The sequence below is a fragment of the Corynebacterium efficiens YS-314 genome (assembly GCF_000011305.1).
In the GTDB taxonomy this organism is placed as follows: Bacteria; Actinomycetota; Actinomycetes; order Mycobacteriales; family Mycobacteriaceae; genus Corynebacterium; species Corynebacterium efficiens.
Genome location: NC_004369.1, coordinates 1,145,270 through 1,260,612, shown reverse-complemented (window position 1 = coordinate 1,260,612; position 115,343 = coordinate 1,145,270). Strand labels below are relative to the sequence as shown.

Below are 115,343 nucleotides of genomic sequence, written 5' to 3'. Positions count from 1 at the left end.
TTGAGTGTGGCGGTCCAACACGCCTTGATCCACACCGGGAACAACGCCAGCGAATACTGTTGCCCCCTCCAGGTGCGCATACCCCGGGCCACGAACAGGAACAGCAACTGGTTGATGATGAAATACGGCAGGAAACGCACGAAGAAGTCACCACTCCACGCGGTCACCGGCATGACACCGAAGACCAGATAGATCACCGGTGCCGCGAGGTAGATCACCGCGGTGAAACCGGAGAGGTAACTCCACATGGTGGCAAAATACATCAGTCGCTGCCCTGCGGACAGGCCCTTCTTCACCATCGGGTTGTCACGCAGCATCACCTGCAGGGTGCCCTGCGCCCACCGCAACCGCTGGGTGAGCATAGTGCGCAGATCATCCGGGGCCAGGCCCCGGGCGAGAATCTCATGATGGTAGACACTGCGCCAGCCCTGGGAATGAAGCTGCATGGCGGTGGCCATGTCCTCGGTGACCGAGATGGTCGCGATCGGCTGGATCGGCTGGGCCTCATCGGAACGGTCGATCTGGAGGGCGTCGAGAAGCTTGCTCACTGCCTCCACCGCACCCAGGGGGGGAGAGGTTGGTGGTGGCCAGGCGGTCCAGGCCGGTTTCGCTGAGCACCGGGAGGTCCAGTTCGCTGTCCCGATCCACGGGCAGCTGGGCGAGGGCATCCAGGTCCGCCTGGATGGTGGCGAAATCCCGGGCGAGGAGGTTATCGGCGGCGGTGTCGATGGAACGTCGCAACGCGTAGGTCGCGTCAGCCACCGGCTCACCCGCACGGATCTGGGCGCGGGCCCTCTTGATCTCCCCGCGCAGGTTCTCCAACTCGGTCCGCAGTTCGGGGTCGGTGGTCTCGCGAATCTCCTTGGCCATGATCCGATCGGCGGTCTTCAACGCCTCCTGGGTGGACTCGGTGATCTCACGGACATACCCGACAATGCCCATGCGCATCAGGGCCTCACGACGCAGGATGGCGTTCGACCCGCAGAAGAACGCCGCATTCCACCCGTCCTTGCCCTGCTGGATGGGACCGTAGAACAAGGGTGCCTGGCTGCCGAGGGGATCGGCCTCATCGACATTGCTGAACCACTGCGGGGTCTGGACCAGGGCCACATCGGGATCATCGGCAAAGTACCCGAGGGTGTTGCTGAGAATCAGGGGGTCGGGGATCTGGTCTGCGTCGAGGATGAGCAAGAACTCACCCTCGGTCTGGAACAGGGCGTTGTTGAGGTTGCCGGCCTTGGCGTGACGGGGCTTGTTGCTCCAGTCATCCGAGCGGGTGATGTACCCGATGCCCGCCTCCCGGGCGGCGCGTTCCATCTCGGGGCGGTTGCCGTCGTCAAGCACCCAGGTGTTGTGCGGGTAGGCGATGTTCTTCGCTGCAATCGCCGTGGTCATCACCAGATCAATGGGCTCGTTGTAGGTAGTGATGAACACATCCACCGTGCCCTGTGGTGGGGAAGCCGGCCGGGGGCGCTGTTTGGACTTCCAGACGGTGAGACTGAACAGGAAGGTATCGAGCAGCGAATAGGTCTCGGCGATGACCAACGGCACCGCGATCCACCACGCCTCCCAGTTCACCGACACCATCCAGCGCCACACCACATAGTTGACACCCATGATGACGGACAACACCGCCAGGATGCGGATGATCACGAATCTCACTGTCACTGATCTCTCCTGATGGCAATGACGGTGATATCGTCGGTGGCCCGCTCATCAGTGGTGGCCAGACGAACCGCAGCCTGAACCGACTCCTCGGGGCCGAGTGTGTTGATGGCGCGTTCCACCTGGGGGAAGGGATCAGCCGGGTCGAGCACATCCAGCAGCCCATCACTGCAGCATAGGAAGGTATCCCCCGGTTGCAGCTCCGCGAAGGTGGCGGTACGCCCATCGGGCTCCCCCATGCCCAGGGGAAGCTGCGTGGACCGGAGCTGGAGCCAGGTGCCGTCCGGGCTGACGATGAAACTGAGGCCATGCCCGGCATCCACCAGTTCGATCTCCCCGGTCTCCGGGTCAAGATCCGCATGGGCTGCGGTGGCGAACAACCCCAGCTCCCCCACGGTGTCATCCAGGAGGCAATCGACCTCGGTGAGGGCCTCTGTCAGGGGTCGTTGTGGTGCGGTACGCAGGGATCCCCTGATTCCCGACGCCACCAGGGCGGGGCCCAGCCCCTTGCCCATGACATCGACCACAGTGATCCGGAGTCTCCCGTCTATGACGGTCAGATCATAATAATCCCCGGACATCCTGCCCTTGGGAATGATCGCCGCCGCGATGGTGTACCCGGGGAGCTCCGGGGTGTCCCGCGAGATCATTGCCCGCTGAACCACCTCGGCATTATCCAACTCCTGGTCCTGATCAAGCTCCACCTCCACCCAGTAGGCAAGCTCACTGAGCAGCTCCCGGTCACGCTCATTGAACTCACGCGGGGTGGTGTCAACGATGCACAGAGTACCCACCGGTTCCCCACCCGGCGCGTGAAGGGGATGACCTGCATAGAACCTCAGATGGGGATCCCCCGCGACAAAGGGATTGTCCGCGAATTCAGGAAGGGTGGAGGCATCCTCGACAATGAGTGGCTCGTTACGTCGAACAGTTTGATCACAGAAGGAATCCTGCCGTGGGGCTTCGTTTCCCCCCCAGTCCGATCTGTGCCTTCCTCCACTGACGATCCCGGTCGATGAGAGACACACTGACCATGGGGACGCGGAAGAGGTCCTGCGCCAGCCGCACCACCCGTTCCACTCTTTCATCCGGTGGTGTATCAAGGACGCCCATCGCGTCAAGGGCCGCTTGGCGCTTCTCCTCGTCGATCACGCGCCGCTCCTCTCGTCTGAGCACGAAATCTTTAGTTGATCTTGAAACCACTGTAGTAGAGGCTCATAGTCTTCCCCACCTTTCTGCACAGGTTTCCCAGCCAGGGCAAAGGAATACCCCGGCCACCTGATATCAGGTATCAGGCGGGTGCCGGGGTAGCTGGGGTGAACGCGGTCAACTACTTCGAAGCGGGGTCGTCGTCGTCTTCGTCGTCCTCTTCGTCGTCGTCTTCGTCATCATCATCCTCGAAGTCGTCCTCATCGGAGTCATCAACGAAGAGATCGTAGACATCGGGCTCATCGAATTCCTCATCATCGAAGGGGACGAGCTGTTCCTCCCAGTCCTCGGCGTGGTCATCGGCGAGGGAGAGGACATCGAAAAGCCGGTCGAAGTCGGTGAAGGTACCCAGATCGAGAACCTCATCGGTTGCGAACTCCAGCTCGCCGGTCAGGTCCGCGAACATGCGCTGGCGGTCCTCCTCCGAGAGCACCGCATCGCCGTCGGATTCCCACAGCTCCTCGATGGCCTGATCCACCAGGTCCTCGAAGGTCTCCCCGATGGCGACGAAACTGACGGTGGCGGTGGGGACCCCATCCTCGACCTCGACCAGAACCTGCAGCTCAGAGTTCTGGCCGACCTCGGCGCGCACCAGGTTGGCGTTGACGGCATCCTGGTAGAACTCCAGATCCTGGATGCGTTCATCGGTGCCTTCCAGCAGATCACGCAGGACAGTGACCACCTGATCGGTGGCGACATGCTTGGCCACGGCGACCACGGCATCATCAATGGAGAACACCACGGAGACCAGGACGGCCTCGAAGTCCTCATCATCCTCATCCACATTGGCGGCGGCGATGTAGACATTGGCCGCCGGCAGGAGGGAATCGATCTCCACGAACTGGATCTCCAGGTCAGAGGTGATCGGAACGAACATTGTGTCGCCATTGACGCGCGATTCAATACCATCTCTGTCGAGCGCAGCTGCGATGTCCTCGAAAAAGCTCATGTTCGGATGACCTTCCATCTGGGTTGTGCCGGGGAGGGTCCCTCAGACACTGTCGACCACTCTAGTGCCCGATCTCCGGACATGCCTACCACTTCAGCGAAGGTGCGGACAGGAGGTGCACATCTCGGCATTCGGCGAGTGGTAGATCATACAGCACGCTGCGCGTTTGTAGCGCCCATCCGCTGAAAATCTCGGGGCGGGGACGGAGGCGGCGGTGGCTAGACCGTCGATAAGCTCCGTGGCCACCTCGCGCGCCAGCTCCTCCTCGAAGGCCTCCTCGCCCGCCTGGGAGGCCGCGATCGCCAGGCAGTCGCCCGCGACGGCCCACAGCGGCGCCGGCCGCAGCCCGGCCACCTCACAGAGCTTGTCGACGACCACCCCGATCGCCTCACCGTACTGCTGCCCCGCCAGCCGCCACTCCCCCGGACCGAGAAAGGCACCAGGCACGAAACCGAACCAGAACTCATCCCGCGCATGCAGCTGCCCCTGCCGGAGATCAAGGCTGGGAACCTGCTCAAACTCCACCATCGCATACACCGAGGGGGCAACCATCGCATTGCACAGCGTGTAGAACCACAACTGCCCCGCATGCTTGGGCTGGGCGATCTCGAAGATCTCCTGCCCCTTCGCCACCGCCGCGGTGACCGTCCCCGTGGCGGCGAGCTCCTCAACCGTGATCGGCCGGGCACCGGGCCCCGGCACCAGGGTGTCGGCGAACAGGGGGTACTGGGCCACAACCCGGTTCCAGAAACTCATCAACGTGCTCCAAACATCTGCATCAGATTCATCCAGCGCATCCCCGGCACGGGTTCCTCCTCATCACTCTGCGTGAGCAGGTAATCGAGTTCCGCGGCCAGGTCGGGGCGTCCCGTACCCCACTCCAGCATGTCATAATTCTCCCATGCCCTCCGTTTGGCCTGACGTGGGTCCCACGCCATGCGGCTGTTGACATCAATAATGAACGTGCCCCACCCCGGCGCATCATCGGTCTGGGCACGGTAGCGATGCCACCCCTGCCCCGGCGACGCCGTGCGGATGAACTCACCCCAGTGATGCTGCACCAGCTCGGTGATGTTCTCCAGATGCTCCGCCCCACCACCCAGGCGGGTGAACCCCATGGTGCGCGACGATTCATGATCCCCGAACACCGCATTGAGCTCAAAGGAGTGGATCGCCCCGAGCCCCAGCTTGCGCAACGACTCCGGCGCATAATCAAACCGGTACATCCACGTCGGCTCGAATTTCGCATGCGCCTGCGCCAGACGCACCGACGGGGCCCAGAAGATCGCATCCGCGAGCAACTGCGCGAACTCCGACCTGGACTCCGCACCCCCGTAGGCATCCAGCACCTGCTCGGTGTTCTCCGGATCGAACACACTGAGCATGCGCAGCGCGGACCTCCTGCGCGCCGAGCTGCGCAGATAGAACGCCTTGGAAAACGACGTCTCATCAGAATTGGTCCCGATGATCAGGGGGATCCGCGCCTGCCGGCCCTCCTCGAACATCACCAGCGGATGATCCGGCAGCAGCGTCCCGTCCACTGTCGGGCCATAACACGAATTCAGATACAGCAGCTCCCCCGACTTCCACAGCATCGACTGCCCGGCGCGCACAATGTCATCCGCCGACTCCGCACGCAGATCCTCCAGGGAGGTATCCCGGGGCATGGCCATCCGGTACACCAGCTCCCGGGCCCACAACTTCGACTGCGTGGGAGAATGCACCGTAGCCATCGGCGCCGACTGCACCACCGCCCGGTGGAACAACCCCTTCGCGGTGGGCACACACATCAGGGAAATCACCCCGGCAGCCCCCGCCGACTCACCCATCAGGGTGATGTTCTCCGCATCGCCACCGAAATTCGCGATATTCCTCTTGATCCAGTTGAGGGCCATGAGCTGGTCATGCAGGGCCGGGTTGGCCACGCAGTCCTCCCCCACCGACCGCAGATCCAGATACCCCAACGCACCCAACCGGAAATTGATGGACACGTACACCACGCCCATCTCCCTCACCAGGTTGTACCCCCGCAGCGCCTTCTCACTCGACGCCCCCATGATGTAGGAACCACCGTGGATATACACCACCACCGGCAGCTCCTCATTATTATCCGGCCTGACGATATCCAGATTCAGACAATCCTCCGACCCCCGGACCCGGTCAGTCCAGGAATACGTCGGCTGTGGGGCGACATCCCCGAACACCGAACAATCCCTGATCCCCTGCCACCTCTTCATCGGACGCGGCGCCCGGAACCGGTACCTCCCGCCGGTGTTGCGACCATAGGGAATCCCCCGCCACGTCCGCAGCCCCGGCCCCCGGACGCCCTTCACGAACCCCAACGAAGTGGGAACCACCAACTCATCAGCCAACACCGAACCCGCCGCACTATTGGCGATCGGCCCCTCAGGCCGCGGCTTCCACGTCGAACCATCCATAAGACCCAAGGCTAGGCCGGTTGCGAGGGGGCGGCAATTGAACAGCGACGGGTGTGAGCAGGATTGCCCTGGTCGGGCGGGGTGGCCCTCGCGCCAGGGGCCCGGTGTGGCAAATTCCGTTGTTCTGTCTCGGGCGTCCTGGGGAAACGTGGGGCCGGGGTGCACAAAACAACAGTTTTTGTCATAGCGGGCCAGCACCCGACCCCCGGCGTGGCAAATTCCGTTGGTTTTTGAACGCCATCCTGGGGAAATACTCCTCCTGGGCGCACAAAACAACAGTTTTTGTCACGGCACCTCACGCCAGGCCCGGCCGGCCGCGCGAAACCGCTCCGGTGGAAAGGGGCGGGGATGGTGGGAGGCCCTGCGGACCTGCTCGACGAGGCGCTCAATGCCGTCGCGGTGCGTGAAATCCGCAGCGTTCAAGCGGAATACCAGTAGACCCTCCTGGGTGAGCAGGCTGTGGCGTTTGAACTCCGATTTCGTGGCGGCCAGGGAGGAGACCCCGAACTCACCCTCGTGTTTTCCCATTCCGTCGTATTCGACGGCAACTGAAATCTCCTCGAAGAGGAAGTCGACACGCCCGAGGAGATCCCCGCGGGAATCATAGATGCCAACCTGCTGCAGGGGTGCGGGGAGCCCGGCGTGGAACATCGCCGCCTTGGTCACGGATTCCCGGGGGCTCTCTGACCAGGGCGTGGCCAGTCGCACCGCTGTCCGGGCTGAGGCGATCCCCTTGAAGCCACGCATCTGGTCTAGGTACTCCCGGAGTTTCGCCACGCTGGTCATGCGGGTTCGCAGTGCGTGATCCGTGTAGGTCACGGCCTCCCACATCGGATACCACCGGGCCACATCGATGCAGGTGCGGGTGGGGTTGGTGAGTCGGTACGCATCCTCACCCCTGCCGATGGCGAGGAGGTGTTCCGGCAGGTCAGGACCCAGATGTCGGTGGATAACCGGGGTTTCGGACCCGGTTCTGCGGTGTCCGATCTCCACCGGGATGTCAGTCAGTGACGACGGCAGTGGGAACCTGTGGAACAGGGCCGCTGTTCTTCCCACCAGGGGTGCTCCAGTCCGACGTGCGATCATGACCGCGTGCGCCTTCTTCTTATCTGTCTCCGACAGGGTGTGCCAGTACTCCGATTCCACGTAGACGCCGGTGGTGATCCGTATCAACCGGCCTCCGCGGACTTCACGCCGCAGCTCCCAGTAGTTGGGCTGGTCCAGCTCAGATGCCCGGTAGAAGGGCCCCGCGCCCAGATGGTTGTCCCCCACTGTCGATCCCTCCCCCGAAGAATTCCGCTGCCCCCATCAAAACACACCACCGGATGTGACTCAACACACGTATAATCTGCGGTTATGACCATCAACCTCATTGATAATGGCCCGATCGCCGTCGGCGACACCCACGAATTCCGTTACACCGTCCCCGGCAACAAGGCGGTGCCTGATCTGTATCCGGAGTCGGAGGAGTTCGCGGCGATGCCGAGGGTGTTCGCGACGGGGTTCTTCGTCGGCCTCATCGAATGGGCGTGCATGGACCATCTGAAGGCGAGCCTGCCGGAGGGCGCGATCTCCCTGGGGGTGGGTGTGGATATCACCCATGATGCGCCGGCCACGGAAGGGGCGGAGCTGGTGGTGAGGGTGACGGCCACGGGCGTCGGCAAGCGTTCTGCGGAGTGGTCGGTGGAGGTCACCGCGGGTGAGACGGTGCAGGGACGCGGCACGCACAAGCGGGTCGTGGTGGATCGGGAGCAGTTCACCGGCACCGTCAACAACCTCGCCGACAGCTTCGGCGCTATCCGGATCTGATTGGCCCCCACCGCCCCGGCTGTGTAAAAGAGTATAAAATCCAGTGCATGGTCAACCACGTCGACAGGGACACCACCCTGTGTATTTCTCTTGCTGCACGTCCGTCCAACCACGGGGTCCGCTTCCACAACTGGCTCTATGCTGAGCTGGGCCTGAATTTCCTCTACAAGGCCATCGCCCCGGCGGATATCACCGCGGCGGTGGCCGGTATCCGCGGGTTGAACATCCGGGGTGCGGGGGTGTCCATGCCGTACAAGGGTGATGTGATCCCGCTGATCGATGCGCTTGATCCGAGTGCGGAGCGGATCCGGTCGGTCAACACCATTGTCAATGATGACGGTCACCTGACCGGCTACAACACCGATTACACCGCGGTGCTCAACCTGCTCAGGGCCCACCAGGTCAACCCGGATCTGCATGTGGCCCTGCGTGGTTCCGGCGGGATGGCCAACGCCGTCATCGCCGCCCTGACCGATCACGGGATGCGCGGCACCGTGGTGGCGCGCAATCACACCACCGGTGCGGCCCTGGCCCAGCGGTACGGCTGGGAGTACTCCGCGCAGGTCCCGGAGCACGCCCAGGTTCTGGTCAATGTGACCCCATTGGGAATGAATGGACCCGACGAGGATGTTGTAGCTTTCGACAGGGATGAGATCGACCGCGCTGAGGTCATCTTCGACTGTGTCGCCTTCCCCGTGGAGACCCCCCTCATCAGGCTCGCGAGGTCCCAGGGTAAGAAGACGATCGACGGTGGAGAGGTTGCCGCCCTGCAGGCAGCCGAGCAGTTCCACCTGTACACGGGCGTCCGCCCCACCGATGAGCAGATCATCGCCGCTGAGGAGTACGCAGCACCTTAAACCCCCGCACCCACAGGAGGCTTGACATGGCCAGAGACACCACCACGTTCACCGATGCCATCAATTCCGACCCGCAATCCGTCGAGGACAATGCGGGCTGGGGCGGCAAGCTGCTCATTCCGGCCCTGGACCGGGCCGTGCACATGCAGACCGGTGCCATCGAGGCCTATGTGGCACGCCTGAAGCGGAAGAACCCGGATCATTCCCCGCAGCAGATCCAGAAGATCATGGATGATCACCTGAAGAGGATCGCCACCGGTTCCGGTGCGTCGGTGGGGTTGACCGCGGCGATCCCGGGCATCGGTTTCCTCACCGGTGCGCTGGCGATCAGCGCGGAGTCGCTGGTGTTTCTCGACGCCGTGGCCTTCTACACCATGGCGTCCGCCCATCTGCGCGGGGTGGATATCAGCCACCCGGAGCGTCGTCGGGCCCTGATCCTCGTGGTGCTGCTCGGTTCGCAGGGCACCGCGCTGGTGGATGCCGCCGTGGGTGATATCTCCAAGAAGCGCGCGCTCCCCGCCGCCAACATCTCGCGGTTCAGCATCAGTGGTCTGGCTGATGTGAACAGCCGTCTGCTGCGCATGGCCATCAAGCGTCTGGGCAGGCGTTTCCGAGGCGCGTGGCTGGGGAAGATCCTGCCGCTCGGCGTCGGTGCGGTGGTGGGCACCATCGCCAACCGCAAGCTGGCGTCCCGGGCGATCACCAATGTCGGCCAGTCGCTCGGTCCCCTGCCCGCCTAAGAAGCTTGTCGACGCCTCCCCGCCCCCTCACCCGACGAAAGGATCCCTCCCCCGCCGGTTTCACCCCCGAAAGGCCCGCAGTTGCCCCGTAGCACCTCACCCACCCCCAACCGCATCCGCCAGCTGATCACCGTGGCGTGGCAGCGGCCTGCCCTGACCAGCATCACCGTCATCGCCGCGGTGCTGGCCACCCTCTTCGAACTCGCGATCCCCCTGCTCACCGGCGGGGCCATCGACATCGCTCTGGGCCAGACGGGTGCCACCCTGACCACCTCCCTGCTCGACGCCATCACCCCGACGGGCACGAGCATGCTCACCGCCGTGATCACAATGATCATCATCGTGGCGCTGGCGCGCTATGCCACCCAGTTCGCACGCCGGTACACCGCAGGGCGGCTGAGCATCGGTGTGCAGCACGACATCCGTCTGCAGGTGCTGGCCACCCTGCAACGTCTCGACGGCCCCGGCCAGGATGATATCCGCACCGGCCAGGTGGTCTCCCGGTCGATCTCGGATATCAACCAGGTCCAGGGCCTGCTGGCGATGATGCCCATGATCATCGGCAACGTGGTCAAACTGGTGGTCACCCTGGTGATCATGCTGTTGATCTCCCCGCCGCTGACCATCATCGCGGTCATCCTGGTGCCCCTGCTGCTGTTCGCGGTGGCCTATTCCCGGCGCGCCCTGTTTGCCTCCACGTGGTCAGCGCAGCAGAAGGCCGCGGACCTGGCCACCCATGTTGAGGAGACAGTCTCGGGCATCCGGGTGGTCAAGGCGTTTGTGCAGGAGGACCGGGAGGTGGGGAAACTCGAGGACAACGCCCGGGATCTCTACTCCCAGCGCATGCGCACCGCGCGTCTGACCGCGCGGTTCATCCCCATGGTGGAGCAGCTGCCGCAGATCGCCCTGGTGGTCAACATCGTCGGTGGTGGTTATCTCGCCATGACCGGCCAGATCACGGTGGGTACTTTCGTCGCGTTCTCGGCGTACCTCACCAGCCTCTCGGCGGTGGCCCGGTCCCTGTCGGGGATGCTCATGCGGGTGCAGCTGGCCCTGTCGTCGGTGGAGCGGGTCTTCGAGGTCGTCGATCTGGAACCGGAGCACCACGATCCCGTGGACACCATCACCATCCCCGACAACCAGCCCCTCGGCCTGCGCCTGTCCGATGTGCACTTCCGGGGCATCCTCAACGGCCTGGATCTCACGGTCAACCCCGGGGAGACCATGGTGCTGGTGGGCCCACCGGGATCGGGTAAGACCATGGCGGTGCAGCTGGCCGGGGCCTTCTACCAGCCGGAGCAGGGCCACCTCGCATTCCTGGATGCCCAGGGCCGCCAGCTACCCTTCGAGCGTCTCACCCGCGCTGATATCCGCAGCAACCTCATCGCCGTGTTCGATGAGCCGTTCCTGTATTCCACCACCGTCCGCGACAACATCGCGATGGGGCTTGATGTCACCGACGAGGAGGTGCGGCGCGCGGCGGAGATGGCGCAGGCACATGAGTTCGTCGACAAGCTCCCCAATGGTTACGCCGAGGTGGTCGGCGAACGTGGACTGACGCTCTCCGGTGGGCAGCGGCAGCGCATCGCGCTGGCCCGGGCGTTCCTGGCCCGCCCGCGGGTGCTCGTGCTCGATGATGCCACCTCCGCGATCGATGCGACCACCGAGGACCGCATCTTCCGCGCCATCCGCGAGGAACTCACCGATGTCACCATCCTCATGGTCGCCCACCGGCATTCCTCCCTGGAACTCGCCGACCGCGTCGGCCTGGTGGAACGCGGTGTGGTCACCGCCCACGGCACCCTGGAGGAGATGAACCGGCATGCCCGGTTCGCCCACCTCATGGCGCTTGATTTCAAGGAGCCGGGCACCCCGGAGTTCGAACTCGACGGCGCCGCCGAACCCGACCACGATGAGCTGTGGCCCGAGGTGTCGGAACAGGGCAGTAGATACCGTCTCATCACCAACACCTCGAGTGTCGGTGGGCGCGGAAGCGGGGCATCCATGCCCGCCACACCCGAGCTGATCACACGGGTGGAGGCGCTGCCCCCGGCCACGGAGCAGCCCCGGATCGACACCACGCGGTTGAAGAACGAGTCCCGCCCCTTTGAGCTGGGCCGGCTCTTCCGCCAGGTGCGGTTCCTCATCGCGGCGGTCATCGGTCTGCTGCTGGTGGGTGTGGTCGCCGATCTGGCGTTCCCGACACTGATGCGCATGGCCATCGACAATGGTGTCCGGGCCCGCGACACCGGCACCCTGTGGACCATCGCCGGGGTGGGTGCGGTCGTGGTGCTGCTCGGCTGGGCGGCCGCGACCGTCAACACCGTGCTCACCGCCCGGACCGGCGAGCGTCTCCTGTTCGGTCTGCGGCTGCGGTCGTTCGTGCACCTGCTGCGCCTGAGCATGGACTATTTCGAACGCACCATGTCGGGGCGCATCATGACGCGGATGACCACCGACATCGACAACCTCTCCTCCTTCCTGCAGACCGGCCTGGCGCAGACGGTGGTCTCGGTCGGCACCCTCGTCGGTGTGGTGAGCATGCTGCTGATCACCGATGCCACCCTCGCACTCGCAGCGCTGGCGGTGGTGCCGGTGATCGTGGTGCTCACCCTGATCTTCCGGCAGATCTCCTCGCGTCTGTACACCCAGGCCCGCGAGCAGATCAGCCAGGTCAACGCCACCTTCCAGGAATCCATCGCCGGCCTGCGCACCGCGCAGATGCACCGCATGGAGGACCGTGTCAATGACACCTTCGAACGAGAGGCCGAGGAGTACCGCCGCCTGCGTGTGAACTCCCAGACCGCCGTGTCGATCTACTTCCCCGGCCTCACCGCCCTGTCCGAGATCGCCCAGGCGCTCGTGCTCGGCCTGGGTGCCTGGCAGGTGGCCCGCGGGCAGCTCAGCCCCGGTGTGCTCGTGGCGTTCGTGCTCTACATGGGCCTGATGTTCGGGCCCATCCAACAGCTCAGCCAGATCTTCGACAGCTACCAGCAGGCCGCCGTGGGCTTCCGCCGCATCCGCGAGCTGCTGACCACCACCCCCTCCGTACCCGACGACGGCACCGCACCCGGGGCGCGCAGCGCCGCCGGCGGCGAGCTGATGCTTGACGACGTCTCCTTCGCCTACACCGACACACCCATCCTGGAAAGTGTGCACCTGAGCATCGAACCGGGCACCACCGTCGCGGTGGTGGGCCCCACGGGCGCGGGCAAATCCACCATCGTGAAATTGCTGTCCCGGCTCTACGACCCCACTGACGGGCAGGTGCTGGCCTCCGGCACCGACATCCGTGACTTCCCCACGCGTGACTGGCGGCTCGCGATCGGTCATGTACCGCAGGAGGCCCACCTGTTCTCCGGTACCGTGGCCGACAACATCGGGTACGGGATGACGGGGGCGTCGCAAAGCATGATCGAGGATGCCGCCCGCCGGGTGGGGGCGCTCACCGCCATCGCCGCGATCCCGGGGGGATTCAACCACCCCGTCGGTGAACGCGGACGCGGCCTGTCCTCCGGGCAGCGGCAGCTGATCGCTCTGGCGCGCGCCGAGCTCATCGAACCGGTGATCATGCTTCTCGACGAGGCCACCTCCACCCTCGACCCCGCCACCGAGACGGTCATCCTCAACGCCTCCGACCGGGTCACCCGGAACCGCACGAGCGTGATCGTCGCGCACCGGCTCGCCACCGCTAGCCGGGCCGACCGGATCATCGTGGTTGACGGGGGACGTATCATCGAGGATGGTTCCCACGATGAACTTCTGGGAGCGAATGGAACCTACGCAACAATGTGGCATTTAGTAGGGTGACAGGATATTTTAGGAAAGACTGTTACCAAAAGGTGCTAATACTGGGGTGCTAGGTCCCCGCGACCGGAACCAGCGTTACAGTGGATAAAATAAAGCCCATTTAGAACCCTCAACAAGCAAGGAAAAGAGGCGAGTACCTGCCGTGAGCAGCGCTAGTACTTTCGGCCAGAACGCGTGGCTGGTGGATGAGATGTTCCAGCAGTTCAAGAAGGACCCCCAGTCCGTGGACAAGGAATGGAGAGAGCTCTTCGAGTCTCAGGGGGGTCCCCAGGCTGAAAAGGCTACCCCCGCCACCCCCGAAGCCAAGAAGGCAGCTTCGTCGCAGTCCTCAACTTCCGGACAGTCCACCGCCAAGGCTGCCCCTGCCGCCAAGACCGCACCGGCCTCTGCGCCAGCCAAGGCTGCCCCTGTTAAGCAAAACCAGGCGTCCAAGCCTGCCAAGAAGGCCAAGGAGTCCCCCCTGTCCAAGCCAGCTGCCATGCCTGAGCCGGGAACCACCCCACTCAGGGGCATCTTCAAGTCCATCGCCAAGAACATGGACCTCTCCCTCGAGGTGCCCACCGCCACCTCCGTCCGCGACATGCCCGCGCGCCTCATGTTCGAGAACCGCGCCATGGTCAACGACCAGCTCAAGCGCACCCGTGGCGGCAAGATCTCCTTCACCCACATCATCGGCTACGCCATGGTGAAGGCTGTCATGGCACACCCGGACATGAACAACTCCTATGACATCGTCGACGGCAAGCCGTCCCTGGTCGTCCCGGAGCACATCAACCTCGGCCTGGCCATCGACCTCCCCCAGAAGGACGGCTCCCGTGCCCTCGTGGTCGCCGCCATCAAGGAAACCGAGAAGATGACCTTCTCCCAGTTCCTGGAGGCCTATGAGGACGTTGTGGCACGCTCCCGCGTCGGCAAGCTCACCATGGATGACTACCAGGGTGTCACCATCTCCCTGACCAACCCGGGTGGCATCGGTACCCGCCACTCCATCCCGCGTCTGACCAAGGGCCAGGGCACCATCATCGGTGTCGGTTCCATGGACTACCCGGCCGAGTTCCAGGGTGCCTCCGAGGACCGTCTCGCCGAGCTCGGTGTGGGCAAGCTCGTCACCATCACCTCCACCTACGATCACCGCGTCATCCAGGGCGCGGAATCCGGTGAGTTCCTGCGCACCATGTCCCAGCTGCTCGTGGACGATGCGTTCTGGGATCACATCTTCGAGGAGATGAACGTTCCCTACACCCCGATGCGCTGGGCACAGGACCTGCCCAACACCGGTGTGGACAAGAACACCCGTGTCATGCAGCTCATCGAGGCCTACCGCTCCCGCGGTCACCTCATCGCCGACACCAACCCACTGCCCTGGGTCCAGCCCGGCATGCCCGTCCCGGATCACCGTGACCTCGACATCGAGACCCACGGCCTGACCCTGTGGGATCTGGACCGTACCTTCCACGTCGGTGGTTTCGGTGGCAAGGAGACCATGACCCTGCGCGAGGTGCTCAGCCGCCTCCGCGCCGCCTACACCCTCAAGGTCGGCTCCGAGTACACCCACATCCTCGACCGCGATGAGCGCACCTGGCTGCAGGACCGCCTCGAGGCCGGTATGCCCAAGCCCACCGCCGCCGAGCAGAAGTACATCCTGCAGAAGCTCAACGCCGCCGAGGCATTCGAGAACTTCCTGCAGACCAAGTACGTCGGCCAGAAGCGTTTCTCCCTCGAGGGTGCCGAGTCACTGATCCCGCTGATGGACTCCGCCATCGACACCGCCGCAGGCCAGGGCCTTGACGAGGTCGTCATCGGCATGCCCCACCGTGGTCGCCTCAACGTGCTGTTCAACATCGTCGGCAAGCCACTGGCCTCGATCTTCAACGAGTTCGAGGGCCAGATGGAGCAGGGCCAGATCGGTGGCTCCGGTGACGTGAAGTACCACCTCGGTTCCGAGGGCACCCACCTGCAGATGTTCGGCGACGGCGAGATCAAGGTCTCCCTCACCGCCAACCCCTCCCACCTCGAGGCCGTCAACCCGGTCGTGGAGGGCATCGTCCGCGCCAAGCAGGACATCCTGGACAAGGGCCCGGACGGCTACACCGTCGTCCCGCTGCTGCTCCACGGTGACGCCGCCTTCGCCGGCCTGGGCATCGTGCCCGAGACCATCAACCTCGCAGCCCTGCGTGGTTACGATGTCGGTGGCACCATCCACATCGTGGTCAACAACCAGATCGGCTTCACCACCACCCCGGACTCCAGCCGTTCCATGCACTACGCCACCGACTGCGCCAAGGCCTTCGGTTGCCCGGTGTTCCACGTCAACGGTGACGACCCCGAGGCTGTGGTCTGGGTCGGCCAGCTGGCCACCGAGTACCGTCGCCGCTTCGGCAAGGATGTCTTCATCGACCTCATCTGCTACCGCCTGCGCGGCCACAACGAGGCTGATGACCCATCCATGACCCAGCCGAAGATGTACGAGCTGATCACCGGCCGCGACTCCGTGCGTGCCACCTACACCGAGGACCTCCTCGGCCGTGGTGACCTCTCCCCCGAGGACGCCGAGGCCGTTGTCCGCGACTTCCACGACCAGATGGAATCCGTGTTCAACGAGGTCAAGGAAGCCGGCAAGAAGCAGCCTGATGAGCAGACCGGCATCACCGGTTCCCAGGAACTGACCCGTGGCCTGGACACCAACATCACCCGCGAGGAACTGGTCGAACTCGGCCAGGCCTTCGTCAACACCCCAGAGGGCTTCACCTACCACCCACGTGTGGCACCGGTGGCCAAGAAGCGTGCCGAGTCCGTCACCGAGGGTGGCATCGACTGGGCATGGGGCGAGCTCATCGCCTTCGGCTCCCTGGCCACCTCCGGCAGGCTGGTCCGCCTCGCCGGTGAGGATTCCCGCCGTGGTACCTTCACCCAGCGTCACGCCGTGGCCATCGACCCGAACACCGCCGAGGAGTTCAACCCGCTCCACGAGCTGGCACAGGCCAAGGGCGGCGGCAAGTTCCTCGTCTACAACTCCGCGCTGACCGAGTACGCGGGTATGGGCTTCGAATACGGCTACTCCGTGGGCAACCCGGACGCCGTGGTGTCCTGGGAGGCACAGTTCGGTGACTTCGCCAACGGTGCACAGACCATCATCGATGAGTACATCTCCTCCGGTGAGGCCAAGTGGGGCCAGACCTCCTCGGTCATCCTGCTGCTGCCCCACGGTTACGAGGGCCAGGGTCCGGACCACTCCTCCGCACGCATCGAGCGTTTCCTGCAGCTGTGCGCCGAGGGTTCCATGACCATCGCCCAGCCGACCACCCCGGCGAACTACTTCCACCTGCTGCGTCGTCACGCACTGGGCAAGATGAAGCGCCCGCTGGTCGTCTTCACCCCGAAGTCCATGCTGCGCAACAAGGCCGCCACCTCCGCTCCGGAGGAGTTCACCGAGGTCACCCGCTTCAAGTCCGTGATCGACGATCCGAACGTGGCGGATGCCTCCAAGGTGAAGAAGATCATGCTGTGCTCCGGCAAGATCTACTACGAACTGGCCAAGCGCAAGGAGAAGGACAACCGCGACGACATCGCGATCGTGCGCATCGAGATGCTGCACCCGATCCCGTTCAACCGTCTGCGCGACGCCTTCGACGGCTACCCCAACGCCGAGGAGATCCTGTTCGTTCAGGACGAGCCGGCAAACCAGGGTGCCTGGCCGTTCTACCAGGAGCACCTGCCCAACCTCATCGAGGGCATGCTCCCGATGCGTCGCATCTCGCGCCGTTCCCAGTCCTCGACTGCGACCGGTATCGCGAAGGTGCACACCATCGAGCAGCAGAAGCTGCTGGATGATGCGTTCAACGCATAAACGTTAATACAGCGGTTGATACCTTGAACCCCGCCCGCACCCTTTAGATGCGGGCGGGGTTTTGCTTTGCCTGCATAGGCGATAATATTCATATATCACCCATCACGTTTAAGTTCTGCATTTGGATCGTGCGAGCATCCCGGTCACCCAGGAAATTCCGGCTTTTGCTCGCACCATCATCAGTGCAGGTAGATGACTTTCCAAGGCGATATTGTCGGTTTCCTTCCTGAAACGCTGCGCTATTTGAGAACAGCGCTCGCAACGTCTCCTAAAACACCTAATCAGGGGCTATTATTTATCAGGGCACCTGCCGTCGTTAGTTCGACGGCCTTTCATTGAGGGGACGAGATCGGCCCCAGTTTCTGGGGGGATTCTGTGGACCCTGCCGTCGTTAGTTCGACGGCCTTTCATTGAGGGGGACCACTATGGAATCGATCGTGGCGTCGATGAGGAACCTGCCGTCGTTAGTTCGACGGCCTTTCATTGAGGGTTTGCTTTGTGGAGGATGGCATCCTCTACGATTCCCTGCCGTCGTTAGTTCGACGGCCTTTCATTGAGGGCTGGTGGAGAAGGTCAACCGCCTCATCGAGGGCGCACCACCTGCCGTCGTTAGTTCGACGGCCTTTCATTGAGGGGACGACTACGGCTGGCTCTACCAGTGGCACCCCTCCCCTGCCGTCGTTAGTTCGACGGCCTTTCATTGAGGGTCTTCCAGCGAGCTCCACAGCGCCCGCTGCAGCCCCTGCCGTCGTTAGTTCGACGGCCTTTCATTGAGGGCCCTAGCCCCCCAGGAAAGACGCATCATGAACAACCCTGCCGTCGTTAGTTCGACGGCCTTTCATTGAGGGCGTTCGACTTCGCCAGACGTGGCGTCGACGCCCGACCCTGCCGTCGTTAGTTCGACGGCCTTTCATTGAGGGAGGCCAGCTACCCCGGCTGGGACCCGGGCGCCCTGCCTGCCGTCGTTAGTTCGACGGCCTTTCATTGAGGGACACACGGGGTGCACCATTGTGATCTGGTGCCTTACCTGCCGTCGTTAGTTCGACGGCCTTTCATTGAGGGCTGATCGGACGTGTCGTAGATGGTGAGGTCCTCACCTGCCGTCGTTAGTTCGACGGCCTTTCATTGAGGGGGGGTGGGCGCACGACTCGGCAGGGCAATCGCGGCCTGCCGTCGTTAGTTCGACGGCCTTTCATTGAGGGTTATCCTCACCCCGGGTCCGCGTCACTCGATCATACCTGCCGTCGTTAGTTCGACGGCCTTTCATTGAGGGCCTCCATCAGCAATGGGGGTGTCGTTCCATCCTGCCCTGCCGTCGTTAGTTCGACGGCCTTTCATTGAGGGATCGAGAAGATCTTCGCGCTTGAGTCCGGGGCGTCCCTGCCGTCGTTAGTTCGACGGCCTTTCATTGAGGGAGCTTTACTGGTGCTGTAAACCTGTATGAAGGTCTCCTGCCGTCGTTAGTTCGACGGCCTTTCATTGAGGGGGTTCGCGGTGCGTGCTGACGGGCACCGATCAGCTGATCCTGCCGTCGTTAGTTCGACGGCCTTTCATTGAGGGCTCAATGGACTTGGCGAAGCTGAAGATGCCTATGTCCTGCCGTCGTTAGTTCGACGGCCTTTCATTGAGGGCCCGGCATCAAGGTTGGGGACTACATCGTCCGCAAAACCTGCCGTCGTTAGTTCGACGGCCTTTCATTGAGGGATCCTCTGGCTCACCAGCATCATCCGATCCTGGCCTGCCGTCGTTAGTTCGACGGCCTTTCATTGAGGGCTTCGATAAGTTCCCGTGCCCCACCAAGACCAACCACCTGCCGTCGTTAGTTCGACGGCCTTTCATTGAGGGCCGATCGTCGTCCCGAACAAACCAACGGGGTGGAGTCCATTAGCGTGGTGTATCTGTAACTGCCGGTGAGGGACCCCATGAACACATGAGGCGACCACCGCAGGTACCTTTCGACTCAACTCCTACATATCCTCGAAAGGACAACCCACGATGGCCGCTGGACCCTATTCTATCGACCCCACCACCTACCTCGACGAATTGCTCGCCCAAGCATCCCCCGATCTCATGCGAGAGATGCTCCAGGGCTTCATCAACCAGATCCTGTCCACCCAAGCCGACCAGGTGTGCGGCGCCGACTACGCCACCGTGTCTCAGGACCGGGTGAACACCCGCAACGGATACCGCCACCGCGACTTCGACACCCGCGTGGGCACCATCGACGTCGCGGTCCCGAAACTACGCACCGGATCGTTCTTCCCCGACTGGCTGTTGGAACGCCGCACCCGGGCTGAACGAGCCCTGACCACCGTGATCGCCACCTGCTACCTCAAAGGTGTGTCCACCCGCAGGATGAACGACCTGGTCGCCACCTTAGGGATCAACAATCTCTCAAAGTCCCAGGTGTCAGACATGGCCAAAGACCTTGATCAGATGGTCGAAGAGTTCCGCACCAGACCCCTTGATACCGGCCCCTACCTCTATGTTTCCTGCGACGCCCTGACCATGAAGGTGCGTGAAGGCGGCCGAGTGGTGAAAACCTCTGTCCTGCTGGCTACCGGTGTCAATGCCGAGGGCTATCGGGAATTACTTGGTATGCAAGTCGCCACAGCCGAGTCCGTGGCATCGTGGACCGGGTTCTTCCGGGACCTCAAAGCCCGCGGGCTCAACGAGGTCTATTTGGTCACCAGTGATGCCCACCTGGGAATTCAGCACGCCATCGGTGAGGTCCTGCCGAATGCCTCGTGGCAACGGTGTCGCACGCACTTTTCCAAGAACTTGTACGGGATGGTATCGAAAACACAATGGCCAACGTTATCGGCGATGTTCCACACCATCTTCCAGCAGCCGGATGCACAATCGGTGTGGGGTCAGGCCCGTGAGGTCGTGGCCTTTTGTGAGCAGAAGTTCCCGGATGTGGCCGATTACCTGGAGGAAGCTCTTGATGAGCTGCTGGCATTCACGAACGCGCCCAAGAGTGTGTGGACCAAGGTCTGGTCGAATAACCCCACCGAGAGGCTCAATCGCGAGATCCGCCGGCGCACCGATGTCGTCGGCATCTTCCCCAACCGTGATGCTGTCGTGCGCCTGGTCGGGGCTGTCCTGGCGGAACAGCATGATGATTGGATTCAGCAGAAGCGGTACATGTCGTTGACCAGTTTGGAGCAGACCAGGGCGATGATGACGGCGAACATCATCGATTCGGACGATATTACTTCTGAGATCATCCGGAAGGATGTGGCATGAGCCAGGGTCAGTATTTAGCTCGTGATGGTCCGTGAGGTCGTTACGCTGCTTGTTTTATCGAAAGGGCAGATACACCACTCCCGCGGACTTGACCCTCAAAAGTGTAGGTGTTGCCAGACCCTGTAATGCTAGTCGGAAGCTCACCAAGGTCGATGGTCGTTGTGTCGTTGAGTTCTGTGGCGAGAGCCGCATCAGCCGCATCCGCAGTGGCACCTGTGATTGATCCAGGCGTTAATGTAAGTGTTGCGCTGAGATTATCTCCCGAGGTTTCATAGGAAATCTGCTGGGTGAATACCAGGGTGTCACCTGGCACGACCTTAACCGCATTGACATTATTGTCTACGACGTCCTGGCCGTTGAGAGTCCACTTCCCGTCTGCTGCACTCAGCGCCAGGTTACCGGCGGCAATCGCCTGATCACTCTGGGTCACTTCATCGTTCCACGACATGAACGTTCCGCCGCCACCGACGAGGAGGAGCGCTGCGGCTGCTGCAGCGATGGCGCCCTTGGTCATCTTTTGCATTTTAATCGTCTTCCTTCCACAACGGGGGTCCGCAGCTGGAAATCGCTCCGCTGGGAATCCGTCTCCTCGGCCCACCGGGTTCGACGGGTCCGTATCGGGAAGCCAATTCTGGAATGCAGTCTCGCGGTGATTCGATGTGCAGCCCGCGAAAGATCTTAATTTCTTCGGGACTTACCATATTTAATAATAGACAAGGTGCTTCATTAAAAACAACTGATACCGCACTGAAAGCATGGTCAGCTTTGTCACCTTATGTAAATTACTAATTTATTAACATCCATTTAATGGATCGACTAGAATATTCCCGCTGCCTGGGTAATCACCATTCCCGAGCCGATGAGGGAAATCGTCACCGAACCGAGGAAGATCAACCGTCGGTTCAGGTGTTTATTCACCACCCCTGACAGGAAATACCCAGCAATCACCGCCGGCGCGTACACCAGCGCCGCCTGAAGGTGCATCCACCCGAGCGCACCCGCCCCGGTCAGCAGTGCAATCGAGATGGCACTGCCAATCACGAAACATACGGACAGCGTCCCTCTCACCCGCTCCGGTGACATCGACCGCATGATCAATGCCAGGGGCGGGCCACCGATCGCGGTGGTGGTCCCCAGGAACCCTCCCGAGGCCCCGGCAAGAAAGGAATTCCTCCGCCCGTGCCCCGGCGACCACCCCACGAGACTGATCAGTGTCCCGAGGATCACCGCGGTGGCCAGGACGATCTTCAACCCCGCCACCGGCATGGCCACCACCGCCCAGGTGCCCAACACAGAACCGGGAATCCTCCCGAGCAGGGACCAGCCCACCACCGGCCACTCCACCTCTCCCCTGTCGCGGGCCCAGGTGGCCAGCGAGAATCCGAAGGCCAACAGCAGGATCAGTCCGGGCAGGAGGTCGGGTCGCATGAGGGCGATGATCGGGGCAGCGAGCATGCCCAGGCCGAAACCGATCGCCCCCTGCACACACGCGGCCACGAATAGCAGCACGCCGATGAGTATTGTTTCCACACTGGCAGCGTACCCAGCCCCCAGGCCGAAACTTTCAGACCATTGATATAACGATCAAAGCGGAATCGCTCCGGACTGTTTTCTACATAAATACAAGGAGCCCTCAACCGCGGGGTGTCCCCCGGACCCCCAATGCCCACCCGGCTACCCGGCCAGATATCACCCACCCTTGGAGGCCACGAACTCCTTGACCAGCTCACGGGACCGGCCGAGTTCCTTGGCCTCCTCGATCAATTCCTGCAGTTCGGAGGTGGTGATGGCGCCACTGGCCCAGTTGAGGATTTCCCGGTCGGCGCGGCTGAAGGTGGGGTTGCGGTAGATGGGGACGATATTCTGGGGCAGCCCGTTGGCGCCGGGACATCCCTGGGCGTTGGAGGGGTCGGCGGTATCGAGGCGGGAGGGAAGCGATCCGATCAGGGCATCGAAGGTGCGGTCGCGCCATTCACCTGAGTTGATGTCGGTCTCCCCCGCCTCCACCGCTGCGAGGTACTCCTCTTCCAGCTCTCCGGCCAGCACCGGGTTGACCACTTCCAGGAGAGCACCGGTGCATCCGATCACCAGGTCACTGGTGCCCTCGTTGAGGGGGTCGAAGGGATCCGCGATGAGGTTGTCCTCGTGTCGGATCACGGCGAATCTCCCGCGGTTGCCCAACACGGTCTTGTACAGCTCACTGATCACATTGTGTCCAAGGTAGTCGGGATCCACCGCGATGTAGAGGTTCTCCTTCTGCTCCGCCACCTGCCGGGGATGTGGTTCGAACCTGTTGGGGTCCACGCTGCCACAGGCCACCAGCAGCCCCGAGCCAAGGACAGCCACGAGACCCAGGAGAGCCTTCTTCACACCCGTCGTTCTCATAGCGGGTTACTCTACCCTGCCGTTACTGTCGCGGGTGGCCCAGTTCTCCCATGTTGCGGGCGATCATGTCGCGGGCCTCACGGGCACGGTCGGGACGGCACAGGATGTCATAGCGTCCCGCCACGATCTGGGTGGCGGAGGTGAAATCCCTCTTACCCCGGGATGCCCAGTACGGTACCGCCGCGAGCACCACTCCGAAGACCACACCCATCACCAGGCCGGTGAGCAGGGACGAGAACCAGAGGTTGGACACCAACCCCATCACCAGGCCGAAGAACAGTCCCAGCCACGCACCGGAGGCGGCACCACCGGCGAGCACGCGTCCCCAGGTCAGACGCCCGGTGACGGTTTCCACCTCCATCAGGTCCACACCCACGATGGTCAGTTCAGCAACGGGGAATTCATTGTCGGAGAGCATGTCCACCGCCCGCTGTGCCTCCTCATAGGTCTGGAAGCTGCCCACGGGCCACCCCTCGGGCCGTTTCTTCAGACCCAGTTCGGCCCTGTTGTTGCCTCCGGAGCCGGTTGCCTGCATCGACATTGATTCATCACCCTTATCTCACTGTCAGTCTATATTTCCCATACACCATGAAAACGGACCAGCCAGCGCGAAGGTTCCCACCCCACCTGCAGTGAGGTGTGGGGAGGTCGGGTCGTCGTAAAGCGTTAAGCTGTGTGACATGAGAGGAATTACCCGACTGTACGCAGGCCGTCTCGCGGGGATGGTCGTGCGTGGCCCCGACACGGATGTGATCGGGCGTGTACGTGATGTCGTGGTCACGATCCGCTCCGGTGGTCAGGATTCCCGTGTGCTCGGCCTGGTGGTGGAGCTGGTGAACAATAAGCGGCGCATCTTCCTGCCCATGCTGCGCATCGCGGCGATCGAACCGAAGGAAGTCAATCTGATCTCCGGGTCGGTGTCGCTGCGTTCCTTCAAGGCCCGCACGGGTGAGCTGCAGGTGATCGGCGACATCATCGGCACGAAGGTGCACACGGATGATCCGGAGCTGGAGCAGTTGCACGGTCGCGCCGTGGAGATCGCCGATGTCGAGCTGGAACAGACCCGTACCCGCGACTGGGTCATCTCCCGGGTGGCGCTGATCGGTGAGCGCCCCAAATTCGGGCGGCGGCCCACACTGTATATCGCGCCGTGGAGTCATGTACACGGCATCACCGCCGGCGGCGCCGGGGAGACCAACCAGACCGCCGAGCTCATCGCCGGTTTCGAGGACATGCGCGCGGCCGACGTGGCCAAGGAACTCTACGGCCTGCCGAAGCCCCAGCGCGACGTGGTCGCCGGGGAGCTTGACGACGAACGACTCGCCGATATTCTCCAGGAGCTCAGCGAAGACCGTCAGGCCGAGCTGATTGAAACCCTCGACATCGAACGCGCCGCCGATGTGCTGGAGGAGATGGACCCCGATGATGCCGCAGACCTGCTCGGTGAGCTGCCCGAGGACAAGGCCGGTGTGCTGCTGGAGCTGATGGACCCGGAGGAGTCGGCACCGGTGCGTCGCCTCATGGGCTTCAACCCCGACACCGTCGGTGCCCTGATGACCCCGGAACCACTGACCATGGACCCCTCCACCACCGTCGCCGAGGCCCTGGCGATGGCCCGCAACCCCGACCTGCCCACCTCCCTGGCATCCCTGGTGTTCGTGGTGCGTCCGCCCACCGCCACCCCCACCGGTAAATATCTGGGGTGTGTGCACCTGCAGAAACTGCTGCGGGAACCCCCCTCCAGCCTGGTCGGTGGCATCCTCGATCCCGACCTGCCCCCGCTGTATGCCAATGATTCACAGGAGACCGCCGCCCGGTTCTTCGCCACCTATAACCTGGTGTGCGGCCCCGTCCTGGATGAGAACGGGCATCTGATCGGTGCGGTGGCCGTTGATGACCTGTTGGACCACATGCTGCCCGAGGACTGGCGCGATGCCGGTATCCGCCCCGGTGTGAAGGAGGAGACCCTTGGCTGATTACAGCCGTTCAGACCTGGACACCCCCCTGGTCGGCACGAAACGCAGGCGGTTCAAATTCGACGATGACACCGTCGGGGCGTACGCGGAGAAGGTCGCCCGTTTCTTCGGCACGGGCCAGTACCTGTTCTGGCAGACGATCTTCGTGATCATCTGGATCATGCTCAACATCGGCGGTTTCGCCTGGAACTGGGACCCCTACCCCTTCATCCTGCTCAACCTGGCGTTCTCCACCCAGGCGGCCTACGCCGCACCCCTGATCCTCCTGGCGCAGAACCGTCAGGAGGACCGCGACAAATCCACCATCCTGGCCGACCGGCGACGTGCCGAGGAGACCAAGGCCGACACCGAATTCCTCACCCGCGAGCTCGCCGGTGTCCGCCTGGCCGTCGGTGAGATGGTCACCCGTGACTATCTCCGCCACGAGCTGGATGATCTGCGTGGCTTCCTCGAGCGACTGGAGGCCAAGCTCGATGATGCAGTGGCCTCCCGCAACGACGATCCCCACGACCTCAACGCCCCGACCCAGGGCAAAGTGGTCGACTAGCCTTGCAGGCATGACCACTGCTACCCCCTGGGCGGATGCCTTTGACCACGTCGGGTGGGATCTACCGCAGATCCTTGAAGTTGACCACACGGAGCGGGCGGTTGCCCATCTCCAGGAATACTTCGCCACCGACCCCCGGACCGGCCCCATGTACACCGGTTCCCTGTTCAACAGACTCGGCGGGGGAGGTGACGCACAGCCCGTCCGCAATGAGATCACCCGCGATGATCTCCTCTCGCTCTCACTCCTGGATGTCCCGGTTCCCGGGCTACAGGTGGTCCAGTTGCTCGAACCACCTGAGGATGCTCAGAGCATTGACCTCGAGGAGGTGGTGACCCGCGACTACACCGCCTATGAGCTTCCCTACGATCTGGAGCAGATCCGGGGGATCCTCGCCTCGATCCCCACCGATGTGGGCCTGGCATCCAAGAAGGCCGCAGAGCACCTCGATGCCGGGAACCTGCTCTGGACCGCGCTGCGGCGAAACGGCTTCGGCCCCACGCGGGTGAGCAAACTCATCGCCCGTAAACGCCCCAAACTCTTCCCCATCTTCGACTCCGCCATCAAGCGCCAGCTGAACACGAACAGCGTGGGATTCTACGAGAACTTCCACACCGTTCTCCGCGCCGAGGACAAGGCCCTGTCCAGGCATCTCAAGGGCATCCGTACGGAGGCTGCCGACCAGTCCGGCAACAGCGCCCTCGCAGACCTGAGCACCATCCGGGTCTTTGATGTCGTGGTGTGGATGGCCGACCACAAACGGACTTAGGTCTTGGCCGTGCTGCGGACTATGCTATTTAGGTGATGTCTCAAGTAACCGAATCCGCTGTCCGCAGCGCGCTGTCCCGCGTAGAGGATCCAGAGATCGGGAAGCCCATCACGGAGCTCGGAATGGTCAAGTCTGTGGCCATCGATGGCTCCGATGTGCAGGTAGAGGTCTACCTGACCATCGCGGCGTGCCCGATGAAGACCACCATCGTCTCCAACACGGAGGCGGCCATCAAGGATATCGAGGGCGTGGGCGATGTCCAGGTCACCACCGATGTCATGAGCGATGAACAACGCCGTGAACTGCGGGTGAGCCTGCGCGGCAACACCGCCGACCCGGTCATCCCCTTCGCCCAGCCCGGATCCACCACCCGCGTGTACGCGGTGGCCTCCGGCAAGGGTGGCGTGGGCAAATCCTCCATGACCGTCAACCTCGCCACCGCCCTGGCCGCCAAGGGGCTGTCCGTGGGCATCCTCGACGCCGACATCTACGGTCACTCCGTGCCCGGCATGCTCGGTTCCGACGCCCGACCCCACCAGGTCGACGACATGATCATGCCCCCGCAGGCCCACGGTGTGAAGATGATCTCCATCGCCCACTTCGTTGAGGGCAACGCACCCGTGGTGTGGCGTGGTCCGATGCTGCACCGCGCCATCCAGCAGTTCCTCTCCGATGTGTTCTGGGGCGACCTGGACATCCTCCTGCTGGATCTCCCACCGGGAACGGGTGACATCGCCATCACCATCGCCCAGCTGCTCCCGAATGCCGAGCTGCTGATCGTGACCACCCCGCAGGCGGCAGCCGCCGATGTCGCTGAGCGCGCCGGTTCGATCTCCCTGCAGACCAACCAGAAGGTGGCCGGTGTCATTGAGAACATGTCCGCCATGGTGATGCCTGACGGCTCCACCATGGAGGTTTTCGGTTCCGGCGGTGGCGAGAAGATCGCCCAGCGCCTGAGCATGCTCACCGGCGAGGACGTCCCCGTCCTGGGCTCGGTGCCACTGGATCCGTCCCTGCGCGTGGGTGGTGATGTGGGCAACCCCATCGCGATCTCCGAACCGTACTCCCCCACCACCGCGGCGATCAACGCCATCGCCGACACCCTGGCCAAGCGCAAGGTGTCCATCGTGGGCAAAACCCTGGGACTGGGTGTGAAATAGCACTACCCCGGATACACCGGAGCCAGCGCATCCCCGACAGGAGGATGCGCTGGCTTCTTTTTATCTGTTGCTCAGATCTGCCTAGATCAGATCGGTCCAGGTATAACCGCCCCCGGCTGGCGGTTTGCCACCATCATTGTTCTTCCCCGGGGTGTTCGGGGACTGCGTCGGATCGATCCGGTCTGCCGGACGTTCCACCACCTCAGCGTGTTCTGGTGTGGTGCCGGTTTTCGCCACCTGCTGGCGATGTGCCTGACCTGCGGTGTCATCGGCCATGATCTTCTTCGGGTCGAAGGAGTCCAGGAAGGAGTCATCACCGTCGAAGAGTGCACGGGTGATGGCGGTCTTGGGGGACATGCTGCGGATCTGGGCGATCTGGGCCATCGGTTTACGGATCTCATCGAATTCCTCGCCGAAATCAGTATCCAGATTCTGCTTCGCGTTGTTGATCGCGGTGCGGGCGGCGACAATGGCCGCCTTCAGGTCCTCCATCAGACGGGGAAGCCGTTCAGGTCCGATAACAATGAGACCCACGATGAAAAGCAGGAGGATCTCTCCCCAGCCGACGTTAGAAAACATGCCTCAGACCTTCACTGTTCAACGGTGGGGTTCAACGCCCCTGGGTGCGGCGTACCGCGCGTACCACCGATTCAACTTTAGCCACAAAAGACTCCGGTCGCTGAATCGCGGCGTCCTCCGCTCCCGGTCCCGGGGCGCATTCGTTGGCCAGACTCATCAGTTTCGCCTTGAGATCGGAAGGGGCGGTCACGTTGTCGTTCCTGCATTCCGTCCGCACGAAATCAACAGTGTCGCGCTGGCGCGCGATCTCCTGACGGCATTCCGCGCAGTGCACGAGGTGCAGCCTGGCGCGGTGCATCGCCCCCCTGCTCAACTCATTGTCGATGAACATGGCTGCGGCATCGGAAGACAGATGATCCACGGAGGCGAAGTCCTGGGTTTTGGATTGAAGCTGTTGGGATTTCTCCACCAGCGTGGTCTTGAGGACCTCCCCCAGCCGGATTTCCCTGATCGCCTCGAGCTGACGCGGAGCGAGCTTCGGCTTGCCAGACTTCGACCCGGCACTCTTTGGGCGCCTGGCTTTGTCAAACCCTTGACCACCGGCATCATCCTTGGCACTGTCGGGCCGGGTGATGCGGGGCTGGCGAAGCTGGGATCTGACATCCCCCGTGGAGTCGGAATTGAACATCGGTTCCGGAAACCTCCTGTGGCTCTTCAATATCGGACTGGCGCAGGTGCAAGAAACGACTAAGTCTGTACATTTAACGGTACCTACTTAATCTAACGTTTGCCGTCTTAATTCAGTTCCCACGCGAATGACACCGGTGCAAGCAGTCCGAGTTGACGGGAAAACCTAGGTGGTGGGAACCAGGATGGAAACCTCCTCATTGTCCTGGGCTGCAGCTTCGAGGCTGGCACGGAGCTGGGTGCGTCCACGGTGGATACGGGACCGGACAGTACCCATCTTCACGCCGAGGGTTTCAGCAATCTCGTCATAGCTCAGACCCACCACATCACACAGGATGACGGCCACGCGGAAATCCGGGCTCAGGTCATCGAGGGCCTCCTGCAGAGCAGGATCGAGGTTGGCCACGGTATAGGCCTGCTCCGGGGTCATGTCGTTACCCGGGACCCGCTCATAATCCTCGGGCAGTGCCTCCATGCGGATTTTTCCACGGTGACGGACCATATCCAGGAACAGGTTGGTGGTGATCCGGTGGAGCCATCCCTCGAAAGTGCCGGGCTGATAGTTTTTCAGCGAACGGAATACCCGCATAAAGGTTTCCTGGGTAAGGTCCTCAGCATCATGCTGATTACCGGACAACCGGAATGCGAGACGATAGACACTGTCGGCATGTTCCGCCACCAGTTCACCCCACGACGGCATTTCTGCCTGACCGGCGTCGAACGCAGCGGTGCCCGACAGTTCCTCGGTAGGTTCTACCGGGGTGAGATCGATGGCAGCGGGTTCAAGGTCTCGGGGCTTATTGGTCATAGGTTTCATAATGCCGGATCAAACTTGGGAAATCTAGGCGTTTGACTGTGTAGCCACTGGTAAATATTAAACGGTTAGTTAATTGTTATCGTAGTGCGATAAAAGCACGGTTACCGCAGCGTGTAGTACCCCCGTGAGCCAGCCCTGGGCCTAGACTGTACAACGTGAGTAATGCCTTCGAGTTCCTTCGTAACTATGTCGAATCCACCACGGAGATCGATCCCGCCCTGGCAACCGCTCGTGAGGATGCCGCCGAGTTCGGCCTCCCGGTGCCCGATGAGGTGACCGGCCAGTTGATCACCACCCTGGCCGCCGCCACCAACAGTGAAGGGTCCACCGGCGCGATCGCCATCACCCCCGCGGCCGGCCTGGTTGGCCTCTATATCCTCCGGGGCCTGGCAGACGGAACCACCCTGACCTGCATCGACCCGGAGACCGAGCACCAGCGTCATGCGAAGGCCATCTTCCGCGAGGCCGGCTACTCCCCCTCCCGCGTCCGTTTCCTGCCCTCGCGTCCCCTCGACGTGATGGGTCGACTCGCCTTCGACAGCTACCAGCTGGTCTTCGGCCAGGTCTCCCCCATGGATCTGCGCGCCTTCATCGACGCCGCCTGGCCGCTGCTGCGTCCGGGTGGTGTCCTCATGCTTGCCGACGCTCTCCTCGACGGCACAGTCTCCGACGAGACCCGGAAGGACCGCGACACCGTGGCCGCCCGCGAGGCGGATGACTACGTCCGCGCCCTCGACGGGGCACATGTGGCCCGCCTCCCCCTCGGCGCCGGTCTAACGCTGGTGACCAAGAAGACCTAAACCCCCACCACCCACGGTGGGGCACCTGGGGTGATCGGGGCGTCGACAAGCATAAAAAAGTCGCGCCCCGGAGGACGCGACCTGAGGTGACCGGGGTGGTGTCAGACCACCTGGTTCTTACCCACGGTGACCACACCGCCGGCACTGACCTTGAAGCGCTGGGAATCACGGTCGTGATCGACTCCGATGAGCTCACCGTCGCGCACCACGACGTTCTTATCCAGGATGGCGTGGCGAACCACCGCTCCCTTACCGATGCGTACGCCCGGCATGAGGACCGCGCCCTCCACGGTGGCCCCCTCCTCGACGATGACATCGGTGGACAGCACGGAGTTACGCACAGTACCCGCCGAGATGATGGATCCCGGGGCGACCATCGAGGACTGTGCGATACCGCCCTGCACGAACTTCGCCGGCGGCAGGTTACCCTCCACGGTGGTGTGGATCGGCCATTCCTTGTTGTAGAGGTTGAAGATCGGGTGCACGGAAATCAGATCCATGTGGCACTCGTAGAAGGCGTCGATGGTACCGACATCACGCCAGTATCCCTTGTCGCGCTCGGTGGCACCGGGCACGATGTTTCGGGAGAAGTCATACACATGGGCATCACCGCGGTCTACGAAGTACGGGATGATGTCACCGCCCATGTCGTGCTCGGAGTCCTCGTTCTCCGAATCATCCTTGAGCGCACGCACCAGAGCCTCGGTGGTGAACACGTAGTTGCCCATGGAGGCGAAGGTGACATCCGGATCATCCGGGGTACCGGGCGGATCCGCCGGCTTCTCCAGGAATTCGGTGATGTTGCCCTCATCATCGGACTGGATGCAGCCGAATGCGGTGGCCTCGTGGCGTGGCACACGGATACCTGCCACAGACACCGACTTGCCGGATTTAATATGCTCATCGACCATCTGGCTCGGATCCATGCGGTACACATGGTCCGCGCCGAAGACGATGACATAGTCCGGCTTCTCATCGGAGATCAGGTTGAGTGACTGGAGGATGGCATCTGCGGAGCCTGTGAACCACCGCTTGCCCAGGCGCTGCTGCGCCGGGACCGAGGCGATGTACTGGCCGGTCGGGCCAGAAACATTCCAGGAAACGGAGATATGCCGGTCGAGGGAATGCGACTTGTACTGCGTGAGCACAGCGATCTTCAGGTACCCGGCATTGACCAGGTTTGAAAGTACAAAGTCAATAAGCCGATAGGTTCCGCCGAAGGGAACGGCCGGTTTGGCACGGTCCTCCGTCAGCGGAAACAGACGCTTACCCTCGCCACCAGCGAGAACGATTGCTAATACATTTGGTCTACCCTTCACACACTCAACCATAAAACGAAAAACCTGTTCCCGCTTGAAACCAGTGAATAAGTATTTCTTTTGGGGTGGCCACGGGGTCAGTCGAGGGTGGGTGACCGCCCCCCGGATGCTGGGCCGACGGGGGCACCTGGGAGGTCGCGACCCACACCCCGCTCCGTGCCCACACTGCATGGCATCCCGCATCTGTCCTGTACCCGGGTTGCGCCCGGAGGGTCCGACGGGATGGGAAACCGCTGCACGTATGGTCACGGCGGGCTAGTCTCAGAACCATGAAAGTTGGAATGATGACCAGAGAATATCCGCCGGAGGTCTACGGCGGAGCAGGTGTCCACGTAACCGAGCTGACCCGGTTCATGCGGGAGATCGCGGAGGTGGATGTCCATTGCATGGGCGCCCCACGTGACGCCGAGGGGGTCTACGTCCACGGCGTGGACCCGGCCCTGGACAATGCCAACCCGGCCATCAAGACCCTGTCCACCGGTCTGCGCATGGCAGAGGCCGCCAACAATGTGGATGTGGTTCACTCCCACACCTGGTACGCGGGTCTGGGTGGTCATCTCGCCGCACGTCTGCACGGCATCCCCCATGTGGCCACCGCCCACTCACTGGAACCGGACCGCCCGTGGAAGCGTGAGCAGCTCGGTGGTGGATACGATGTGTCCTCCTGGTCAGAGAAGAACACCATGGAGTACGCCGATGCCGTCATCGCGGTGTCCGCACGCATGAAGGATTCCATCCTCGCCGCCTACCCCCGCATCGAACCTGACAATGTCCGCATCGTGCTCAACGGCATCGACACCGAACTGTGGCAGCCCCGCCCCACCTTCGATGACGCGGAGGAATCCGTGTTGCGCAAGCTCGGTGTGGATCCCCAGCGACCCATCGTGGCGTTCGTCGGTCGCATCACCCGCCAGAAGGGTGTGGAGCATTTGGTCAAGGCCGCCGCCCACTTCGATGAGGGTGTACAGCTGGTGCTGTGTGCAGGCGCACCGGACACCCCGGAGATCGCGGAACGCACCAGGGCTCTCGTGGAGGCGCTGCAGTCCCAGCGCGACGGGATCTTCTGGGTCCAGGAGATGCTGGACAAGAAGGGCATCCAGGAGATCCTCACCGCAGCCGACACCTTTGTCTGCCCCTCAATCTACGAGCCGCTGGGCATCGTCAACCTCGAGGCCATGGCCTGCAACACCGCCGTGGTCGCCTCCGACGTGGGCGGTATCCCGGAGGTCGTGGTCGATGGTGAGACCGGCACCCTGGTCCACTACGACGAGAATGACACCGAAACCTTCGAGCGTGACATCGCCGAGGCCGTGAACAAGATGGTCGCGGACCGTGAGGTGGCGAAGAAGTTCGGTATCGCCGGGCGTGAGCGTGCCATCAACGAGTTCTCCTGGGCCACCATCGCCCAGCAGACCGTCGATGTCTACAAATCACTGATGTAGGATTTCTCTTCCCCCACCCCCACTGCCGGGGTGTCGTACCCAAGGGGACGGCACCCCGGCATTTCTATGTCTACCACACCCCCTCTGAGCTGGCCTTTCCCCACAACCGGCCCGCAGGTGGCTACCCTCGTTCAACAGATACGAATCATCAAGAATCAATGTGAATAGCTAGGACTGACGCATGGCTGAGACTCCCCCCACCCATCACCGCCCGGAACTGCACCTGACCTCCGAGTCTGGTCTGCTGTTCGCCCCGGCCGGTGTGCTCCTCGATGGTGATACCTGGCATGTTTTCCACCAGTACCGCCCCACCCCCGAGGAGGGACCGCGGTGGGCCCACCAGTTCTCCGAGGGCAACCCCTTCAGCTGGGATATCAGTGATGATGTCCTCGCCCCCACGGGTGGGGAGACACAGGTGCGGGCCGGTGCCGTGGTGGCCAACAAGGGCGGGGTTGACCTCTACTTCACCTCGGTGACCGCGGACAGTTCCGCAATCCACGTGGCGCGTATCGACGATCTGGATGCCACCATGGAGTCAGTGTCCGACAACCCACTGAGCCTGGATTCCGGTGTGGTGCGGATCGGCCGCGTCGTAGGTGACTCCGAGTCCTTCACCCGGTTCCGTTCCCCCTGCGTGGTCCCCGACTGGGAGGACGGCACCAACCGTGAGGAGGGCCACGAGGGATGGTTGATGCTCGCGGTGGCCGGCCCCATGGAGAAACCGGTGGTGGTCATCCTCCACTCCCCCGATGGCCGCGACTGGCAGATCTCCGGACGGCTGACCTTCCAGGGGGCCCACGGACTGCCAGAGGATGCCATCATGGTGAGCCCACGACTGATCCGCCTGCGTGATGAGGTGGATGGGGAAATCTACGACATTCTCATCATCACCGTCGAGGAGAACGGGGTGGATCGTTCGGGGTATGTCGTCGGCAAGCTTGACGACGCCGAGTTCACCGTGGTCACCCCGTTCACCCGCATCGACCACGGCCATGACTTCTCCCGCCCCCGCAACACCAACTACACCAGCGGCACCGTGGATGAGGAGGAGCGGTACCACCAGGCCCACATCTTCGGACTGATGAACGGTGTGGGCCGCCTGGATGACCCGACCTCCCACAAGAGCTGGTCAGATGAGGGCTGGGCCAACTGCCTGTCCGTGCCACGCGTGGTCACACTCCAGGACGGCACACTCTTCCAGACCCCACCCGAGGGTCTCATCACCGCCATCCACGAATCCGACGCGGCCGCGGGTTGGACCGGGCTCTGTGACATCCCCGACGGCAGCTCCGTGTCCATCGAGCTGCGTGACCAGAAGGGCAACACCGCGGCCGTGGTCCACCACCGTCACAGTGAATTGGTCATCGACCGGTCCATGAACCCGTGCCACGAAAATGACCCGTTGGCCGTCGCGCCGCTGTCCGCCGAGGACACCGACTCCGTGTTCATCGTGGTCGATGGTTCCACCCTGGAGGTCTTCGCCGACGGCGGCGAGGTCGCCATGGCCAGCCGTGTCTATTTCGAGCACGGCCCGGTCTTCAACTTCGAGGTCACCACCACCGGGGAGGCCAGCATCATCAACGCCGAGGCCCACTACCCCGATGAGTATTCCTCCCAGGGCCTGCCCGATCTGGATGAGCTGACGCAGTTCAATCCCGATGAGCACCCGCATGAGGGTCCGGTGCGCTGACACCGGCCCACAACACCGACAAAACGGCCCGCGGTGGAATCAACCATTGATTCCACCGCGGGCCGTTTCACATACCTCCCCGGGCACGACAGCCACGGCAGACGATCGTGAACCTGCGGAATCCCCGGGGATGATCGCAGGTCTAGGAAATACGGCCGAGGCGGGTGATACGGGCCCGGGCGGTGACCTTCATCTGCTCCGGCAGTGCCTGGATACGCGCAGCCAGTGCCTCGGGTTTGAGGTGGCGTGCCGACGGGCTCATGCCGATCTGGGAGGCGATGGACTGCTGGTCCAGCATCATCTCGAATTCCACGGGCTCACTGTCACCCACGGGCTGGAGATGTCCGGCTGCCTGCTCGATCATGCGCTCAACCTTGCCCTCCTCCACATCGATGATACCGAGGGGTTCACGCAGCTCCGCGAGGTGACCGGCGTCGGCTGTCAGCACGATGACCTGTCCCTTCGGCTTGAGGATGCGGGCGAACTCCGCAGCATTACGCGGTGCGAAGATGACAGTGATGGCATCGACGGATTCCGACTGGATGGGCAGACGGGCCCAGGCATCGGCCACCACGGCACCGACGCGGGGATGACACCGGGCCAGGTGCTTGGCGGCATGCACCGAGACATCGATGCCGATGCCGCGGGCGCCTGCCACGCTGTCGAGAGTGTGGGAGAGGTAGTAACCGGTACCCGCGCCGATCTCACAGATGACGGGGTGGGCATCGTCGGCGACCTCACCGGCGTCCAGCACATCATGGACTGCATCGGCGATCGCCTCGACGAAGGGGGCGAAGTGCCCACCGGTGAGGAAGGTCTCCCGGGCGCTGATCATCTCGGCATCATCACCGGAGTAGCGCAGGCCGGCACCGCCTGCAAGGGTGACATACCCCTGGCGGGCGACATCGTAGGAATGCCCGGATTCAGATACCAGTCGGGTGAAGTCATCCACACCACGCAGGGGGCTGCCGTCAATCGGGTCCGCCAGGACATCAATGATGTGTGAAAGCACTGTCGCATTACTCCTTGAATGGGTGGTTACCACGTCGGAACAATACTACCCGCGTGGCCAACCCAGGGAGTCAACGGGGAGTCACCAGGGAGTGCCGGGATGTGGGTAGGGTGCGGGCGGAACCCTACTTGGCGGCCTCCAGGAGAAGCGCACCGAGTTCGGCGGCCTCTTCCTTGTTCAGTTCCACAACAAGGCGCCCGCCCCCGTCGGATGGAATCCTCATCACAATCTTGCGGCTCTCTTCGACCGCTTCCATTGGTCCGCTACCGGTCCGTGGCTTCATTGCTGCCATGTTGATTCCAGCTCCTTACAACGATAAAAATCCGCACTGTATGCGGCTAAGTATCCATTTTACCCGTTTTCAGGATTCCCGGTCGGAGAAGTGTTTTCGTGTGGACGGACCGGTGTGGAGGGGAAACCCTGTTCAACCGCGGTTTTCGGGGCGGTATCGCCGAGCTTGTCCAGGCGTGCGGTGAGGGCGTCGATCTTCCAGTTCAGGTGTGCGACCACGTCATCGACCTGGTCCTGGCGGTAACCACGCAGGGCGGTCTCGAACACGATGTCATCAATGTCGCCCCGGCCCACCACCCGGCGGTTATGCTCGATGATCTCCTCATTGTCCGGGAGCGGCATGGCTTGCTCGCCGCGCCCGAACAGTTTGGCAAACAGCCAGGTAAACAGCACGACGAGTGCGGCGAGCACAACGATCATCACGATCCAGGTCAGCATGGCAATGAGTCTAACGGATCACGCTGGTTGATCGGGACGTCGCGGCCGCTGCGTTGGAGAATGATCGCGGCCACCACCTCGGCCATGCCCGCGAGTGCACTCAGGGGTTGGTGGTCATGGCACCGCCGGCCCAGGTCGACCTGCCCGATGGACTGTACCCCGTGGGTGGTGGCGACGTCGATAAGCAGGCCGGCCTCCACCCCGTACCCGGCGACGAACGGCAGTGCCCGCGCCGTGGCCCGCCGGATGGCATATTCGCCCCCGAGCGGTTGGCGGATGTGGGCCAGTTCGGGAAACAGTAGTCGCAACAGCGGTTTGGCGGTCAGTTCGGTCACGCGCCCTCCCCCGGTGGGCCGGTCCCCGAAGGATCGGAGGTAATCGGCCTTGACCAGGTGGATGCCGGGATCGGTAAAAGGCGCCGCCAGCGCGCGGACCATGCCGGGTCGCAGGGAGGTGAGATCAGCATCGACGAACACGACGATCTCCCCGCGCGCCGCCTCCACGCCGCGCCACAGGGATTCACCCTTGCCGGGTCGGGTGGGCACGGCCGGCAGGATCTCCCGCCAGTTGTAGACGGTGGCTCCCGCCCGGCGCGCATTGACGGCGGTGGCGTCGGTGGAGTCCGCGTCGATGACGATGACCTCGTCGGGGTTGTCCGCGAGTGCGGCCTCGACCACACCGGCGACCGTCGGTGCCTCATTGAGTGCGGGGATGACCACGCTGATGGAGCTCACACCAGCCCCCGGATGGTGTTGAGGGGGGCGACGTCACCGGCGATCGCGGCGGTCATCTGCACGACATCGCGGGTGTCAGCGACCTCGTGGACGCGGAACGCCGCGCATCCCCGGGCCGCCGCCCAGGCCGTAGCGGCCAGGGTCCCGGCGACACGCTTGTCGACGGGCCGATCCACCGTCTCCCCGATGAAGTCCTTGTTGCTCAGCGCCATGAGCACCGGCCAGCCGGTGGCCACGATCTCATCGATGCGGCGCAGCAGCTCCAGTCCGTGGAAGGTGTTCTTGCCGAAGTCATGGGTGGGGTCGATGAAGATCCACTCCTCCGGAACCCCGGCGCGCACCGCCTTCTCCGCAAGCGTGGTGGTCTCCCGGATGACATCGGCGACAATGTCATCGAAGTGGACCCGGTACGGCCTGGTACGGGGCACGACACCACCGGTGTGGGAGCAGACATACCCCACGCGGTGGTGCCCGGCGACCTCGAGGAGTTCGGGATCGTGGCCCGCCCAGGTGTCATTGACCAGGGTGGCCCCTGCCCGGATGGCCACATCCGCCACGCTGGAACGCCAGGTGTCCACCGAGATGTGGATATCGGGGAAACGTTGACGCACCGCCGCGATGGTGGGCACCACACGGTCGATCTCCTCCTGCGTGGAGACGAACTCCCCCGGCCCCGCCTTGACACCGCCGATGTCGATGATCCCGGCGCCCTCATTGATGACCGTGGCCACCCGCTCCAGTGCGGCGGTGTCCTCGAAGGTGGCACCCCTGTCATAGAAGGAGTCCGGGGTGCGGTTGACGATGGCCATGATCACCGGCAGCTCCCCGGTGGCGTAGGCGGAGGAAAAACTCATAGGACTAATGTAGCCCCGACTAGTTGTGGCGGCGTGCCACGTCCAGCCCCGCGTGTGCATCGACGATGAAACGGACGGCCTCGTCGACATCATCTGTGACCAGGACGCGGTCGATGTCCCGCGCGGAGATCATGCCGTCGGCGACCAGGCGTCCCCTGATCCAGTCGAGCAGGCCTGCCCAGAAGTCGGTGCCGATCAGCACGATCGGGAAGTTGGTGACCTTGCCTGTCTGCACCATGCACAGCACCTCAAAGAGCTCATCCAGGGTGCCGTATCCACCGGGGAGACAGACGAATGCCTGGGAGTATTTGAGGAACATGGTCTTGCGGGCGAAGAAGTACCTGAAGTTCAGGCCCAAGTCCACATACGGGTTCAGTCGCTGCTCATGGGGCAGCTCGATGCCCAGTCCCACGCTGAGTCCACCCGCCTCGCAGGCACCCTTGTTGGGGGCCTCCATCAGGCCCGGTCCGCCACCGGTGACCACCGCGTATTCAGCTGCGACGAGTTTCTCACCCAGTTCCACCCCCGTCTTGTAGTAGGGGTGTTCCTCCCGGATGCGGGCGGAACCGAAGACGGTGACGGCCTTAGGCATCTCGTCCAGGGCGTCGAAACCGGCGACGAACTCCCCCTGGATGCGCAGGACACGCCACGGGTCCGCGTGTTTCCAGTCATGGTCGGCCCGCATCTCCAGCAGTCGCTGATCGAAAGTGCTGCCCTCAGGCTGGGTCTCCGGTTTCCTGCGGAGCACGGGCCCGACGAGCAGGCGGTTCTTCTCTTCATCCGGGGTTTTGTGGGGAGCCATGGTATGACCTCCTGATCGGCTTCGTGATGGACTATCCACGATAACCGCTGAACCGGACCTCCGCTGTTCAGGAGGTCAGATACGTGTGCAGGATCTCCGCCACACCGGTGATCTGCCCAACCGGGCACTGCTCATCGCGCTTGTGGGCATAGGACGGATCCCCGGAACCGAAGTTGAGGGCGGGTACCCCCACCGCGGAGAAGCGGGACACATCGGTCCAGCCGAATTTCGCCCGCACCCGGTCGCGACCGACCGCCTCGACCAGACCGGCGGTGACCTCCAGGTCGAGGCCCGGGAGGGCACCACCGGCGGCGTCGTCAAGCACCCAGGTGACCCCCGGGGTCTCCTCCAACCGGAGCACATCGATCACGTGGCGGGTCGCCTGCTCCGCCGACCGGTTGGGGGCGAAACGGAAGTTGACGCTCATCCAGGCCTCGTCGGGGATGACGTTATTGGCCACCCCCGCCTCCACCCGGACAATGTTGAGGCCCTCGCGGTAGGTGAGGCCGTCGATGATCACATCCTGGTGCCCGTATTCGGCAATCCTGGCCATGACGGGGGTGAGTTTGTGGATGGCATTGTCCCCCAGCCACCCGCGGGCACTGTGGGCACGGGTGCCGTGGGCGGTGACCCTGATGCGCAGATTGCCCTGGCATCCCGCCTCGATCCAGGCCCCGGTCGGCTCCCCCAACAGCGCCAGATCCCCCACCAGCCACTCCGGATGCTCGCGTTGGATGTGTCCGAGGCCGTTGCGGTGGTATTCGACCTCCTCGCACTCATAGGCGATGAAGGTGAGATCCCGGGTGGGTCGTTCATGGCCGGCACCCGCCAGGCTCGCGAAGGTGTGCAGGTAGACCGCCAGACCGGATTTCATGTCCACGGTCCCACAGCCGTACAGGGTGTCCACACCGTCGGCATTGGGGGCACGGTGGCCGGGGACGTTGTCGGCGATGGGAACGGTATCGAGATGACCCGCCAGGATGACCCGTCCGGGCAGGTTGAGTTGGGTGCGCGCCAGGACATTGTTGTTGAAGCGCAGTATCTCCACCCCGGGCAGATTGAGGTTACGCAGGCTGGTCTCAACCGCCTCTGCGATCAGCTTCTCCTGGCCGGAGGGGCTGGGGATGTCCACCAGATCCGCGGTCAGCGTGACGGGATCGCCGAGCAGATCGAGGGTGGGTGGAGCCGGATCACGTTCGGAGGGTGGTATCGATACTTGTTCCATGCCATAAGATTACAAATCGACAACCAATCACAACAGTGCGGAAAGTATGAGTGGTCATGTATTCAATGGTGAACGCAACCAATGCTGTCTCCGGTCAGGGACTCGCTAACGGTGCCACCGGGCGCAGGGGTGCGGTGGGACTTGGGATTGCGAACATCGCCATGGACGGCACCGTCCTGGACACCTGGTACCCCGATCCCGCCCTCATCGACCCCGACAACTGGAGTCAGCCCTACCCCCTGGAAACCGGCACGGTGCGTCTTGGCGCCCGTGAACTGACCCCCAGGATGCTGCAGCTGGTCAAACTCGATGAGGACCGACTGGTGGAGCAGGTCGCCGTGCGCACCATCATCGAGGACCTCGAGGCCCCGCCGCGCGACGCCCATGATGTCTACCTGCGTCTGCATCTGCTCTCCCACCGCCTGGTGCGCCCGCATGAACTGCACATGTCAGAAACCCTGAACATGTTGTCCAACGTGGTGTGGACCAACAAGGGTCCCTGCCTGCCGGATAACTTCGAATGGGTCCGGGCCGCCCTGCGTTCCCGTGGTCTGATCCATGTCTACTGTGTGGACCGCCTGCCCCGCATGGTGGATTATGTGGTGCCCTACGGTGTGCGCATCTCCGAGGCGGAACGTGTACGCCTGGGTGCGTACCTGGCCCCGGGCACCTCGGTGCTGCGTGAGGGTTTCGTCTCCTTCAACTCCGGCACCCTGGGTGCGGCGAAGGTGGAGGGCCGCCTGTCCTCCGGTGTGGTCATCGGTGCCCGTTCCGAGATCGGCCTGTCCTCCACCGTGATGTCCCCACGTGACTCCGAGGGGCGTCGACTCTACCTCGGCATCGGCGAGGACTGCACCTTCGGCGTGAGTTCCGGCGTCATCGGGGTCTCCCTCGGTGACAACTGCCATGTGGGCAACAACATCGTGCTCGACTGTGACACCCCCATCTGGTTCCCCGAGGCCGAGGAGGAACGCACCGTCAAGGATATCGAGGGCCAGTCGAACTGGTCGATCAAGCGGGAGAAGGGTTTCCATGAGCCGGTGGCACGACGCATCCCGCCCCGCACCCGACCGGGTACCCGGCCCGGCCCCCGGTCCGACGCCCAGCCTGACACCACAGACAGCCAGGCCTCCCATTAGGGAAACACCCACCGGCTGATTGCACAGACGGCCCCAGTAGGCTCTCACCCACCCTGCACACCACCACGGAAAGCACCCGGACCCCGGGTGATGCGTGGTTTCGTGAATACCTAAACAGACGTTTACGGTTGAGAGCATGGCAATGAGTGAAGTTCCCGCGGCAGCTCAACCCGGTGCTGCCCCCGGATCATCTGAGACAACATCTGATCCGAACAGAAGACAAGAACTGGGCACCGGTCTGCGGACCCGACATCTGACCATGATGGGCCTGGGATCCGCCATCGGTGCCGGGCTCTTCTTGGGCACCGGTGTGGGTATCCGGGCCGCCGGGCCGGCGGTGCTGCTGGCCTATATCGCCGCCGGTGTGATCGTAGTGCTTGTCATGCAGATGCTCGGTGAGATGGCCGCCGCCCGGCCGCATTCGGGTAGTTTCTCCAAATACGCCGAGGATGCCTTCGGACACTGGGCGGGGTTCTCCCTGGGCTGGTTGTACTGGTTCATGCTCATCATGGTCATGGGTGCGGAGATGACCGGTGCCGCGGCGATCATGGGGGCGTGGTTCGGGGTGGACCCCTGGATACCGGCCCTGGTGTGCGTGGTGTTCTTCGCGATCGTGAACCTGGCGGCCGTCCGCGGGTTCGGTGAGTTCGAGTACTGGTTCGCCTTCATCAAGGTCGCTGTGATCGTGGTGTTCCTCATCGTCGGCGTCGGCCTGATCTTCGGTCTGCTGCCCGGTTCGACCTTTGTGGGCACGAGCAACTTCATCGGGGACCACGGGTTCATGCCCAATGGGCTCTCCGGTGTGGCCGCGGGTCTGCTCGCGGTGGCATTCGCCTTCGGCGGCATTGAGATCGTCACCATCGCCGCGGCGGAATCCGACCAGCCCCGGCGGGCGATCTCCCTGGCGGTGCGCGCCGTGATCTGGCGTATCTCCCTGTTCTACCTGGGGTCCGTCCTGGTGATCACGTTCCTGATGCCGTATGAGTCCATCGATAACGCCGAAACCGCGGCGGAGTCGCCCTTCACCCGGATCCTGGACATGGCCAACATCCCGGGTGCCGTGGGGCTGATGGAGGCGGTGATCGTACTGGCGCTGCTGTCGGCCTTCAATGCGCAGATCTACGCCACCTCCCGTCTGGTGTTCGCGATGTCCCGCAACCAGGATGCCCCGCGGGTGTTCTCGGTGTTGAGCAGGAGCGGGGTGCCCACCGCGGCGGTGCTGTTGTCGATGTTCTTCGCCTTCGTCTCCGTGGCGCTGCAGTACTTCAATCCGGCCGGCCTGCTGGATTTCCTGCTCAATGCCGTGGGTGGCTGTCTGCTGGTGGTGTGGGCGATGATCGCCCTGTCGCAGCTGAGGCTGCGGCCTAAGCTGGAGCACAACGGTGAGATCTCGACGGTGCGGATGTGGGGCCACCCGTGGCTGGGTATCCTCACCCTGGTGCTGCTCGCCGGGCTGGTGCTGCTCATGCTCGGTAATGAGGGTTCGCGCTCGCAGGTGTTCTCCGTGGCGGTGGTCTACGGTTTCCTGGTGGCGCTGTCCTTCACCACCACCCGCAGCCCCCTGCGGGGAAAGCGGACTGGACTGATAGACCGATAGAAATTAGTGTGGTGGCATGACTTCAGCTTCCGCAACCGGAATTGCCACCACAACACCCACCGGCGACATCCTCGATGTCTGGTACCCGGCCCCCACCCTGGGCGCGGCCGGGGACCAGACCACCACGGCCACCGATCCCCTGCTGGATCCCCTGGCCGGCGAGGACCCCGACCGTAGAGTCACCCGCACCGTCATCCACACCCGGATCGCTGATCTCGATGCCCCACCCGCCGACACCGCCGATGCGTGGCTGCGGCTGCATCTGCTCTCCCACCGGCTGGTCAAGCCCCATGGCCTGAATCTGGAGGGCATCTTCGGCCTGCTGCAGAATGTGGTGTGGACCAATTTCGGGCCCTGCGCCGTGGAGGGCTTCGACCTGACCCGCGCGCGGCTGTCCCGCCGGGGCCAGGTGACGGTGTACTCGGTGGATAAATTCCCCCGCATGGTCGACTATGTCCTGCCCTCGGGGGTGCGCATCGGTGACGCCGACCGTGTCCGTCTCGGCGCCCACCTCGCGGAGGGCACCACCGTCATGCACGAGGGCTTCATCAACTTCAACGCCGGCACACTCGGCCATTCCATGGTCGAGGGGCGCATCTCCGCGGGTGTGACCGTCGGCGACGGCACGGATGTCGGCGGGGGCGCCTCCATCATGGGCACCCTCTCCGGCGGCGGAGAACACGTCATCAGCCTCGGGCAGCGCTGCCTGCTGGGCGCGAACTCCGGCTGCGGCATCCCCCTGGGCGATGACTGCATCATCGAGGCCGGGCTCTACATCACCGCCGGCACGAAGGTGCTTATCGACGGCGCGACCGTCAAGGCGCACACCCTCGCCGGGCGCAGCGGCCTGGTCTTCCGGCGCAACTCCACCACCGGCGCGGTGGAGGCGGTACCCAACACCAGCGTGGTCGCCCTCAATACCGCACTCCACGCCAACTGAGCGCCTGCCTAGTGGGGTGCGACCTCCTGGACCACAATCGTCTTCGGTTTCCGGAACGCCCAGTACTTGTTGACGATGAAGTTGACCGGCATGGAAATCAGGATGGAGATCGTCAGCGCCCAGTAGAACTTGGTGCGCAGGCCGGTGGAGTCATCGAAGATCTCGGAGGACAACGCCAGTGGTGAGGTGGGGTTCATCAGCAGGGTGGTGACCACCTGGCTGACCACGAAGGCCACCAGTCCGGTGGCCAGGAAGGGGAAGAAACCACGCCACCAGGAGCGCATGTTGATCATCTTGAAGGTCCACGTGCGGTTGAGCTGGTAGTTCCAGATATTGGCCACCAGGAAGGCGATGGTCATGAACACGTGATACCAGCGGATGTGGAAATCGGTACCCAGCAGGTTCATGAAGGGGTCATGCTCCGAGATACCCGCGGTCCATCCGGCGATCTTCTTGGACAACGCCGCGACAGCGAGGTTGACGATGGTGCCGGACCCGCCCACCAGCCCGAATTTGATGAACTGGCGGCTGGTTGCGTGCACGCGTGTGCCCCACCCACTCTTCTCGGAACTCAACGCGCCTCTTCCCCTGTCAAAAATTTCAATTTGAGAAATTCAAGCCTAGTCCCCCGTCGGGGAGATCAGGAAACCACTCAGGCGAGACGGGCGGCGGCGGCGTTGATACGCTCGTCGGTCTCCGTCATGGCGACCCGGACATGGTGGGTACCACGTGGGCCATAGAAATCCCCGGGGGCGACCAGGATGCCCCGCTCGGCGAACCAGTCCACGGTGTCCCGGCACGGTTCATCACGGGTGGCCCACAGGTACAGGCCGGCCTCGGAATCATCGATGCGGAACCCCGCCCCCAGCAGCGCCTTCATCAGGGTGGCGCGACGACGGGCGTAGATCAGCTTCTGCCCCGCCTCCTGCTCATCATCGTTCAACGCGGCGATCATGGCCTGCTGGATCGCGTAGGGCACCATGAGGCCGAGGTTCTTGCGTGCCTCGGTCAGTTCCCCCACCAGGGCCGTATCACCGACGATATAACCGGCACGGTAGGAGGCCATGTTGGAGGTCTTGGACAGCGAATGGATGGCCAGCAGGTTGGTGTGGTCACCATCGCAGACGCGGGGATCCAGGATGGAGAGGGGCTCATTGTCGTCATCCCAGCCCAGGCCCAGGTAACACTCGTCGGCGGCGATGATGACGTCATTGTCCCGGGCCCATCCGACCACCTTGCGCAGGTGTTCCACACCCAGCACCTTGCCGGTGGGGTTGGAGGGAGAATTGAGGAACATCATCGACGGCACCTCGGGCCCCAGTTTGAGCAGGGAATCCGAGCGCAGCACCCGGGCCCCGGCGGCCACGGCCGAGACCTCATAGGTCGGGTAGGCGATCTCCGGGATGACCACGGTGTGTCCGGCCAGACCCAGCATGAACGGCAGCAGGGCGATGGCCTCCTTGGTGCCCACGACGGGGATGACGGAGGCGTCGACAAGCCCGGTCATGCCGTAGCGGCGCTCCAGCGCGGCCCGGATCGCGGACCGCAGTTCGGGGGTGCCGATGGTCTGTGGGTAACCGGAGAACCCCGCGGCCTCCGACAGTGCGATCTGGATGCCGGGGGCCACCGGGTCGACCGGGGTGCCCACCGACAGGTTCACAATGCCATCCGGATGCTCACCCGCCCGTGCCTTGGCGGTGGCGAGTGAGTCCCAGGGGAAGTCCGGGAGGATGGTGGCTAACGGGGTGCGGGGTGTACGGGTCATGAATGTACAGATTAGGCCTGTGGGGGCAGTGCCGCGATAAGGGGGTGATCGAAATCCTGTGGGCCCAGCTTGGCCGCCCCACCAGGGGATCCGAGATCATCGAAGAACGCGGCGTTGGCCTCGTTGTAGTCAATCCACTCGTCTGGGACATCGTCCTCGTAGAAGATCGCCTCAACAGGGCAGGCCGGCTCGCAGGCACCACAGTCGACACACTCATCGGGGTGGATGTAGAGCATGCGCTTGCCCTCGTAGATGCAGTCGACCGGGCACTCTTCAACGCAGGCACGGTCCAAGACGTCAACGCAGGGCTGTGCGATTGTGTAGGTCATTGGTACTCGAAAACTCCTGGCTTGTAATCAATGGGTGGACACGACAAACCGTGTGGCTTCATTATGCTACGCTCCCCGCACCAGGGGCCAAATCCCCCCCGCTATACCGGCAACGAGCAACAACACCGAGCGCATGTTGGACCCCAGGAGCTGATCCCCGACCGCCAGCGGCCAGATCAACAGGACGGCAAATCCGAGCAGCCACGTGAACAGGGGGATCGCCGCCACCGGTTTATTGTCGGTCCACAGCAGAGATGTCCTGGTCAGAACCATATTGAAGAAGAAGGCGATGACGATGGTGTACGGAAACGCCATGGCCGCCCCACCGGGCAGCGTGATCCACGTGCCGAGGTAGACCACCTCGAGCAGCAGGGAGATCAGCGCACCGAGACCGAGCCAGAAAATGCCCCCGATCACCTCGCCCCGGGACAGACCGCGGTGAATGAAACTCCGGTTACGTTCCACGGGAACTACCACTGGAGTCCGTCGGCGGGGCCCTGGGCATCGGCCGGGAAGGCGGTGCCCGCACCCAGCTGGTAGTGCTCACGGCGCATGACCGGCTGGGCGATGAGATTGCTCAGGGCGAAGACCACCGGCGCAGCGGCACGGTCGGTGACCTCGGCGAAGGCCGCGTGCGGGTTGGTGTCACTCACGCCGCCATCGGCGATCCACAGCTGGGTGGCGTGGGCCCGCATGGACTCCACCTTCGCGTGATAGGCGCGGTCATCCAGTTCGAGTGCGAAGTCCACCCGGTCCTGGCAGGCCAGCTCATCATCGCCTGCGGCACGCCAGCCCGTCGGTACGGCACTGATGGCATCCAGTCCGGCCTGCAGGTCGGTGCGTCCCGTCACCGCCCACAGGATGCGCTGGATGCCTTCCACGCGCCCGGCGGCGCCGTGGGTGATCTCATGGGCCCGGATATGGTCCGGGTGCCCGTACCCGCCGTCGGGGCCGTAGGTGATCACCAGGTGGGGGCGCAGCATGGTGAAGATCTCCACGAGCTGCTCCTCTGCCTGGTCCCCCGACCGGACGAAGGAGCGGGGGTGGTCATTCGCAGGATCACCGACCATGCCGGAATCCCGCCACCGCCCCGCACCGCCGAGGAAACACCCCGACGCCCCGAGGATCCGCAGTGAGGACAGCAGTTCATGGATGCGGAAACCACCGAGCTGATCGGCGTCACCGTTGACCAGCTGCTGCCAGGTCTCACCGATCACCTCACCCTGCTCCCCCAGCGTGCAGGTGACCACGGTGACATCAGCACCCCGGGTGGCCAGGTGGTGGAGCGCCCCGCCGGTGGTGATCGCCTCATCATCGGGGTGGGCGTGAACCGCCACCACCCGCAGTCCAGACAGGTCATTGTGCAATATCATTCTTCCTCCAGTTCGCTGCGCTCGCGATGCCACCCGGCCAGGCCGAGGGATCCCCCGTCGGACCCACGATACCCGGGGTCCGGGCCTCCACACGGGTCTCGGTCACGATCGGCAGATATAGAGCCTGTTCCTCATTGAGGCGCCTCCCCCACTCCGGGTCGAAGGTGATGTCACCGGCCATCAGCTGCGCCAGGTAATCCTCGGTCTGCTCATCACACCAGCCGCTCAGGGAGAGCTCACAGCCGTAGGTGTCCGCCAGGGCCAGGGGATCCTGCGCCTCCCTGCTGCGCAGGATCACACCGTCATACTCACCGGTGGCCAGACCTCCACCCACGCCACCGCCCAGCATGGAGTCGAGGTCGGTGGAAACCGTCACCGCGCGGATACCGGCGGCGGCCAGCTGGTCGACGAGTACCCTGCCGGCGGCGACCGCCTGATCATCGGCGGGATCGATGGCAAAACGCAGCGGGGAGGTGGTCGTGAGCTCCCGCAGTTCCTCCTGAGCCCCGGTCTGCCCGTCCACGCGGTAGTCGGTGTCCGGGGCGATACTGAGGGTGGCGGAACGGCCGGTGGCCAGCCGGGCGGTGAGGGGGACGTCGACAAGCTCCAACACCCCGGCACGGCGCGCGGGCGTGGCCAGGGCCGGGGACGCGGTGTTGAGCACCACCCTCAGCGCACGATCGGTGTCCGAGGTGCGCACCTCCACACCGGGGACGAGCCGGAAGGTGTCCACGAGGGTCTCGGTGGGCCGCAGGTTCATGAACACGCTCTGCCCGGTGCGGAGGAATTCCCCGGCGCGGGAGGTTGACCGGGCATCATGGAAGCTCAACAATTCGACTGTGGCGGGATTGGCACCCCAGAAACGGTCATTGCGGGCGAGCGTGACCATGCCACGCTGCCGGTCGATGGAACGCACCATATAACGGCCCGCGGCCGCGGGGATGGCGTCATAAAGTCCGGTGCGGAAACCATCGGACACGCCCTGGATCAGGTGGCTGGGCAGCAGGTTGTTGAACAGCTGCTGCCAGTCGGCCACCGGGCTGGAGAAATCAACCTCCACAACCTTGCCGCCACCGGAGGTTCGGATCGCGGTGATCGCCTCATAACCCGCCCGGTTGAAGGTACCCGGGGTCTCCACGATGGAACGGTGCAGATAGGCGAAATCCGAGCCCGTGATCGGGGTGCCGTCACTCCACTGCGCCTCCTGGCGGAGGGTGTACCGCACGGTCTGGGCGATGGCCGGTGAGGGGGGCTCCACCGTGGCCACGTCCTCGAGCAGATCCGTGTTCATGAGGTTGCCCACAAACGTGCTCGGCAGCACCAGCGCGGCGATGTCTTGGACGAGGGTGGAGTCATCGGCCAGCAGATGGGGGTTGAAACCGTTGCGCAGTGGGTCGATGCCGATGTTGACCTGAGATCTGCCGGTGGTGATCGGGTCGTCGGCGGTGCCGGCGGCGGGTGGTTCGGTGGTGTCCGTGGTGGTTTCGGCCGGGGTTTCGGTGCTCTCCGCTGTGACGGGTGGGGCCTCCTCCACCGGTGCCGGACCGGGGTTGGCCTGGCAGGCGACCAGGGACCCGGCCAGCAGTGACCCGGTCAGCAGGATCGACCAGCCTGGCAGGGTGGCACGACGGGGGCTCTTATTCACGGTTGTTCATCCTACTGTGCGCACCCGGGCAGACAGAACAGGCCCGCTGAGTGGTGCTCAGCAGGCCTGTCGCCGGAAACTGTATGCGCCCTTTCCGGTGCGGGCGGGAACCCTACTTGTTCAGGCTCTTGGCGCGGGAACGTGCACGGTTACGCTCGGTGGCGTTGAGGATGACCTTGCGCACGCGCAGGACATCCGGGGTGACCTCGACGCACTCGTCGACACCACAGAACTCCAGTGCCTCATCCAGGGAGAGGTTGTGGGCCTTGGCCAGGGTGACGGTGGTGTCGGCGGAAGCTGCACGCATGTTGGTCAGCTTCTTCTCCTTGGTCGGGTTGATGTCCATGTCCTCTTCGCGGTTGTTGGAACCAACCACGACACCCTCGTAGGTCTCGGTACCCGGCTCGACGAAGAAGTTGCCGCGGTCAGCCAGCTGCTGCAGGGCGTAGGCGGTGATCTGACCGGAACGGTCGGCGACCAGGGAGCCGTGGGCACGGCCCTTGATCTCACCGGCCCAGACATCCAGGCCATCGGAGTAGGAGTTGGCGATACCGGTACCGCGGGTCTCGGTCATGAACTGGGTGCGGAAACCGATGAGGCCACGGGAGGGAACACGGAACTCCATGCGGATCCAGTCGGATCCCGGGGTGGTGGTCATCGACTGCATCAGGCCCTTGCGGGTGGCCAGCAGCTGGGTGACGTTGCCCTGGTACTCGGAGGGGACATCGATGACGATGATCTCATAGGGCTCGTGCAGCTTGCCGTCGATGGTCTGGGTGACCACCTGTGGCTTGCCCACGGTCAGTTCGAAGCCCTCGCGGCGCATGGTCTCAACCAGGATGGACAGTGCCATCTCACCACGACCCTGGACCTCCCAGGTGTCGGGGCGATCCGTCGGCTTGACCTTGAGGGAGACGTTACCGATCAGTTCCTGATCCAGGCGGGCCTTGATCACGCGGGCGGTCAGCTTGTCGCCGCCACCACGACCGGCCATGGGCGAGGTGTTGACACCGATGGTCATGGACAGGGCAGGCTCATCAACGGTGATCCGGGGCAGGGCGACGGGGTTGTTCACGTCGGCGAGGGTGTCACCGATCATGATGTCCTCGATGCCGGAGATGGCCGCGATGTCACCGGCGATGACCTCCTGTGCGGGGACACGGGAGAAGCCGACGGTGGACAGCAGCTCGGCGATCTTGGCGGTCTTGGTGTGCTGGTTGCCCTCCTCGTCATAGTGGATCCAGGCAACCTGCTGGCCCTTCTTCAGGGAACCGGCGTGGATGCGCACCAGGCCGATGCGGCCGAGGAAGGACGAGGAGTCCAGGTTGGTCACATGTGCCTGCAGGGGTGCATCGATGTTGGCCTCGGGGGCGGGGATGACCTTGAGCAGGGTGTCGAACAGGGGCTGCAGATCCGGGGAGGCCGGGACGTTGCCGTTGCCGGGGTTCTCGGTGGAGGCCTTGCCCTCACGGCCGGAGGTGTACAGGACCGGGAGGTCGAGCAGCTGCTCGGCGGCGGCTGCGGCCTCCTCGTCCTCGATGGCGGAGGCCAGCTCGAGGAGGAGATCCTGGGCTTCCTCGACGACCTCGTCGATGCGGGCATCGGGGCGGTCGGTCTTGTTGACGGCGATGATCACCGGCATCTTGGCGGCCAGTGCCTTGGACAGCACGAAGCGGGTCTGGGGCAGCGGACCTTCGGAGGCATCCACCAGCAGGACGACACCGTCGACCATGGACAGTGCGCGCTCGACCTCGCCACCGAAATCGGCGTGGCCGGGGGTGTCGATGACGTTGATGACCAGGTCATTGCCGTCCTTGCCGGCGCCCTTGCGTCGGATGGCGGTGTTCTTGGCCAGGATGGTGATGCCCTTCTCGCGTTCCAGATCACCGGAATCCATCACACGGTCAGCAACTTCGCCGTGATCGCCGAACACGCCGGACTGTTCGAGCATGGCATTAACGAGTGTGGTCTTTCCGTGGTCAACGTGCGCGACGATCGCGACGTTACGAAACTCTGGATGGGTCACTGGGGGCATTCTCCTGCCGGATAAAGATATGGAGGACGCGGGCGCAGCTACTGCCGTGCCGTTGTCCCTTGTTATAGAACGCTAGCAGTCTACTCGCAACCACCCGTGCGCGCACAAGTCCGGATTCATGGGGGAGCCGGAGGATGCCGCTACCCGTCTGGCATGCGGTTTCCCGGATGCTTTTCGACGAAAAACCACCCCACCCCCTCTTTGTAACGAATCGGCATCACGCACCGACACAGTAGATAACGAGGCGGTGGAGACGCACACCATGCGTTTTCACACCCCGCCCCGGGATCCACAGGCAGCCTCCAAGCGGTCTGTGGAATATATGAATCGTATTGACAGTGATCCTTCTGCGATTATTGTGACAGGAGAGACAGGTGTGACTGATGTTGTTAATTTCGGCGTTGTCCACCTGCTCCTCCGGTAACACAATCCAGGGTTTCCCCGTCGTCGAAAGGCAAGTACAGCATCGTGGCACACGTGACCAAGCGTTTCGCACCAGGTAAAGGCATCAAACGACTGACCTCCCTGGCGGTGGCCGGCACCCTTGTCGCGTCATCACTTGCGGGAGCCCCCGCGGCATCGGCCAACCCGGCCGAGGATCTGTACAACCTCTCCAACGACATCGCCACCAACCTCTCCAGCACACTCCCCGTTGATCATCTGGGCCGCCCCACCGAGGCAGCCCGACAGCAGATCATGGACGCGGTCAACCAACCGTGGGTACCGCAGGAGATCCGGAACATCGTCACCCAGGCCCTGGGGTTCGTCTCCGGTGATGGCGAGGGCGGCGACGTGGAGATCCCCGAGAACGCACCCGATATCGCCCAGTTCGCCTGGCCGACCCGGGCCGAGAACTGCATCGGTGGCACCTCAGCCTCCGTGGGCAGTGCCTTCGCCGTTCCCGGACCCGCAGCACTCCCCCTGCCCGGCGTTGCTGCCGGACAGTCCGCGTTCGTGTTCACCGCACTGGGAACCGGACCGCTCGCAGACCAGCAGAACACCCGCATGCAGGTCCAGTGGGCGAACCTGAGCAACCTCACGCATGGAACCACTGTCCTGGGCAACACCGGCATCAACCCGGATGGCCCCTCCACGATTTCAGGTGTAGCCAACACCGGCCGCGGCCTCATCGTCGCAGTGCTCAGTGGTGGTCTCACCACGGCCACCGACAACGGCGGGGCGAACTGCGTGTTCGCCCCCACCGCGGTCGTATTCGATGTGAGATAGGAAAACCATGACTGATCTTCACCCCGTCAAACAGGAGACCTTCGACACCTCCGGACGCGTCAACACCGACCCGAAGGGGTTCCTCCGCGAGGTTGACACCTTCACGGTGACCGATTTCGGTCTCTACATGGCACGTGGGGCCGATCACCCGAGGTTCGGGTATCTGGAGAGCTGGCTGCTACCCGAACTGGGGCTGCGCGCCAACATCTTCCACTTCCGCGAGGGGGTGGATGAACGCCAGGACTACTACATCGACATCGCCGAGATCAACGTCGAGAACGGCGTGTGGACCGCCCGTGATCTCTACGTCGACCTGATCTCCGTGTGCGGTGAGCCCATCACAGTCAGGGACATCGACGAACTCGCCGCCGCCACCTCAGCAGGCCTGATCTCCGCTGAGGACGCCGAACGTGCCATCGACGCGACCCTCAACGCCGTGGAGGGCATCACCCGCCACGGTGATGACCCGATGGAGTGGCTGCGCTCCCGGGGCATCGAACTGACCTGGGCTGATGCCAGCCAGGTGCAGCTCGTCCCCGCAGAGTAGCCGCCCTCCCCCGGGCCCGGTGTCCCGAACAGGGGGCATCGATGGTCCCTGCGCACGCATGGGCGCCTGTCGACGCGCGCTGCTCCCCCACCCGTGTCCACGGCTGCCTACAGCCGACACGGTGAACACCTCCATGCACACCAAAAACCCGCATCCACACCGACAACGGTGCAGATACGGGCGTGTGAGGCGCTGCCCTGGGGGCAGCGTGGACCTAGAACAGGCCGATGGTGTGGGACAGGTTGCTGGACGCTGAGGAACCAGCGTGCAGGCCATAACCGAGAATGGTGTTGATGAAGAAGATGATCTGCTCAACGATGTTCATTGTTGACCGTCCTTAGGAAATTGTTTCAAACCGACAATCTGTCGGCCGCCGTCATGGCTGTGCAACCACTGCGATCTACAGGTTAACCGCCATACAAGACTTCTAACGCTGCGACTGTCCCAAACGTTAACAAAAGGCATCATCGGATGCTGTCAGGACCTAGTCCGTCGCTGCTCCCCCGGAGCCACCCACCGCGGAGCGGATCTGGTGCTCATCCAGGTTGGACTCCGCGATCTCCCGGTCCAGGGCCGCGGCCTCCTGGCTGCTCAGACTTCCGGTATGACCGATCTGCAGGAGATCAACGATCCGCATGCGGCGTTCAGACTCACGGTAGATACGCACCCGGGCGCGCACCCACGCCACCAGCATCACCGCGATCAGCAGCAGGCCCATGTATCCCAGCACCGGGTACACATAGCCGACGAGTTCGCGGAAACCGACGAAACTGAGCACGAAGCCCACCAGCACCGCCACCACGTAGACCGGCCGGAACCGCCCGGGACTGGTGGCCGTCAGGCGTCTCCCCAGGGCGTAGAACATACCCAGGGCGGTGTTGAAGATCATTCCGTAGATCACCACCGCCATCACCTGCCCCAGGACCGGGTTGAGTTCATTGATGATGCTCAGCATCGGCACGTCATCGCCACCGATGGTCTCCACGGTCAGGAACAGGGTGACGGCGCTGACAATGAGCAGGACACCGTAGATCAGGCCACCGACCACCCCGCCGCGACCAGCCACGCGGGGATTGAACATGTTCCCGCCGATGACCACCGCCATGGACACCGCGACCATGAGGTTGAAGGAGGTGTAGTTCACCCCGGCCACAAACCAGTTCGGCAGCGTGGTGGACACCTCCCCCGAGGCACGGTTGAGCTGGTCGACGCCGGAGAAGTCACCGGAGATGACCGTGTACACGGATGCGATGGTGATGAACACGAGGATGAACGGGGTGATCGCCCCGATCACGGTGGTCACCTTGTCCACATCCAGCATGCCGGCGGCCAGCACGAGCACCACCATGATGAAGGCACCCACCCCGAGTGGCAGACCCCACTGCTGATTGAGGTTCGCCCCGGCACCGGCGAACATCACCACACCGGTGGAGAACAGGGTCAGCACCACACCGGCATCGAGAAGGCGGGAGAACACCGGATGACTGACCCGGCGGAACACCTCCCCGTGCTCACCGGCGCGGAAATAACTGCCCAGCTGCAGGATGATCAACGCCATCACGGTCATCACCACCGCGGAGATCACCGCACCCCAGAGCCCGTTGATCCCGAAGGCGACAAAGTACTGCATCACCTCCTGCCCGGAGGCGAACCCCGCCCCGATGATGATGCCCACGAACGCCAGGGCCACCTTTATGATCTGTCCGATCATCTTCCGACCACCTCCCGGTTATCTCCCACGGCTGATTCCGACCGGTTTCCCACCGCCTGATAAGTATGACGTACACCTTAGACCCGGCCGGGTGTGGCATGGGCCATGACCCCACCGGATCCATGCCCGCCCGCGCATGTTCCGCTCCACCCCATGTGCTGGACGGTAGGCTGACTGCCATGGATGTCACGATCTATCACAATCCACGCTGTTCCACCTCCCGGAAGACACTGGAGTATCTGCGCGAGGATGGTCTCAGCCCCACCATCATCGAATATCTCAAGGACACCCCCACCAAGGAGGAGCTGCGGGCACTGTTCGACCGGATGGGGATCCCGGTGCACCAGGGAATCCGCACCAAGGAGACGGAGTACACGGAACTGGGCCTGTCCGAGGACACCCCCGAGGACGAACTGCTGGATGCGGTGGTTGCCCACCCCCGCCTCCTGGAACGCCCCATCGTGGTCACCGGAAAAGGTGCGCGGATCGCCCGCCCATCGATTAATGTGATTGATGAGATTCTGTAAAATCCCCCAACTACCCACCGGATCTTTCCGGATCTTCCCGCATCTTTCCGCGATCGATTCACATTAGGCTCAGGAGCATGACAGTCATCAGAAGAGTGAGAACGGCCGTGGTGTCAGCGGCCCTGGTGGTTGCTGTCCTCCTCACGGGTGTGTCTCTCACCGCCTCTCCCGCGTATGCGATCACCGGTGGCTATCCCGTCCAGGCCGATATCCGTGGCGCCTCCCTGGTCCACCTTCAGATGGGTACCGCGGGATGCTCCGGTGTGCTGATCACCCCGGAATGGGTGCTCACCGCCCGCCACTGCATACCGGAGACGACGGTGCCCGGTAGCGCCATCGTCGGACCATCACTTCTGACAGGTCCCAAACGTGGTATTGCCGAGGTGCGCCGCCATCCCTCCGTGGACCTCGCGGTCGTTCGTCTCTCCTCACCCGTTCCCACCCCCATCGCGGGCCTGTCCGGGGCACACCAGCACCCGGGTGCTCCTGCGACGGTGACCGGCTGGGGTGGCTGGAAATCCAATCCCTACCCGGTGGCGCAACAGGCCGACACCACCATCGAGCGCCGGATCATCAACCTCCCCGGTCCTTTCCCCAGCATGATCCTGCTCGAGGCCCCCATCCGCAACGGACGCCTCCTGCCCGGTGATTCCGGTGGTGCCCTGTGGGTCAACGGGCAGGTCGCGGGCATCCTCAGTATGTCAACCTCGACCAGCACACCCGCCCAGGACGGGACGATGGGATGGTACATCCCCGTCGCGGAGCACCTGGACTGGATCGCCTACCACACCGGTGCCCCCACACCCCGGGTATCGGGTCACACCTCACCACTGGTGGATGCGCGTCAGCACCCCCCTCTGATCCCGGTTGCCCAGACCATCTCCCTCCCCATCCTCCACGAGAATTCAAGCTCACCCCTGGCGATCGGAAGCCACTGACCCCGGGATGCCACCATGCCAACCGCTGTCCCCTGAGGTGAGGACTCAATGATCCCGTTTCTCCTGGTCATCGTTCTTGTCGTGGGTGTGGTGTGTCTGGTGCTAGCGGTCCGCTCAACCCTGAGGGAACGATCGTTCCACAAGTACGCCGAACTGCATGATGCGGTGATCACCGGACACCGAAAGAATGAGGAGGGTCGCTACCTGACCCTGTACCGCATCGATATTGACGGTCGCGAGATCCACGGGGTGTTCCCCGATTCCAGCGCCGAGCCGGTCATCCGGGTCGGCGACTCAATTCCCCTGTATGTCCGCCCGGAGGATCCCACCAGCGTGATGCCGGCGGTGTCGCAGACCCAGACCACCGTGCGGTTCTTCAACTACCTCATCGGCACGGTCATGGTGGTCACGGCCGTGCCGCTACTGATGCTCGTGCTGTTCTGATGCCCGCAGGTGGGGGAACACCACATCCCTGCTCAAGGGCGCGATCTCGGGGGCACGGGAGGTAACGGGGACCCATATCGCCTCGACGATCTCATCGTGGACGGTGGGCAGACCGCTCAGTGGATCCGGCCAGACGTAGACATCACACCGGACGGTGAAACCGGGTTCATTGGCCGCCGGGGCGCGGAACAGGCCGAGGTGGTGCAGACGGTCCGCGTCGAGATCAAGGTGCAGTTCCTCAGCGATCTCACGGACCACAGCCTGAAGGCTGGTCTCTCCCGGTTCGATCTTGCCACCGGGCATCATGAACGATGAGGTGCCAGCCTTCCGGACACCGAGCACCTCACCGGCCCGGTTGCGGAACACGGCGGCGACGATGCGCAGGGTGCTTTCCTGCGTGCTAGCCAAGGGGGTCGAATACCTTGCCGTCGGTGCCGTCACCACGCCGGAAGGCCACCCGCAGGTTGTCCTTGGAACCGAAGCGCACCAGGTGGGAACCGATGACGGTTTCAAACCGGTCCGCAAGTTCCCCGGGGGCCTCGATGTGGAGGAGGAGGACCCCATCGCCCGCCACCAGGTCACAGCTGGCGCACCCATCAAAGGCGAAACGCTCATCCTCGGCATCCGGGCCCTGCCCGTTGAGGATGATGGACCCACGCCCCGCCTCGGGATCCCAGGTGGTGGTGAGTTTCTCACTGAGGTGACTCGTCAGCTGCTTGCCGTAACGGCCGGGACGGTCCGTGGACACACGTGCTGTGGAGGTAACGATCATGTGCAAAGTGTATCGCGCAAGTCGGATTTACCTATTCGCCCCCCTATTTCGGAGGGCGGTGAGGATGAGGTCATGAAGTCGGACATCCACGCCGTGCCGTTTGCCCGCGCGCACGATCGCACCGACCTGGGCGTCGAGTTCACTGTCGCCACCGGCGCTGATGTCGCGCTGCATCGAGCTTGTCGACGCCTCCGGCATCCGGTCCGCGAACATCATGGTCCGTTCCACCGCATCAGCCGGCAGTGCCACCCCCTCGGCGCGGGCCACATCCGCCACCTCCCGCATGAGGGCTTCCAGGGTGGAGCGGTAGTCCGTGCGCAGCACCCCGAGGGGCTTGTCGACGAACGCCCCCAATCCGCCGAAGGTGGTCACGAACATCGCCTTCTCCCACACATCAACCCAGATGTCGGGATGCACCCACCCCTCGATGCCCGCGGAATTCAGCGCCGCGGCGAACTCCGCAGCCAGGTCCTGCACCCCGTCCGGGACCGACTGTCCCCAGGTACCAAAGGTGTAGGACAGGGGCCCACCGCGGTATTCCACCGAGGCGGGGCCGGTGTGGATGAAAAATCCCCGCACCACACCGGGCCAGACATTCGCCGACCCCACGATCCCGACGGCCTGGTGGGGCGCCTCCACCGCGTTCTGTGTGGTGGCGACGATGGCGGTGCGGGGCAGGCCGTCGAAAAGCTCCCTCGTCGGGGTGCCACCCCCGAGCGCCTTCGTGGCCACCAGCACCACATCGGCACGGTCCAGCTCGTGCAGTGATCCCACCACCGGGACCGGTACCTCACGCGCCCCCTGTGCGTCGGTGACGTGCACTCCCCGATCCTTCACCGCCCGGAGTGTCTCACCCCGGGCGACCAGGGTGACCTGTGCACCCGATTCCCGCAGGCGCGCCCCGAAGTATCCACCCACGGCCCCAGCACCGACAATCGCGATATCCATGAGGAACATTGTGCCTCATATGGTCTACTGCCGTGGACAGGCATACACTTGTGAAATTCCAACTCCCCCGATCAGTTGAGGACGGTAAAGGTTATGGCAGGTGGACTTGCAGCACTGCTCGATGATGTGGCCGCTATCGCCAGGGCCGCCGCCGCGAGCGTCGACGACGTGGCCGGCCTGGCTGGTAAGACCAGCGTGAAGGCTGCCGGTGTGGTGGTGGACGACGCAGCCGTCACACCCCAGTATGTGGACGGGGTCAAACCCGCCCGGGAGCTTCCCATGATCTGGCGGATCGCCAAGGGCTCGCTGGTGAACAAGATCATCATCATCCTCCCGATCGCCCTGTTGTTGTCATCCTTTGCCCCGTGGGCACTCACACCGATCCTCATGCTGGGTGGCACCTACCTGTGTTTCGAGGGGGCTGAGAAGATCTGGCATTCAATCCACACGAGAATGCACCACGAGGACAAGCCGATGGTCCCGAAGTCCCAGGCCGGGCCGAAATCAGAGGATGCCCTGGTTAAGGGTGCGATCACGACCGATCTCATCCTCTCCGCGGAGATCATGGTCATCTCACTCAATGAGATCACCGCAGAAACCATCTGGATGCAGGCCGCCACCCTGTTCGTCGTGGGTGTCGGCATCACCGCTCTCGTCTACGGCGTGGTCGCCCTGCTGGTGAAGATGGATGACATGGGTCTGGCCGTGGCCACCCGGGAGGGTGCCTCCGCCGGTGCGGTGCGCTTCGGCCGTGGTCTGGTCAAGGCGATGCCGATCATCCTGCAGATCATCAGTGTCATCGGTGTGTTCGCCATGTTGTGGGTCGGTGGGCACATCATGGTGGTCGGCCTGGACGAGCTCGGCTGGCACCTGCCCTACGGGCTGGTTCACGGACTCGAGGAATTCGCGGCTGGGGCAGCCGGCGGGTTTGCGGGCTGGCTCGGCAACACCGTGGGATCGCTGGCCTTCGGCGCGGTGTGGGGTGCGCTCGTGGTCATCATCGTCACCGCGGTGGGCAAGATGATCAACCGTTCCCGGGGTGAGAAGATGGCCCTTGCATAAGGGTCCTGGGGGATCCGCCCGCCGGTGAATTATATTCTCAGAAAAATCAGGAAAAACCTGCTGTTCATCTTTACTGATAAAATCCAACTGATACCAGGCTGAGGGAAATTTACTCTAGGATTTTCCGTATTATCATGAGCGTGTATTAAACCCAGTGGTTACCCAGGGCAGGACTAAGGGTTCCGGCCCCTCCGGATGATGAACCACACTGCCATCCCCACCGCTTCATAGCCGCATCATCCAGCTGAAAAGTTAAGAGAGGAGCCCACTGCACCGTGCCCAACACAGTCAGAACACCGTCACCGGATTTCATCATCGACAGCGCCCGGGACCGTTACTACAGGCTCCTCATCTCCGACCACCCGGATGTCCTGCCCTTCATCCGTGACATCCCGCTGGACAACATCAGTAGCACGGCGATACAGACACTGGCGGATCCGACCGTACCCCGGACCGTGGTGGAATCCCTGCTGATCCCCACCAATGGTGGAGACACCGTCTCCGTGGTGGTCGGTACCACGGTGGTGGGCACCCTGCCCGACCCCTCGGTGGTATCCGATTCTCAGATCGCCCGCGTCTACGCCTCCGGTCTCATCCCCACCTGCAAACTGGTGCTCACCCCTGCGCAGCATCCCGCGGCCCACATATCACTGTACAAATCCGATGGTGGCGTCCCCTTCAACAACCCACCCGCCAAACCCTGGGCCCTGCTTCCCGATGGATCGATGTGGCGGGTCGAACCAACCCGACACTCCCCCTTCAGGAACATCCGGGACGAAAGCCGGGTACTGGTGGAGCTACGTGCGGTGGATGAGATCATCTTCGTGTACCTCGATGGTAGGGAATGCGGCATCCTGGACGTCGACGCTGCCGACGCCCTCCGTGGGGCGGTCCAGACCGCGGTGAAGGACGGATTCATCCCCATCGCCCGCGGGTGTGTTGAACGCAGGGACGATGACACCATCTCCCTCCACATCAATGCCCTGGCTTTTCCCCTCTGGCGCAGGGAGGATTTCCGTCTGCGGCATAACCCGATGGAACTACTGGTGCCCCACCAGCGCAACCCGGGACTCTACCGCGCGGGATTACTCCAGTTCATCCGAAGTCATGAGCGTGTCCTGCCCGCCACCCCGGCCCGCACTCACACCGTGGTGACAGGTTTGCGCCGGTACGCACCGCTGGTACTGATCCTCCTGGGCATCCTCAGTTTCATCCTCACCCTCTCAGCGGACCTCAGTGCCCAGGGTGTGGTGGGACTGCTGGGTATCAGCGTGGTTCTCGCCGCGCTGGGCCTGTGGGTCCTGGGATGTAGGCAGTATGACGACACCAGGCGGAAACAACCACGCCGGTGGGAGGTGACGCTGCCCCTCGCGCTGAGTGTATTGATCCCCTCGGTCACTTTCGCCTCAATCGGTGTCTTCCACGACACGCGCCCCACACAGAACTCAACCATCACTGCCCAGAGCACCACCCTGCTGCCCTTCCCCCCAACACAGGATCTCCTGTCCACCCTCGCGGACGGACACCCCGACGATCCCACCGCGACGGTGGTCACCCGCGCACCGGGTGGTACCAGCTCCCCTCCCCGTCCACAAAGCCCGCCGCAGGACAGGCAGAACGCCCCCTCGTCTGTTTCCCCACTCCTGTCGCCGCCGATGCCGTGGGAGGAACCGGGGGCGGCTCCCGGGGAGTCCTCCCCCGGGGTCCCGGACGCATCAGCTCCACTGATCTGGGCTGAGGGGGCCGATAACATCTCACCAGGCAGTGGTCGACCATCGCCGTCGAACCCGGATAGTAACCCTCCACCGGCAGTCACCGCCCCCACACCCCCGGCCCCCCTCGTGCCCAGGAACCCGGTGCTTCCGGATCCCGTCATCATCACCCCACCCGTGCCGGATGCTCCCGAATTACCCAATCGGGTGTTCCTGCCCGGTCCCATCCGCACACCGGACTTTGAGGTTCCCGTCTGGCCGGAGGACCCACCCACCGCGGATCCCCCTCCCACACCGACTTCCCAGGAACCGATAGACACACAGGATGTGCAGAACCCGCAGGACCGCAAGGGAATCGATCTCCCAGCGCCGGGTGCCAGTCCGGAAACAACCCCATCGTCGGTTCCTGCCACCGCTGATCAGACTGCTGACCCGGCAGCTGATCCCACCGCAACCACCACCTCGGTCCCCGAGGCTCCTCCTGCGGAGCAACCCGCACGGGAGGCGGTGTCGCTCACTACCCTGACCGGGGAGCAGCCACCGGTGGCGACGGACAGTATGCAGCCGTGAGTGTCACCTGAACACAGTTTCCTGAACACGGTTGAGGGCCTGACCCCGGCAGCCGGTACCCGATCGGGTACCGGCCACCTGGAGTCAGGCCCTGTGTAAGGAATCAGTCAGGTGGTTGAACGCTGGTTTAACCCAGCGCCTTGATGGCGGAGGCGTAGTCCGGTTCGGTCTTGATCTCATCAACCAGCTGGGTGTAGATGACCTTGCCGTCCTCATCTGCAACGATGACGCTGCGGGCCAGCAGACCCTTGAGGGGGGAGCCTTCCAGCACCACGCCATAATCCTCACCGAAGGTGGAGCGGAATGCGGAGGCGGCGGTGACATTGTCCAGGCCCTCGGCACCGCAGAAGCGTCCGAGGGCGAAGGGCAGGTCCTTGGATACACACAGCACGGTGGTGTTGTCCAGACCTGCTGCCTCGGCGTTGAACCTGCGCACGGACTCCGCGCACAGTCCGGTGTCCACCGAGGGGAAGATGTTGAGAACGAGTTTCTTGCCCTTGAGATCAGACAGGGACACCTCGCCGAGGTTGGTGTCGACGACGGTGAAGTCGGGAAGGGTGTCGCCCACCGCCGGGAGTTCGCCGGAGGTGGGGGTGTCAGTACCATCAAAATGAGTCGTAGCCATGCCACCATCGTAGGCAGACCACGCCCCCGGGGTGCCACCAACCCCGCACCAGTACCCTCCACCTCCTGTTTCTCACGGTCCACCTGCGGTTTAGGTTCCACCCGGGACTGCCCCCGCACCCCACCCGATCTGCCCGCCCTCAAGTCCCGGTGGGTTTTCTATACAATCTGCCCCATGCAGATGGCTGATTCCCATGACATGATCCGGGTGCACGGGGCCCATGAGAACAACCTGAAGAATATCTCCCTGGCCATCCCGAAACGCCGGGTGACGGTGTTCACGGGTGTGTCGGGGTCAGGTAAATCCTCCCTGGTCTTCGGCACCATCGCCGCGGAATCACAGCGCCTGATCAATGAGACCTACAGTGCCTTCGTGCAGGGTTTCATGCCTGTGGCCGCGCGTCCTGATGTGGATCTCCTGGAGGGACTGACCACCGCCATCGTTGTCGGCCAGGAATCGATGGGGGCCAATCCGCGGTCCACGGTTGGAACGGCCACGGATGCCACGGCCATGCTGCGGATCCTCTTCTCCCGGCTGGCGGAACCCGCTGCCGGCGGTCCCGGGGCGTATTCCTTCAATGTGCCCTCCATCAGCGCATCGGGTGGGGTCAGCAGGGCCGGGGGCAAGAGGGAGAAGGTGGAGTTCACCCGCACCGGTGGCATGTGCCCACGGTGCGAGGGAATGGGGCGGGTCTCTGAGATCGACCGGGCACAGTTGGTGGATGAGTCCCTCTCCCTCAATGACGGTGCCCTGCTGATCCCCGGGTACAAGGTCGGCTCCTGGAGCATGCGCGGTTATGCCGAATCCGGCCTGTACCCGGCAGATATCCCGGTCGCGGAGTTCACCGACGAACAACGTCATGCCCTGTACCACCAGGAACCGATGAAGATTAAATTCAACGGCATCAATGTCACCTATGAGGGATTGATCCCCAAGATCACCAAATCCATGTTGTCCAAGGATCGTTCCGGGATGCAGAAGCACATCGGTGAATTCGTGGACCGGGCGGTGACCTTCATAGCCTGCCCGGACTGCGGGGGAACACGCCTGGCCCGGCATGCTCTGGAATCCCGGATCAACGGGAAGAACATCGCGGATCTGTGTTCCATGGAGGTCCGTGATCTGGCGCGGTGGATCGATGGTGTGGACGCCCGGTCGGTGGCACCGCTGATGCGCGGGTTGTCCCAGACGTTGGAGAATTTCGTGGCCATCGGACTGGGCTACCTGCAGCTGGACCGCCCGGTGGCCACCCTGTCCGGCGGGGAGGCGCAGCGCACCAGGATGGTGCGTCATCTGGGTTCTCCCCTGACGGATGTCACGTATGTCTTTGATGAACCCACCGCGGGGCTGCACGCCCACGACATTGAACGGTTGAACCGGCTCCTTCTGGATCTGCGGGACAAGGGCAACACCGTGCTTGTGGTTGAACACAAACCGGAGACCATCGCCATCGCCGATCATGTCGTGGATCTGGGTCCCGGGGCGGGTGGTGCGGGAGGCGAGATCCAGTTCGAGGGCACCGTCGCCGAATTGGAGGCATCCGATACCGTCACCGGGCGTCACTTCCACGACCGGGCAGAGTTGAAGACGTCGGCACGCTCCGCCGCAGGCCACCTGCCGATCCGCGGGGCGAACCGGAACAACCTGCGTGATGTGGATGTGGATATCCCGCTCGGGGTGCTCACGGTGATCAGTGGTGTCGCGGGCTCCGGCAAGTCCTCCCTGGTTCATGCCATCCCCCGGGATGAGTCCCTGGTGTCGGTGGACCAGACGTCGATCCAGGGGTCAACCCGTTCCAATCCCGCCACCTACACCGGCATGCTGGATTCGATCAGGAAGGCCTTCGCGAAGGTCAATGGGGTGAAGCCGGCATTGTTCTCGGCGAACTCGGGGGGTGCTTGCCCGAACTGCCACGGCACCGGTGTGGTCACCGTGGATCTGGGCATGGTGGCCGGGGTGTCCTCCCCCTGTGAGGTGTGTGAGGGACGGCGGTTTGATGAGGCGGTGCTGGATCATCACCTCGGTGGGAGGAATATCGCCGAGGTGCTGGCCATGCCCGCGGTGGAGGCCCTGGAGTTCTTCAGTGCACCGGAGTCGAAGATGCCGGCCGCGGTGACGATTCTGCGACGCCTCGTGGCGGTGGGTCTGGGGTATCTCACCCTGGGGCAGCCACTGTCCACGTTGTCCGGTGGTGAACGCCAACGCCTGAAGCTGGGCACCCACCTGGCGGATAAGGCCACCACCTTCATCCTGGATGAGCCCACCACGGGTCTGCACCTGGCGGATGTGCGGACCCTGCTCAGTCTCTTTGATTCCCTGGTGGATGCGGGAAAGACGGTGATCGTCGTGGAGCATCACCTGGCGGTGCTCGCCCATGCGGATCACATCATCGAGGTCGGTCCCGGCGCGGGTTCCGATGGTGGCCAGATCGTCTTCGAGGGCACCCCGGCGGAACTGACCGGTTCGGGCACCCTGACCGGCGGTTATCTGAAGAACTACCTGACCGGTCCCTGAGCGCCCGGGGTTTTCTCCTACACGTCGAAGACCCGGAAGGTCACCGCGCACTCCAGATTCTCATCCCCCACCAGCCCGGCGCCCTCACGCAGCATCCCCGGGATGAACTCATGGGGGACGGGATGGTCCGGCAGGGCCTTGAGGTATTCATCGTGCTCGCACAGGGACGCCACCCCGGCCTCAACCGATTCGTGGGAGACACCGACATAGTGGGTGGGATTGGGAACCCCGGCGACGAGAAGCTTCGAGGTGCTCCAGGGTTCCAGCCCCTCCTCATCCAGGAGCTCGCGTTGCGCCCACGGGTTGGCGGCATCACGGGTGGCATCGATGGTGGCCAGCCCCGCCACCCGGTGGTCGGCCTGGTTGAGTCCGCCGTAGGCCTCGACATCGAAGTTGGTGAGGACGACCACGTCGGGACGACGGCGACGGATCTCCCGGGCGATGTCCCGGCGCAGGTCGAGGGTGTAGACCAGCATCGAATCGGGGTGGTCGAGGATGACCAGGTCGGTCACGCCCACGCAGTGACATGCCCGGCGCTGCTCCTCGGCGCGCAGGGGGCCGACCTCGGCCGGGTCCCTCCCCTGGATCCCGGCCTCCCCATGGGTGAGCAGCAGGTAGGACACCTCCACCCCGGCGGTGGTCCATTCATGCACCGCCGCGGATAACCCGTACTCCGGGTCATCCGGGTGTGCCACCACAACGAGCACCCGTTTCCAGGAGCTCCAATCAAGGTTCTGAACAGGTTCTGCAGTTGGAGAAGTCGGTGTCGTCATGCGGCCCAGGCTACCCCAGGACCCACGCCGACATTCCGCTCTCAACCCAGCAGCGCCAGCAGGTACACCCCGAATATCATCAGCAGCACCGCACCGTGGATGGCGGTGATCCGACGGGCGGTGAAGATGATGCCCGTCACGGCGATGGTGGTCCCGAGGATCAGCAGGTTGGCGGGGCCCTCGGCGAGGATCACCGTCTGGTTGGTGACAGCACCGATGATCAGCACCGCCGGGATGGTCAGCCCGAGGGTGGATACCAGGGCGCCGTGGGCGAGGTTGATCACGCGCTGGGTCTCAGCGCCCCAGGCGGCGCGGACGGTGGTGAGTGTCTCCGGGGTGAACACGATCATGGCGATCACCAGTCCCGCCAGCGCCGCCGGGGCCCCGAAATCGGCGAGGACGGTGTCCATCAGTCCGGCCATGTCATGGGAGAGCCAGACGATCGGCAGGACGGTGACCACGAGCACCACAGCACGGAAGAACACCTCACCGCGGAAGGCCGGCCCGGTGGGTGGCACCGCGGCGGAATCCTGGAAGTCACCGGCCCGGGTGCCGGTCTGCTGTCTGAGGAAGAACCCGTAGAGCGCAATGGTGGCCACCGCCACGGGCACCGCGTGCGCGGGCTGGTACTGCCCTGCCACGCCGATCACCGCCGGCACGGCGAAGGCCAGCACCGACAGCATGAGGATCATCACCAGGTAGGTCTGGGCCCCGGTTCCGTTGTGTGACAACGCGCCGTGGCGCAGGCCCCCGGCGAGGAAGGACACGCCCACCACCAGCGCCATGATGATCATGGACACCGACATGACCGAATCCCGGGCGATGGTGGTGGACTCCCCCGGCCCCAGCATCACCGCGACGATGAGGATGACCTCGATGGTCACGATGGACAGGGTCAACACCAGGGAGCCGTAGGGGTCGCCGAGGATCACCGCCAGGCGTTCCGCCTGTTTCACCACCCCGAAGGAACTGAACAGGATCACCGCGATGATGATGGTGAGCAGCAGCAGGGGCGGGCCCGGCACGGTGAGGAGGAGAAACAGCGCAACAGCCACCCAGCCGGTGATGATGCGCGCATAATCGATGACATCCAGACGCGTGGACGGCATGGTGAACATCCTTGTGAAAGCTCAGGCGGGGCCGTCCCCATCCGGTACCCGATGCGCGGGTCGTCCCGCGATCACGACCACCCTAGCACGTGGTCAACGGGCACATCCCCGGGCCCGGTGAAGTGTTCGCGCTCCTGGGCGGCCCACATCTCCCACCAGGGTGCGTAATCCGGGTCGCGCGTCAGTGCGCGCTCCCGGCGGAGGTCCTCCGGTCCGGTCAACCGCACGGTGATCACGGTCCCCAACGTTGCAGCGGTGCTTATCGACGCCTCCGTCACCGCCCCACATCCCTCGATGATCAGACTCGCGCGCGGACGGATGTCCACCCACCCGGCCCGGCGGTTCTGTTCCCAGTCCCATCGCCAGAAACCGGGTCGGGTGGGGTGCAGTACATCGTCGACCACCATGCGGCTGGCCTCGGCAAGCCCCGACCAGCCGGGGTAGAAATCCTCCAGGTGGACCAGCTGGAAACCGGTCTCGGTGGCCAGCTGTCTGGCCAGGGTGGTCTTGCCGGAGCCGGACTGTCCGTCGATGAGGATGATGATCATGTTCCCAGGAACCTGAAGTAACCGGTCTGGATGGACACGGTGATCGCGGTGATGGAGATGAGCAGGCAGATGAGGATCACGGTGGCGTCGACAAGCCCCACTGTGGACGCGCGCGCCCACGTGCGGTCGGGACGGCGACCGAACCCGCGGGCCTCCATCGCGGTGGCCAGTTTGGCTCCGCGTCTCAGGGAGAGCACCAGCAGCCCGAAGGCCATGGTGACAAAGTGACGGATCCGGCCCTGATCGGCGATACCCCGGGCGCGGCGGGAGCGCGACATGGAGGACCAGTCATCGCGGAACAGCGACACCAGGCGTCCCCCGGCGACGGCACCGATGACAAACCGCTCCGGCAGGCGTGCCACCTGGGCGAGGCCATCGCCCAGATCCGTGGGGTCCAGCCGGGAGATGAGCACCACCACCGGCAGACCGACCGCCAGCACACGCACACCGATGGCCAGGGCCAGCGACAGTGAATTATCCGTGACCTGGGCCAGGAGGAAACTGAAGTACACCTCCCCCTCGGGCCGACCGTAGAGCGCCATGGACACCGACGCTATCGGCGCGATGACCAGCAGGGGCCAGCCCCGCCGGAACAATTGCCTCCAACTGACCCCCACCAGTGGGGACAGGGCGATGGTGGCGGCCAGCGCGATGGCCGCGGAGACCACGTCCACGCTGATCAGCAGCGGGGTGGTCAGGGCGATGACCGCCAGGATGCGGGTGACGGGGTTGATATCCCTGATGAGATTCACCGGTTGCCCACCTCCACGTGATGATCACCCAGGGCTGCGATGAAATCCGGGTCGTGGGTGACGGAGACGATGGTGGTGCCGGAATCGGCGAGATCCCGCAGCATCCACACCAGCTCCCGGAAGGTCACCGGATCCTGACCGAAGGTCGGTTCATCCAGGATGAGCAGAGCCGGGGCCGCCACCAGCGCGGTGGCCACCGACAGGCGGCGTTTCTCCCCACCGGAGAGGGTGAAGGGGTTGGCATGCTCGAGGTGGCGCAGACGCAACCGGTCCAGCAGCTCCTCGATGCGGTGCGCGCTGGCCTGGTCCACGGTGCCGCGGCGTCTGCCCGACATGACCTTGGGCCCGACCTCGATCTCCTCGCGCACGGTGCGGGCAACGAACTGGTGCTCCGGATCCTGGAACACCGTGCCGATGCGGCGCGCGAGATCCGCCGAACGCCACTGGTGGGGCTGTCTGTCGAGGCCACGCCGGAGGGTGTCGGCCAGATCCAGGTGCCCCGAGCGGGGTGGGATGAGCCCGCCGATGGTCAGCGCCAGGGTGGTCTTGCCGGAACCGTTCGCACCGGTGATCACGGTGGAGGCACCCTCCGGGATGTGGAAGGAACGGGGCGGTCCCCACTGCGCGAGCAGGTGATCGGCGGAGACCAGGGCGGTCGTCCCGGCCTCCCGGCGGGTGGGCAGACCGGTGGGTGAGACCAGGTCATCGGCGTGGATCCCCCGGACCCCGTCTGCCTCGAGGCGGAGGATACGGTCCACAGTCCCCGACCACAGCTGGTGGCGGTGCTCCACAACGATGAGGGTGGCGCCGGTGGCGTCCACCACACGGTTGACGGCCTCAACCACCTCGCGCTGGCCGGCCGGATCGAGGTTGGCGGTGGGTTCATCCAGCAGGATGAGCCGGGCACCCATCGCGATGACCCCGGCCAGCGCCAGGCGTTGTTTCTGCCCACCCGAGAGATGCCGGGTGGGATGTGTCAGGGGCAGGTCGAGACCGACCATATCCAAAGCCTGCTCCACCCGCGGCCAGATCTCCTCCCGCGGGATGCCGAGGTTCTCGCAGCCGAAGGCGACATCATCACCGACCCGGGAGGCGATGACCTGGGAGTCTGGGTCCTGGAGGACGAGGCCGGTGGCGGAGGCGTCGACAAGCAGGGAACCGTACGTCTGCCCTTCCGTGTCATCACCGAGCACGCCGGCCAACGCGGCGAGCAGGGTTGATTTGCCCGAACCGGAATCACCGGTGAGCAGCACCCGCTCCCCCGGCGCGATATCAAGAGTGATGTTGCTGAAGGCGGGTTTCTTCCGCGAGGCGTGACGGTAGCCGAAATCCCGGACCGTCACCCGGGTACCCATGGTGGTGGTCATGGGTGTGTTCAGACCTCCCTGCGCAGTTCACGGCCGGCGGCGAACCGGTCCAGCGCACCCGTTTTCGCCAGGGCGCGGACCAGGTAGAAGCTGACCACGCCGGCCAGCAGCGCACCGGAGATCATCAGGCAGCTGAAGTAGATGATGTTGAAGGCCAGGGACATCGCGAAGTAGGCGCTGAGGAAAGCCTCCAGGATGTAGGCGCCGACACCGGCACCCATCCCGGCGAGGATGGCCACCGTCAGGGTGAAACGCCGGTACAGAAACAGCGCGAAGACCAGTTCCGCGCCGAGTCCCTGGGCGATCCCGGAGTACAGGGTCTCAATGCCCCACTGCGAGGCCAGGGCCGCGGACACCGAGGCGGCGATGACCTCGACGAACAGCGCGGCGCCGGGTTTGCGGATGATGAGCCCACCGAGCACACCGCCGAGCAGCCAGATGCCGACGGCCAGACCGCCCAGGCCCGGGGTCAGCGCGTCGAAGGCGGTGAACCAGGCATATCCGATGGAATTCCACACCACGAAGATCAGCCCGCAGGCCACGCCCAGGACCGCGGCGATGACGATGTCGATCACGCGCCAGGTGTGTCGGGTCTGTGGGGTGGGGCCGGTGGTGACACCGGTTCCCCCGGGCGCACCGGTCTCCCCTGGCTCACCGGTCTCCCCGGTTGATGGCAGACGTGTATCAGTCATGTTTCCTCCCTATCGCCGGCATTACCCGGATCAGGTTCAACGGTTGTGGCTGTGCCACCTCTCAGCCCGGACTTTCACCGGACACCCGTGCAATATCGAATTAGTGCTCCTACATACTAGTCCACGGACCTGGGGAGTTGTCCAATACCGCCTGGGCGGGCTGGTGGGCACGCATGTCGACGTGACACATCGCCCCCAACACCCCTCATCGACACCCCTAGCTACACCCTTGGCCATGGTTACGCCAGGTCAATTGCGCAGGCCGGGCCCGATCCCCCACCCTCACCCCCGTTCACTCTGCGAACATGCGGCCGGGATATTGCTATCACCTCTGCCATTGCCTACTTTGAGACCCATATCACTAACCACATCTGGGGGCCATCGGGCACACATCGCCCCGCACACCCGGGGGCGGGGATCCCCGCCGGACCCCACCCGACAGCCCATACCCCACAGCCCACCTGAAGGAGCCTTTCATGAACCACGTACCAGTAGCCATCATCGGTGCGGGTCCGGCAGGACTGACCCTGGCCCACCTCCTGCACCTGCAGGGCATCGAATCCGTCGTGTTTGAAAGCCGCTCCCGGCAGGATGTCGAGGAGACCGTGCGTGCCGGCATCCTCGAGCAGGGCACCCTGAACCTCATGCGGGAAACCGGTGTGGGCGAGCGCATGGAACGCGAGGCCGATCACGATGAGGCCATCGACATCGCCATCAACAACGAGAACATCCGCATCCCGCTGACGGAGCTGACCGGCCACAAGGTGGCCATCTACCCGCAGCATGAATACCTCAAGGATTTCATCGCCAAGCGCATCGAGGACGGCGGTGAGCTCCTGTTCGAGACCACCGTGGACTCCGTGGAGAACTTCGAGGGTGACGCACAGGAGAACAAGGCCACAATCACCTACACCGGTGTTGATGGCACCACCCGGCAGCTCACCGCGGACTATGTCGTGGCCGCCGACGGCTCCAACTCCCCCTACCGCAAGATCATCACCGATGATGGTGGCATCCGTGCCCGCCACGAGTACCCCTACGCCTGGTTCGGCATCCTCGTCGAAGCGCCCAAGACACAGAAGGAACTCATCTACGCCACCCACCCCGAGGGTTTCGCACTGATCTCCACCCGCACCGACACCGTCCAGCGCTACTACCTCCAGTGCGATCCCAATGACACCCCGGAGATGTGGTCGGATGACCGCATCTGGGAGCAGCTCCACCTGCGTGCCGACTCCCCCGGCATCACCGTCTCCGAGGGAAAGATCTTCGACAAGGCCGTGCTGCGCTTCCGCTCCGCTGTGACCGAGCCGATGCAGAAGGGACGCCTGTTCATCGCCGGCGATGCCGCCCACACCGTCCCACCCACCGGCGCCAAGGGCCTCAACCTCGCCGTGGCGGATGTCTCCGTGCTCGCACCGGGACTCACCCGCGCAATCAAGCGCAACGACACCGGGCTTCTCGACGACTACACCCGCCTCACCGTCCCCCGCATCTGGAAGGCGCAGCACTTCTCCTACTGGATGAGCTCCATGCTGCACGCCGTTCCGGGTGAGGACCACTTCGCCACCCAGCGTCGCTTCGCCGAGCTCCGCTCCGTCCTCGAATCCGAGGCCGGTCAGCGCTACCTGGCCGAGCAGTACGTGGGCCGCGATCTGCCCCGCTTCGACTACTGACACCCACCCACCTCCCATCCCTTCCTATCTCTTAAGAGGACCCCGCCCGTGACCACCTCACACGCAACCCCCACCACCCCGGCGCCCACCCGCAGTGTCGGGGTGGTGTTGGCACTACTCTGGTTCGCCATCGTCCTGGACGGCTTCGATCTCGTTGTCCTCGGTGCCACCATCCCCGCCATGCTCCAGGACACCTCCTGGGACCTCGACGCCGCGCATGCCACCCAGATCTCCACCCTCGGGCTGGTGGGCATGATGATCGGCGCATTGACCATCGGTTTCCTCACAGACAAACTGGGGCGTCGCCGCGTGATGATCTTCTCCGTGGCGGTGTTCTCCAGTATTCACCCTGCTCTTGGCCTTCACCTCGGACATCACGCTGTTCACGCTGTGGCGTTTCATCGCGGGTGTGGGACTGGGTGGGGCACTGCCCACCGCGATCGCCATGGTCACCGAGTTCCGTCCGGGCACCAAGGCCGGTTCCGCCTCCACCACCCTGATGACCGGTTACCACGTCGGTGCGGTCGCCACCGCCTTCCTGGGCATCCTGCTCATCGAGCCACTCGGCTGGCACTCGATGTTCATCGCCGGTGCCGTCCCGGGCCTCATCCTGCTGCCACTGCTGTACTTCCTGCTACCGGAATCCCCCCAGTTCCTGCTGTCCACCGGCAGGGCTGAGAAGGCACGCGAGATCGCCACCGCCTACGGTCTGAACCTCGATGATGACCTCGACCGGGAGCACAAGCAGGAGATCAGCGAGTCCGCCTCCCTCTCCGCCCTGTTCAAGCCGACCTTCCGCCGTAACACCATCGCCATCTGGGGCACCTCCTTCATGGGGCTGCTGCTGGTCTACGGCCTGAACACCTGGCTGCCACAGATCATGCGCCAGGCCGATTACGACATGGGAAACTCCCTCGGCTTCCTCATGGTGCTCAACATCGGGGCCGTGGTCGGACTGCTCATCGCCGGCCGGGTCGCCGATATCCACTCCCCCCGCAAGACCGCCCTGGTCTGGTTCGTGATCTCCGCGGTGTTCCTGGCGCTGTTGGCCGTGCGCATGCCCCTGGTGGGCCTGTACCTGGTGGTGTTCCTCACCGGTGTGTTCGTGTTCAGCTCCCAGGTTCTCATCTACGCCTTCACCGGCGAGAATCACCCGTCCCAGATCCGTGCGACCGCCATGGGTTTCTCCGCCGGTATCGGACGACTGGGTGCGATCTCCGGACCACTGCTCGGTGGCATCCTGGTCGGCATGGGCATCGCCTACCCGTGGGGTTTCTTCGCCTTCGCGGCCGTCGGACTTCTCGGTGCCCTGATCTTCTCCACCTCCACCACCCTGCGCAATCGCACCCGCGTCGTGGTGCACCAGCCCTAGGACAGCAGTACCTGACCCCGGCCGCGGTGAGCTGATAACAGCTCCCCTCGGTCGGGGTTATCTGTGTGGATATATCCCGTAACGGCCCCACACCGCACGGACATGGGCCACCATATGGTGTGGGTCACCGCAGAAAGTTGACTCCACCCTGCCCTACCGGCAGGATTATTATAATAAATTGATGTGATGAGATCTTCGGGAGAATCCATGACCACAGCCCAGCAGGAGCTGGACCCCACCACCGGGGTGCCCCTCTACCGGCAGATCAAGGAGATCCTCCGATCCGAGATCACCGACGGTTCAATGGACCCGGCAATCCCCATGACAGAGGCGCAGCTCCTGGAACGCTTCGGCGTCAGTCGGGCCCCGATCCGGCAGGCGCTGCGCGATCTGGCCGATGAGGGCTATGTCTACCGTAAACAGGGCAAGGGCACCTTCCCGGTGCCGGGTCGACGCATTGAACGTGGTGCGAATGTCCGCCCCGGTGCGCTCTACCAGCACCTGACCGAACAGGGACTGAAGACAAAGACGGCGGTCTCCGAGCTCAAACGGGTCATACCACCTGACCATGTCCAGGAACGACTGGGGCTGCCCAGGGAGGAGAAACTCCTGCACTTCGTCCGGCTGATCTGGGCGGAGGACATTCCCGTGGCCCATTCCCGGATCTACCTGCGCGCCCCTGCGGATTTCAATCCCACCCAACAGGACCTGGAAGGTGAGGAATCGGCCTTCGAGCTCCTGGAGCGTAATTTCGGCATCGCCCTGACGCGGTCGGACAATGAGGCGTGGGCCACCGCCGCCACCGAGGAGACCGCAGGCCATCTCGATGTGGCGGTGGGCAGTCCCCTGCTGGCGATCGAGACCATCTTCATCACCAACGGTGGCGCACCCGGCGGTTACCGCCTGGCCATGCACCGCTCCGATGAGTTCAAATACCAGTTCACCACCGGCGGTTGATCCCGGGGTATTACCCCGTACCCCCGGGGTCAGTAGATGTGGATCAGGTCCCCGACCTGCAGGGTGTGGAAGTAGACCTCGGCATCACCCGGCGCCAGGCGCACACACCCGTGGGAATCACCCGCCGGGTCCCCTTCATGGAAGGCGTGCCCCACGCTGGTGAAGTACACCGCAAACGGCATGGGTGCCAGATCGAAGACATAGGAGACATCATCGATGACCTTGCGGGAGACATGGAACCCCGCGCGCGGGGTCTCATATCCCGGTCCTCCCTGCCCAATCGGCACCGCCCCGTAGGTGACCTGCCCATTGTCCTGCAACCAGGATCGCCCACCATCCAGATCCACACACGCCCGGGCCTCGGGTGGGCACTCACCGTAATCGAAGGGTTCAGGTTCAACGATCGCCGGAGCGGAGATCTCCGGTTCCACCGGCTCGTCCGCAACGGTGATCATCTCCGCGGTGGCCGTGGTGGCGGGGTTAACCGCGGTCGCGTCGGATTGCGCGACGGGTTGATCATCTGCGACCACCGTGGCGGCGAAGATCACCCCTGCCACTGCTCCGAGGGTGATGGTCCCCATGGTCAAGGTGCCGAGACGGGTTGAGAGCATGACGGTCAGTGTAGGTAACGGTGAGGTGTTTTTCTCAGCAAAACCATTTTAGGTCCACCGGAAAGGGGGATCACCCCCCATGCCATGAGATAGCCGTGAAGGACGTCCGCAGAAGTGTCACCGCCGAACACCCCTCGCGGCTGATGCTGCCCTTCACCAGGGGCTGACCGCACGCTTGTCGACGACACGACCCCCGACCGGAACTGTTGCGTTCCCCAGGTCGGGGGTCTCCGTGTGTGTGCGTGCTAGAAGAATCCGGCGAACATCCCCATATTGTTGGCGAGGAAGACCGCGATACCTCCGATGGCGGCAAGAACAGCCACGATGGCAGCCACCAGTCCGAGATTGTTTCCTCCACCTCCCGGTGTTCCACCATCATCAGGCGGGGTCTGGGTGGTGGTCGGGGTGGTGGTCACCGTCACGGTCGGTGCGGTGACGGTGGCGGTGACCGGCTCCGGGGTGACGGTTTCCGTGCCGGGTTCAGCGGTGACGGTCACCGGCTCGGGCGTGGACGTGACGGTGGATCCCGGTGCAGTCGTGGTAACCGGTGCCGGGGTGACGGTGGTGGTCATGGCAGGGGCGGTCACCGTGGTGGTCTCCCCTGGGGCGGCCACGGTGGTGGTGGCCGGTTCCGGGGTGGTGGTCACCGTGGTGGTCTCCCTCGGCGCACTGACGGTGGTGGTGGCCGGTTCCGGGGTGGTGGTCACCGTGGCCTGGGGTGCGGTCACCGTGGTGGTGGCAGAGGCGGAGGTGACCGTGGTGGTGCCGCCCGGTTCGGTGATGGTCGTGGGGGCGGCGGTGACCACCACGGTGCCGGCCGGTGCGGTGGTGGTGACCGGCGCGGGGGTGACCGTGACCGTATCCGGGGTCGCGGTGACCGTCACGGTCGGTGTCACGGTGGTGGTCGGAACCACACCGCCGGTGAGGATGAAATCCTCACAGTTCTGGGCGGCCCTGAACAGTGCCTGGGGCGAGACCACTGCCTCATACTGTCGCTTCAGTTCCGCCAGTGCCGCCCGGTGGGGTTCCAGCATGGTCTGGACATTGGGGGCGCTGCCCACTGTCACGACGAATAGTCCCAGTGGCAGATCGACAGTCAGCTGTTGATATGCAGGCCCTGTCAGGGTGCTGGTTTCCGAGAAGGTGAATTCACCGCCGATGGGCACCACCGGAACACCGGAACCCTCATAATCATCAAACTGTTGTTTGGTCCAGTCCACGGCGTACTCCATGTTGACAGGGAAACCGGTTTCCGCCAGTTCCACCAGATCACGGTAGGTCTGCGTTGCCCTGACAGCGAAGAACTGTGCCTCGTAGATGTTGTATTTCCTACTGTCGGCAATGGCGCGCACCCCCGGGGAGAATAAGGGACCTGCGCTATTGCCCGGCATCATCTGCCCTGACTCGATGAGGGCATCGAACTGGGCGTACTGCTCCTGGAACTCGGGGTTGGCGGCACGCAGCTCAGCCTCGAGAATTTCATACCGTTCCACCTGCGCCCGATAGTAATCCCGGGTGATCTGAACCTCTCCCGGGGTGGAGGTGGCGACACAGATGGTCAGCTCATTGCGGTACTGTTTCTCGAACTGAACCGCGCCTGCGGTGGAGGCTACGGAGATGGTGGTGCCAGCCAGCATGATGCCGGTGGCAGCTGCGATCAATCGTCTTCTCACGGGACTATCCTCTGCTAGATACTCATTACACTCATGGCTTTTCCAGCTGACTACCAGCCATCTGGGAAATATACGTGAGTATCACTACAGATACTTGCCCCTGAAAGTAGATCCACCCCCGCCCGGCCACGCGCACCCGCGTGGAGGCGGGTGGGCGTGGGGGGTGCGTCGTCGACAAGCGCTTCGGGCGACGCATATCACATTTCATAATGATTAATATTCCGCCATGTATCCCGCCATGAACTGCACGTTTCCTGCGATCCGCTCCTACACCGTGATTTATCCGTACGCTTGGTTTTCAACACCAGGTGACAGACATCACCTCACGGTGTGGCCCGCTCCCCCGGAGTCGGCGAGACAGCACTATTGGACAGACAGATTAAGGAGAGCAGATCATGAGTGACACTCCAAACGGCAATCCTTTCGCGGATGAGCCAGAAGACAAGGACCGTCTCGATCGCACCAATGAGAACAAGGACACCGTCCCCACCGGCGGTCCGGACACCAAGGACGAGGAGGTCGATGAGTGGGGTGAGGAGTCCTTCCCCGCCAGCGACCCACCAGCAAACTACTAGACAGTCAGGTCTGATCCGACATGTCTACGACTGGTAGTGACAACGATACGGTCACCGCACTGGCCGAGGACATCTCCCGGATCGCCCAAGACCACGGCTTCACCCTCGCCGTCGCGGAATCACTGACCGGCGGGAGACTCTCGAGCCACCTCGCGGCGGCACCGGATTCCTCCTCCTGGTACGCGGGCGGGGTGACCTCCTATATGACCCGGATCAAGTACGACGTCCTCGGGGTGCCCGAGGGCGATCCGGTGATCACCGAGGAGGCAGCGAGCCAGATGGCCTCGGGTGTATCCGAGCTCATGAACGCAGATGCGGCAGTGGCCGTCACAGGGGCGGGTGGCCCCGGACGTCAGGAAGACAATCCCCCTGGCACCACCTGGATAGCAGCACTGGTCAGAAGAAAGTTACATACCGAACTCCACCATTTCCCGGGTGAGCCAGAAGATGTTCTGGCACAGACCGAACATCATGCACTGGCACTTCTACATTCCTCCATGGTGGAGTCGATCAACCAGCAGGAGAAGAACGCATGAAGGCCTTAACCTGGCAGGGTAAACGAAAAGTAAGCGTGGAAACGGTCCCCGACCCGATTCTCAAAGCCGAGAACGACGCGATCATCCAGGTGACCTCCACCGGCATCTGCGGTTCCGACCTGCATCTCTATGAGGTGCTGGCACCGTTCATGGATGAGGGCGATATCATCGGCCATGAACCGATGGGCCGGGTCGTGGAGGCCGGTCCGGCGTCCAACCTCAAGGAGGGTGACCGTGTGGTCATCCCCTTCAACATCTCCTGTGGCCACTGCTGGATGTGTAAACGAGGCCTGTTCTCCCAGTGTGAGGTCACCCAGGTCCGTGAATACGGCTCCGGTGCCAGCCTGCTGGGTTATTCCCGGCTCTACGGTTCGGTACCCGGTGGTCAGGCGGAGTACCTGCGTGTCCCCCACGCTGATTTCGGCCCGATCAAGGTCGGCGATGAACTCCCCGACCACCGGTACCTCTTCCTCAGCGATGTCCTGCCCACCGCGTGGCAGGCCGTGAAGTACGCCGATGTCGGCGAGGGCGACACCCTGGCTGTCTACGGCCTGGGCCCCATCGGGCAGATGTGTGCCCGGATCGGTCGCCACCTCGGTGCCCGGGTCTTCGGTATCGAACCCGTTCCGGAGCGTCGCGCCATGGCTGCCCGCCACGGCATCGAGGTCTTCGATCTCGGCGATGACACCCACGACCACATCCGTGATCTCACCGACGGACGTGGCCCCGATGCCGTGGTGGATGCCGTCGGCATGGAGGCCCACGGTTCCCCGGTGGGCAAACTCGCCCACAATGCCATGAGCCTGCTGCCGGATGCAGCGGCCAGGAAGATGATGGAGCACGGGGGCCTTGACCGCCTCGGTGCACTCCACGGCTCGATTGACCTGGTCCGTCGTGGTGGAACCGTCTCCCTCAGTGGTGTGTACGGTGGCGAGGCCAGCCCAATGCCGATGCTCACCCTCTTCGACAAGCAGATCCAGATGCGCATGGGACAGTGCAATGTAAAGTCCTGGATCGATGATCTGCTTCCGCTGGTGGAGGATCCTGCCGATCCGCTCGGCGTGGATGATCTCACCACCCACCGCGTCTCCCTCGATGAGGCACCGGCGCACTACGAGAAATTCCAGAAGAAGGAGGACGGCTGCATCAAGGTCGTTCTCGATCCCACCCTCTAGCAACAGTAACCTCCAACACCACCCCGCAGTCCGGCGCCGTTGAACCCCCTTTCCCGGTTGGTTCCGGCGCCGGTTGCTATCTGTACAACCAGCACGACAGAAAGGTAGAAGGATGTCCACCTCAGATCTCATTGTCCGCCGGCTCCGGGATTGGGGGGTGAAACGTGTCTACGGTTATTCCGGCGACGGCAACAATGCTCTGCTGGGTGCCATCCGACGCGCGGAGGATGGCCCTGAATTCATCGCTGCCCGCCATGAGGAGGGTGCGGCATTCATGGCGGTGGGCGATGCCCGGTACAGCCGTGGCGTCGGCGTGGTCACCTCCACCCAGGGGCCCGGCGCGATCCACATCCTCAACGGGCTGTACGACGCCAAGCTGGACAGCGTCCCGGTGGTCGCCCTGGTCGCCCAGCAGAGCCGTTCGGTATTGGGGTCCGATTATCAGCAGGAGGTGGACCTGCACACCCTCTTCGCGGATGTGGCCACCCCCTTCCTGGAAACGGTGACCACCCCGGAGCAGTTGCCCATGGTCATTGATCGGGCGTTTCGTTCCGCACTGGCCAACAGTGGTCCCGCGGTGGTCATCCTCCCCCACGACATCCAACAGGCGCCGGAACCTGATCTGGGTCAGGAGCACGGGGAGATCATCTCCACCGCGCACTGGAGCACCGGTCGTATCCTGCCCCGGGACGAGGACCTCGACCACGCCATCCGGGTCCTGTCGGAGGGGAGGAAGGTGGCCATCCTCGCCGGTCGGGGTGTCCAGGACGCCCAGACCGAGGTGCTGGCCCTGGCCGAGCGCCTGGGGGCGGGTGTGACCACCGCGCTGCTGGGTAAGCCGTACATAGATGAGACCCACCGTCTCGCCGCCGGCAACATGGGGCATCTGGGCACCCATTCCGCGAACTGGGTGCTGCAGAACTGTGACACCCTGCTCATCATCGGATCCAACAGCCCGTGGACGGAGTTCTATCCGGCCCCCGGTCAGGCACGTGCGGTGCAGATCGATGTGGATCCCGCCCAGATGGGTAACCGCTATCCCATCGAGGTCGGCCTGGTGGGGCAGGCGGCCCCCACCCTCCAGGCGCTGCTGGAGAAACTGCCGGAGGATCTCCTGGATGGGAAGCGATCCGAGTGGGAGCAGCAGGTGGAGCAGGCCATCCACAACTCGCAGGAGATCAACCGGCGCCGGTCGCAGGTGCCGGCGCGCCCCCTCAACCCGGATCTGGTGGCACGGGCGGTCAACACCCGGTTGTGGGAGAACACCCAGCTGGCCATCGATGTGGGCAGTTCGGTCTACCACTATGTGCGTCACATCACCGTGCCACGTGGTGCGAATGCGCATCTGTGCAGCACCCTGGCATCGATGGGTTGTGGCATCCCCTACGGGTTCGCCGCGAAGGAGGTCACCCCGGACCGCCCGGTGGTGGTCATGGCCGGGGATGGTGCGATGACCATGCTGGGCATCAACGAGCTGATCACGGTCGCCGACCGGTGGAAGCAGTGGGAGGATCCCCGCTTTGTCATCGTGGTGCTGGCCAACAAGGATCTCTCAGAGGTCAGCTGGGAGCAGCGCGAGACCGAGGGTGAACCGCGGTTCGAGGCCTCCCAGCGGGTGCCGGCCTTCGATTTCGTGGCCTACGCCGAACAGCTGGGGTTGCGGGGCATCCACCTGCATGATTCGGACACCATCGATCAGGTGCTCGCCGAGGCCTTCGAGTCCGACCGGCCCGTCGTGGTCGAGGCCCACACCGACGCCGACATCCCGCTCATCCCGCCCTATCCCCACGGCCGTGAGCTGGTGGACTCCATGCGCGAGGGTATCCGTGCCGAGGGCACGTCCGGTGAGCACGCCCTGTCGCTGCTGGACGCCTACGCTGCCATCGAGGAGGAGTACTCCTAACGACGCGCTTGTCGACGACCAACCCCCACCGCCCCATCTCTCTCGCCCGGTTCCGCGCGTAGGGTGGTGGGCATGAAACACCACTTTGAAGTCAAGGTCCCAGGCGGGAAACTCGTGGTCGTCGACGTCACGACCGAGGACGACACCATCACCGGGCTGCAGGTCTCCGGCGATTTCTTCATCGACCCGGATGAGGCATTCCTGGCCCTGGGATCCGCCCTCAACGGGGCATCGGTGAAGGATCCGGCCAGCGAACTGACCCGGCGTTTTGACACGGCCCTGGCGCCCTTCGGAGATGAGCTGGAATTCCACGGTTTCACCACCGCAGACATTGCCCAGGCGGTGCGGCGCGCGGTCACCGGTGGCACCGACTTCACCGACCACGACTGGGAGATCCTCCAGCCCGGGGTGCTGCCCACCCCGGTGAATGTGGCACTCGATGATCTGCTGCTGGAACAGGTGGCCACGGGTCAGCGACCACCCACCCTGCGGTTCTGGGAATGGGATGACCGTGCCATCGTCATGGGGTCCTTCCAGTCCTATGTCAACGAGATCGACGCCGAGGGCGTGGCGGAACACGGGGTGACGGTGGTGCGCCGCATGTCGGGCGGTGGGGCCATGTTCATGGAGGGTGGCAACTGCATCACCTATTCCCTGTATGCACCGGATTCCCTCGTGGCTGGTCTCAGCTATGAGGAGTCCTATGAGTACCTCGACCGTTGGGTGCTGGCCGCGCTGGCGGAACACGGGGTGGATGCCTGGTATGTGCCCATCAATGACATCACCTCCACCGGCGGCAAGATCGGTGGTGCCGCGCAGAAACGCCGCGCGGGTGCCGTCCTGCACCATGTGACCATGTCCTATGACATCGACGCCGACATGATGACGCAGGTGTTGCGCATCGGCAAGGTGAAGATCGCCGATAAGGGTCTACGCTCAGCGAAGAAGCGGGTGGATCCCCTGCGCCGACAGACCGGTGCACCCCGTGAGACCATCATCGACACCATGAAGAGCACCTTCGCCAACCGTTACGGGGGCACGGTGGCGCAGCTGTCGGAGGCTGATCTCGCGGCCGCGCAGAAACTCGTCGATAAGCAATACGGCACGCCCGAGTGGACGCACCGGGTCCCCTAGATCACGGTGTCAGCCGCGGGGGTGTCCGGGGCCTCAACATCGAAGGCCCACATCACCCCGAAACGGTCGAAGACCTGCCCGTAGTATCCGCCCCAGGGGGCTTCCTCGAACGGCATCCCCACGTGCCCGCCGCCGTCGACCAGTCGCTGGATCACCTCCCGGGCCTCCTCCGGGGTGTTCAGGGAGTACAGCAGTGAATAGGCGGTGCCGCGCAGGGGGAGCTCCGGTTCACCGGGCATGTTGTCCCCACCGGTGAGGGTGCCGCCGGTGATGGTGAGCTGGGCGTGGGCGACGAGATCGGGATCGGGTTCGAAGGGGAACTCCCCGGTGGGAACATCCCCGTATTTTGTCAGGGTCAGGTCCCCGTCGAAGATCTTCGCCCAGTGTTCGAACACCTCGGCGGCATTGCCGGGGAAGGTGAGGTAGGTGGAGAGGGTGTGGGTCATGATCGGAACTCCTCTGGCTCGTGGCAGATGCACCACTCATGCTACGCCCCCTGCGCCCATATCGTGTTCCGTGTCACACAACTGGTGCTCCCGGCGCGGGGATTTCGACCACAATGGACACCATGAAGATCACACGCCATCTCCACGCCTGTGTGGAGATCAACCACCACGGGTACACCCTCATCATCGATCCCGGTTCCTTCGGCGTCCCCGAGTCCCTGGCCACCGCCGATGCTGTCCTGATCACCCACGGCCATCCGGATCACCTGGACCAGCAGGCCCTCATCCTGGCCCACCGCGCCAACCCGGAGATGGTCATCTACGCACCGGCCTTCCTCGCCGATGAGCTGCCGGTGGAGGTGCACGCGGTGGACCACGGGCAGAGCTTCACCATCGGCGGCATCCCGGTGGAAGTGGTCGGTTCAAAACACGCCATGATCACCCACGCGCAGGATGTCCCGGAGAACATCGGGTACCTGATCGGCGGCCGGATCCTGCACCCGGGTGACAATTTCCAGCCGATCAGGGATGTCGATGTCGCGCTGGTCCCCGTCAACGGCCCGTGGGTGAAGATGCTCGATGTGGAGGCGTGGTTGAAGAAGTTCCCTCCGAAGCACTTCGTGGGGATCCATGACGGCATTGTCAATGAGCACGGACTGGCGATCAACACCAAGATCCTCACCCTGCTGGCCGATAAATACGGTTCGACCTATCTCCCCCTGGCCCCGGGGGATTCCCTCGAACTGGGCGCGTGAGCGCTCCGACCTACACCACCCGGATCAGCACGACCCCGATGATGATGACCAGCAGGCCGAGCACCTGGGTCCAGGCCACCTTCCGCCGGGTTGCCCCCAGGAGCCCGAGGGTGTCGATGAGCAGGCTGCCCGCCAGCATGCCCAACAGCATGGACACCACCGTCATCCCGGTGCCCAGGATCGGGCCCAGGGCGGCGGTGGCGTAGACGATCGTCGCCCCCAGCAGGCCACCGATCCACATCCACCAGGGGTTGGACCTCCCCACCACCTCCACCCCGCGCCAGGGGGTGCGGGTGGCCACCAGCAGCACCAGCAGGGTCAGGGTGCCGACGGTGAAGGACACCAGGGCCGCCTCCACCGGAGCACCCAGCACCACCCCCAGCTGACCATTGACCGAGACCTGCATGGCCGCACACGCACCCATGAGCAGTCCCAGGCCCCGCCACAGCCACACCCCCGGTGACTGTCCCGTCGATACGCGCTCTGACCGGTCACGCCCCCGCGCGCGGATCACCCCGACCGCCGCGGCGGCCCCGACCAGCACCAGGAACGCACCGAGCACCCGCGCCCATCCCAACGGGATCTGCGGTGCGCGCAGCAGACCGAAGGTGTCGATGAGCAGGCCCGTGATCACCTGCCCGGTGATCGGCAGGATCACCGTCTGCACACTGCCCACCTGGGGAAACAGCAGGATATTCCCCGTCAGCACCATCACCCCAGGACACCGCCGGTGAACATCCACCACGGTTGCCCCGTGGCCAGTCCCAGCTGTGGCCAGGGGCGTCCACCGGTGACCCAGGTGGCCAGGATCAGCGCACCCGTGCCGATGAGGAAGGAGAAGAACGACGCCATCAGGGGCGTGCCCACACTCAGGCGCAGACGGTTGTTAACCGAGGTCTGGAGCGGGAGGAGAGCGCCGGAGAACACTCCGGACAGGACGGCCAACATTCCCGTCATCGTAGTATGCCCCGGGCCTATTTTTCCCCACCGCACAACTAGGGTGGGGCGGTATGGAGAACATCTTCACCGTCGGGCACTCCACCCATTCCCTTCCGGAGTTTCTGGACATGTTGAGCGACAACGGTGTGGAGCAGCTGGTCGACGTGCGTAAACTCCCCGGCTCACGGCGCTTCCCCCACTTCGACCAGGATGCACTGCGGGATTCACTCGCGGGTGTCGGCATCGGTTATGACTGGGTGGAACCGCTGACGGGACGCCGGAAGGTCAGCACCACGGTGCCGTTCGAGGTCAATGCGTTCTGGAACAACCGCAGTTTCCACAACTACGCCGACCACGCCCTGTCGGAGGAGTTCGTCTCCGCCGTCGAGAAGCTTGTGGGCGACCCACTCCCCACCGTCCTGCTGTGCTCCGAGGCCGTGTGGTGGCGCTGTCACCGGCGCATCATCACCGATCACCTGCTGGCCCGGGGCGTGGAGGTCACCCATATCATGGGTCCGGGCCAGACCCAGGCCGCCACCATGACCGCTGGCGCCGTCGTCGGCCCGGATCACCAGGTCACCTACCCCGCCGGCTGAGCTTTCCGGACCACGGCACCCCTGCGAATCCTGCATAGTTCACCCCCGGATTCGGCGGGCCAATCGCCTTTGAGTCACCGTGACTGTAAGATCATCCGCATCATAAAGTCACCTTGACCCTAAGGGGGTGCCCTGATCCCATGACCCGACCCGACCACGCCGTCCAGGTGGCCGTCTCCACGGTCATCTTCGCGCTGCGTCCCGATGAGCAGGACGTGCCCGCCCTGTGGACCCCCTTTGTCGCCCGCACCCGGGACCCGCACCTGGGCCGCTGGGCGTTACCCGGTGGCTGGTTGTCCGAGGATGAGGAACTCGAGGAGGTCGCTGCCCGCACCCTCGGGGAGACCACCGGCCTGCACCCCAGCTACCTGGAGCAGCTCTACACCTTCGGCGCGAGGGACCGCTCCCCCACCGGGCGGGTGGTCTCCGTCGTGTACTGGGCCCTGGTGCGCGCTGACGAGATCGAACGCGCCGAACCCGGTGAGAACGTCCAGTGGTTCCAGGCCGACAACCTCCCCGACCTAGCCTTCGACCACAACCACATCGTCGACTACGCCCTGCAGCGCCTGCGCACCAAGGTTGAATACGCCGACATCGCCCATTCCTTCCTGGGTGAGACCTTCACCATCGCCCAGCTGCGCACCGTCCACGAGGCGGTGCTCGGACACAAACTCGATGCCGCCAACTTCCGAAGATCCGTGGCCACCTCACCCGATCTCGTGGACACCGGCGAGGTACTGACGGGAACACCGCACAGACCGCCCAAGCTCTACAGGTTCACCCGCAACCCCAGCCCCATCCGCTGATCCCCACCCCTTCGATCAGCACTCCCCTGCCTTTCACCCATAGAAGAAAACAGCGAGAACACCCATCATGACCACATCCCACCCAGCCGTCACCGATCCCTCCGTCGACCACGCCCTCCAGCTCATCGTCACCGGTGAGTCCACCGGTTCCTCCTGCGCACCGGAGCTTGCCGACGGCCCCTGGCTGCTCGACGCCCCGACCGTGGCACCGGGCTACGGCCCCGGCGCCTCCCAGGCCGATCCCCTGCCCCTGGCCACACCCCGCCAGCAGGTCCTGCCCGAGACCTACCGCACCGCTACCGAGACGGAACTCCACGAACGCATCCGCGCCGCGAAGGAGACCCTCGGGGAGAAGGTGGTCATCCTCGGCCACTTCTACCAGCGTGATGAAGTGGTCCAGCATGCTGATTTCGTCGGTGACTCCTTCCAACTCGCCCGCGCCGCCAAGGGCCGCCCGGAGGCCGAGGCCATCGTCTTCTGTGGTGTCCACTTCATGGCAGAGACCGCCGACCTGCTCTCCACCGATGAGCAGGCCGTGATCCTGCCGAACCTGGCCGCCGGCTGCTCCATGGCGGATATGGCTGATCTGGATTCCGTGGAGGACTGCTGGGAGCAGCTCGAGGAGATCTACGGCACCGACCCCGATGATCAGGGTCGCGCCCCGGTGATCCCCGTGACCTACATGAACTCCTCCGCCGCACTCAAGGGGTTCGTCGGCAGGCACGGTGGCATCGTGTGCACCTCCTCCAACGCCGCCGCCGTGCTGGAGTGGGCATTCGAGCGTGGACAGCGGGTGCTGTTCTTCCCCGATCAGCACCTGGGCCGCAACACCGCCAAGGCCATGGGCATCCCGCTGGAGCAGATGCCGCTGTGGAACCCGAACAGGGCGCTCGGTGGCAACACCCGTGAGGAACTCGAGGATGCCAAGGTGCTGCTGTGGCACGGTTTCTGCTCCGTACACAAGCGTTTCACCGTCGAGCAGATCGACAAGGCCCGCCGGGAGTACCCGGATGTCCACGTCGTGGTGCACCCCGAGTCCCCCATGCCGGTGGTCGATGCGGCGGATTCCTCCGGCTCCACCGACTTCATCGTCAAGGCGATCCAGGCAGCACCGGCCGGGTCGACCTTCGCCATCGGCACCGAGATCAACCTGGTCCAGCGCCTGGCCGCCCAGTACCCGCAGCACACCATCTTCTGCCTCGACCCGGTGATCTGCCCGTGCTCCACCATGTACCGCATCCACCCCAGCTACCTCGCCTGGGTACTGGAGGAGCTTGTCGACGGCCGCGTGGTCAACCAGATCAGCGTCAGTTCGGATGTCGCCGACCCTGCCCGGGTGGCACTGGAACGTATGCTGGCCGTCGTCCCCACCCAGTCCGCCGCCCAGTCCGCCGTCACCCAGGGAGCCACCAAATGATCGATCAGCGCATCACCGACAGGATCGTCGCCGCCGCACTGGACGAGGACGCCCCCTGGGGTGATCTCACCTCCGAGACCCTCGTCCCGGAATCGGCCATTGTCCGCGCCCACCTGGTGGCCCGGGAACCCGGTGTGTTCAGTGGCACCTGCCTGCTGGAGGCGGCCTTCCGGCTGGTGGACCCGGAGATCCGCATCGAACTGCAGATCACCGATGGTGAGGCGTTCGAACCGAAATCGCTGGGCGCTATCACCGGTTCCGCACGTGCGATCCTGCGGGCCGAGCGCATCGCCCTGAACTTCACCCAGCGCATGTCCGGCATCGCCACCCAGACCGCCCGGTATGTCGAGGCTGTGGCGGGCACCGGGGCCCGCATCGTGGATACCCGCAAGACCACCCCGGGTCTGCGCATCATCGAACGCCAGGCGGTCCGGGACGGCGGTGGCCACAACCACCGCACCTCCCTCTCCGATGCCGTCATGGTCAAGGACAACCACCTGGCCTCCGTGCTCGCCAGCGGGATGACCATCACCGAGGCCCTGCTCCAGATGAAGTCGCGTCTGCCCCACACCACCCACGTGGAGGTCGAGGTGGACCGCCTCGATCAGATCGAACCGGTGCTGGCCGCCGGCGTAGACACCATCATGCTGGACAACTTCACCAATGAGGAATTGCGTGAAGGCATCAAGATGGTGGCGGGTCGCGCGATCGTGGAGGCCTCCGGTGGGGTCAACCTGGACACCGTGGCCGACATCGCGCGTACGGGTGTGGATGTCATCTCCGTCGGTGCCCTGACCCACTCGGTGCGGGCCCTGGACCTGGGGCTTGACTTCGAATAATGATCTACCTGGACAATGCGGCGACCACAGGGGTGCGTCGAGAAGCACTCGAGGCGATGTGGCCGTACCTGACCAGCCACTTCGGCAACCCGTCGAGCCCCCACGGCGTCGGCGAGGTGGCCGCGGCGGGCCTGGAGGCGGCGCGCAGGTCGGTGGCCCGGGTGGTCGGCGGGCGTGCCTCGCAGGTGATCTTCACCTCCGGTGGCACCGAGGCCGACAACCTGGCCATCAAGGGTATCGCCCTGGCCAATCCGCGGGGTCGACACATCATCACCAACCCGCTGGAGCATTCCGCGGTCCTGGAATCCATCGACTACCTGGTGCGTTTCCACAACTTCGAGGTCAGCTACCTCACCCCCGATGAGTACGGCCTGGTCTCCCCGACGGAACTGGCACAGCTCACCCGCCCGGACACCACCCTGGTGAGCATCCACTACGCCAACAATGAGATCGGCACGGTCCAGCCCATCCGGGAGCTCGCCGCGGCGACCACCGCACCCGTCCACACCGATGCGGTCCAGGCCGCCGGGCTGCCCCTGACGGACCTGGGTGTGGATGCGATCAGCCTGTCCGGGCATAAGGTCGGCGCACCGAAGGGCATCGGGGCGCTGTGGTGTCGCCTGCCGGTCGAGCCGGTCCTCCACGGCGGCGGGCAGGAACGCGGGCGCCGCAGCGGGACGGAGAACGTCGCCGGTGCAGTCGCCTTCGCCGCAGCCCTGAACGCCTCGCTTGTCGACGCCCCACCCGACCTCACCGATTTCATCACCACGGTGCTCACCATCGACGGCGCACACCTGACCGGGCACCCCACCCGGAGGTTGCCCGGTCACGCGTCCTTCGTCTTCGACCACACCGCCGGTGAGACGGTGCTGCTGGAACTGGAGCAACGGGGTATCATCTGCTCCCCCGGTTCCGCCTGTGGGTCCGGGGAGGTTCCGCATGTGCTGCTCGCCATCGGCCTGCCGGAGGAGCTGGCGCGGACCTCGGTGCGGTTCACCTTCTCCCCTGTCAACACCCGGGAAGAGGTGGACACCGCCGCCCACGCTGTGGTGGAGGCGGTGTCCGCGGTGAGAGCTATCGGCGGGTAAGAAACCTAGAGTTTCTTCACCACGCTGGATTTCAGCTGCATCTTGCCGAAGCCCGGGACGGTGGCATCGATGTCATGGCCATCGACCGCACCATCTGTGATGAGGCGGATGCCGGTGACCTTGGTGCCGATCTTGATGTCCTTGCCTCCACCGCCCTTGACCTTGAGGCTCTTGACGATGGAGACGCTGTCACCGTCCTGCAGGATATTGCCCACGGAATCCTTGATCACCGGGGCGGCATCGGCGGTGTCGGTGGTGTCCGCCTCACCGGGGACCCACTCATGGGCGCACATGGGGCACACGAGCAGGGGACCGTTTTCATAGGTGAATTCGCTGTCACACTGGGGACACGGAGGTAGTTGATCTGACATAAATCCAGTATCCTACCCCGTTTCCCCAGCTGATAGACCATTATCGCCGGGGTACCCCTAGGGTGCGGGGGTGCCACCGTTAACGTTGAGGGTCTCGCCGATGACGTAGCTGGACTCGGAGGAGGCCAGGAAGACATAGGCCGGGGCCAGCTCGGTCGGCTGACCGGCGCGACCCAGCGGGGTGTTCTTGCCGAACTCCGGCAGGTCCTCCTTGTTCTGGCCATCAGATACCTGCAGCGGGGTCCAGAATGGCCCCGGTGCCACGGCATTGACGCGGATGCCCTTCGGGGCGAGCTGCTGGCCCAGGCCCTTGGTGAAGTTGTTGATCGCGGCCTTGGTGGAGGCGTAGTCCAGCAGGTTCGCCGAGGGCTGGTAGGCCTGGATCGAGGTGGTGTTGACGATGCTGGAGCCGGGCTCGAGGTGCTTGAGTGCCTCACGGGTGATCCGGAACATGGCCAGGATGTTGACGTTGAAGGTGTCCTCCAACTGCTCATCGGTGAGATCCTCCAGGCTGTCCTGGGCGATCTGGCGGCCGGCGTTGTTGACCAGGATATCCAGTCCGCCAAGGGTGTCGACCGCATCGGTGACCAGCTGGCGGCAGAACTCCGCATCCGCGAGATCACCCGGGAGCAGGGTGATTTTCCTACCGTCCTTCTCCACGACGTCCCTGACCCACTGGGCGTCCTCCTCCTCATCGGGGAGGTAGTTCAGGGCGATGTCCGCGCCCTCGCGGGCGAAGGCGATGGCCACCGCGGCACCGATACCGGAGTCACCACCGGTTATCAGGGCGCGACGGCCCTTGAGACGTCCGGTGCCACGGTAGGAGAACTCACCGCGGTCGGTTTTGGGGACAAGGTCTGCATCCAGACCCGGTTCGGGCTGATCCTGGATGGGTGGTTCGATCTCCGGGTAGCGGGTGACCGGGTTCTGGAAGGTCAGCTGGTCGGTGGTTTCATGATGTGCGTTGTCGGTGGTGGAACCGTTTGTCTCGGTCATGATCTCTCCTTCACAATCGTTGAACCTGTGTGGCGAGTGCCCCAGATTACACTTTTTTTATATATCGGTGCCCGGAGGGCTACCAGATGTCATCGCCGCGGGACAGTGCATCATAACCGCCGTCGACGAAGATGATCTGGCCGGTCATCCGCGCATTGTCCGCAGAGACCAGGAAGGCGTGGACCGCGGCGATGTGCTCGGCCTCGGCGATGCCGTTGTAGGGGGTGGGCATGGCGTCGGCAGCCATCTTGCGGCCCTCCTCCGTGGAGAACAGCTCGGTGGTCATGCCGGTGTAGACCTGTCCCGGTCCCACACCGTTGATGCCGATTCCCGCACCTGCGTACTCCGGGGTGGGTGCCATCCGGCGGATCCAGCGGGAGATCGCCCGCTTGGAGCTGGAGTAGTTGGCGTAGCCGATCTGCGGGCCCTGCTCAGCCAGCGCCACTCCCCGTTCCATGGCGGCGTCGTAGTTGCCACCCAGCAGCAGATCCACCAGTTCCGGGTCATTGCCCTGGAGGGTGGCCGCGGAGCTGGTCACGGTGATGCGGGGTGCCTCGGACTTCTCCAGCAGGGGGCGCAGTCCCTCGATGAGGGCGACGGTGCCGAAGTAGTTGATCTTGAGGGCCAGTTCAGTGGGATGGGAGACACCGGCGTTGGCCACCAGGCCATCGAGCACACCGTCGCTGAGCCCGGTGATCTTCTCGATCGCGGCGGCCACACCCTCCTTGGTGCCCAGGTCGGCGGTGACATCGCCCTCCTTGAGATCCACCCGGATGACGCGGTCGCCGGCATCCTCCAGTGCCTGGGCGGTAGCCTGTCCGATTCCGGATGCAGCCCCGGTGACAACAATGGTGCGTGACATGAAAACCACTCCTCGATAATTATGTCTACTGTTTCTTTACTGCGATGACGGTGGCCTGGGGCCAGGTGCCTGCGTGCTGCCGGTGCTGGGAGTGGATGATGCGGAAACCCTCATCATCGAGCAGGTGGGTCATCTCGGCTGCCGGCCAGGACCAGGTGGGGGCAATCGGGTGTTGAATGGTGGTTACTTCAGCGCCGTCGATATAGCCCAGCAGGATGGAACCACCAGGGTGCAGGGCGCGGTGGAATTCCGCGAGAATATCCGGCATCTCCTCCGGCGGGGTGTGGATGAGGGAATACCAGGCCAGGATGCCCCCGAGTGACCCATCTGCGGCCGGTAGGGCATCCATGGACCCTTCTGCGATGTCCACACCCGGATACTCCCGGCGACCGATCGCCACCAGTTCCGGGGTGATGTCGATGCCGGTGACCTCCAGGCCCATCCGGTGCAGGACGTGGGTCCACCGTCCGGATCCTGCCCCGGCGTCGATGATTCTGCCCTCCACGGTCCGGGCCCACCGGGTGATCAGGTCCATCTCCACCGGGGATACCTCGTCCGCTGTGCCAAGCAACCGGTGGTAGCTCTCCGCCCGGGCGCCGTAGGCGCCGGGAACCTCCTGCGACATGATGTCCTCCTGCTGACGTGGGGAACGGGGACTGGGTGGGGCGTCGATAAGCGCGGGTCTTAAGCGATCCACTTCCCGAGCTGGCCCACCGACAGCTCCGCCAGCCACATCTGCCACAGCGGGCCGAAGGTGACGCGGCGGGCGCCGAGCTGGGTCAGGGCCGCGAGGTCGCCTGCGCCGTGGCCATCAGCCGGGTGGGCGGTGACATTGACCGGGACAGAAACAGCCCCCACCAGCTGGGATACCTGGTCGGCGGTGACCAGGCCGACGGGATAGACGGAACGGGCACCGGCGGACTCCATGAGCCTGATGCGCTCCTGCGCCTCGGCGAGAGGATCCTCGAAGACATCCGTGCCCAGCTTCACCGCATCGGTGCGACCGTTGATGACAAAGTCCACGCCCGCCTCATCCGCGGCGGCGCGTGCCGCGGCGATGTAGTCGGCGTGCTCCTGACGGTCGCGCACACGCTTGCCCTCGGAGTGGACAACATCCTCGATGTTGGCGCCGACAACACCGGCCTCCAGCAGACGCTCGATGAGTTCGGCCGGCTGGAGCCCGTAACCGGATTCCACATCGGCACTGACGGGCACCTCGACGGAGGAGGTGATGCGCTTGATCTTGTCCAGGTAGTCGGCGAAATCCATGTTCTCACCATCGGAGCTGCCGATGGCGTCGGCAACCGGGTGGCTACCGATGGTCAGGCCCTCGAAACCTACCTCGACGGCAACCCCGGCGCTCCAGGTGTCCCACACGGTGGGCAGCACCAGGGTGCGTCCGGATTCGTGGGCTTTGGCGAAGGTGGTGGCGAGTGCTTTTACATCAGTCATTCTCTACTCCCTTGAAAGGTCGGTTGAATGTGTGGCGATCAATCGCGACTAGCGATGTTGCCGGCCATCCTACGTTCATTCCGGGCGTGGGAGCCGGGCCGGGACGTTGACCTGCGATGATCGGCGCTGCTTAGAGCACCAGTTCAAAGAGGTGGAACTCGGTGAGACCATAGGTGCCGTAGTCGAGATGGTGGCAGCCGAGATCGGTGAATCCGTAAGCAGTGTAGAGCCGAAGGGCGGGGGTGTTGTCCACATAGACATCAAGACGGATCGCGCGCATGCCCTGTTGCCTGGCCAGATCCACCGTGGCATCAAGGATGAACCGGGCGATCCCCTGCCCGGCGCGCTCCGGCAGCACGCCGAGCGCGTGGACCACCAGCACCTGCCCAGGTGGAACGTCGATGGACCAGTCGGCTCGACCATAACCGTCCGCCGTGTCGTGGTTGAGCACCACCGCGCCGAGGATGCTGCCGAGGATGCTGTTGTCATCAGCACCATCGCGCACAACGTATAGCTCCCCCGCGGTGATCCAGGCGGCAATGAGCTCCGGGGATGGGTGGCCCACCTGATGCCACCGGGGATAGTCGATGGTGGCACCCAGGTGGTCGATGATCCTGCGGTAGACCTGCTGGACCGCGGCGGTGTCTTCAGGTCTAGCCCGGGCGAACGTCAGGGGCATGGTGTTCTCCTTCGGTCGGGCGTTCACAGTCTGGTGCTCACACCAGTGGCCAGGGGAACTGGTAGTGCGAACGGGGATGCGGGAAGAATGGCAGGCGCACAATGCGTGAGGCTCTGGTCTGAAGGGCATCGACCTCCTCGGGCAGCAGGAGCCGGGCGAGATCATCGGGTACCTCGTCGATGAGCGGGGAAACCGCCCGCACCAGTTCCTGGTCGATGGGTTCCCCGGCGAAATCCCAGATCACGGTGCGGAGTTTGGACTCGGCGTGGAAACACAGGCCGTGGTCGATGCCCCACACGCGGTCCCCTGAATCCAGGAGGACATGACCGGATTTACGGTCGGTGTTGTTGGCCAGCAGATCGAAAACCGCCATGCGCCGGAACTGATCATGGAGGTCCTCGCGGGTTTCCAGCAGGGGGAAATAATGATCACCGTCATTGTCGATGAACCACTGCAGCGACCCCACCCCGAAGGGCCCGTCCTCCCGGGTCACCGTCGGGGGCACCAGATGCCAGCCCAGATACTCGCTGAGCAGGAAGGCGGCTTCCTCACGGGCATGCAGGCCCGGTGGGAAATCAAACAGGGGCCGCTCCCCCAGCAGGGGTTTGTACACCGCCCAGCCGTAGTCCTCCTTGTGGCTGGAATCCACCACGAACCCCAGATTGCTCGATTCCATCAGCTGGGTCACCACCGCCAGGTCCCCGGTGCGCAGGATCTCCAGTTCCCGGTCAAACGGCGGGCGTGGATCCAGCTCCCCGCGGTCGACCGCGTCGCGCGCATCCCCGGATTCCCCGGCCTCGCCGAACTGCTCAGCCATCAGCCCTCCCGCAGGTAACTCAAGGAACCGGTCCGGGAGTTGGTCACCACCATCCGGAACTGATTCGGTGATGTGGTGTCGGTGTGGTCCTCCCCTGCCGCATTGTCACCCGGTGCCTTGGGCGTGAGGAATTCCGCCACCGAGATCGAGGCCGTGTCGATGCTGATGCGCTGGAAGGAATCCAACGGGATTCCACCGAGGTGGGCCACCACCGCCTTGAGGGGGTCGGCGTGACTGAACAATGCGACCACCTCACCGGTGTGCCGGGCGACGATCTCCTCCACCGCCCCGGCCATCCGTTGCTGCATCTCGGTGAAGCTCTCCCCACCGGGGAAACGGAAGGTGGAGGGTTGTTGCTGCACCGTCTTCCATTCAGGCAGTTTGTACAGGTCGGTGAGTTTCTGCCCCGTCCATTCACCGAACTCGCACTCGATGAGGTCATCCATGACCTGTGGTTCCAGTCCGAACTTCCCGGCGGTCGGTGCGGCCGTTTCCCGGGCGCGTTCCATCGGGGAGGTGTAGATGGCGGCCAGGGGTAGGGCGTCGATCCGCTCCGCCACCTCGCGCGCCTGCCGGCGTCCCACATCACTGAGGTGGAGGCCCGGTGTGCGGCCGGGCAGTACCTGGCCGGTGGTGGGTGTGGCCCCGTGGCGCACCAGCAGAAGAAGCGTCGAGGTGGGTGGCGTGGTCTCCATTCTGGGAAGCCTACCGAACTTCCGCGTGGCTGGACCGGTTGTCCGAACCGGTGTCAGAACCGGTGTCGGATCGCCCCTCCACGCCCCACCCCCTGTTGCACAACCGGAAACGTGGCTAGCCTGTTGGTGTGAATCCTCAGCATGATATGACCCCCGACAACTCCCCCGGCAGCGCTCCCGCCAGCGCCTCCAGCACCCCTCCCGCTGCCGCCACGCTCGGTGAGCTCAAGGCCACCGGGTACACCCACCGGCCGGTGCGCGAGGAGATCCGCGACAACCTGCTGGCCAAACTCGCCGCGGGCGAGGATCCCTGGCCCGGTCTGCACGGTCTGCAGCACACGGTGATCCCGCAGGTGGAGCGCGCCCTGATCGCCGGTCATGACATCGTTCTGCTCGGCGAACGTGGTCAGGGCAAGACCCGCCTGCTGCGGTCCCTGGCGATGCTTCTCGACGAGTGGATCCCCGCCGTCGCCGACACCGATCTGCGTGAGGATCCCCTGGCCCCCATCACCGAGGCCACCCGCCTGCGGGTGGAACTGGAAGGCGATGACCTGCCCATCGTGTGGGTGCACCGCGAGGACCGTTATGCCGAGAAACTGGCCACCCCGGATACCTCGGTGGCCGACCTCATCGGTGACGTGGATCCCATGCGGGTGGCCGAGGGACGCCGCCTGGGCGACCCGGAGACCATCCACTACGGTCTGATCCCACGGTCCAACCGTGGCCTGGTGGCCATCAATGAGCTGCCCGACCTCGCCGAGCGCATCCAGGTAGCCATGCTCAATGTCATGGAGGAACGCGATGTGCAGATCCGCGGCTACATGCTGCGCCTGCCGCTGGATGTACTCGTGGTGGCCTCGGCCAACCCGGAGGACTACACCAACCGCGGGCGCATCATCACCCCGCTCAAGGACCGCTTCGGCGCGGAGATCCGCACCCACTACCCGCTCGCCCTGGAGGATGAGATCGCGGTGATCACCCAGGAGGCGGACCTGGTCGCAGAGATTCCCCCCGTTCTGTTGGAGATCCTCGCCCGTTACACCCGCGCGCTGCGGGAATCCCCCGCGGTGAACCAGCGTTCCGGTGTCTCGGCGCGTTTCTCCATCGCCGGGGCGGAGACCGTCGCCGCCGCCGCCCTGCGCCGCGCCACCATCCGCGGTGAGGATACGGCCGTGGCCCGCCTGGTGGATCTGGAGGCCGCCGTGGATGTGCTCAGCGGCAAGATCGAATTCGAGTCCGGTGAGGAGGGCCGCGAGTGGGAGACCCTGGAATACCTGCTGCGTACCGCCACCGCCGAGGCCATCCGCTCCCATCTGCGTGGGGTGGATTTCACCCCGCTGATCACCGCCCTGGATGGGTCGGTCACCGTCTCCACGGGTGAGCAGGTCACCGCCGAGGAGTTCCTCGCTGGCCTGCCGGAACTGGGCGAGTCGGATCTCTACGACAAAGTCGCCGACATCTTCGGGGCCACCACCCCCGGCACCCGCGCCGCGGCCATCGAATTGGCCCTCGAGGGCCTCTATCTCTCCCGGAAGATTGCCAAGGATTCCGGCGAGGGCGAAACCATCTACGGATAAACCAGCTACGGCTGACACTGCTAGGACTACGAAGGAGACCGCCATGGCACGCAACTACCGGCGCACCCGCTACGGCCGCTACACCGGTGGGCCGGACCCACTGGCGCCCCCGGTGGATCTCACCGAGGCCCTGGATGCCATCGGTCGGGATGTCATGGCCGGGTACTCCCCCGAGCAGGCCCTGCGCGAGTACCTGCGCCGGGGGGCACGCGGACGGGAGGGTTTTGATGAACTCGCCCGCCGCGCCGCGGAACGACGTCGTGAGCTGCTGCAACGCAACAACCTCGGTGGCACGCTGCGCGAGGCGAAGAAACTGCTCGATGAGGCGGTGCTGGCCGAACGCGGTCAGCTCGCCCGTGACGTGATGATGGATGACACCGACCGCTCCTTCCGGGAGTTGCTGCTGGACAATCTGCCCCAGTCCACCCCGGCCGCGATCACCGAACTCAACACCTACGACTGGCAGTCCACCGAGGCCCGCCAGAAATTCGAGCAGATCAAGGATCTGCTCGGCCGGGAGATGTTGGATCAGCAGTTCGCCGGCATGAAACAGGCCATGGAGGGTGCCACCGATGAGGACCGCGCCGCCATCGCGGAAATGCTGCGCGACCTCAACGGGTTGCTGGCCAAGCACCGCGAGGGGACCGACACCCCGGCCGATTTCGCGGAGTTCATGGCCAAACACGGTGAGCACTTCCCGGAGAATCCCCGGGATATCAACGAGCTCATCGATGCCCTGGCCGCCCGTTCCGCCGCCGCCCAGCGCATGCTCAACTCCATGTCCGAGGAACAGCGTCAGGAGCTGATGGAGTTATCCGCCCAGGCCTTCGGGTCGCCTGAGCTGCAGAACCTGCTGGGTGAACTCGCCGGCAGCCTGCAGGGTCTGCGCCCCGACCTGGACTGGTCCGGTTCCGAGGAGTTCACCGGTGAGGAGGGCATGGGACTGGGTGATGGCACCGGGGCCATGCAGGATCTCGCCGAGCTGGATTCCCTGGCCGAGCAGCTGCGCAATGACCACACCGACATCGACCTCGATGCGGTCAAACGTCAGCTTGGTGAGGAGGCGGCCGTGTCCGCCGATCTGCTCGCCCGCCTGGACAAGGCGATGCGCGACAGTGGTCTGTTGCGTCGTCACGCCGACGGTTCGCTGCGCCTGTCCCCGCAGGCGATGCGGCGTCTGGGCAAAACCCTGCTTGACGACGCCGCCCAGCAGCTCGCCTCCCGCACCGGTGCGCGCGACTCCCGCCTGACCGGGGCGAGCGGCGAACAGACCGGGGCATCACGCCCCTATGAATTCGGCGACACCCAGTCCTGGGATGTCACCCGCACCATCACCAACGCCCTGCAGCGCACAGCGGGCACAGCAGGAACAGACGGTCCCCTCAAGATCGAAATCGGTGATGTGGAGGTCGTCGAAACCGAGGCCCGCACCCAGAACGCCGTCGCGCTGCTCGTGGACACGTCCTTCTCCATGGCCGCGGAGGGCCGGTGGGTGCCCATGAAACAGACCGCCCTGGCACTGCATCATCTGCTGTCCACCCGGTTCCGCGGTGATGAACTGGCCCTGATCAGTTTCGGTCGCATGGCCATGAGCATGGACATCGACGAGCTCACCGCCCTGCCACCGGTGCATGAACAGGGCACCAACCTCCACCATGGCCTGCTGTTGGCCGAGCGGTTCTTCGCCCGCCACCCCTCGATGCAACCCACCCTGCTCATCGTCACCGATGGTGAACCCACCGCGCACCTGGAGGATTGGGGTGAGGCCTGGTTCAACTGGCCGACCCACCCGGAGACCCTGAAGAAGACCGTCACGCAGCTGGACCGCATCACCCGCCGTGGCACCCGCACCACCTTCTTCCGTCTCGGTCACGATCAGGGCCTGGAGCACTTCCTCAACCAGCTCGCCGACCGCGTGGGTGGTCGTGTCACCGCCCCGGACCTGGGTGATCTGGGGGCCGCGGTCATCGGGGAATACCTCAACTTCCGCGATACGGGCTGGTAGGGGACGGTGGTGGTTGTGGATATCCTCGCCCTGGCCCGCGCGCACCGGCTGGATCTGGACCCTGAATCGCTGCGCTTCATCGAGATGGGCCTGGATTTCCGGGTGGTCATGGCCACGGACACCGTCGGCCGGGGCTGGGTCCTGCGGATCCCCCGCTACCCCTCCGTGATGGATCGCGCCGCCGCGGAAGCGAGGGTTCTGCAGGTTGTCTCCCGGCACCTGCCGGTTCAGGTGCCCGACTGGCGGATCCACACCCGGGAGCTGATCGCCTATCCCCTGCTGCCCGGAGTCCCGGGTCTGGAACTTGCCGGGGACGGTGAACCGGTGTGGAATGTCGATGCCTCCTCACCGGTCTATGTCGATGACCTGGCAGGCATCCTCACCCAGCTGCATGCCATCCCCGCCGCGGAGGTCGCCGACACCGGCATCCCCATCCGCACCCCGGAGGAGGTGCGCGAGACCTGGTCGGCGGACATCGACCGGGTGGCGCAGGAATTCACCGTGAACACCGCACTGCTGCGGCGCTGGCGGGAATGGGTGGAGGAGGACAGCTACTGGCCAGAACACACCGTGCTCACCCACGGGGAGCTCTACCCCGGTCACACCCTGGTGGAGGATGGGCGCATCACCGGGATCATCGACTGGACCACCGCCCGGGTGGGTGACCCGGCCGCTGATCTCATGATGCAGCAGATGATCGGCACCCCGGACAGCGTCGAACGGCTCCTGGACCGGTATGTCCGTGGTGGCGGTCAGATCTGGCCACGCATCCGGGAGCACTGTGCGGAGCTGATCGCAGCCAGCCCGGTGGGGTACGCCCTCTACGCCCTCGAGGTGGACAACCCGGAGCTGCTGGATGCTGCCGCAATGATGCTCAACCCGGCTGATCCATAAGGCAACCTGCACTCCAGGGCTGGGGTTGATAAAATTTCGGCTTGTTCTGTTATGTGGCTGAAGATATGCCCATAACCTCCCCCTCGCCGTAAAGAGAAAACCCCCCATGTCAAAGTCTGTCCGCGCCCTCACCCTGATCGTGACCGGGGCGCTCACCTGTGCTGCCCTCTCCCCCGGGGCGCTCGCCCAGTCCGCGTTCTCCTCGGGCTCCTCCGGTTCCACCGGGTCCAGCAGTGCATCGGGGTCCTCCGGTGGAGGCAATCCCACAAACCCGGCCACCCCCTGGGCCGAGGACATCTCGGAGGGACTGGTGGTTAACCTCATTGGTGATCTGCTGGGGCCCGGTATCTCCAACCACGTGGGCGTGATGACGGGTGATCTCGGCACCATGACCCGGCTGGGTGATGGCGGGGAATTCGCCATCATCTTCGGGGATTCCTTCCGCGGTGCCACCTTCGGCCAGGGTGACTGGTTGAGTCCCATCGGTGTCGTCGCCGAGATGGACGCTGACGGGCGCATCGTGATCAAACGCCCCCTCAATGACGGCTGGCGGGTGGAACAGCTGGTCAACTACTCGCATAATGACCGCGGCCTGACCCTGCTGCCTTCTGATGTCATGAACATCAACGGCAACCTCTACATGCAGGCGATGTGGAATGAGGGTGTCGGCAATGTTCTGTACACCCAGATCTGGGAATCCGCCGATCAGGGACGCAAGTGGCGCAGCATCGCCACCATCCCCACCAGCTACCTGGGTGGGAAGGCCAACCTGATCACCTGGGAGTATGACCAGGCCAATGACTGGGTCTACATGATGTCCTCGGAGTTCAAGCGCAATGATGATGTCTACCTCACCCGCTTCCGTCCCTACGAGATCGATGACCGCACCAAGTGGCAGCACTACTCCCTCAACTCCGATGGCACCGGGTCCTGGGGGTCCCGCTACACCCCGATCCTCAGCGACCGGGTGAAGGCCGGGGAGATGTCATTGCGCCATATCGAGGGGCATTGGGTGCTGGCGATGTTCAACGCCGAGACCATGGCCATCGAGGTGCGCATCTCCGAGGAGATCGAACGGGACTGGAATGAGATCACGCCCGCCAACGTGGTGGTCTCCGGTTTCGGCGGCTGGGGTGCGGAACAGTCCCCGAGCAATTTCACCCAGCTCTACGGCGGTTATATCACCCCGGGGTCCACCCTGGGCAACATGGATCTGGTGGTCTCGCAGTGGAACACCAGTAACAACAGCCGATACATGTCCACCCAGTTCAACGTCAAGGGGCTGGACAAGTTCTTCGGCATTACCGCACCGGAGGCATCCAATGCCCGCAGCATGATGCGCACCCTGGACGCCCCGGCTGACACGGTGGGCAACCAGGATGTCATCGAGGTCGAGCAGGTCGAGGTCACCCCGGCCCCCGAGGTCGAGCTGGCCGAGTCCCTGACCGACATCACCATCGTGCCACTGGAGGAGAGCACTGACTAGGGCCCGGCTATAACTCGGTGACCTGGCCGTCTGCCACCTGCCAGTGGCGGTCGGTGACCACGGTGTCCAGCATGCGGCGGTCGTGGGTGACCAGCAGCAGGGTGCCGTCGTAGGTCTCCAGCGCCTGTTCCAGCTGCTCGATGGCGGGCAGATCCAGGTGGTTGGTCGGTTCATCCAGGACCAGCAGGTTGACCCCGCGCGCCTGCAGCAGCGCCATCCCGGCGCGGGTGCGCTCCCCGGGTGAGAGCTTGTCGACGGGCCGATGGACATGATCCGCGGTCAACCCGAACTTGGCCAGCAGTGTCCGCACCTCACTGGCGGTCATCGACGGCACGGCCGCCTCGAAGGAGTCCACGAGTGGCTGCTCACCGGCGAGGATGGTCCGTGCCTGGTCGATCTCACCGATGTGCACCCCGGAGCCCAGGCTCGCGGTGCCCTCATCGGGGGTCTGCCGTCCGAGCAGCAGCCGCAGCAGGGTGGATTTCCCGGCCCCGTTCGGCCCGGTGATGATGATGCGTTCCCGGGCGTTGATCTGGAGTGATACCGGGCCGAGGGTGAACTCCCCCTGCCGGATCACCGCACCGTTGAGGGTGGAGACCACCGAACCGGAGCGTTCCGCGGTGGCGATGGTGAACTCCAGGGTCCACTCCTTCCGGGGTTCGGCCACCTCGTCGAGCCGGGCGATCCGGCTTTCCATCTGGCGGACCTTCTGTGCCTGTTTCTCACTGGATTCGGTGGAGGCACGCTGCCGGAGCTTGTCGTTGTCGGGGGCTTTCTTGATGGCGTTGCGCACCCCCTGGCTGGACCATTCCCGCTGTGTGCGGGCACGGGCCACCAGATCAGCCTTCTTATCGGCGAATTCCTCGTATTTCTCCCGGGCCTGGCGGCGCAGGGTGGCGCGTTCCTCCAGGTAGGCGTCATAACCACCGCCGAAGACGCGGTTGGTGTCCTGCGCGCGGTCCAGTTCGAGAACCTGGGTGACACACCGGGCCAGGAATTCACGGTCGTGGCTGACCAGCACCACCCCGCCGCGCAGGCCCCGGACGAAGTTCTCCAGGCGTTCCAGGCCGTCGAGGTCGAGGTCGTTGGTTGGTTCGTCGAGAAGCACAATGTCGAACCGGGAGAGCAGCAGGGCGGCGAGCCCGACGCGGGCGGCCTGGCCGCCGGACAGGGAGGTCATCAGCTGCTCATCCAGGCCCGCGCCCACCTCGAAACCGAGGTCGGCGAGGACCACCGGGAGGCGTTCCTCCAGGTCGGCCGCACCACTGGCCAGCCACCGGTCGAGCGCGAGGGAGTAGGCATCGGCGACCGCGTCATCCTCACCGAGCGCTGCGGCCGCCTCATCCATGTCACGCGTGGCCTGGGCGCACCCGGTGCGCCGTGCCACGTAGCCTGCGATGGTTTCACCCTCCACGCGCTCATGTTCCTGGGGCAGCCACCCGATGAAGGCATCGGCGGGTGACAGGGACACGGACCCCGACTGGGGTTCATCCACACCCGCGAGGATGCGCAGCAGGGTGGTCTTCCCCGCGCCGTTGGCCCCCACCACGCCCACCACATCCCCGGGGGCGACGGTGAGGTTGAGGGAATGGAAGAGGGTGCGGTGGCCGTGGCCGCCGGCGAGGTCACTGGCCACGAGGGTTGCTGTCATGGGGTTCATTGTCGCACCCCAACCAGGCACGGGAGAAATGGTGGCGCAGCTCACACCGGGTGTGTTGTACTGGGGTCCATGAGCCTACTGAAGAGATACCGCGCCACCGGAGCTGATCTGCTCTTCGGTGATCCCCTGCCCGCCCACGAGGGAGTGTCCATGGAGGGGTATTTCTGGCGCATCACCGATCCTGCCACCGGCCGGGTGATCATCGCCCTGTGCGGGGTGAACCAGGGTCCGGACGGCCCGTGGGCGACGGTGGGGTACGCCGCCTGGCCGAATGGGTTCATCCGCACCGACGCTCCCGACGGTGCGTGGGCTGATCCGGATGGGCTGGGGGTGGAAGGTGGTGAGGGTGCCTTCGAGGGCAACCGGCGCCGGCTGCGGGTGGATCTGGGCCCCGATGCGCGCCTGGATATCCGCTTCACCGATCTGGCTCCCTGGCCCCACCGGTCGATGGGTGGTTCCAGTATCTTCCAGATGGTGCCCGCCCTCAACCAGTACTGGCATCCGTGGCTGCTGGGTGGGAAGGCATCCGGAACAGCCGTCGTGGGGGATGAGACCTGGGAGTTCACCGATGCCCAGGTGTATGCGGAGAAGAACTGGGGTCGGGAGGGATTCCCGGAATCCTGGTGGTGGGGTCAGGCGCAGGGATTCGCCGAACCGGATGCCTGCGTGGCGTTTGCCGGCGGGAAGATCCACAGCGGCCCCCTGCGTACCGAGGTCACCGGGCTGGTGGTGAAACTGCCCGGTGGGCGGACATTCCGCCTGGGCAACCCCGTGATCAGCCCGGTGGATACCCGCACCAGTGATGAGCGGTGGGAGCTGTCGGGCCGGGGTTTTGGCTGGCAGGTGAAGATCCATGCCACCGCTCCCCTGGACCGGGCCTTCATCCTGCCCGTGCCCCTACCCAGCGAGCACCGCAACACCGCGGGCGATCTGGAACACCTGGCCGGTGAGCTCAGCATCGAGGTCCGCCGCTTCGGCCGTCCTGTGTGGTCGGGGCGGACCACACTCGCGGCCCTGGAGCACGGTGGCCTGGACCGCGCGCAGCAGGAACTGACGCGACGCGGGCTGGGGACGGAGGTCACCTTCGCACCACCGGTGGGGTTATAGGCTGTACTCCATCACGGGGTAGTCGGTGTACCCCTTCTCCCCGCCCACATAGAAGGTCTCCGGGTTCGGCTCGTTGAGGGGTCCGTCCAGCTGCCAGCGGCGCACCAGGTCGGGGTTGGCCAGTGCGAGGCGCCCCACCGAGACCGCGTCGGCGGCCTGCTTGTCGACGAGTTCCTCCGCCACCTCCCGCTGCGTGAACCTGCTGAAACCGGTGTTGACGATGAGTGGTGCCCCGAATTCCCGGCGCAGCGTCTGGATCAGCTCGCCTTCCGGCTCGTGGTGGACCAGCTCGACATGGGCCAGACCCAGGTGCTTGAGGCTGCGCGCCAGGGCGGTGTAGGTGGCCAGGACATCGGCATCATCGGTTTCGATTGCACCCTGGATATTGTGCTGCGGGGACAGTCGCAGACCGGTGTTGCCGGCACCGATCTCCCGGGCCACCGCGGTGACCACCTCGGCGACGAAGCTGGCGCGCTTCTCCGGGCTGGCACCATAGGCATCACCGCGCAGGTTGGTCGTCGGTGCCAGGAACTCATGGAGCAGGTAGCCGTTGGCGCCGTGGATCTGGACACCATCCATACCGGCCGCCATTGCATTGCGGGCACCGGCGACGAACTGGTCGATGACGGTGGCCAGCTCATCCAACCCGAGTTCATGCGGGATCACCGGATCCACCTTGCCGGTGGAGATACGGATGGGATCCGGGGCGGCGATGGCACTGGGTGCGACGGTGCGTCCCGTGCCGGTGAGCTCTGGGTGGGAGATGCGCCCACCGTGCATGATCTGCATGATGATCTTGCCCCCACGCTCATGGACGGCATCGGTGATCCCACGCCAGGCGGTGACGTGCTCAGCGGTCTCGATTCCCGGCTGTTGCCCCCAGGTGCGGCCCTCCCGGATCGGCCAGGTGCCTTCCGTGATGATCATCCCGAAGTCCGCGCGCTGCGCGTAGTACTCCCGCATCATCTCCGTCGGGGTGCCGTCGGTGTTCGCCCTGATCCGGGTCAGCGGGGCCATGACGATGCGGTTGTTCAACTCGACGTTGCCGAGGGTGACCGAGGAGTACAGCGGGTGGTCGGTGTCGTGGGTGCCCATGTGGTGGTGTAGATCCTCTCAGGTGGTATATCGGTGTTGTCAGTGTTGTCGGTGCAACGGGTATCGGCGCAGGATTATTCCATGAGGGGGTGTCAGTGGGTCGTCGACAAGCGCTCCGGCTCGCAGGGGGCGGGCACCTGCTGCTCACGCACCAGGGGCAGGTGCGCGACCGCAAAACCGCAGGCCAGCGCGCCGATCCCGCCGACGACGAGATCGCTGATGGTGTCCTCGTAGGTGACGTAGATCTGGGAGGTGACATACGTGAAACCAACCCATTCCACCACCTCCCACAACACACCCAGCGACAACCCGAGCGAGGTGGTCAGGGCGACGGCGGCGACCCGGTGGGTGCCGGGCGGGGGCACCGCCCCGATCCGCGCGAGGTAGATATAGGCGGCCACCGCCAGTCCCCCGGCGCAGATGAAGTGGATGACCATGTCCCACCAGGCGATGGAGGTGTAGAGCTCAAAGACATTGCTCCACGCGGCGATGATGAGACTGGTGGTGAGGACGGCATCCGGTATCGGTGTCATGCCGAGGAACCGCGCGATGAGCATCCCCGGCAGAGTGAACGCGATGACCGCCGCCTGGGTGAGCTCGAAGAAGGCCAGGGCGACGAAGAAACTCACCACCCCACCGATGCGGATGAGGTCTGCGACCGTCTCGGTCAGACCCCTCGGCGGGCGGATGAAATTATCGATCATGGAGTTCGTCATTTCCTGTTTCTCCCGGTGGAATCAGCAGTGCATGGACAGAGAGATGATCAGATGCCCACGCGCCAGCGTACTGACGCGCGTTAATCCCTGCCCTGTGAACCTGCCAGTCGGGCGTGCTGAGGATCCAGTCGATGCGTTTACCGCCCGGCCTCGGGGCGCGGTAGTTGGGGAAGGTGCCCCACTCGGCGGTGAGATGGCCGGCAGCGACGGACCAGGTGTCGGTGAGGACATTGCCGCTGGTGAAAGCGCGGAAGGTGGCGCTGTTCTGATGCGCGTTGACGTCACCGGTGACCACCGCGGGCAGCTGCGTGGTGCGGATATGGTCGCGGATGGCCCGAGCGGACCGCAGCCGGGAACGCCGGGAGAGGGGATCGAGGTGGGTGTTGAAGACCAGGAACCGGGTACCGGTGGCCCGGTGCCGGAAGGTCGCCGCGACGAACGCCCGGGGGAAGAGATTGCCCCAGGACACCGACCCCGGAACCTCCGGGGTGTCCGACAGTGCCTGTTGGCGCCAGTCGATCAGCTCCAGCTGCGTGGTGTCATAGAAGACCGGGGTGGCCTCACCGGTGTGGTGGCGTCCCCTCCCCCACCCCACGAACCGGTGGGACGGGCCCAGCACCTGTTGGAGGAAGGCAGTCTGTTCCGGCAGGGCCTCCTGCACCCCGAGGATGGTGGGGCGCAGCTGGGACAGCGCCTCACGGATCAGCGGCGCGCGGGTGGCCCACCTGTCCGCCCGGTGGGTGAGCTGCCCCGGGATGCGGCGACGGATATTCCACGTCATCACATGGAGGGCTGCCGGTGGATACCCGCCAGCGGTGATGGACACCTCCCGGCCGGTCTCAGGTACGTGCTTCATCCACCCGAGGCTACCTCCACCACAGCTATCATTGGACGGGGAAAACCCGGATGAGGAAGTACCGAAGGAGCACCATGGACACGGATGTCATTGTCATCGGCGCGGGCCTGGCCGGCCTGCAGGCTGCCCGCAGGTTGGAGGACGAGGGACTGGGTGTCCTGGTCCTGGAACGCGAGGAGGAGATCGGTGGCCGGGTGCGCACCGACCACATCGACGGTTTCCTCCTGGACCGCGGTTTCCAGGTGCTCAACCCCGCCTACCGTGCGGTACGCGACTGGGTGGATATCAAGGCCTTGAAGATGCAGCATTTCGACGTCGGGGTGCAGCTGCGCGATGACACGGGCATCTCCACCCTCGCCCACCCGCTGCGCCACCCACGCCTCATCCCGCAGACACTGCGCAGCGGTTATCTCACCCCGGGCGAGCTGTTCGCCCTCGCCCGGTGGCTGGGGCCGACGCTCGTGAGCGAAAAGATCTCCGCACGGGCCACCCGTGACACCACCCTGAACTCGGCCCTGGACCGTGCTCGCATCACCGGGCCCCTGCGGCGCAATGTCCTGGACACCTTCCTCGCCGGGGTGCTTGCCGACGGCCACGGCACCACCTCCGCCAACCTCGCCCGCCTGTTGCTGCGTACCTTCGCCTACGGATCGCCGGGACTGCCACGCGGTGGCATGCAGGCGCTGCCCCAGCAGCTGGCTGACCGCCTGCAGCGCGCTCCCCTGACCGGTCATGCGGTCACCGGCATCAGCGACACCGGGGCGGGTGTCACGGTGGACACCGATGCCGGTTCCTTCACCGCCCGCTACGTGGTGGTGGCCACCGACCCGGTGGGCGCCGGTGAACTGACCGGAGTGGAGGCGCCCCGGATGAAGGGTCTGGCGACCTGGTGGTTCCGCACCGATGAGGCCCCCGACACCGGTAGATTCATCCGACTGGATGCCACCCGGCCCGGGGGCGGTGCGGCGGGTCCGGTGCTGCACGCCACGGTGGTGTCCGCGGCCGCACCCTCCTACGCCCCTGAGGATCAGCACCTCATCGAGGCCACCGCCCTGCTGGGCGAGGATTCCGCGACGGAAGCCGAGGTGCGGGCGGACCTGGAACGCATCTACTCCACCTCCACCGGTGGCTGGGAGCTGATCATCCGCCACGATGTTCCCCATTCGCTTCCGGAGCAGCGCCCACCCCTGGTGGATCGGCAGTCCCAGCGGGTGGGCGAACACGTCTTCGTCGCCGGTGATCACCGTGACACCGCCTCCATCAACGGGGCGTTGATCTCCGGGGACCGGGCGGCGCGGGCCATCTCAGGTCTTGTCCGTGCCTAGGGTGGTCCCCAGGTTCGTGGCCGACACCAGCCGGCGCAGCGCCCACCACATCAGTGGCCGGTAGAGCGCCAGGATCAGCCACGGCCCCCGGATCCGCACCCAGGCGCGGGTGCCGGTGGGCAGTTCATCCAGGCCGTGGTCCAGCAGCAGGTTCAGGGGCCCGACGCGGACACGCCAAGTCCAGGTCCGTGCCTGCGGGTTGACCCGCAGGATACGGAAACGCGCGGTGGCGATCCGGAGGATCTCCACGCGCCCCCTGGTGCCGGCGGCGAGCGTGGGGGTGTCAGCATCGACCCCGGTCAGGTGTGGGGCCCAGGCGGTCCAGCGTTGCAGGTAGTAGGACCGCCGCCAGGCGAGCTCCGGTGTCGCCGCACCCGTGGCGGTCACTGTCATCACACCCATCATGTCTTCTCCTTCGAACTGGTCAGCCGGTTCCGCAACCAGCCCCAGGCCCCGGTGGACCACAGCGCCCAGAGCACCAGCAGCGGCTGGAAGAACAGACGGATCAACCGGGCGCGGTCGGTGTCCAGGCCGAACCCGTCGGTGCCCTCCACATACTGCGCGATATTGCCCGGGAAGATGAGGATGAAGAATACAGCCGTCGCGGTGCCCACGATGGGTCGCAGCGACCGTGGCGCGAGGATGAGGGCTGCCCCGAGAACGATCTCCACGACCCCGGAAGCCACCACCACCACGAGGTCCGGGTCCAGCGGCACCCAGCTGGGCACCTGGGCCTGGAACTCCTCACGCAGGGTGGTCAGGTGGCCGACACCCGCACCTGCCAGTGCCACCCCAAGCGTGATCCGGGCCAGGGTGCGGGCCAGGCTGCGTGGCCAGCGGGAGGTGTGGTCTGAGGGGGTCCCCGTTGTCATGGTCACCATTATGACCGTCACTGGGGTTTCAGGGATTGAGGATGTACCCGGGCACCCCGTCCGGCCACTGACCGTGCTTCTCGTGGTACCGCCGGGCGTATTCCCGCACCGCGGTGGGCAGGGTGGCGAAGATGTTCTCCTCCCCGATCCGGTCGATGAACCCCGTAGGTTCCAGTTGGCGGTGGAGATCCTGTTTCACCCGGGCCAGGGCGAGGGTGATGCCGCGTTCCTCCAACCTGATGCGCAGCTCCTCGAGCATGTCCACAGCTGTCAGGTCGATTTCGGTGTTGGCCTCGGCGTTGATGAGGAACCACTCCACCGGTTGTTCGGAGTCAACGACAGCCTGTTCCGCCTGCTCGAGGAAGTTCTCGGCGTTGGCGAAAAACAGCGGGGAATCATAACGGAAGACCACCAGACCCCGGACCGGAACAGCATCCGGGTAATCGTGCATGCTGTGCATGCCGGCCACCCCGGGCGCATAACCGAGAATATCGGCGTGGGGGGTGGTGATACGGCGGATGAGATCCAGCAGGGACAGTGCGATGGCCACACCGATGCCGATGAGCACACCGAACATCACCACCGTGACGGTGGTGACCGCGGTGATGAACAGCTCGCTCGCGCGGAAACGTCCGATACGGCGGAGCTCGGCGACGTCGATAAGCCTCGTGGCGGCGAAGATGACCAGCGCGCCCAGCGCGGCATCGGGGAAGGACTCCAGGACGGGCCCGGCGAAGAGCAGCACCAGCACCACCATGAGCATGGCCACGAGGGAATACACCTGGGTTTTCGCCCCGGCGGTGTCGGCGAGCACGGTGCGGGAACCGCTGGAGGACACCGGGAACCCCTGGAGGAAACCGGTGGCCACATTCGCGGTGCCCAGGGCCAGTAGTTCCTGGTTGGAGTCAATAACTTCTCCCCGACCGGAGGCGAACGCGCGACCGGTGAGGATGTTGTCGGAGAAACCGACGATCGCGATACCCACCGCGAAGGGCAGCAGCGCCCACAGATCCAGATCCCCCAGGTCCGGCACCCGCGGCTCCGGCAGGCCACGGGGCACCTCACCGATCACATCCAGGCCCAGGCGTTCCAGGTGGAAGATGGCCACCACAGCCCCGGCGAGCAGGAGCACCAGCAGCGCGGAGGGTGCCTTGGGGAACCGCCAGTAGGTGAGGAAGAGCAGGATGAGCACACTGGCGCTGAGAAGCACGGTGGGCAGATGCGCCTGACCGACCTGGCCGGCGAAGGACACCACATTGTCCCAGGTGCTCTCCCCCTCCACCTCGAGCTGGGTGACCTTCCCGAGTTGGCTGACGATCATCAACAGTGCAATGCCGATGAGGTACCCGATCAGCACCGGGCGCGAGAGCAAGGAGGTGAGGAAACCCAGCCTGGTCACAAACCCGACGAGACAGACGATGCCAACCGCGATCGCGAGGATGGCCGCGACCTCCGCGTAGCGTTCCGGACCACCGGCCGCCCCCACCAGCGCGCCGACACCGGCCGCGGTCATCAGCGCGGTGGTGGACTCCGGCCCGATCGACAGTTTCCGGGAGGTCCCCAGGAAGAAGTAGATGACCATGGGCAACAGAATCGACCACAGACCCACCACGGCGGGCAGCCCCGCGATGACCGCATAGGCCATCACCTGGGGCACGAGGTAGGCGGCGACGGTGACACCCGCCAGCAGGTCACCGCGCAACCAGGAACGCCGGTAGTGCACCAGTGCCGCCACCCCGGGGAGATAACGCTCCCACACCGCCCGTTTCGGATTCATACCGCGATTTTACCCCGCCGGGCGGTAACACCGGGGTTCAGAGATACTGTTCATGCTGTTCAGGACCCCTGTCATGGGTGTACGGGCCAATGCCACGGGCCCGGACAATCGAGGTGAATGTCCGGGCCCGTGGTGGCGATCGGTCCGTGTGGCGGGTGTCAGCCGGTGAGACTAGTGCTCGACGGGCTTCTCGACGCCCACACCGGTCAGGGAGCGGACCTCCATCTCGGCGCGCTTGAGCGGGAAGTTGTCCGGCTTGCCCAGGAAGGTGCCGATGATGCCCATGAGGAAACCGGTCGGGATAGCGACGATCGCCGGGTTCGTCAGCGGGAACCATGCGAAGTCCACGTTCGGCAGCATGGCGGTCTCTGCACCGGACACCGCCGGGGAGAAGATAATCAGGATGACCGAGGTCAGCAGACCACCGTAGATGGAGAACAGGGCGCCGGTGGTGTTGAAGCGCTTCCAGTACAGGGAGTACAGGATGGTCGGCAGGTTCGCGGCGGCGGCGATACCGAAGGCGAGTGCCACCAGGAAGGCGATGTTCTGTCCCATGGCACCGATGCCCAGGACGATGGCCAGGATACCGATGACGATCACGGTGATACGGGAGACGCGGACCTGCTCCTCCTCGGTGGCCTTGCCGTCACGGATCACGGAGTTGTAGATATCGTGGGCCACCGAGGCAGAGGCCGTGATGGCGAGGCCGGCGACCACAGCCAGGATGGTGGCGAAGGCGACCGCGGAGATGATGGCCATGAAGATGGTGCCACCGACACGGGAGGCCAGCAGGAGGACCGCGGAGTTGGCGCCACCCGGGGCGTTGGCGATCTGCTCAGCACCGACGAGCGCGGCTGCACCATAACCCATGACGACGGTCATGAGGAAGAACAGTGCGACGATTGCGATGGTCCAGGTCATGGACCCGCGTGCTTCCTTGGCGGTGGGCACGGTGTAGAAACGCATGAGCACGTGGGGCAGACCGGCGGTACCGAAGACCAAGGCGGCACCGAGGGAGATGAAGTCCAGCTTGGTCAGCTCATTCGCGCCGTACTTCAGGCCCGGGTTGAGGATGGCGTCACCCTGTGGGTGGTTCAGGACAGCGGCCTCGAGGACGGCGTTGAAGCCCCCCTTGACGGCGACGAAGGTCAGCAGGGTGATGATGATGGAACCACCAACGAGCAGGACCGCCTTGATCATCTGGATGTAGGTGGTGCCCTTCATGCCACCGACCAGCACATAGATGATCATCAGGGCGCCGACGATGGCGACGACGATGGCCTGGGCGGCCTCACCGTTGATACCGAGCAGCAGGGCCACGAGTCCACCGGCACCGGCCATCTGGGCGATGAGGTAGAACAGCGAGATCGCCAGGGTGGAGATGGCGGCAGCCAGACGCACGGGCTTCTGCTTCAGACGGAAGGACAGCACATCGGCCATGGTGAACCGACCGGTGTTACGCAGTGGCTCGGCCACGAGCACGAGGGCGACGAGCAGGGCGATGAGGAAGGCCACCGAGTACAGGAAGCCGTCATAACCGCTCAGGGCGATCGCGCCGGTCACACCGAGGAAGGCCGCGGCGGAGAGATAGTCACCGGAGATGGCCAGGCCATTCTGGGTACCGGAGAAGGAGGCACCACCGGTGTAGAAATCGGTGCCCTTCTGGGAGGTGGTGCGGGTGGCACGGACCACGACGGTCATGGTCACCACGATGAACAGGATGAAGATGGAGATGTTGAGGATCGGGTTTCCGGTGGAAACCTGCTCAGCAGCGAGGATGTGCATTTAGTTCACCTGTCCTTCGAGGTCAGCGTTGGTTGCACGGGAGGTGTCCTCGATCTGGGCACGGATGGCCGCGGTGGCCGGATCGAGCTTCCTGTCGGCGAAACGGACATATACCCAGGTGACCAGAGCAGCGGTGACGAACTGTGCCAGGCCGAGAATCATTCCGACGTTGATGGCGCCGTAGACGCGGGTGGACACGAAGTCCGTCGCGTAGGTGGCGGTGATGATGTAGAAGAAGAACCACACCAGGAAGGCGATGGTCATGGGGAATGCAAACCTGCGGAACGTACTACGCAGTTCACCGAACTCCCGGGATTCACTCACTTCGAGGAATTCTTCAGGTGTTGGGGCAGAGGGATTCATAGTCTACCTTAGAGAATCAGTGACATGAGCCACGTTGTTAATAGCTTGTGTGACACTATACAAATAAAAATTGCCCGTCAATTTAATGCAGGTCACACAGGGGTAGCGATGCAAATCACTCCCTTAGCAAGGTTGTGAAGAAGGCAGCAGATGCAAATATTGCAAATCTGAATCTATGCACAATCCGGCCCCGACGTGCGACTTTGCACAACGATGTACCAATCCAGAAAGTTCCCAGAACATTCACATGCATTTAATCGAATTGGTTCTGTTCCTGCGTTAGGGGGTAAGGTACTTTTTCCCCGGCACCCCCGCGACAGGAGCTGGGCAACTACACAGCAACATCGCAGGGGTGGGGAGAAAACACGGGTCGCCCGCACTGCCTCAACCCGTTTCCTTCCCGGAGGAAGTGGGCCTTTGCCCAGGCCCGGCCGCTGCGGGATGAAGGGCAGACAGTCCCCCTCCCCCGGCTCCCGCCTGTCTAGGACATTCCGGCCAGAACAGTCAGTTCCTGCGTCCTCGGTCGCCAGAATGCAGCCCGCGCAGCGGTGAGTTCCCGGAAATGCGCGGACGTCACCTCATCCAGGGCCCGGACATAATCGGGTACGATCTTCCGGGGCAGACGCAATCCCATGGTCAGGTGGGGTGTCCAGCGCCGGCCGCGCCCGTCAGGGTTGAGCGCACTGATCTCACGAGCGGCATTTTCCAGTTCAACAGATGTTTCCAGCAACCAGGCGACAGTCTGTTTGCGTTTGGTGCCGAAGACCACGGTGCCCACCCGCTGGAAACTGGCGGGTATCAGTGGCGGGAGCAGTTGCGCGGCTCGCTCGACCACAGGGCCGGCCATATCCCTCGAAAACGTCACAGTGATGTGTGGGGTCTGCCGCTGGGCGGGGAATCCCCGTTCCTCCAGGCGCGCGAAGATCTCACGCACCTGTTGTTCCTCCCGTGTGGGGAGATGGAACAGGATGTTGTCCGGGGATGTCATCGTCTGCCGCTCCTCACTCCTGATCCGGCACTGGTCCGGCACCATTCCCGAGAGCACAACCAGCCACGCACCCTCGGGTTCAACACTGAACACCGCCATGCTACGCACCCCCGGCGGACGAACGGGTGCCGGGGTGCCGCGTCGACACGCCTAGCGGGCGGGCAGGTCAACCTCCCACACGTCCCCGGGGCTCAGGGTTTTGCGGGTGGTGCCCACCCGAACCTCGATGGGCTTGGCGACGCTGGCTTCCAACACCAACCGCACCTGATCATGGGCGATCTGAACCGAGATGGGTTGCCCCCGATAATGCAGCTGGAAGGAGGCAGCGGGTAGTTCATCGGGCAGCTGCGGGTCGAGGACCAGGAGCCCCTCCTGGATCTCCACGCCGCCGTAACACCGCAGGATCATGTCGATGGTGCCTGCCATCGCCCCCATGTGGATGCCCTCCGCGGTGGAACTGCCCTTGCCATCCGACAGGTCGGTATCCAGTGCCCGGTGGAAAAGTGACCAGGACTTCGCCCGGTTCTTGCTGGACAGCACCCAGGCGTGGACCAGCTGGCTCAGGGATGAGCCATCGCTGCTGCGCTCCAGATAGAAGTCGATGGTGCGGTCCACCGCATCATCGCTGAGCTCGTAGCCCATGTGTTCAAGGATCGCCCGGAGCTCCTCCACGGAGAACAGGTAGAACAACATGAGCAGATCAGCCTGCTTGGACAATCGGTAGTTGTTCGGGCTGTCCCCCTCATCCTGGAGGATGAGGTCGAGACGGCCGATGTCCTCATATTTCTCCCGGTAGTGCTCCCACGGGAATTCCTTGAGGTCTTCATAGCCGGCGAACTGGCTGATCACCCCATCGTCATGGAAGTGGATGGTCAGCCGGCTGCTGATCCGGGCCATGCGGCTCAGTTCATCATCACTGAGGTCAAGCCGGTCCCGCAGGGCTTCGGCCTCGTGGGGGTCCAGGGCGTCGAGGATCTCCGGCACCCGGGCCATGGTCCAGGACGCCAGGACGTTGGTGTAGGTGTTGTCGCGCAGCCCCTCCCCCGGACGGCCGGGATAACCGTCATGGAATTCATCCGGTCCCATCACACCACTGATGCTGTAGCGGTCCTCCGTGGGGTCGTGTTCGGTGTTGCTGGCGAATAGGCGGGCCACCTCGATGACCAGCTCGGCACCCACGTCGGTGAGGAACGCCTGGTCCTGGGTGACCTGGTGGTAGTTCCACACGCTGAAGGCCACCGCGAGGCCGATGTGGTGCTGCTGGTGGGAATTGTCCGGAATCCACTGCCCGTTCCTGGGGTTGAGCAGCCGGGGCGGGGTCTCCTCCCGCCCATCGCTGCCGCTCTGCCAGGGAAACAGGGCTCCCCGCAGGCCGATCTCCCTTGCTGCCGCCCGGGCCTCGTCGAGACGCCGGAAGCGGTAGAGCAACAGGGCACGGGTCAGCGCCGGTTGGCGCAGCGTCAACATGGGATAGACAAACAACTCATCCCAGAAGATATGACCCCGGTAGCCCTCACCGTGCAGACCCCGGGCTGGGACACCCGCATCGAGATCCGTGGTGGCGGAGGCGACGGACTGCAGGACGTGGAAGGTGTGCAGGTTCAGGGACAGAGAGGCCTGCCGGCCATCCTCGATGTTCACATGGAACAGCCGCCACAGCTGGGCCCACCGGCGAATGTGCTGGGCATGCAGCTCTCCGTAGTTCTCAGCCCGCCGGATCCGTTTCCCGGCCGCCAGGGCCGGTGTGGACAGGGCCTCATCCCGTGAGGTGGCCACCGCGACCACCTTGTCCACCACCAGCGGACTGTCGGGCGCAACCGCGCTGGAATACTGCTGGCCCGCCGACCTGGCGGTATCCGCCGGACGCACTGTGACCGCATCGGCGGTGGGAGTGCTCACGGTGGTGCGGGTGGCCATGGCCACGACGATGTCGGACTGCGTGGTCCGTGCCTCCAACAGGACGGTGCGTTCATCCAGGTGGTGACGGATCGGGGTCCTGAGATGACGGGTTTCCAGTGCGGTGTCATCGGCCACATTGGTGTTGCGGACATCACCGTTGATGGCGGAGAACACCTGCACATCCCCCTCCCAGTTCTCGGCATCCACGACCACCCGCAGCGCCGCCAACTGTGGCTGTGCCATGGACTGGAACTGCTCGGTGCTGATGCGGGTGATCCTGCCCTGCCCATCGCGACGGCGCACCATCCGGCGCAGCACCCCGTGACGCAGGTCAAGCTCCTGCCGGTAATCCAGCAGTTCATCATCGGATGGGTGCAGGACCTGTCCGTCTGCGGTTTCCACCCGGAGGAAGGTCCAGTCGGGGGCGTTGATCAGGTGTTCGGTCTCGTCCGGGCTCCCATCGGTGCAGTTCTCCACCCGGTTGAAGATCCCGGCCAGGTAGGTGCCGGGATAATGGATATCGCCCGCGTGGGTCCCCGGGATGGAGGCGCGGGTGGCCCAGTAGCCGTTGCCCACCGCGCAGAGAGCTTCCCGCATGCTCTCTGCCTCGGGATCGAAATCGTCGTAGGACAACAACCAGGGATCAGGTCGGTCGGTTTTTCCCACGTGCCAGCCGGTATGCAGGTCGAGGGTGGAGACGTCGCGAAGCACCCGATCCGCGCCGGCCTCCCACAACTCGTCGATGTCATCGGCGCGGTCCACCCCGATGACCAGCCCGAAGCAGCCGTCATGGGCGGCCTTGACCCCGGCGGAGGAATCCTCCAGGACCACACACTGCTCAGGACGCGCGCCCAGCTGACGGGCCGC

General features: G+C 64.2%; 106 protein-coding genes, 3 pseudogenes, 1 CRISPR repeat array and 1 riboswitch (2 of these 111 running past the window's edge). Of the genes and pseudogenes, 44 read left to right on the top strand and 65 right to left on the bottom strand.

Translation table 11 applies throughout. The annotated features are described in order from the left end of the window. From CE_RS15785 to CE_RS06040, 8 genes are all read right to left on the bottom strand, one after another. Window positions 1-548: the 5' portion of a glycosyltransferase family 2 protein gene (locus CE_RS15785; RefSeq protein ID WP_143758432.1), read on the bottom strand. It extends 325 nt beyond the left edge of the window; 548 of the gene's 873 nt are visible here — the first part of the coding sequence; it begins with the start codon at window positions 546-548; the stop codon falls past the left edge of the window. After that, entirely contained in the window at window positions 505-1,668 is a 1,164-nt protein-coding gene (locus CE_RS15780; RefSeq protein WP_006769840.1) for a glycosyltransferase family 2 protein, read from the bottom strand. Before CE_RS15780 ends, CE_RS15785 begins: the two co-directional genes overlap by 44 nt. After that, window positions 1,665-2,693: a PP2C family protein-serine/threonine phosphatase gene (locus CE_RS06065; RefSeq protein ID WP_162096716.1), complete on the bottom strand. Its 1,029-nt coding sequence runs from the start codon at window positions 2,691-2,693 to the stop codon at window positions 1,665-1,667. The genes CE_RS15780 and CE_RS06065 overlap by 4 nt, the downstream gene beginning before the upstream one ends. After that, window positions 2,602-2,817, bottom strand: a complete 216-nt coding sequence (locus CE_RS15415) for a hypothetical protein (protein ID WP_162096707.1) — start codon at window positions 2,815-2,817, stop codon at window positions 2,602-2,604. Before CE_RS15415 ends, CE_RS06065 begins: the two co-directional genes overlap by 92 nt. Window positions 2,818-2,995: 178 nt before the next feature. Next, complete coding sequence (locus tag CE_RS06055) at window positions 2,996-3,823, bottom strand: hypothetical protein (RefSeq protein ID WP_006769843.1); 828 nt, start codon at window positions 3,821-3,823, stop codon at window positions 2,996-2,998. A 93-nt stretch (window positions 3,824-3,916) separates the two neighbouring features. Beyond that, window positions 3,917-4,579: a (2Fe-2S)-binding protein gene (locus CE_RS06050; RefSeq protein ID WP_006769844.1), complete on the bottom strand. Its 663-nt coding sequence runs from the start codon at window positions 4,577-4,579 to the stop codon at window positions 3,917-3,919. Beyond that, window positions 4,579-6,261: a carboxylesterase/lipase family protein gene (locus CE_RS06045; protein ID WP_006769845.1), complete on the bottom strand. Its 1,683-nt coding sequence runs from the start codon at window positions 6,259-6,261 to the stop codon at window positions 4,579-4,581. Before CE_RS06045 ends, CE_RS06050 begins: the two co-directional genes overlap by 1 nt. Window positions 6,262-6,546: 285 nt before the next feature. Further along, window positions 6,547-7,533, bottom strand: coding sequence for a hypothetical protein (locus CE_RS06040; protein ID WP_006769846.1), 987 nt, complete (start codon window positions 7,531-7,533; stop codon window positions 6,547-6,549). 84 nt (window positions 7,534-7,617) lie between these two features. Between CE_RS06040 and CE_RS06035 the strand changes: the two genes are divergently transcribed. From CE_RS06035 to CE_RS06010, 6 genes are all read left to right on the top strand, one after another. Continuing rightward, window positions 7,618-8,070 (top strand): thioesterase family protein, encoded by a 453-nt coding sequence (locus CE_RS06035; protein WP_006769847.1) that lies wholly within the window; start codon window positions 7,618-7,620, stop codon window positions 8,068-8,070. A 47-nt stretch (window positions 8,071-8,117) separates the two neighbouring features. Beyond that, a complete protein-coding gene (locus tag CE_RS06030; RefSeq protein ID WP_006769848.1) occupies window positions 8,118-8,927 on the top strand; it encodes a shikimate 5-dehydrogenase in 810 nt (269 codons plus the stop codon). A 26-nt stretch (window positions 8,928-8,953) separates the two neighbouring features. After that, a complete protein-coding gene (locus tag CE_RS06025) occupies window positions 8,954-9,667 on the top strand; it encodes a hypothetical protein (RefSeq protein ID WP_006769849.1) in 714 nt (237 codons plus the stop codon). 81 nt (window positions 9,668-9,748) lie between these two features. Beyond that, on the top strand, window positions 9,749-13,477 hold the full coding sequence (locus CE_RS06020) for an ABC transporter ATP-binding protein (RefSeq protein WP_006769850.1): 3,729 nt from the start codon (window positions 9,749-9,751) through the stop codon (window positions 13,475-13,477). Window positions 13,478-13,619: 142 nt separating this feature from the next. Beyond that, entirely contained in the window at window positions 13,620-17,324 is a 3,705-nt protein-coding gene (locus CE_RS06015; protein WP_006769851.1) for a multifunctional oxoglutarate decarboxylase/oxoglutarate dehydrogenase thiamine pyrophosphate-binding subunit/dihydrolipoyllysine-residue succinyltransferase subunit, read from the top strand. Window positions 17,325-17,630: 306 nt separating this feature from the next. Next, window positions 17,631-19,169: direct repeats of the CRISPR family, unit length 36 nt; unit sequence CCTGCCGTCGTTAGTTCGACGGCCTTTCATTGAGGG. A 150-nt stretch (window positions 19,170-19,319) separates the two neighbouring features. Continuing rightward, window positions 19,320-20,573, top strand: coding sequence for an IS256 family transposase (locus tag CE_RS06010; protein ID WP_011075333.1), 1,254 nt, complete (start codon window positions 19,320-19,322; stop codon window positions 20,571-20,573). Window positions 20,574-20,613: 40 nt separating this feature from the next. On the opposite strand, the gene CE_RS06005 is transcribed toward CE_RS06010, so the two are convergent. The 4 genes from CE_RS06005 to CE_RS05990 all read right to left on the bottom strand — a co-directional run bounded on the left by CE_RS06005 (window position 20,614) and on the right by CE_RS05990 (window position 23,499). Further along, window positions 20,614-21,087: an alternate-type signal peptide domain-containing protein gene (locus CE_RS06005; protein WP_162096715.1), complete on the bottom strand. Its 474-nt coding sequence runs from the start codon at window positions 21,085-21,087 to the stop codon at window positions 20,614-20,616. A 302-nt stretch (window positions 21,088-21,389) separates the two neighbouring features. Beyond that, entirely contained in the window at window positions 21,390-22,103 is a 714-nt protein-coding gene (locus CE_RS06000) for a sulfite exporter TauE/SafE family protein (protein WP_006769854.1), read from the bottom strand. A gap of 159 nt (window positions 22,104-22,262) precedes the next feature. Further along, window positions 22,263-22,958: a hypothetical protein gene (locus CE_RS05995; RefSeq protein ID WP_006769855.1), complete on the bottom strand. Its 696-nt coding sequence runs from the start codon at window positions 22,956-22,958 to the stop codon at window positions 22,263-22,265. A 22-nt stretch (window positions 22,959-22,980) separates the two neighbouring features. Beyond that, on the bottom strand, window positions 22,981-23,499 hold the full coding sequence (locus tag CE_RS05990; protein ID WP_006769856.1) for a general stress protein: 519 nt from the start codon (window positions 23,497-23,499) through the stop codon (window positions 22,981-22,983). 139 nt (window positions 23,500-23,638) lie between these two features. Between CE_RS05990 and CE_RS05985 the strand changes: the two genes are divergently transcribed. From CE_RS05985 to CE_RS05970, 4 genes are read left to right on the top strand one after another with little or no spacing between them, the layout of a single operon-like run. Continuing rightward, on the top strand, window positions 23,639-24,934 hold the full coding sequence (locus CE_RS05985) for a magnesium transporter MgtE N-terminal domain-containing protein (protein WP_011075331.1): 1,296 nt from the start codon (window positions 23,639-23,641) through the stop codon (window positions 24,932-24,934). Beyond that, the gene (locus CE_RS05980; RefSeq protein ID WP_006769858.1) at window positions 24,927-25,481 is read left to right on the top strand and encodes a DUF1003 domain-containing protein; all 555 of its coding nucleotides are present in this window, start codon (window positions 24,927-24,929) and stop codon (window positions 25,479-25,481) included. The genes CE_RS05985 and CE_RS05980 overlap by 8 nt, the downstream gene beginning before the upstream one ends. 10 nt (window positions 25,482-25,491) lie before the next feature. Further along, complete coding sequence (locus CE_RS05975) at window positions 25,492-26,250, top strand: DUF6308 family protein (protein ID WP_006769859.1); 759 nt, start codon at window positions 25,492-25,494, stop codon at window positions 26,248-26,250. 35 nt (window positions 26,251-26,285) lie between these two features. Then, on the top strand, window positions 26,286-27,410 hold the full coding sequence (locus CE_RS05970; RefSeq protein WP_006769860.1) for an Mrp/NBP35 family ATP-binding protein: 1,125 nt from the start codon (window positions 26,286-26,288) through the stop codon (window positions 27,408-27,410). 81 nt (window positions 27,411-27,491) lie between these two features. Here the strand turns inward: CE_RS05970 and tatB are convergent, their stop codons facing one another. The 3 genes from tatB to sigE all read right to left on the bottom strand — a co-directional run bounded on the left by tatB (window position 27,492) and on the right by sigE (window position 29,424). After that, window positions 27,492-27,989: a Sec-independent protein translocase subunit TatB gene (gene tatB, locus CE_RS05965; RefSeq protein ID WP_006769861.1), complete on the bottom strand. Its 498-nt coding sequence runs from the start codon at window positions 27,987-27,989 to the stop codon at window positions 27,492-27,494. A gap of 31 nt (window positions 27,990-28,020) precedes the next feature. Next, window positions 28,021-28,617 carry an anti-sigma factor family protein gene (locus CE_RS15610; RefSeq protein ID WP_006769862.1) on the bottom strand — a complete coding sequence of 199 codons (597 nt, stop codon included), beginning with the start codon at window positions 28,615-28,617 and terminating at the stop codon, window positions 28,021-28,023. 165 nt (window positions 28,618-28,782) lie between these two features. Next, the gene (sigE, locus tag CE_RS05955; protein ID WP_006769863.1) at window positions 28,783-29,424 is read right to left on the bottom strand and encodes an RNA polymerase sigma factor SigE; all 642 of its coding nucleotides are present in this window, start codon (window positions 29,422-29,424) and stop codon (window positions 28,783-28,785) included. Between the two features lie 164 nt (window positions 29,425-29,588). Between sigE and CE_RS05950 the strand changes: the two genes are divergently transcribed. Further along, a complete protein-coding gene (locus tag CE_RS05950) occupies window positions 29,589-30,233 on the top strand; it encodes an O-methyltransferase (RefSeq protein ID WP_006769864.1) in 645 nt (214 codons plus the stop codon). A gap of 101 nt (window positions 30,234-30,334) precedes the next feature. Here CE_RS05950 and glgC read toward each other — a convergent pair whose 3' ends face one another. Then, window positions 30,335-31,564, bottom strand: a complete 1,230-nt coding sequence (gene glgC / locus CE_RS05945; RefSeq protein ID WP_006769865.1) for a glucose-1-phosphate adenylyltransferase — start codon at window positions 31,562-31,564, stop codon at window positions 30,335-30,337. Between the two features lie 149 nt (window positions 31,565-31,713). Between glgC and glgA the strand changes: the two are divergent. Continuing rightward, a pseudogene (gene glgA, locus CE_RS05940) lies at window positions 31,714-32,994 on the top strand (glycogen synthase); the annotation flags it as partial. A 181-nt stretch (window positions 32,995-33,175) separates the two neighbouring features. Beyond that, the gene (locus CE_RS05935; protein WP_006769867.1) at window positions 33,176-34,684 is read left to right on the top strand and encodes a GH32 C-terminal domain-containing protein; all 1,509 of its coding nucleotides are present in this window, start codon (window positions 33,176-33,178) and stop codon (window positions 34,682-34,684) included. A gap of 142 nt (window positions 34,685-34,826) precedes the next feature. Here CE_RS05935 and CE_RS05930 read toward each other — a convergent pair whose 3' ends face one another. The 7 genes from CE_RS05930 to dapE form a co-directional block, all read right to left on the bottom strand. Continuing rightward, window positions 34,827-35,696, bottom strand: a complete 870-nt coding sequence (locus CE_RS05930) for a methyltransferase domain-containing protein (RefSeq protein WP_006769868.1) — start codon at window positions 35,694-35,696, stop codon at window positions 34,827-34,829. A 124-nt stretch (window positions 35,697-35,820) separates the two neighbouring features. Further along, window positions 35,821-35,988, bottom strand: coding sequence for a DUF3117 domain-containing protein (locus tag CE_RS14840; protein ID WP_003855015.1), 168 nt, complete (start codon window positions 35,986-35,988; stop codon window positions 35,821-35,823). A gap of 59 nt (window positions 35,989-36,047) precedes the next feature. After that, window positions 36,048-36,425 (bottom strand): DivIVA domain-containing protein, encoded by a 378-nt coding sequence (locus tag CE_RS05925; RefSeq protein ID WP_006769870.1) that lies wholly within the window; start codon window positions 36,423-36,425, stop codon window positions 36,048-36,050. Beyond that, entirely contained in the window at window positions 36,419-37,159 is a 741-nt protein-coding gene (locus CE_RS05920; RefSeq protein ID WP_006769871.1) for a glucosyl-3-phosphoglycerate synthase, read from the bottom strand. The genes CE_RS05925 and CE_RS05920 overlap by 7 nt, the downstream gene beginning before the upstream one ends. Beyond that, window positions 37,156-38,013, bottom strand: a complete 858-nt coding sequence (gene folP / locus CE_RS05915) for a dihydropteroate synthase (protein WP_006769872.1) — start codon at window positions 38,011-38,013, stop codon at window positions 37,156-37,158. Before folP ends, CE_RS05920 begins: the two co-directional genes overlap by 4 nt. Window positions 38,014-38,032: 19 nt before the next feature. Then, window positions 38,033-38,815: a TIGR00730 family Rossman fold protein gene (locus CE_RS05910; RefSeq protein WP_006769873.1), complete on the bottom strand. Its 783-nt coding sequence runs from the start codon at window positions 38,813-38,815 to the stop codon at window positions 38,033-38,035. A gap of 67 nt (window positions 38,816-38,882) precedes the next feature. After that, window positions 38,883-40,040 (bottom strand): succinyl-diaminopimelate desuccinylase, encoded by a 1,158-nt coding sequence (dapE, locus tag CE_RS05905; protein WP_006769874.1) that lies wholly within the window; start codon window positions 40,038-40,040, stop codon window positions 38,883-38,885. A 65-nt stretch (window positions 40,041-40,105) separates the two neighbouring features. Here dapE and CE_RS05900 point away from each other — a divergent pair, with 65 nt between their 5' ends. The 3 genes from CE_RS05900 (at window position 40,106) to dapD (ending at window position 43,716) form a co-directional block, all read left to right on the top strand. Then, window positions 40,106-41,179, top strand: a complete 1,074-nt coding sequence (locus tag CE_RS05900) for a DapH/DapD/GlmU-related protein (RefSeq protein ID WP_231295165.1) — start codon at window positions 40,106-40,108, stop codon at window positions 41,177-41,179. Between the two features lie 136 nt (window positions 41,180-41,315). Continuing rightward, window positions 41,316-42,776: an aromatic amino acid transport protein AroP gene (gene aroP, locus CE_RS05895; RefSeq protein ID WP_011075322.1), complete on the top strand. Its 1,461-nt coding sequence runs from the start codon at window positions 41,316-41,318 to the stop codon at window positions 42,774-42,776. Between the two features lie 16 nt (window positions 42,777-42,792). Further along, on the top strand, window positions 42,793-43,716 hold the full coding sequence (gene dapD / locus CE_RS05890) for a 2,3,4,5-tetrahydropyridine-2,6-dicarboxylate N-succinyltransferase (RefSeq protein WP_006769877.1): 924 nt from the start codon (window positions 42,793-42,795) through the stop codon (window positions 43,714-43,716). 8 nt (window positions 43,717-43,724) lie between these two features. On the opposite strand, the gene CE_RS05885 is transcribed toward dapD, so the two are convergent. The 7 genes from CE_RS05885 to typA all read right to left on the bottom strand — a co-directional run bounded on the left by CE_RS05885 (window position 43,725) and on the right by typA (window position 50,854). Next, the gene (locus CE_RS05885) at window positions 43,725-44,258 is read right to left on the bottom strand and encodes a GtrA family protein (protein WP_006769878.1); all 534 of its coding nucleotides are present in this window, start codon (window positions 44,256-44,258) and stop codon (window positions 43,725-43,727) included. Between the two features lie 110 nt (window positions 44,259-44,368). Further along, on the bottom strand, window positions 44,369-45,481 hold the full coding sequence (gene dapC / locus CE_RS05880; RefSeq protein ID WP_006769879.1) for a succinyldiaminopimelate transaminase: 1,113 nt from the start codon (window positions 45,479-45,481) through the stop codon (window positions 44,369-44,371). A gap of 11 nt (window positions 45,482-45,492) precedes the next feature. Next, the gene (gene fdxA, locus CE_RS05875; RefSeq protein ID WP_006769880.1) at window positions 45,493-45,810 is read right to left on the bottom strand and encodes a ferredoxin; all 318 of its coding nucleotides are present in this window, start codon (window positions 45,808-45,810) and stop codon (window positions 45,493-45,495) included. A gap of 66 nt (window positions 45,811-45,876) precedes the next feature. Beyond that, window positions 45,877-46,287: a hypothetical protein gene (locus CE_RS05870; RefSeq protein WP_006769881.1), complete on the bottom strand. Its 411-nt coding sequence runs from the start codon at window positions 46,285-46,287 to the stop codon at window positions 45,877-45,879. Continuing rightward, window positions 46,281-47,180, bottom strand: coding sequence for an N-acetyl-1-D-myo-inositol-2-amino-2-deoxy-alpha-D-glucopyranoside deacetylase (gene mshB, locus CE_RS05865; protein ID WP_081447260.1), 900 nt, complete (start codon window positions 47,178-47,180; stop codon window positions 46,281-46,283). The genes CE_RS05870 and mshB overlap by 7 nt, the downstream gene beginning before the upstream one ends. Next, window positions 47,167-48,828 carry an ABC transporter family substrate-binding protein gene (locus tag CE_RS05860; protein ID WP_006769883.1) on the bottom strand — a complete coding sequence of 554 codons (1,662 nt, stop codon included), beginning with the start codon at window positions 48,826-48,828 and terminating at the stop codon, window positions 47,167-47,169. The genes mshB and CE_RS05860 overlap by 14 nt, the downstream gene beginning before the upstream one ends. Window positions 48,829-48,940: 112 nt before the next feature. After that, window positions 48,941-50,854: a translational GTPase TypA gene (typA, locus tag CE_RS05855; protein ID WP_035109854.1), complete on the bottom strand. Its 1,914-nt coding sequence runs from the start codon at window positions 50,852-50,854 to the stop codon at window positions 48,941-48,943. Between the two features lie 516 nt (window positions 50,855-51,370). Between typA and CE_RS05850 the strand changes: the two genes are divergently transcribed. Then, complete coding sequence (locus CE_RS05850) at window positions 51,371-52,090, top strand: Rv1157c family protein (RefSeq protein ID WP_407921251.1); 720 nt, start codon at window positions 51,371-51,373, stop codon at window positions 52,088-52,090. A 7-nt stretch (window positions 52,091-52,097) separates the two neighbouring features. Then, entirely contained in the window at window positions 52,098-52,637 is a 540-nt protein-coding gene (locus CE_RS05845) for a DUF402 domain-containing protein (RefSeq protein ID WP_006769887.1), read from the top strand. A gap of 484 nt (window positions 52,638-53,121) precedes the next feature. Here the strand turns inward: CE_RS05845 and CE_RS05840 are convergent, their stop codons facing one another. After that, on the bottom strand, window positions 53,122-54,348 hold the full coding sequence (locus tag CE_RS05840) for a YkvI family membrane protein (RefSeq protein WP_006769888.1): 1,227 nt from the start codon (window positions 54,346-54,348) through the stop codon (window positions 53,122-53,124). 179 nt (window positions 54,349-54,527) lie between these two features. Here CE_RS05840 and arsC point away from each other — a divergent pair, with 179 nt between their 5' ends. The 3 genes from arsC (at window position 54,528) to CE_RS05825 (ending at window position 56,257) form a co-directional block, all read left to right on the top strand. Then, a complete protein-coding gene (gene arsC, locus CE_RS05835) occupies window positions 54,528-54,875 on the top strand; it encodes an arsenate reductase (glutaredoxin) (protein WP_006769889.1) in 348 nt (115 codons plus the stop codon). A 77-nt stretch (window positions 54,876-54,952) separates the two neighbouring features. Continuing rightward, entirely contained in the window at window positions 54,953-55,813 is an 861-nt protein-coding gene (locus CE_RS05830) for a S1 family peptidase (protein ID WP_006769890.1), read from the top strand. Between the two features lie 48 nt (window positions 55,814-55,861). Beyond that, on the top strand, window positions 55,862-56,257 hold the full coding sequence (locus CE_RS05825) for a DUF3592 domain-containing protein (protein WP_006769891.1): 396 nt from the start codon (window positions 55,862-55,864) through the stop codon (window positions 56,255-56,257). Here CE_RS05825 and CE_RS05820 read toward each other — a convergent pair. Genes CE_RS05820 through CE_RS05810 form a run of 3 tightly spaced genes read right to left on the bottom strand, consistent with a single transcriptional unit; the run spans window position 56,234 to window position 57,977 of the window. Further along, window positions 56,234-56,665, bottom strand: a complete 432-nt coding sequence (locus tag CE_RS05820; RefSeq protein ID WP_006769892.1) for an NUDIX hydrolase — start codon at window positions 56,663-56,665, stop codon at window positions 56,234-56,236. The two genes, CE_RS05825 and CE_RS05820, sit on opposite strands and share 24 nt — an antisense overlap. Beyond that, window positions 56,658-57,029, bottom strand: a complete 372-nt coding sequence (locus CE_RS05815) for a DUF2218 domain-containing protein (protein WP_006769893.1) — start codon at window positions 57,027-57,029, stop codon at window positions 56,658-56,660. The genes CE_RS05820 and CE_RS05815 overlap by 8 nt, the downstream gene beginning before the upstream one ends. 27 nt (window positions 57,030-57,056) lie before the next feature. After that, window positions 57,057-57,977, bottom strand: a complete 921-nt coding sequence (locus tag CE_RS05810; RefSeq protein ID WP_035109915.1) for a 2-dehydropantoate 2-reductase — start codon at window positions 57,975-57,977, stop codon at window positions 57,057-57,059. Between the two features lie 93 nt (window positions 57,978-58,070). Here CE_RS05810 and CE_RS05805 point away from each other — a divergent pair, with 93 nt between their 5' ends. Both CE_RS05805 and CE_RS05800 read left to right on the top strand, forming a co-directional pair. Further along, on the top strand, window positions 58,071-59,039 hold the full coding sequence (locus CE_RS05805; RefSeq protein WP_006769895.1) for a DUF808 domain-containing protein: 969 nt from the start codon (window positions 58,071-58,073) through the stop codon (window positions 59,037-59,039). A 275-nt stretch (window positions 59,040-59,314) separates the two neighbouring features. After that, window positions 59,315-61,321, top strand: coding sequence for a hypothetical protein (locus CE_RS05800; RefSeq protein ID WP_006769897.1), 2,007 nt, complete (start codon window positions 59,315-59,317; stop codon window positions 61,319-61,321). A 127-nt stretch (window positions 61,322-61,448) separates the two neighbouring features. Here the strand turns inward: CE_RS05800 and tpx are convergent, their stop codons facing one another. Next, complete coding sequence (gene tpx, locus CE_RS05795; RefSeq protein ID WP_006769898.1) at window positions 61,449-61,946, bottom strand: thiol peroxidase; 498 nt, start codon at window positions 61,944-61,946, stop codon at window positions 61,449-61,451. Between the two features lie 174 nt (window positions 61,947-62,120). Between tpx and CE_RS05790 the strand changes: the two genes are divergently transcribed. Then, on the top strand, window positions 62,121-64,460 hold the full coding sequence (locus CE_RS05790; protein ID WP_006769899.1) for an ATP-binding cassette domain-containing protein: 2,340 nt from the start codon (window positions 62,121-62,123) through the stop codon (window positions 64,458-64,460). A gap of 17 nt (window positions 64,461-64,477) precedes the next feature. Here the strand turns inward: CE_RS05790 and CE_RS05785 are convergent, their stop codons facing one another. The 6 genes from CE_RS05785 to CE_RS05760 form a co-directional block, all read right to left on the bottom strand. After that, window positions 64,478-65,233, bottom strand: a complete 756-nt coding sequence (locus CE_RS05785) for a PIG-L deacetylase family protein (protein WP_035109856.1) — start codon at window positions 65,231-65,233, stop codon at window positions 64,478-64,480. A 41-nt stretch (window positions 65,234-65,274) separates the two neighbouring features. Next, the gene (locus CE_RS05780) at window positions 65,275-66,342 is read right to left on the bottom strand and encodes a calcium:proton antiporter (protein ID WP_173362566.1); all 1,068 of its coding nucleotides are present in this window, start codon (window positions 66,340-66,342) and stop codon (window positions 65,275-65,277) included. A 71-nt stretch (window positions 66,343-66,413) separates the two neighbouring features. Further along, entirely contained in the window at window positions 66,414-66,890 is a 477-nt protein-coding gene (locus CE_RS05775; protein WP_006769902.1) for a (d)CMP kinase, read from the bottom strand. After that, a complete protein-coding gene (locus CE_RS05770) occupies window positions 66,887-67,642 on the bottom strand; it encodes an energy-coupling factor transporter transmembrane component T family protein (RefSeq protein WP_006769903.1) in 756 nt (251 codons plus the stop codon). The genes CE_RS05775 and CE_RS05770 overlap by 4 nt, the downstream gene beginning before the upstream one ends. After that, a complete protein-coding gene (locus CE_RS05765; RefSeq protein WP_006769904.1) occupies window positions 67,639-69,009 on the bottom strand; it encodes an ABC transporter ATP-binding protein in 1,371 nt (456 codons plus the stop codon). Before CE_RS05765 ends, CE_RS05770 begins: the two co-directional genes overlap by 4 nt. 8 nt (window positions 69,010-69,017) lie before the next feature. After that, window positions 69,018-69,701: an ECF transporter S component gene (locus tag CE_RS05760; protein WP_011075310.1), complete on the bottom strand. Its 684-nt coding sequence runs from the start codon at window positions 69,699-69,701 to the stop codon at window positions 69,018-69,020. Beyond that, window positions 69,691-69,800, bottom strand: a riboswitch (TPP riboswitch). (Overlaps the previous gene by 11 nt.) A gap of 377 nt (window positions 69,801-70,177) precedes the next feature. Between CE_RS05760 and CE_RS05755 the strand changes: the two genes are divergently transcribed. From CE_RS05755 to CE_RS05745, 3 genes and pseudogenes are all read left to right on the top strand, one after another. Beyond that, on the top strand, window positions 70,178-71,377 hold the full coding sequence (locus CE_RS05755) for a 4-hydroxybenzoate 3-monooxygenase (RefSeq protein ID WP_006769907.1): 1,200 nt from the start codon (window positions 70,178-70,180) through the stop codon (window positions 71,375-71,377). Between the two features lie 48 nt (window positions 71,378-71,425). Continuing rightward, window positions 71,426-72,638, top strand: a pseudogene (locus CE_RS05750) (MFS transporter); the annotation flags it as partial. Between the two features lie 318 nt (window positions 72,639-72,956). Continuing rightward, on the top strand, window positions 72,957-73,706 hold the full coding sequence (locus CE_RS05745) for a GntR family transcriptional regulator (protein WP_006769909.1): 750 nt from the start codon (window positions 72,957-72,959) through the stop codon (window positions 73,704-73,706). Window positions 73,707-73,735: 29 nt separating this feature from the next. Here CE_RS05745 and CE_RS05740 read toward each other — a convergent pair whose 3' ends face one another. Together CE_RS05740 and CE_RS05735 are read right to left on the bottom strand one after the other, a co-directional pair. Next, on the bottom strand, window positions 73,736-74,317 hold the full coding sequence (locus tag CE_RS05740; protein WP_006769910.1) for a L,D-transpeptidase: 582 nt from the start codon (window positions 74,315-74,317) through the stop codon (window positions 73,736-73,738). A 245-nt stretch (window positions 74,318-74,562) separates the two neighbouring features. Then, window positions 74,563-75,990: a hypothetical protein gene (locus CE_RS05735; RefSeq protein WP_011075306.1), complete on the bottom strand. Its 1,428-nt coding sequence runs from the start codon at window positions 75,988-75,990 to the stop codon at window positions 74,563-74,565. A gap of 395 nt (window positions 75,991-76,385) precedes the next feature. Between CE_RS05735 and CE_RS05730 the strand changes: the two genes are divergently transcribed. From CE_RS05730 to CE_RS05710, 5 genes are all read left to right on the top strand, one after another. Continuing rightward, window positions 76,386-76,565, top strand: a complete 180-nt coding sequence (locus tag CE_RS05730) for a hypothetical protein (protein WP_006769912.1) — start codon at window positions 76,386-76,388, stop codon at window positions 76,563-76,565. A gap of 20 nt (window positions 76,566-76,585) precedes the next feature. Continuing rightward, window positions 76,586-77,101 carry a CinA family protein gene (locus CE_RS05725; RefSeq protein WP_006769913.1) on the top strand — a complete coding sequence of 172 codons (516 nt, stop codon included), beginning with the start codon at window positions 76,586-76,588 and terminating at the stop codon, window positions 77,099-77,101. Continuing rightward, on the top strand, window positions 77,098-78,276 hold the full coding sequence (locus CE_RS05720; RefSeq protein WP_006769914.1) for a zinc-dependent alcohol dehydrogenase: 1,179 nt from the start codon (window positions 77,098-77,100) through the stop codon (window positions 78,274-78,276). The genes CE_RS05725 and CE_RS05720 overlap by 4 nt, the downstream gene beginning before the upstream one ends. Before the next feature lie 112 nt (window positions 78,277-78,388). Beyond that, the gene (locus tag CE_RS05715; RefSeq protein ID WP_006769915.1) at window positions 78,389-80,179 is read left to right on the top strand and encodes a thiamine pyrophosphate-requiring protein; all 1,791 of its coding nucleotides are present in this window, start codon (window positions 78,389-78,391) and stop codon (window positions 80,177-80,179) included. Between the two features lie 72 nt (window positions 80,180-80,251). Then, the gene (locus CE_RS05710; protein WP_006769916.1) at window positions 80,252-81,313 is read left to right on the top strand and encodes a lipoate--protein ligase family protein; all 1,062 of its coding nucleotides are present in this window, start codon (window positions 80,252-80,254) and stop codon (window positions 81,311-81,313) included. On the opposite strand, the gene CE_RS05705 is transcribed toward CE_RS05710, so the two are convergent. Continuing rightward, window positions 81,310-81,759: a VOC family protein gene (locus tag CE_RS05705; RefSeq protein ID WP_006769917.1), complete on the bottom strand. Its 450-nt coding sequence runs from the start codon at window positions 81,757-81,759 to the stop codon at window positions 81,310-81,312. The genes CE_RS05710 and CE_RS05705 overlap by 4 nt on opposite strands. A 122-nt stretch (window positions 81,760-81,881) precedes the next feature. Between CE_RS05705 and CE_RS05700 the strand changes: the two genes are divergently transcribed. Then, window positions 81,882-82,514, top strand: coding sequence for an MBL fold metallo-hydrolase (locus tag CE_RS05700; protein ID WP_035109918.1), 633 nt, complete (start codon window positions 81,882-81,884; stop codon window positions 82,512-82,514). A 10-nt stretch (window positions 82,515-82,524) separates the two neighbouring features. On the opposite strand, the gene CE_RS15835 is transcribed toward CE_RS05700, so the two are convergent. Both CE_RS15835 and CE_RS15830 read right to left on the bottom strand, forming a co-directional pair. After that, window positions 82,525-82,920, bottom strand: coding sequence for a DMT family transporter (locus CE_RS15835; protein ID WP_407921250.1), 396 nt, complete (start codon window positions 82,918-82,920; stop codon window positions 82,525-82,527). 180 nt (window positions 82,921-83,100) lie between these two features. Beyond that, window positions 83,101-83,462 (bottom strand): annotated as a pseudogene (locus CE_RS15830) (DMT family transporter); the annotation flags it as partial. A gap of 62 nt (window positions 83,463-83,524) precedes the next feature. Here CE_RS15830 and CE_RS05690 point away from each other — a divergent pair. The 5 genes from CE_RS05690 (at window position 83,525) to CE_RS05670 (ending at window position 88,199) form a co-directional block, all read left to right on the top strand. Continuing rightward, window positions 83,525-84,049 (top strand): DUF488 domain-containing protein, encoded by a 525-nt coding sequence (locus CE_RS05690; RefSeq protein WP_006769921.1) that lies wholly within the window; start codon window positions 83,525-83,527, stop codon window positions 84,047-84,049. Window positions 84,050-84,189: 140 nt separating this feature from the next. Further along, window positions 84,190-84,855, top strand: coding sequence for an NUDIX hydrolase (locus tag CE_RS05685; RefSeq protein ID WP_006769922.1), 666 nt, complete (start codon window positions 84,190-84,192; stop codon window positions 84,853-84,855). Window positions 84,856-84,922: 67 nt separating this feature from the next. Then, a complete protein-coding gene (gene nadA / locus CE_RS05680) occupies window positions 84,923-86,272 on the top strand; it encodes a quinolinate synthase NadA (RefSeq protein WP_006769923.1) in 1,350 nt (449 codons plus the stop codon). Then, entirely contained in the window at window positions 86,269-87,111 is an 843-nt protein-coding gene (gene nadC / locus CE_RS05675) for a carboxylating nicotinate-nucleotide diphosphorylase (RefSeq protein ID WP_006769924.1), read from the top strand. The genes nadA and nadC overlap by 4 nt, the downstream gene beginning before the upstream one ends. Further along, window positions 87,111-88,199: a cysteine desulfurase family protein gene (locus tag CE_RS05670; protein ID WP_011075298.1), complete on the top strand. Its 1,089-nt coding sequence runs from the start codon at window positions 87,111-87,113 to the stop codon at window positions 88,197-88,199. The genes nadC and CE_RS05670 overlap by 1 nt, the downstream gene beginning before the upstream one ends. A gap of 5 nt (window positions 88,200-88,204) precedes the next feature. Here the strand turns inward: CE_RS05670 and CE_RS05665 are convergent, their stop codons facing one another. The 8 genes from CE_RS05665 to CE_RS05630 all read right to left on the bottom strand — a co-directional run bounded on the left by CE_RS05665 (window position 88,205) and on the right by CE_RS05630 (window position 94,071). Further along, window positions 88,205-88,570: a zinc ribbon domain-containing protein YjdM gene (locus CE_RS05665; RefSeq protein ID WP_011075297.1), complete on the bottom strand. Its 366-nt coding sequence runs from the start codon at window positions 88,568-88,570 to the stop codon at window positions 88,205-88,207. A 57-nt stretch (window positions 88,571-88,627) separates the two neighbouring features. Further along, window positions 88,628-89,566 carry an SDR family oxidoreductase gene (locus CE_RS05660; RefSeq protein WP_006769928.1) on the bottom strand — a complete coding sequence of 313 codons (939 nt, stop codon included), beginning with the start codon at window positions 89,564-89,566 and terminating at the stop codon, window positions 88,628-88,630. Between the two features lie 79 nt (window positions 89,567-89,645). Beyond that, window positions 89,646-90,428, bottom strand: coding sequence for a 3-alpha-hydroxysteroid 3-dehydrogenase (locus CE_RS05655; protein WP_006769929.1), 783 nt, complete (start codon window positions 90,426-90,428; stop codon window positions 89,646-89,648). Between the two features lie 25 nt (window positions 90,429-90,453). After that, complete coding sequence (locus CE_RS05650) at window positions 90,454-91,053, bottom strand: class I SAM-dependent methyltransferase (RefSeq protein ID WP_006769930.1); 600 nt, start codon at window positions 91,051-91,053, stop codon at window positions 90,454-90,456. Window positions 91,054-91,112: 59 nt separating this feature from the next. Further along, a complete protein-coding gene (locus CE_RS05645) occupies window positions 91,113-91,880 on the bottom strand; it encodes an isocitrate lyase/PEP mutase family protein (RefSeq protein ID WP_006769931.1) in 768 nt (255 codons plus the stop codon). A gap of 130 nt (window positions 91,881-92,010) precedes the next feature. Then, window positions 92,011-92,559, bottom strand: coding sequence for a GNAT family N-acetyltransferase (locus CE_RS05640; RefSeq protein ID WP_006769932.1), 549 nt, complete (start codon window positions 92,557-92,559; stop codon window positions 92,011-92,013). Between the two features lie 37 nt (window positions 92,560-92,596). Next, window positions 92,597-93,376, bottom strand: coding sequence for an SCO1664 family protein (locus CE_RS05635; protein ID WP_006769933.1), 780 nt, complete (start codon window positions 93,374-93,376; stop codon window positions 92,597-92,599). Next, complete coding sequence (locus CE_RS05630) at window positions 93,376-94,071, bottom strand: histidine phosphatase family protein (RefSeq protein WP_006769934.1); 696 nt, start codon at window positions 94,069-94,071, stop codon at window positions 93,376-93,378. Before CE_RS05630 ends, CE_RS05635 begins: the two co-directional genes overlap by 1 nt. 146 nt (window positions 94,072-94,217) lie before the next feature. Between CE_RS05630 and CE_RS05625 the strand changes: the two genes are divergently transcribed. The 4 genes from CE_RS05625 to CE_RS05610 all read left to right on the top strand — a co-directional run bounded on the left by CE_RS05625 (window position 94,218) and on the right by CE_RS05610 (window position 100,033). Next, the gene (locus CE_RS05625; protein WP_006769935.1) at window positions 94,218-95,648 is read left to right on the top strand and encodes a sigma 54-interacting transcriptional regulator; all 1,431 of its coding nucleotides are present in this window, start codon (window positions 94,218-94,220) and stop codon (window positions 95,646-95,648) included. A gap of 43 nt (window positions 95,649-95,691) precedes the next feature. Then, the gene (locus CE_RS05620) at window positions 95,692-97,653 is read left to right on the top strand and encodes a vWA domain-containing protein (protein ID WP_006769936.1); all 1,962 of its coding nucleotides are present in this window, start codon (window positions 95,692-95,694) and stop codon (window positions 97,651-97,653) included. Between the two features lie 15 nt (window positions 97,654-97,668). Further along, a complete protein-coding gene (locus CE_RS05615; protein ID WP_231844062.1) occupies window positions 97,669-98,547 on the top strand; it encodes a macrolide 2'-phosphotransferase in 879 nt (292 codons plus the stop codon). A 106-nt stretch (window positions 98,548-98,653) separates the two neighbouring features. Continuing rightward, a complete protein-coding gene (locus CE_RS05610; RefSeq protein WP_006769938.1) occupies window positions 98,654-100,033 on the top strand; it encodes a DUF4185 domain-containing protein in 1,380 nt (459 codons plus the stop codon). A 7-nt stretch (window positions 100,034-100,040) separates the two neighbouring features. On the opposite strand, the gene CE_RS05605 is transcribed toward CE_RS05610, so the two are convergent. Further along, window positions 100,041-101,684, bottom strand: a complete 1,644-nt coding sequence (locus CE_RS05605) for an ABC-F family ATP-binding cassette domain-containing protein (protein WP_035109861.1) — start codon at window positions 101,682-101,684, stop codon at window positions 100,041-100,043. A gap of 78 nt (window positions 101,685-101,762) precedes the next feature. On the opposite strand from CE_RS05605, the gene CE_RS05600 reads away from it, so the two are divergent. Continuing rightward, window positions 101,763-102,800, top strand: a complete 1,038-nt coding sequence (locus CE_RS05600) for a tocopherol cyclase family protein (RefSeq protein WP_006769940.1) — start codon at window positions 101,763-101,765, stop codon at window positions 102,798-102,800. Here CE_RS05600 and CE_RS05595 read toward each other — a convergent pair. From CE_RS05595 to CE_RS05585, 3 genes are all read right to left on the bottom strand, one after another. Further along, complete coding sequence (locus CE_RS05595; protein ID WP_006769941.1) at window positions 102,795-103,895, bottom strand: alkene reductase; 1,101 nt, start codon at window positions 103,893-103,895, stop codon at window positions 102,795-102,797. The genes CE_RS05600 and CE_RS05595 overlap by 6 nt on opposite strands. Window positions 103,896-103,987: 92 nt before the next feature. Next, entirely contained in the window at window positions 103,988-104,599 is a 612-nt protein-coding gene (locus CE_RS05590) for a hypothetical protein (RefSeq protein ID WP_006769942.1), read from the bottom strand. Then, entirely contained in the window at window positions 104,589-105,467 is an 879-nt protein-coding gene (locus CE_RS05585; protein ID WP_006769943.1) for an endonuclease/exonuclease/phosphatase family protein, read from the bottom strand. The genes CE_RS05590 and CE_RS05585 overlap by 11 nt, the downstream gene beginning before the upstream one ends. A gap of 74 nt (window positions 105,468-105,541) precedes the next feature. Here CE_RS05585 and CE_RS05580 point away from each other — a divergent pair, with 74 nt between their 5' ends. Then, window positions 105,542-106,792: a flavin monoamine oxidase family protein gene (locus CE_RS05580; RefSeq protein ID WP_231295159.1), complete on the top strand. Its 1,251-nt coding sequence runs from the start codon at window positions 105,542-105,544 to the stop codon at window positions 106,790-106,792. On the opposite strand, the gene CE_RS05575 is transcribed toward CE_RS05580, so the two are convergent. The 7 genes from CE_RS05575 to CE_RS05545 form a co-directional block, all read right to left on the bottom strand. Beyond that, window positions 106,772-107,185 carry an SRPBCC family protein gene (locus CE_RS05575; protein WP_231844069.1) on the bottom strand — a complete coding sequence of 138 codons (414 nt, stop codon included), beginning with the start codon at window positions 107,183-107,185 and terminating at the stop codon, window positions 106,772-106,774. The genes CE_RS05580 and CE_RS05575 overlap by 21 nt on opposite strands. An 8-nt stretch (window positions 107,186-107,193) precedes the next feature. Then, the gene (locus tag CE_RS05570; RefSeq protein ID WP_041628409.1) at window positions 107,194-107,664 is read right to left on the bottom strand and encodes a DoxX family protein; all 471 of its coding nucleotides are present in this window, start codon (window positions 107,662-107,664) and stop codon (window positions 107,194-107,196) included. A gap of 28 nt (window positions 107,665-107,692) precedes the next feature. Continuing rightward, window positions 107,693-109,441 carry a SulP family inorganic anion transporter gene (locus CE_RS05565; RefSeq protein ID WP_006769948.1) on the bottom strand — a complete coding sequence of 583 codons (1,749 nt, stop codon included), beginning with the start codon at window positions 109,439-109,441 and terminating at the stop codon, window positions 107,693-107,695. 171 nt (window positions 109,442-109,612) lie between these two features. Then, on the bottom strand, window positions 109,613-111,226 hold the full coding sequence (locus tag CE_RS05560) for a solute symporter family protein (RefSeq protein ID WP_006769949.1): 1,614 nt from the start codon (window positions 111,224-111,226) through the stop codon (window positions 109,613-109,615). Next, window positions 111,227-111,589, bottom strand: a complete 363-nt coding sequence (locus CE_RS05555; RefSeq protein WP_011075286.1) for a DUF485 domain-containing protein — start codon at window positions 111,587-111,589, stop codon at window positions 111,227-111,229. 481 nt (window positions 111,590-112,070) lie between these two features. Next, the gene (locus CE_RS05550; RefSeq protein ID WP_035109924.1) at window positions 112,071-112,577 is read right to left on the bottom strand and encodes a 2'-5' RNA ligase family protein; all 507 of its coding nucleotides are present in this window, start codon (window positions 112,575-112,577) and stop codon (window positions 112,071-112,073) included. Window positions 112,578-112,727: 150 nt separating this feature from the next. Then, window positions 112,728-115,343, bottom strand: partial view of a beta-phosphoglucomutase family hydrolase gene (locus CE_RS05545; RefSeq protein WP_231295161.1) — the 3' portion only. 555 nt of this gene lie beyond the right edge of the window; only the last 2,616 of its 3,171 coding nucleotides appear in the window; its start codon lies beyond the right edge, outside the window — the gene reads right to left on this strand; the stop codon is at window positions 112,728-112,730.

What these genes read in the sequence shown, in the direction of transcription:
- CE_RS06055 (WP_006769843.1), bottom strand. Translation starts at nt 3,823, where the DNA reads ATGAGCTTTTTCGAGGACATCGCAGCTGCGCTCGACAGAGATGGTATT.
- CE_RS06050 (WP_006769844.1), bottom strand. Translation starts at nt 4,579, where the DNA reads ATGAGTTTCTGGAACCGGGTTGTGGCCCAGTACCCCCTGTTCGCCGAC.
- CE_RS06045 (WP_006769845.1), bottom strand. Translation starts at nt 6,261, where the DNA reads ATGGATGGTTCGACGTGGAAGCCGCGGCCTGAGGGGCCGATCGCCAAT.
- CE_RS06035 (WP_006769847.1), top strand. Translation starts at nt 7,618, where the DNA reads ATGACCATCAACCTCATTGATAATGGCCCGATCGCCGTCGGCGACACC.
- CE_RS06030 (WP_006769848.1), top strand. Translation starts at nt 8,118, where the DNA reads ATGGTCAACCACGTCGACAGGGACACCACCCTGTGTATTTCTCTTGCT.
- CE_RS06025 (WP_006769849.1), top strand. Translation starts at nt 8,954, where the DNA reads ATGGCCAGAGACACCACCACGTTCACCGATGCCATCAATTCCGACCCG.
- CE_RS06010 (WP_011075333.1), top strand. Translation starts at nt 19,320, where the DNA reads ATGGCCGCTGGACCCTATTCTATCGACCCCACCACCTACCTCGACGAA.
- CE_RS06005 (WP_162096715.1), bottom strand. Translation starts at nt 21,087, where the DNA reads ATGACCAAGGGCGCCATCGCTGCAGCAGCCGCAGCGCTCCTCCTCGTC.
- CE_RS05995 (WP_006769855.1), bottom strand. Translation starts at nt 22,958, where the DNA reads ATGAGAACGACGGGTGTGAAGAAGGCTCTCCTGGGTCTCGTGGCTGTC.
- CE_RS05990 (WP_006769856.1), bottom strand. Translation starts at nt 23,499, where the DNA reads ATGTCGATGCAGGCAACCGGCTCCGGAGGCAACAACAGGGCCGAACTG.
- CE_RS05985 (WP_011075331.1), top strand. Translation starts at nt 23,639, where the DNA reads ATGAGAGGAATTACCCGACTGTACGCAGGCCGTCTCGCGGGGATGGTC.
- CE_RS05975 (WP_006769859.1), top strand. Translation starts at nt 25,492, where the DNA reads ATGACCACTGCTACCCCCTGGGCGGATGCCTTTGACCACGTCGGGTGG.
- CE_RS05970 (WP_006769860.1), top strand. Translation starts at nt 26,286, where the DNA reads ATGTCTCAAGTAACCGAATCCGCTGTCCGCAGCGCGCTGTCCCGCGTA.
- tatB (WP_006769861.1), bottom strand. Translation starts at nt 27,989, where the DNA reads ATGTTTTCTAACGTCGGCTGGGGAGAGATCCTCCTGCTTTTCATCGTG.
- CE_RS15610 (WP_006769862.1), bottom strand. Translation starts at nt 28,617, where the DNA reads ATGTTCAATTCCGACTCCACGGGGGATGTCAGATCCCAGCTTCGCCAG.
- sigE (WP_006769863.1), bottom strand. Translation starts at nt 29,424, where the DNA reads ATGACCAATAAGCCCCGAGACCTTGAACCCGCTGCCATCGATCTCACC.
- glgC (WP_006769865.1), bottom strand. Translation starts at nt 31,564, where the DNA reads ATGGTTGAGTGTGTGAAGGGTAGACCAAATGTATTAGCAATCGTTCTC.
- CE_RS05935 (WP_006769867.1), top strand. Translation starts at nt 33,176, where the DNA reads ATGGCTGAGACTCCCCCCACCCATCACCGCCCGGAACTGCACCTGACC.
- CE_RS14840 (WP_003855015.1), bottom strand. Translation starts at nt 35,988, where the DNA reads ATGGCAGCAATGAAGCCACGGACCGGTAGCGGACCAATGGAAGCGGTC.
- CE_RS05925 (WP_006769870.1), bottom strand. Translation starts at nt 36,425, where the DNA reads ATGCTGACCTGGATCGTGATGATCGTTGTGCTCGCCGCACTCGTCGTG.
- folP (WP_006769872.1), bottom strand. Translation starts at nt 38,013, where the DNA reads ATGAGTTTTTCCTCCGCCTACGCCACCGGGGAGCTGCCGGTGATCATG.
- CE_RS05910 (WP_006769873.1), bottom strand. Translation starts at nt 38,815, where the DNA reads ATGGCTCCCCACAAAACCCCGGATGAAGAGAAGAACCGCCTGCTCGTC.
- dapE (WP_006769874.1), bottom strand. Translation starts at nt 40,040, where the DNA reads ATGGAACAAGTATCGATACCACCCTCCGAACGTGATCCGGCTCCACCC.
- CE_RS05900 (WP_231295165.1), top strand. Translation starts at nt 40,106, where the DNA reads ATGGTGAACGCAACCAATGCTGTCTCCGGTCAGGGACTCGCTAACGGT.
- aroP (WP_011075322.1), top strand. Translation starts at nt 41,316, where the DNA reads ATGGCAATGAGTGAAGTTCCCGCGGCAGCTCAACCCGGTGCTGCCCCC.
- dapD (WP_006769877.1), top strand. Translation starts at nt 42,793, where the DNA reads ATGACTTCAGCTTCCGCAACCGGAATTGCCACCACAACACCCACCGGC.
- dapC (WP_006769879.1), bottom strand. Translation starts at nt 45,481, where the DNA reads ATGACCCGTACACCCCGCACCCCGTTAGCCACCATCCTCCCGGACTTC.
- fdxA (WP_006769880.1), bottom strand. Translation starts at nt 45,810, where the DNA reads ATGACCTACACAATCGCACAGCCCTGCGTTGACGTCTTGGACCGTGCC.
- CE_RS05845 (WP_006769887.1), top strand. Translation starts at nt 52,098, where the DNA reads ATGACTGATCTTCACCCCGTCAAACAGGAGACCTTCGACACCTCCGGA.
- CE_RS05840 (WP_006769888.1), bottom strand. Translation starts at nt 54,348, where the DNA reads ATGATCGGACAGATCATAAAGGTGGCCCTGGCGTTCGTGGGCATCATC.
- arsC (WP_006769889.1), top strand. Translation starts at nt 54,528, where the DNA reads ATGGATGTCACGATCTATCACAATCCACGCTGTTCCACCTCCCGGAAG.
- CE_RS05830 (WP_006769890.1), top strand. Translation starts at nt 54,953, where the DNA reads ATGACAGTCATCAGAAGAGTGAGAACGGCCGTGGTGTCAGCGGCCCTG.
- CE_RS05825 (WP_006769891.1), top strand. Translation starts at nt 55,862, where the DNA reads ATGATCCCGTTTCTCCTGGTCATCGTTCTTGTCGTGGGTGTGGTGTGT.
- CE_RS05815 (WP_006769893.1), bottom strand. Translation starts at nt 57,029, where the DNA reads ATGATCGTTACCTCCACAGCACGTGTGTCCACGGACCGTCCCGGCCGT.
- CE_RS05810 (WP_035109915.1), bottom strand. Translation starts at nt 57,977, where the DNA reads ATGGATATCGCGATTGTCGGTGCTGGGGCCGTGGGTGGATACTTCGGG.
- CE_RS05805 (WP_006769895.1), top strand. Translation starts at nt 58,071, where the DNA reads ATGGCAGGTGGACTTGCAGCACTGCTCGATGATGTGGCCGCTATCGCC.
- tpx (WP_006769898.1), bottom strand. Translation starts at nt 61,946, where the DNA reads ATGGCTACGACTCATTTTGATGGTACTGACACCCCCACCTCCGGCGAA.
- CE_RS05790 (WP_006769899.1), top strand. Translation starts at nt 62,121, where the DNA reads ATGCAGATGGCTGATTCCCATGACATGATCCGGGTGCACGGGGCCCAT.
- CE_RS05785 (WP_035109856.1), bottom strand. Translation starts at nt 65,233, where the DNA reads ATGACGACACCGACTTCTCCAACTGCAGAACCTGTTCAGAACCTTGAT.
- CE_RS05780 (WP_173362566.1), bottom strand. Translation starts at nt 66,342, where the DNA reads ATGCCGTCCACGCGTCTGGATGTCATCGATTATGCGCGCATCATCACC.
- CE_RS05775 (WP_006769902.1), bottom strand. Translation starts at nt 66,890, where the DNA reads ATGATCATCATCCTCATCGACGGACAGTCCGGCTCCGGCAAGACCACC.
- CE_RS05765 (WP_006769904.1), bottom strand. Translation starts at nt 69,009, where the DNA reads ATGACCACCACCATGGGTACCCGGGTGACGGTCCGGGATTTCGGCTAC.
- CE_RS05760 (WP_011075310.1), bottom strand. Translation starts at nt 69,701, where the DNA reads ATGACTGATACACGTCTGCCATCAACCGGGGAGACCGGTGAGCCAGGG.
- CE_RS05755 (WP_006769907.1), top strand. Translation starts at nt 70,178, where the DNA reads ATGAACCACGTACCAGTAGCCATCATCGGTGCGGGTCCGGCAGGACTG.
- CE_RS05745 (WP_006769909.1), top strand. Translation starts at nt 72,957, where the DNA reads ATGACCACAGCCCAGCAGGAGCTGGACCCCACCACCGGGGTGCCCCTC.
- CE_RS05740 (WP_006769910.1), bottom strand. Translation starts at nt 74,317, where the DNA reads ATGCTCTCAACCCGTCTCGGCACCTTGACCATGGGGACCATCACCCTC.
- CE_RS05730 (WP_006769912.1), top strand. Translation starts at nt 76,386, where the DNA reads ATGAGTGACACTCCAAACGGCAATCCTTTCGCGGATGAGCCAGAAGAC.
- CE_RS05725 (WP_006769913.1), top strand. Translation starts at nt 76,586, where the DNA reads ATGTCTACGACTGGTAGTGACAACGATACGGTCACCGCACTGGCCGAG.
- CE_RS05720 (WP_006769914.1), top strand. Translation starts at nt 77,098, where the DNA reads ATGAAGGCCTTAACCTGGCAGGGTAAACGAAAAGTAAGCGTGGAAACG.
- CE_RS05715 (WP_006769915.1), top strand. Translation starts at nt 78,389, where the DNA reads ATGTCCACCTCAGATCTCATTGTCCGCCGGCTCCGGGATTGGGGGGTG.
- CE_RS05710 (WP_006769916.1), top strand. Translation starts at nt 80,252, where the DNA reads ATGAAACACCACTTTGAAGTCAAGGTCCCAGGCGGGAAACTCGTGGTC.
- CE_RS05705 (WP_006769917.1), bottom strand. Translation starts at nt 81,759, where the DNA reads ATGACCCACACCCTCTCCACCTACCTCACCTTCCCCGGCAATGCCGCC.
- CE_RS05700 (WP_035109918.1), top strand. Translation starts at nt 81,882, where the DNA reads ATGAAGATCACACGCCATCTCCACGCCTGTGTGGAGATCAACCACCAC.
- CE_RS15835 (WP_407921250.1), bottom strand. Translation starts at nt 82,920, where the DNA reads ATGCAGGTCTCGGTCAATGGTCAGCTGGGGGTGGTGCTGGGTGCTCCG.
- CE_RS05690 (WP_006769921.1), top strand. Translation starts at nt 83,525, where the DNA reads ATGGAGAACATCTTCACCGTCGGGCACTCCACCCATTCCCTTCCGGAG.
- CE_RS05685 (WP_006769922.1), top strand. Translation starts at nt 84,190, where the DNA reads ATGACCCGACCCGACCACGCCGTCCAGGTGGCCGTCTCCACGGTCATC.
- nadA (WP_006769923.1), top strand. Translation starts at nt 84,923, where the DNA reads ATGACCACATCCCACCCAGCCGTCACCGATCCCTCCGTCGACCACGCC.
- nadC (WP_006769924.1), top strand. Translation starts at nt 86,269, where the DNA reads ATGATCGATCAGCGCATCACCGACAGGATCGTCGCCGCCGCACTGGAC.
- CE_RS05670 (WP_011075298.1), top strand. Translation starts at nt 87,111, where the DNA reads ATGATCTACCTGGACAATGCGGCGACCACAGGGGTGCGTCGAGAAGCA.
- CE_RS05665 (WP_011075297.1), bottom strand. Translation starts at nt 88,570, where the DNA reads ATGTCAGATCAACTACCTCCGTGTCCCCAGTGTGACAGCGAATTCACC.
- CE_RS05660 (WP_006769928.1), bottom strand. Translation starts at nt 89,566, where the DNA reads ATGACCGAGACAAACGGTTCCACCACCGACAACGCACATCATGAAACC.
- CE_RS05655 (WP_006769929.1), bottom strand. Translation starts at nt 90,428, where the DNA reads ATGTCACGCACCATTGTTGTCACCGGGGCTGCATCCGGAATCGGACAG.
- CE_RS05650 (WP_006769930.1), bottom strand. Translation starts at nt 91,053, where the DNA reads ATGTCGCAGGAGGTTCCCGGCGCCTACGGCGCCCGGGCGGAGAGCTAC.
- CE_RS05645 (WP_006769931.1), bottom strand. Translation starts at nt 91,880, where the DNA reads ATGACTGATGTAAAAGCACTCGCCACCACCTTCGCCAAAGCCCACGAA.
- CE_RS05640 (WP_006769932.1), bottom strand. Translation starts at nt 92,559, where the DNA reads ATGCCCCTGACGTTCGCCCGGGCTAGACCTGAAGACACCGCCGCGGTC.
- CE_RS05635 (WP_006769933.1), bottom strand. Translation starts at nt 93,376, where the DNA reads ATGGCTGAGCAGTTCGGCGAGGCCGGGGAATCCGGGGATGCGCGCGAC.
- CE_RS05630 (WP_006769934.1), bottom strand. Translation starts at nt 94,071, where the DNA reads ATGGAGACCACGCCACCCACCTCGACGCTTCTTCTGCTGGTGCGCCAC.
- CE_RS05625 (WP_006769935.1), top strand. Translation starts at nt 94,218, where the DNA reads ATGACCCCCGACAACTCCCCCGGCAGCGCTCCCGCCAGCGCCTCCAGC.
- CE_RS05620 (WP_006769936.1), top strand. Translation starts at nt 95,692, where the DNA reads ATGGCACGCAACTACCGGCGCACCCGCTACGGCCGCTACACCGGTGGG.
- CE_RS05610 (WP_006769938.1), top strand. Translation starts at nt 98,654, where the DNA reads ATGTCAAAGTCTGTCCGCGCCCTCACCCTGATCGTGACCGGGGCGCTC.
- CE_RS05605 (WP_035109861.1), bottom strand. Translation starts at nt 101,684, where the DNA reads ATGACAGCAACCCTCGTGGCCAGTGACCTCGCCGGCGGCCACGGCCAC.
- CE_RS05600 (WP_006769940.1), top strand. Translation starts at nt 101,763, where the DNA reads ATGAGCCTACTGAAGAGATACCGCGCCACCGGAGCTGATCTGCTCTTC.
- CE_RS05595 (WP_006769941.1), bottom strand. Translation starts at nt 103,895, where the DNA reads ATGGGCACCCACGACACCGACCACCCGCTGTACTCCTCGGTCACCCTC.
- CE_RS05590 (WP_006769942.1), bottom strand. Translation starts at nt 104,599, where the DNA reads ATGATCGATAATTTCATCCGCCCGCCGAGGGGTCTGACCGAGACGGTC.
- CE_RS05585 (WP_006769943.1), bottom strand. Translation starts at nt 105,467, where the DNA reads ATGAAGCACGTACCTGAGACCGGCCGGGAGGTGTCCATCACCGCTGGC.
- CE_RS05580 (WP_231295159.1), top strand. Translation starts at nt 105,542, where the DNA reads ATGGACACGGATGTCATTGTCATCGGCGCGGGCCTGGCCGGCCTGCAG.
- CE_RS05575 (WP_231844069.1), bottom strand. Translation starts at nt 107,185, where the DNA reads ATGACAGTGACCGCCACGGGTGCGGCGACACCGGAGCTCGCCTGGCGG.
- CE_RS05570 (WP_041628409.1), bottom strand. Translation starts at nt 107,664, where the DNA reads ATGACAACGGGGACCCCCTCAGACCACACCTCCCGCTGGCCACGCAGC.
- CE_RS05565 (WP_006769948.1), bottom strand. Translation starts at nt 109,441, where the DNA reads ATGAATCCGAAACGGGCGGTGTGGGAGCGTTATCTCCCCGGGGTGGCG.
- CE_RS05560 (WP_006769949.1), bottom strand. Translation starts at nt 111,226, where the DNA reads ATGCACATCCTCGCTGCTGAGCAGGTTTCCACCGGAAACCCGATCCTC.
- CE_RS05555 (WP_011075286.1), bottom strand. Translation starts at nt 111,589, where the DNA reads ATGAATCCCTCTGCCCCAACACCTGAAGAATTCCTCGAAGTGAGTGAA.
- CE_RS05550 (WP_035109924.1), bottom strand. Translation starts at nt 112,577, where the DNA reads ATGACATCCCCGGACAACATCCTGTTCCATCTCCCCACACGGGAGGAA.